General features: G+C 60.6%; 108 protein-coding genes, 1 tRNA gene, 1 other RNA gene and 1 pseudogene (1 of these 111 running past the window's edge). 34 read left to right on the top strand and 77 right to left on the bottom strand.

The window, feature by feature from the left end; all coding sequences use genetic code 11:
* The 3 genes from lipA to BM346_RS13250 form a co-directional block, all read left to right on the top strand.
* Positions 1–604, top strand: partial view of a lipoyl synthase gene (gene lipA, locus BM346_RS13260; protein ID WP_092014003.1) — the 3' portion only. The gene continues 434 nt to the left of window position 1, outside the view; only the last 604 of its 1038 coding nucleotides appear in the window; the start codon falls outside the window, past its left edge; it ends in the stop codon at positions 602–604.
* Between the two features lie 274 nt (positions 605–878).
* Complete coding sequence (locus BM346_RS13255; protein WP_092014000.1) at positions 879–2099, top strand: methyl-accepting chemotaxis protein; 1221 nt, start codon at positions 879–881, stop codon at positions 2097–2099.
* 88 nt (positions 2100–2187) lie between these two features.
* On the top strand, positions 2188–4671 hold the full coding sequence (locus BM346_RS13250) for an efflux RND transporter permease subunit (RefSeq protein WP_092013997.1): 2484 nt from the start codon (positions 2188–2190) through the stop codon (positions 4669–4671).
* A gap of 89 nt (positions 4672–4760) precedes the next feature.
* Here BM346_RS13250 and BM346_RS13245 read toward each other — a convergent pair whose 3' ends face one another.
* Entirely contained in the window at positions 4761–5198 is a 438-nt protein-coding gene (locus tag BM346_RS13245; RefSeq protein ID WP_092013995.1) for a Spy/CpxP family protein refolding chaperone, read from the bottom strand.
* A gap of 223 nt (positions 5199–5421) precedes the next feature.
* Here BM346_RS13245 and ylqF point away from each other — a divergent pair, with 223 nt between their 5' ends.
* The 3 genes from ylqF (at position 5422) to fnr (ending at position 8656) form a co-directional block, all read left to right on the top strand.
* A complete protein-coding gene (gene ylqF, locus BM346_RS13235; protein ID WP_092013988.1) occupies positions 5422–6342 on the top strand; it encodes a ribosome biogenesis GTPase YlqF in 921 nt (306 codons plus the stop codon).
* 167 nt (positions 6343–6509) lie between these two features.
* Positions 6510–7721, top strand: coding sequence for a beta-ketoacyl-ACP synthase I (fabB, locus tag BM346_RS13230; RefSeq protein WP_092013986.1), 1212 nt, complete (start codon positions 6510–6512; stop codon positions 7719–7721).
* A gap of 191 nt (positions 7722–7912) precedes the next feature.
* Positions 7913–8656, top strand: coding sequence for a fumarate/nitrate reduction transcriptional regulator Fnr (gene fnr / locus BM346_RS13225; RefSeq protein WP_092013983.1), 744 nt, complete (start codon positions 7913–7915; stop codon positions 8654–8656).
* Here fnr and BM346_RS13220 read toward each other — a convergent pair.
* The 9 genes from BM346_RS13220 to rnr all read right to left on the bottom strand — a co-directional run bounded on the left by BM346_RS13220 (position 8603) and on the right by rnr (position 17647).
* Positions 8603–9502 carry an SDR family oxidoreductase gene (locus tag BM346_RS13220; RefSeq protein ID WP_092013980.1) on the bottom strand — a complete coding sequence of 300 codons (900 nt, stop codon included), beginning with the start codon at positions 9500–9502 and terminating at the stop codon, positions 8603–8605. The genes fnr and BM346_RS13220 overlap by 54 nt on opposite strands.
* 25 nt (positions 9503–9527) lie before the next feature.
* Positions 9528–10607 (bottom strand): alanine racemase, encoded by a 1080-nt coding sequence (gene alr, locus BM346_RS13215; protein ID WP_092013977.1) that lies wholly within the window; start codon positions 10605–10607, stop codon positions 9528–9530.
* A complete protein-coding gene (dnaB, locus tag BM346_RS13210) occupies positions 10607–12004 on the bottom strand; it encodes a replicative DNA helicase (protein ID WP_092013974.1) in 1398 nt (465 codons plus the stop codon). The genes alr and dnaB overlap by 1 nt, the downstream gene beginning before the upstream one ends.
* Before the next feature lie 164 nt (positions 12005–12168).
* Positions 12169–12615, bottom strand: coding sequence for a 50S ribosomal protein L9 (gene rplI, locus BM346_RS13205; RefSeq protein ID WP_092013971.1), 447 nt, complete (start codon positions 12613–12615; stop codon positions 12169–12171).
* A gap of 20 nt (positions 12616–12635) precedes the next feature.
* The gene (locus BM346_RS13200; protein ID WP_092013967.1) at positions 12636–13502 is read right to left on the bottom strand and encodes a hypothetical protein; all 867 of its coding nucleotides are present in this window, start codon (positions 13500–13502) and stop codon (positions 12636–12638) included.
* A 20-nt stretch (positions 13503–13522) separates the two neighbouring features.
* Complete coding sequence (gene rpsR, locus BM346_RS13195) at positions 13523–13753, bottom strand: 30S ribosomal protein S18 (RefSeq protein ID WP_092013964.1); 231 nt, start codon at positions 13751–13753, stop codon at positions 13523–13525.
* Between the two features lie 30 nt (positions 13754–13783).
* Positions 13784–14194, bottom strand: coding sequence for a 30S ribosomal protein S6 (gene rpsF / locus BM346_RS13190; protein WP_092013961.1), 411 nt, complete (start codon positions 14192–14194; stop codon positions 13784–13786).
* 213 nt (positions 14195–14407) lie between these two features.
* The gene (rlmB, locus tag BM346_RS13185) at positions 14408–15148 is read right to left on the bottom strand and encodes a 23S rRNA (guanosine(2251)-2'-O)-methyltransferase RlmB (RefSeq protein WP_092013958.1); all 741 of its coding nucleotides are present in this window, start codon (positions 15146–15148) and stop codon (positions 14408–14410) included.
* Positions 15149–15160: 12 nt separating this feature from the next.
* Positions 15161–17647, bottom strand: a complete 2487-nt coding sequence (gene rnr, locus BM346_RS13180; protein WP_092013955.1) for a ribonuclease R — start codon at positions 17645–17647, stop codon at positions 15161–15163.
* A 429-nt stretch (positions 17648–18076) separates the two neighbouring features.
* Between rnr and BM346_RS13175 the strand changes: the two genes are divergently transcribed.
* Positions 18077–18163 (top strand) — tRNA-Leu (locus tag BM346_RS13175).
* Between the two features lie 127 nt (positions 18164–18290).
* On the opposite strand, the gene BM346_RS13170 is transcribed toward BM346_RS13175, so the two are convergent.
* Genes BM346_RS13170 through mpl form a run of 3 tightly spaced genes read right to left on the bottom strand, consistent with a single transcriptional unit; the run spans position 18291 to position 21205 of the window.
* Positions 18291–19187, bottom strand: coding sequence for a mechanosensitive ion channel domain-containing protein (locus BM346_RS13170; RefSeq protein WP_227663012.1), 897 nt, complete (start codon positions 19185–19187; stop codon positions 18291–18293).
* The gene (locus BM346_RS13165) at positions 19180–19815 is read right to left on the bottom strand and encodes a flavin prenyltransferase UbiX (protein ID WP_092013952.1); all 636 of its coding nucleotides are present in this window, start codon (positions 19813–19815) and stop codon (positions 19180–19182) included. The genes BM346_RS13170 and BM346_RS13165 overlap by 8 nt, the downstream gene beginning before the upstream one ends.
* Complete coding sequence (mpl, locus tag BM346_RS13160) at positions 19805–21205, bottom strand: UDP-N-acetylmuramate:L-alanyl-gamma-D-glutamyl-meso-diaminopimelate ligase (protein ID WP_092013949.1); 1401 nt, start codon at positions 21203–21205, stop codon at positions 19805–19807. Before mpl ends, BM346_RS13165 begins: the two co-directional genes overlap by 11 nt.
* A gap of 245 nt (positions 21206–21450) precedes the next feature.
* Here mpl and BM346_RS13155 point away from each other — a divergent pair, with 245 nt between their 5' ends.
* Entirely contained in the window at positions 21451–22713 is a 1263-nt protein-coding gene (locus BM346_RS13155) for a 6-phosphofructokinase (RefSeq protein WP_092013946.1), read from the top strand.
* Between the two features lie 63 nt (positions 22714–22776).
* Here BM346_RS13155 and BM346_RS13150 read toward each other — a convergent pair whose 3' ends face one another.
* The 14 genes from BM346_RS13150 to BM346_RS13085 all read right to left on the bottom strand — a co-directional run bounded on the left by BM346_RS13150 (position 22777) and on the right by BM346_RS13085 (position 36574).
* A complete protein-coding gene (locus tag BM346_RS13150) occupies positions 22777–24444 on the bottom strand; it encodes a hypothetical protein (RefSeq protein ID WP_092013943.1) in 1668 nt (555 codons plus the stop codon).
* A 220-nt stretch (positions 24445–24664) separates the two neighbouring features.
* Positions 24665–24904: a GrxA family glutaredoxin gene (locus BM346_RS13145; protein ID WP_092013940.1), complete on the bottom strand. Its 240-nt coding sequence runs from the start codon at positions 24902–24904 to the stop codon at positions 24665–24667.
* A 153-nt stretch (positions 24905–25057) separates the two neighbouring features.
* Positions 25058–26458: an ABC1 kinase family protein gene (locus BM346_RS13140; RefSeq protein ID WP_092013937.1), complete on the bottom strand. Its 1401-nt coding sequence runs from the start codon at positions 26456–26458 to the stop codon at positions 25058–25060.
* 59 nt (positions 26459–26517) lie between these two features.
* Positions 26518–27195 (bottom strand): lipoyl(octanoyl) transferase LipB, encoded by a 678-nt coding sequence (gene lipB / locus BM346_RS13135; RefSeq protein ID WP_092013933.1) that lies wholly within the window; start codon positions 27193–27195, stop codon positions 26518–26520.
* A gap of 12 nt (positions 27196–27207) precedes the next feature.
* Positions 27208–27477: an HP0495 family protein gene (locus BM346_RS13130; RefSeq protein WP_092013930.1), complete on the bottom strand. Its 270-nt coding sequence runs from the start codon at positions 27475–27477 to the stop codon at positions 27208–27210.
* Positions 27478–27508: 31 nt separating this feature from the next.
* Positions 27509–28672, bottom strand: a complete 1164-nt coding sequence (locus BM346_RS13125) for a D-alanyl-D-alanine carboxypeptidase family protein (protein ID WP_092013927.1) — start codon at positions 28670–28672, stop codon at positions 27509–27511.
* Between the two features lie 67 nt (positions 28673–28739).
* Entirely contained in the window at positions 28740–29633 is an 894-nt protein-coding gene (locus BM346_RS13120) for a septal ring lytic transglycosylase RlpA family protein (RefSeq protein WP_092013924.1), read from the bottom strand.
* Positions 29626–30648 carry a lytic murein transglycosylase B gene (gene mltB / locus BM346_RS13115; RefSeq protein ID WP_092013921.1) on the bottom strand — a complete coding sequence of 341 codons (1023 nt, stop codon included), beginning with the start codon at positions 30646–30648 and terminating at the stop codon, positions 29626–29628. The genes BM346_RS13120 and mltB overlap by 8 nt, the downstream gene beginning before the upstream one ends.
* Positions 30649–30719: 71 nt before the next feature.
* The gene (rodA, locus tag BM346_RS13110) at positions 30720–31862 is read right to left on the bottom strand and encodes a rod shape-determining protein RodA (RefSeq protein ID WP_227663013.1); all 1143 of its coding nucleotides are present in this window, start codon (positions 31860–31862) and stop codon (positions 30720–30722) included.
* A complete protein-coding gene (gene mrdA / locus BM346_RS13105) occupies positions 31859–33745 on the bottom strand; it encodes a penicillin-binding protein 2 (protein ID WP_092013918.1) in 1887 nt (628 codons plus the stop codon). Before mrdA ends, rodA begins: the two co-directional genes overlap by 4 nt.
* Before the next feature lie 8 nt (positions 33746–33753).
* Positions 33754–34224, bottom strand: coding sequence for a 23S rRNA (pseudouridine(1915)-N(3))-methyltransferase RlmH (rlmH, locus tag BM346_RS13100; protein ID WP_092013915.1), 471 nt, complete (start codon positions 34222–34224; stop codon positions 33754–33756).
* A gap of 2 nt (positions 34225–34226) precedes the next feature.
* Complete coding sequence (gene rsfS, locus BM346_RS13095; protein WP_092014993.1) at positions 34227–34577, bottom strand: ribosome silencing factor; 351 nt, start codon at positions 34575–34577, stop codon at positions 34227–34229.
* A 92-nt stretch (positions 34578–34669) separates the two neighbouring features.
* Positions 34670–35314, bottom strand: coding sequence for a nicotinate-nucleotide adenylyltransferase (nadD, locus tag BM346_RS13090; RefSeq protein WP_092013912.1), 645 nt, complete (start codon positions 35312–35314; stop codon positions 34670–34672).
* Between the two features lie 3 nt (positions 35315–35317).
* A complete protein-coding gene (locus BM346_RS13085) occupies positions 35318–36574 on the bottom strand; it encodes a glutamate-5-semialdehyde dehydrogenase (protein WP_092013909.1) in 1257 nt (418 codons plus the stop codon).
* 237 nt (positions 36575–36811) lie between these two features.
* Between BM346_RS13085 and BM346_RS13080 the strand changes: the two genes are divergently transcribed.
* From BM346_RS13080 to BM346_RS13070, 3 genes are read left to right on the top strand one after another with little or no spacing between them, the layout of a single operon-like run.
* Entirely contained in the window at positions 36812–37825 is a 1014-nt protein-coding gene (locus tag BM346_RS13080; protein ID WP_092013903.1) for a GGDEF domain-containing protein, read from the top strand.
* Complete coding sequence (locus BM346_RS13075) at positions 37822–38820, top strand: GGDEF domain-containing protein (RefSeq protein ID WP_092014991.1); 999 nt, start codon at positions 37822–37824, stop codon at positions 38818–38820. Before BM346_RS13080 ends, BM346_RS13075 begins: the two co-directional genes overlap by 4 nt.
* A complete protein-coding gene (locus BM346_RS13070) occupies positions 38820–40268 on the top strand; it encodes a bifunctional DedA family/phosphatase PAP2 family protein (RefSeq protein WP_092013900.1) in 1449 nt (482 codons plus the stop codon). Before BM346_RS13075 ends, BM346_RS13070 begins: the two co-directional genes overlap by 1 nt.
* 3 nt (positions 40269–40271) lie before the next feature.
* Here the strand turns inward: BM346_RS13070 and BM346_RS13065 are convergent, their stop codons facing one another.
* Both BM346_RS13065 and BM346_RS13060 read right to left on the bottom strand, forming a co-directional pair.
* A complete protein-coding gene (locus tag BM346_RS13065) occupies positions 40272–40859 on the bottom strand; it encodes an LON peptidase substrate-binding domain-containing protein (protein WP_227663014.1) in 588 nt (195 codons plus the stop codon).
* Between the two features lie 54 nt (positions 40860–40913).
* Positions 40914–42161 carry an HDOD domain-containing protein gene (locus tag BM346_RS13060; RefSeq protein WP_092013894.1) on the bottom strand — a complete coding sequence of 416 codons (1248 nt, stop codon included), beginning with the start codon at positions 42159–42161 and terminating at the stop codon, positions 40914–40916.
* 244 nt (positions 42162–42405) lie between these two features.
* Between BM346_RS13060 and ilvD the strand changes: the two genes are divergently transcribed.
* Positions 42406–44241, top strand: a complete 1836-nt coding sequence (gene ilvD, locus BM346_RS13055) for a dihydroxy-acid dehydratase (protein ID WP_092013891.1) — start codon at positions 42406–42408, stop codon at positions 44239–44241.
* A gap of 53 nt (positions 44242–44294) precedes the next feature.
* On the opposite strand, the gene BM346_RS13050 is transcribed toward ilvD, so the two are convergent.
* Positions 44295–45368, bottom strand: a complete 1074-nt coding sequence (locus BM346_RS13050) for an AI-2E family transporter (protein ID WP_092013888.1) — start codon at positions 45366–45368, stop codon at positions 44295–44297.
* 235 nt (positions 45369–45603) lie between these two features.
* Here BM346_RS13050 and BM346_RS13045 point away from each other — a divergent pair, with 235 nt between their 5' ends.
* The 3 genes from BM346_RS13045 (at position 45604) to BM346_RS13035 (ending at position 47403) form a co-directional block, all read left to right on the top strand.
* Positions 45604–45945, top strand: coding sequence for a hypothetical protein (locus BM346_RS13045; RefSeq protein ID WP_092014988.1), 342 nt, complete (start codon positions 45604–45606; stop codon positions 45943–45945).
* A 183-nt stretch (positions 45946–46128) separates the two neighbouring features.
* Positions 46129–46380, top strand: coding sequence for a hypothetical protein (locus BM346_RS13040; protein WP_092013885.1), 252 nt, complete (start codon positions 46129–46131; stop codon positions 46378–46380).
* Between the two features lie 120 nt (positions 46381–46500).
* Positions 46501–47403 carry a haloalkane dehalogenase gene (locus BM346_RS13035; protein ID WP_092013882.1) on the top strand — a complete coding sequence of 301 codons (903 nt, stop codon included), beginning with the start codon at positions 46501–46503 and terminating at the stop codon, positions 47401–47403.
* Between the two features lie 20 nt (positions 47404–47423).
* Here the strand turns inward: BM346_RS13035 and BM346_RS13030 are convergent, their stop codons facing one another.
* Complete coding sequence (locus BM346_RS13030) at positions 47424–48209, bottom strand: acyl-CoA thioesterase (RefSeq protein ID WP_092013881.1); 786 nt, start codon at positions 48207–48209, stop codon at positions 47424–47426.
* Positions 48210–48569: 360 nt separating this feature from the next.
* Here BM346_RS13030 and BM346_RS13025 point away from each other — a divergent pair, with 360 nt between their 5' ends.
* Positions 48570–50081 carry a DEAD/DEAH box helicase gene (locus BM346_RS13025; protein WP_092013878.1) on the top strand — a complete coding sequence of 504 codons (1512 nt, stop codon included), beginning with the start codon at positions 48570–48572 and terminating at the stop codon, positions 50079–50081.
* On the opposite strand, the gene BM346_RS13020 is transcribed toward BM346_RS13025, so the two are convergent.
* The 4 genes from BM346_RS13020 to BM346_RS13005 form a co-directional block, all read right to left on the bottom strand.
* The gene (locus BM346_RS13020) at positions 50069–50581 is read right to left on the bottom strand and encodes a dihydrofolate reductase (protein ID WP_092014985.1); all 513 of its coding nucleotides are present in this window, start codon (positions 50579–50581) and stop codon (positions 50069–50071) included. The genes BM346_RS13025 and BM346_RS13020 overlap by 13 nt on opposite strands.
* 386 nt (positions 50582–50967) lie before the next feature.
* A complete protein-coding gene (locus BM346_RS13015; RefSeq protein WP_092013875.1) occupies positions 50968–51807 on the bottom strand; it encodes a thymidylate synthase in 840 nt (279 codons plus the stop codon).
* Positions 51804–52592 carry a prolipoprotein diacylglyceryl transferase gene (gene lgt / locus BM346_RS13010; protein ID WP_092013872.1) on the bottom strand — a complete coding sequence of 263 codons (789 nt, stop codon included), beginning with the start codon at positions 52590–52592 and terminating at the stop codon, positions 51804–51806. Before lgt ends, BM346_RS13015 begins: the two co-directional genes overlap by 4 nt.
* 9 nt (positions 52593–52601) lie before the next feature.
* Positions 52602–53396 carry a sulfite exporter TauE/SafE family protein gene (locus tag BM346_RS13005; RefSeq protein ID WP_092013870.1) on the bottom strand — a complete coding sequence of 265 codons (795 nt, stop codon included), beginning with the start codon at positions 53394–53396 and terminating at the stop codon, positions 52602–52604.
* 94 nt (positions 53397–53490) lie between these two features.
* Between BM346_RS13005 and BM346_RS13000 the strand changes: the two genes are divergently transcribed.
* The 4 genes from BM346_RS13000 (at position 53491) to dxs (ending at position 57580) form a co-directional block, all read left to right on the top strand.
* Complete coding sequence (locus BM346_RS13000) at positions 53491–54273, top strand: NRDE family protein (protein ID WP_092013867.1); 783 nt, start codon at positions 53491–53493, stop codon at positions 54271–54273.
* Between the two features lie 103 nt (positions 54274–54376).
* Positions 54377–54643, top strand: coding sequence for an exodeoxyribonuclease VII small subunit (locus BM346_RS12995; RefSeq protein WP_092013864.1), 267 nt, complete (start codon positions 54377–54379; stop codon positions 54641–54643).
* A gap of 2 nt (positions 54644–54645) precedes the next feature.
* Positions 54646–55548, top strand: coding sequence for a polyprenyl synthetase family protein (locus BM346_RS12990; protein ID WP_092013862.1), 903 nt, complete (start codon positions 54646–54648; stop codon positions 55546–55548).
* A gap of 103 nt (positions 55549–55651) precedes the next feature.
* Positions 55652–57580 (top strand): 1-deoxy-D-xylulose-5-phosphate synthase, encoded by a 1929-nt coding sequence (gene dxs / locus BM346_RS12985; protein ID WP_092013859.1) that lies wholly within the window; start codon positions 55652–55654, stop codon positions 57578–57580.
* Positions 57581–57706: 126 nt separating this feature from the next.
* Here dxs and ribA read toward each other — a convergent pair whose 3' ends face one another.
* From ribA to BM346_RS12955, 6 genes are all read right to left on the bottom strand, one after another.
* Positions 57707–58318, bottom strand: coding sequence for a GTP cyclohydrolase II (gene ribA / locus BM346_RS12980; RefSeq protein ID WP_092013856.1), 612 nt, complete (start codon positions 58316–58318; stop codon positions 57707–57709).
* Between the two features lie 124 nt (positions 58319–58442).
* The gene (gene moaC, locus BM346_RS12975) at positions 58443–58931 is read right to left on the bottom strand and encodes a cyclic pyranopterin monophosphate synthase MoaC (RefSeq protein WP_092013853.1); all 489 of its coding nucleotides are present in this window, start codon (positions 58929–58931) and stop codon (positions 58443–58445) included.
* Entirely contained in the window at positions 58928–59917 is a 990-nt protein-coding gene (locus BM346_RS12970; protein WP_092013850.1) for a Nudix family hydrolase, read from the bottom strand. Before BM346_RS12970 ends, moaC begins: the two co-directional genes overlap by 4 nt.
* A 1-nt stretch (position 59918) precedes the next feature.
* Positions 59919–61139, bottom strand: coding sequence for a bifunctional glutamate N-acetyltransferase/amino-acid acetyltransferase ArgJ (argJ, locus tag BM346_RS12965; RefSeq protein WP_092014982.1), 1221 nt, complete (start codon positions 61137–61139; stop codon positions 59919–59921).
* Positions 61140–61256: 117 nt separating this feature from the next.
* Entirely contained in the window at positions 61257–63995 is a 2739-nt protein-coding gene (secA, locus tag BM346_RS12960) for a preprotein translocase subunit SecA (protein WP_092013847.1), read from the bottom strand.
* A 207-nt stretch (positions 63996–64202) separates the two neighbouring features.
* Entirely contained in the window at positions 64203–65138 is a 936-nt protein-coding gene (locus BM346_RS12955) for a M23 family metallopeptidase (protein WP_092014979.1), read from the bottom strand.
* A gap of 247 nt (positions 65139–65385) precedes the next feature.
* Here BM346_RS12955 and BM346_RS12950 point away from each other — a divergent pair, with 247 nt between their 5' ends.
* Complete coding sequence (locus BM346_RS12950) at positions 65386–65841, top strand: DUF721 domain-containing protein (protein WP_092013844.1); 456 nt, start codon at positions 65386–65388, stop codon at positions 65839–65841.
* Between the two features lie 11 nt (positions 65842–65852).
* On the opposite strand, the gene lpxC is transcribed toward BM346_RS12950, so the two are convergent.
* The 18 genes from lpxC to rsmI form a co-directional block, all read right to left on the bottom strand.
* Positions 65853–66770, bottom strand: a complete 918-nt coding sequence (gene lpxC, locus BM346_RS12945; protein ID WP_092013841.1) for a UDP-3-O-acyl-N-acetylglucosamine deacetylase — start codon at positions 66768–66770, stop codon at positions 65853–65855.
* A 193-nt stretch (positions 66771–66963) separates the two neighbouring features.
* Positions 66964–68121 (bottom strand): cell division protein FtsZ, encoded by a 1158-nt coding sequence (ftsZ, locus tag BM346_RS12940; protein ID WP_092013838.1) that lies wholly within the window; start codon positions 68119–68121, stop codon positions 66964–66966.
* Between the two features lie 77 nt (positions 68122–68198).
* Positions 68199–69434: a cell division protein FtsA gene (gene ftsA, locus BM346_RS12935; protein WP_092013835.1), complete on the bottom strand. Its 1236-nt coding sequence runs from the start codon at positions 69432–69434 to the stop codon at positions 68199–68201.
* Between the two features lie 21 nt (positions 69435–69455).
* On the bottom strand, positions 69456–70295 hold the full coding sequence (locus tag BM346_RS12930) for a cell division protein FtsQ/DivIB (protein ID WP_092013832.1): 840 nt from the start codon (positions 70293–70295) through the stop codon (positions 69456–69458).
* Positions 70288–71262: a D-alanine--D-alanine ligase gene (locus tag BM346_RS12925; RefSeq protein ID WP_227663015.1), complete on the bottom strand. Its 975-nt coding sequence runs from the start codon at positions 71260–71262 to the stop codon at positions 70288–70290. Before BM346_RS12925 ends, BM346_RS12930 begins: the two co-directional genes overlap by 8 nt.
* A complete protein-coding gene (gene murC / locus BM346_RS12920; protein WP_092013826.1) occupies positions 71255–72700 on the bottom strand; it encodes a UDP-N-acetylmuramate--L-alanine ligase in 1446 nt (481 codons plus the stop codon). The genes BM346_RS12925 and murC overlap by 8 nt, the downstream gene beginning before the upstream one ends.
* Positions 72693–73775 (bottom strand): undecaprenyldiphospho-muramoylpentapeptide beta-N-acetylglucosaminyltransferase, encoded by a 1083-nt coding sequence (gene murG, locus BM346_RS12915; protein WP_092013824.1) that lies wholly within the window; start codon positions 73773–73775, stop codon positions 72693–72695. Before murG ends, murC begins: the two co-directional genes overlap by 8 nt.
* Complete coding sequence (gene ftsW, locus BM346_RS12910) at positions 73772–74965, bottom strand: putative lipid II flippase FtsW (protein WP_092013821.1); 1194 nt, start codon at positions 74963–74965, stop codon at positions 73772–73774. Before ftsW ends, murG begins: the two co-directional genes overlap by 4 nt.
* Positions 74965–76305, bottom strand: a complete 1341-nt coding sequence (gene murD / locus BM346_RS12905; protein WP_092013818.1) for a UDP-N-acetylmuramoyl-L-alanine--D-glutamate ligase — start codon at positions 76303–76305, stop codon at positions 74965–74967. The genes ftsW and murD overlap by 1 nt, the downstream gene beginning before the upstream one ends.
* 16 nt (positions 76306–76321) lie before the next feature.
* Positions 76322–77407, bottom strand: coding sequence for a phospho-N-acetylmuramoyl-pentapeptide-transferase (mraY, locus tag BM346_RS12900; protein ID WP_092013814.1), 1086 nt, complete (start codon positions 77405–77407; stop codon positions 76322–76324).
* A complete protein-coding gene (locus BM346_RS12895; RefSeq protein ID WP_092013811.1) occupies positions 77392–78777 on the bottom strand; it encodes a UDP-N-acetylmuramoyl-tripeptide--D-alanyl-D-alanine ligase in 1386 nt (461 codons plus the stop codon). The genes mraY and BM346_RS12895 overlap by 16 nt, the downstream gene beginning before the upstream one ends.
* Positions 78774–80258, bottom strand: a complete 1485-nt coding sequence (locus BM346_RS12890; RefSeq protein ID WP_092013809.1) for a UDP-N-acetylmuramoyl-L-alanyl-D-glutamate--2,6-diaminopimelate ligase — start codon at positions 80256–80258, stop codon at positions 78774–78776. The genes BM346_RS12895 and BM346_RS12890 overlap by 4 nt, the downstream gene beginning before the upstream one ends.
* A 4-nt stretch (positions 80259–80262) precedes the next feature.
* Positions 80263–82005: a peptidoglycan D,D-transpeptidase FtsI family protein gene (locus tag BM346_RS12885; protein WP_174805184.1), complete on the bottom strand. Its 1743-nt coding sequence runs from the start codon at positions 82003–82005 to the stop codon at positions 80263–80265.
* Positions 82006–82011: 6 nt separating this feature from the next.
* Positions 82012–82422, bottom strand: a complete 411-nt coding sequence (ftsL, locus tag BM346_RS12880; protein WP_092013806.1) for a cell division protein FtsL — start codon at positions 82420–82422, stop codon at positions 82012–82014.
* Complete coding sequence (gene rsmH, locus BM346_RS12875) at positions 82419–83396, bottom strand: 16S rRNA (cytosine(1402)-N(4))-methyltransferase RsmH (protein ID WP_092013803.1); 978 nt, start codon at positions 83394–83396, stop codon at positions 82419–82421. The genes ftsL and rsmH overlap by 4 nt, the downstream gene beginning before the upstream one ends.
* On the bottom strand, positions 83393–83845 hold the full coding sequence (gene mraZ / locus BM346_RS12870) for a division/cell wall cluster transcriptional repressor MraZ (RefSeq protein WP_092013800.1): 453 nt from the start codon (positions 83843–83845) through the stop codon (positions 83393–83395). Before mraZ ends, rsmH begins: the two co-directional genes overlap by 4 nt.
* A 414-nt stretch (positions 83846–84259) precedes the next feature.
* Positions 84260–84610: RNase P RNA component class A (rnpB, locus tag BM346_RS12865), an RNA gene on the bottom strand.
* Positions 84611–84665: 55 nt separating this feature from the next.
* Positions 84666–85484: a 16S rRNA (cytidine(1402)-2'-O)-methyltransferase gene (gene rsmI, locus BM346_RS12860; RefSeq protein ID WP_265013570.1), complete on the bottom strand. Its 819-nt coding sequence runs from the start codon at positions 85482–85484 to the stop codon at positions 84666–84668.
* Positions 85485–85658: 174 nt separating this feature from the next.
* Between rsmI and BM346_RS12855 the strand changes: the two genes are divergently transcribed.
* Genes BM346_RS12855 through BM346_RS12845 form a run of 3 tightly spaced genes read left to right on the top strand, consistent with a single transcriptional unit; the run spans position 85659 to position 88629 of the window.
* On the top strand, positions 85659–87632 hold the full coding sequence (locus tag BM346_RS12855; RefSeq protein ID WP_092013794.1) for a penicillin-binding protein activator: 1974 nt from the start codon (positions 85659–85661) through the stop codon (positions 87630–87632).
* 2 nt (positions 87633–87634) lie between these two features.
* A complete protein-coding gene (locus BM346_RS12850; RefSeq protein ID WP_092013791.1) occupies positions 87635–88042 on the top strand; it encodes a YraN family protein in 408 nt (135 codons plus the stop codon).
* The gene (locus BM346_RS12845) at positions 88039–88629 is read left to right on the top strand and encodes a D-sedoheptulose-7-phosphate isomerase (protein WP_092013788.1); all 591 of its coding nucleotides are present in this window, start codon (positions 88039–88041) and stop codon (positions 88627–88629) included. Before BM346_RS12850 ends, BM346_RS12845 begins: the two co-directional genes overlap by 4 nt.
* Before the next feature lie 53 nt (positions 88630–88682).
* On the opposite strand, the gene BM346_RS12840 is transcribed toward BM346_RS12845, so the two are convergent.
* The 12 genes from BM346_RS12840 to BM346_RS12785 form a co-directional block, all read right to left on the bottom strand.
* Entirely contained in the window at positions 88683–89096 is a 414-nt protein-coding gene (locus BM346_RS12840) for a ClpXP protease specificity-enhancing factor (protein WP_206675734.1), read from the bottom strand.
* A gap of 75 nt (positions 89097–89171) precedes the next feature.
* On the bottom strand, positions 89172–89801 hold the full coding sequence (locus tag BM346_RS12835) for a glutathione S-transferase N-terminal domain-containing protein (protein WP_092013783.1): 630 nt from the start codon (positions 89799–89801) through the stop codon (positions 89172–89174).
* A gap of 109 nt (positions 89802–89910) precedes the next feature.
* Positions 89911–90666, bottom strand: coding sequence for a cytochrome c1 (locus BM346_RS12830; RefSeq protein WP_092013780.1), 756 nt, complete (start codon positions 90664–90666; stop codon positions 89911–89913).
* The gene (locus tag BM346_RS12825; RefSeq protein WP_092013777.1) at positions 90663–91895 is read right to left on the bottom strand and encodes a cytochrome b; all 1233 of its coding nucleotides are present in this window, start codon (positions 91893–91895) and stop codon (positions 90663–90665) included. The genes BM346_RS12830 and BM346_RS12825 overlap by 4 nt, the downstream gene beginning before the upstream one ends.
* Positions 91895–92491, bottom strand: coding sequence for a ubiquinol-cytochrome c reductase iron-sulfur subunit (gene petA, locus BM346_RS12820; RefSeq protein ID WP_092013775.1), 597 nt, complete (start codon positions 92489–92491; stop codon positions 91895–91897). The genes BM346_RS12825 and petA overlap by 1 nt, the downstream gene beginning before the upstream one ends.
* A gap of 241 nt (positions 92492–92732) precedes the next feature.
* Positions 92733–93125 carry a 30S ribosomal protein S9 gene (gene rpsI / locus BM346_RS12815; RefSeq protein WP_092013772.1) on the bottom strand — a complete coding sequence of 131 codons (393 nt, stop codon included), beginning with the start codon at positions 93123–93125 and terminating at the stop codon, positions 92733–92735.
* Between the two features lie 12 nt (positions 93126–93137).
* Entirely contained in the window at positions 93138–93566 is a 429-nt protein-coding gene (gene rplM / locus BM346_RS12810; protein WP_092013769.1) for a 50S ribosomal protein L13, read from the bottom strand.
* A 229-nt stretch (positions 93567–93795) separates the two neighbouring features.
* Positions 93796–94566, bottom strand: coding sequence for a TatD family hydrolase (locus BM346_RS12805; protein ID WP_092013766.1), 771 nt, complete (start codon positions 94564–94566; stop codon positions 93796–93798).
* Positions 94567–94595: 29 nt separating this feature from the next.
* The gene (gene prfC / locus BM346_RS12800; protein WP_092013763.1) at positions 94596–96182 is read right to left on the bottom strand and encodes a peptide chain release factor 3; all 1587 of its coding nucleotides are present in this window, start codon (positions 96180–96182) and stop codon (positions 94596–94598) included.
* A 115-nt stretch (positions 96183–96297) separates the two neighbouring features.
* Positions 96298–96804 carry a ribosomal protein S18-alanine N-acetyltransferase gene (rimI, locus tag BM346_RS12795; protein WP_092013760.1) on the bottom strand — a complete coding sequence of 169 codons (507 nt, stop codon included), beginning with the start codon at positions 96802–96804 and terminating at the stop codon, positions 96298–96300.
* A complete protein-coding gene (locus tag BM346_RS12790; protein WP_092013757.1) occupies positions 96801–97607 on the bottom strand; it encodes a hypothetical protein in 807 nt (268 codons plus the stop codon). Before BM346_RS12790 ends, rimI begins: the two co-directional genes overlap by 4 nt.
* Positions 97608–97636: 29 nt before the next feature.
* A complete protein-coding gene (locus BM346_RS12785; protein WP_406812909.1) occupies positions 97637–99184 on the bottom strand; it encodes a 2-isopropylmalate synthase in 1548 nt (515 codons plus the stop codon).
* 405 nt (positions 99185–99589) lie between these two features.
* Between BM346_RS12785 and paaG the strand changes: the two genes are divergently transcribed.
* The 9 genes from paaG (at position 99590) to paaZ (ending at position 108539) form a co-directional block, all read left to right on the top strand.
* A complete protein-coding gene (gene paaG, locus BM346_RS12780; RefSeq protein ID WP_092013751.1) occupies positions 99590–100381 on the top strand; it encodes a 2-(1,2-epoxy-1,2-dihydrophenyl)acetyl-CoA isomerase PaaG in 792 nt (263 codons plus the stop codon).
* Positions 100382–100470: 89 nt separating this feature from the next.
* Entirely contained in the window at positions 100471–100917 is a 447-nt protein-coding gene (paaI, locus tag BM346_RS12775; RefSeq protein ID WP_092013748.1) for a hydroxyphenylacetyl-CoA thioesterase PaaI, read from the top strand.
* A 55-nt stretch (positions 100918–100972) separates the two neighbouring features.
* Positions 100973–102283 carry a phenylacetate--CoA ligase PaaK gene (gene paaK / locus BM346_RS12770; protein ID WP_092013746.1) on the top strand — a complete coding sequence of 437 codons (1311 nt, stop codon included), beginning with the start codon at positions 100973–100975 and terminating at the stop codon, positions 102281–102283.
* A gap of 385 nt (positions 102284–102668) precedes the next feature.
* Positions 102669–103664, top strand: coding sequence for a 1,2-phenylacetyl-CoA epoxidase subunit PaaA (gene paaA, locus BM346_RS12765; RefSeq protein WP_092013743.1), 996 nt, complete (start codon positions 102669–102671; stop codon positions 103662–103664).
* A 13-nt stretch (positions 103665–103677) separates the two neighbouring features.
* A complete protein-coding gene (gene paaB / locus BM346_RS12760; RefSeq protein WP_092013740.1) occupies positions 103678–103959 on the top strand; it encodes a 1,2-phenylacetyl-CoA epoxidase subunit PaaB in 282 nt (93 codons plus the stop codon).
* Positions 103960–103982: 23 nt separating this feature from the next.
* Complete coding sequence (gene paaC, locus BM346_RS12755; protein ID WP_092014973.1) at positions 103983–104747, top strand: 1,2-phenylacetyl-CoA epoxidase subunit PaaC; 765 nt, start codon at positions 103983–103985, stop codon at positions 104745–104747.
* Positions 104731–105306 carry a 1,2-phenylacetyl-CoA epoxidase subunit PaaD gene (gene paaD, locus BM346_RS12750; protein ID WP_092013737.1) on the top strand — a complete coding sequence of 192 codons (576 nt, stop codon included), beginning with the start codon at positions 104731–104733 and terminating at the stop codon, positions 105304–105306. The genes paaC and paaD overlap by 17 nt, the downstream gene beginning before the upstream one ends.
* Positions 105307–105318: 12 nt before the next feature.
* Positions 105319–106398, top strand: a complete 1080-nt coding sequence (gene paaE, locus BM346_RS12745) for a 1,2-phenylacetyl-CoA epoxidase subunit PaaE (protein WP_092013734.1) — start codon at positions 105319–105321, stop codon at positions 106396–106398.
* A gap of 98 nt (positions 106399–106496) precedes the next feature.
* A complete protein-coding gene (gene paaZ, locus BM346_RS12740) occupies positions 106497–108539 on the top strand; it encodes a phenylacetic acid degradation bifunctional protein PaaZ (RefSeq protein ID WP_092013731.1) in 2043 nt (680 codons plus the stop codon).
* A gap of 135 nt (positions 108540–108674) precedes the next feature.
* Here the strand turns inward: paaZ and BM346_RS18295 are convergent, their stop codons facing one another.
* The 6 genes and pseudogenes from BM346_RS18295 to BM346_RS12715 all read right to left on the bottom strand — a co-directional run bounded on the left by BM346_RS18295 (position 108675) and on the right by BM346_RS12715 (position 113913).
* The gene (locus BM346_RS18295; protein WP_227663027.1) at positions 108675–109379 is read right to left on the bottom strand and encodes an ABC transporter ATP-binding protein; all 705 of its coding nucleotides are present in this window, start codon (positions 109377–109379) and stop codon (positions 108675–108677) included.
* Between the two features lie 204 nt (positions 109380–109583).
* Positions 109584–110033 (bottom strand): annotated as a pseudogene (locus BM346_RS18290) (hemerythrin domain-containing protein); the annotation flags it as partial.
* Positions 110034–110050: 17 nt separating this feature from the next.
* Entirely contained in the window at positions 110051–110809 is a 759-nt protein-coding gene (locus tag BM346_RS12730) for an ABC transporter ATP-binding protein (protein ID WP_092013726.1), read from the bottom strand.
* Complete coding sequence (locus BM346_RS12725) at positions 110806–111810, bottom strand: branched-chain amino acid ABC transporter permease (RefSeq protein WP_092013723.1); 1005 nt, start codon at positions 111808–111810, stop codon at positions 110806–110808. The genes BM346_RS12730 and BM346_RS12725 overlap by 4 nt, the downstream gene beginning before the upstream one ends.
* Complete coding sequence (locus BM346_RS12720) at positions 111810–112685, bottom strand: branched-chain amino acid ABC transporter permease (RefSeq protein ID WP_092013720.1); 876 nt, start codon at positions 112683–112685, stop codon at positions 111810–111812. The genes BM346_RS12725 and BM346_RS12720 overlap by 1 nt, the downstream gene beginning before the upstream one ends.
* A 70-nt stretch (positions 112686–112755) precedes the next feature.
* The gene (locus tag BM346_RS12715; RefSeq protein ID WP_092013717.1) at positions 112756–113913 is read right to left on the bottom strand and encodes an ABC transporter substrate-binding protein; all 1158 of its coding nucleotides are present in this window, start codon (positions 113911–113913) and stop codon (positions 112756–112758) included.
* A 361-nt stretch (positions 113914–114274) separates the two neighbouring features.
* Here BM346_RS12715 and paaX point away from each other — a divergent pair, with 361 nt between their 5' ends.
* Entirely contained in the window at positions 114275–115201 is a 927-nt protein-coding gene (gene paaX / locus BM346_RS12710) for a phenylacetic acid degradation operon negative regulatory protein PaaX (RefSeq protein ID WP_092013714.1), read from the top strand.
* Positions 115202–115343 lie beyond the last annotated feature (142 nt).

The raw sequence follows: 115343 nt of genomic DNA, 5'->3' as shown, positions 1-115343 counted from the left end.
GGACGATGGCGGCGCCGGCCATTACGCCGCCTGTGTTGCCGCCATCAAGCGCCGCACTCCAGAGGTTGCAGTGGAAGCCCTGACCCCCGATTTTGACGCCGTAATGCCCCACGTGGAGAAGGTGGTGGACTCCGGCCTTGACGTGTTTGCCCAGAACGTGGAAACCGTCCGCCGCCTGACCCACCGTGTACGGGATCCCCGGGCCGGCTACGAGAAGACCCTCAGCGTTCTGGCCCATGCCAAGCAGCACCGCCCCGACGTGCTCACCAAGACCAGCCTGATGCTGGGCCTTGGCGAAACCGAGGAGGAAATCCTCGAAACCATGGATGACCTGCGGGCCGTCGGCGTCGACATCCTCACCCTTGGTCAGTACCTCCGCCCCACCCCGAACCACCTGCCGGTGGAGCGATACGTGACACCGGAGGAATTCAACCGCTACCGCGACATCGGCCTCGAAAAAGGCTTCATGGAAGTGCCCTCCGGCCCGATGGTTCGCTCCAGTTACCGGGCCGACCGGGTTTTCGAGAAAAACAACCTGGGCCTGGCAGTACCCGCCGTGCCCGCCCGCGACACCAGCGCGATTCCTGTTCGACAGCTCGACTGAAGTTCCGGGCCAGCGTGAGTCCGCGCACCGCCAGGATACCCTTCCTGGCGGTCGCTGTTCCCCCCCATAACGCTCTGCCGCTTCACCAGCCATTCAGATTTCCTGATCACGGCCGATATCCGGACTGTAAGACATTGTCAAAGGTCAGCCTGGAAATGATTCGGGGCAAGACTGGTTCCTCTCTTGCCTGCTATTTTTTTAGGCGCTGGCTCGCCGTAACAACTGCCCACGGTCCCCTGTCCGGCTGGGCAAACAACACAATAACAGGTCAAAGATGCTGAATTTGCTGAAAAATGCCCGACTAAAGTACAAGTTCTGGTTGCTTAACATCGTGGTCTTCGTTGTGATGTGCCTGCTGGTGCTCTACGCCATGCACAACGTCGCCACCCTGACAGAGCGACCGTTCATGGATGTTTTCGCCGACACAGCACCGGGTTATGCCGGCATCGTCGCCCTTTTAATGGCACTGGAAATGGCCGGTTCCCAATTGCTTATCTCTTTCATCGAGCGCCACGTCAACCGCCTGAAAAAAACCATGGTATCCGTTCAGATGTCGGGCAACCTCAGCGAGCGGGCGACGGTGGATTCCACCGATGAGATCGGGGAAATGGCGCAGGCCTTCAACGCCATGCAGGAGCGCACCGGGGCTGTGGTCAAAGGCATGCTGGAAGCCATCAGCCAGCTCCATGAAGAAGTCCGCGCCCTGACCAGCGCTGCCGAAAGCCGCCGCGACGAACTGCATCGGCAGCAACAGGGGGCCGACCGTTCCGCCCAGGTGGTGGAAGCCATGCTGCAAAGCTTCAGCGGAATCGCGGAACAGGCCGGTATCGCCAAAACCCTTTCCCATGAAGCCAACCGCGCAGCGGCGGACGGTAGCGGACGAGTGGCCCGGAGCGCGGAGTCCATCCAGAGCCTGGCTGGGGCGATCGAAAGCTCGGCGGAGTCGGTCCGCGCCCTCGCCAATAACAGCCAGGAAATCCGTCAGGCCGTCACTGAAATCAAGGGTATTGCCGAACAGACCAACCTGCTGGCCCTGAACGCCGCCATCGAGGCTGCCCGGGCCGGCGAGCAGGGTCGCGGTTTCGCCGTGGTGGCGGATGAAGTACGCAAGCTTGCCCAGCGGGTCCAGGACTCCACCGACCAGATCCAGGGTACAATTGACCGGCTGCTGCAGGCCATGGACGCCGCAGTCAACCAGATGACCGCGAGCTCCGAGAGCGCCACGGAGTGTGTGGACCAAGCGATGGAGGGGCGCCAGGCACTGGAGGATATCAAGGGCATGGTGGGGCGCATTGATCACACCAATGAGGAGATCGCCACCGTGTCCGCTGATCAGACCGCCGGTACCGACCGGGTGCTGGCCGATGTCCAGGGTATTCGTGAGACCACCGAGCAGATGGTGCGCGAACTGGTCGCCAGTGCTGAAATGAGCCAGCGGCTGAAACAGCTTATCGATTCCCTGGAGCAGGCATCCAGGCAGGTCACCGTCCGTTGACAGTCGGGATTTCCCGCTTCGCTCTCAAATCCTGACGTATTGTGGCAGACTTCACCTCTTTATCCAGCAAGTGGAGTCTGCCTTTACAATGAGTGTCCTGTCGAAATTCTACGATCGGCTTGTTTTTGGTCATCCCTGGCTGGTGCTGGCACTGTTTGCCGTTGTTCTGGTGGTGGCAAGCCTGAAACTCCACCAGTTCGAGCTGGACGCGTCGGCGGAGTCGCTGGTCCTGGAAAATGACACAGCCCTTGAGAATTACCGTACCGTCAACCAGCGCTTCGACGCCTCGGACGACTTCCTGGTGGTCACCTACAGACCGCCAGGGGAGCTGTTCACCCAGGAGGCGATCAGCACCCTGCGGTCCCTCAGGGACGAACTTGCCGCCCTGGAAGCCGTCGGCTCCACCAACAGCATCCTCAATGTTCCCCTGCTCCACAGCCCTGACCTGACACTGGATACGGTTGAGTCTGAGATCCTCACCCTGGATCAGAACGATGTTCCGCTGGAAACCGCCCGGCAGTCCCTGCTGTCCAATCCCCTGTACCCGAACCTACTGATCAGCGAGGATGCGGGCACTACCGCCATTCAGGTCAACCTGCCGACGCCAGAGAAGTATTTTGACCTGCTATCGCGCCGCAACGAACTGCGGGAGCGACAGCAGGCCGGAGAGCTGGACGAGAACGGCCGGCAAGAGCTGGAACAGGTGTCGGCGGAGTTTTCAGACCTGTCCGCCCGCGAGGAAGCGGAGCGGGCCGAGACCATTGCGACAGTGCGGGCCATTCTTGACGACTACCGGGACCGGGCGGAAATCCACCTCGGTGGCGTGCCGATGATCGCCGCGGACATGATCCGCTTCATCGAGAACGATCTTTCCACCTTCGGGGTCGGCGTGCTCATCTTCCTGCTGCTGACCCTGATTGTCATCTTCCGTCGCTGGCAGTGGGTTGTCGTTCCCCTGCTCTGCTGTGGTTTTACCGTCTGGCTGGTCGCTGGCTACCTGGGCTGGATGCAGTGGCCGGTGACGGTCATATCGTCCAATTTCGTTTCCCTTCTGCTGATCATGACCCTGTCCCTCACCATCCACCTGATCGTGCGTTACCGGGAATACCAGCAGTCGGATCCCGAGGCCTCCCAGCACCAGCATCTGAGGGATACGGTGACCGCCATGGTGAGGCCCTGTCTCTATATGGCCCTGACCACCATGGTTGCCTTTGGCTCCCTCACCTTCAGCGGCATCCGGCCGGTCATCGACTTTGGCTGGATGATGACCCTGGGCCTCGCCCTGGCGTTCCTGATCAGCTTCCTGGTGTTTCCGGTGTTGGTCCTGCTGCTGCCGGAGCCCGCGATGCGTCAGAGCGCCCCCGGAAAGCAACCGCTGACCGATGTGTTCGCGGGGATCACCGAACGCTTTGGCGGTACCGTGCTGACAGGGTCGCTGATTCTGGCGGTGCTGTGTGTGATGGGCATGGCCAAACTGTCCGTTGAGAACAGCTTCATCGATTACTTCAAGTCCGATACCGAGATCCATCAGGGCATGCTGGTGATCGACCAGAAGCTGGGCGGCACCATGCCCCTGGACATTGTGATCACCGATCTTCAGCGGCCCGAGGAAGGACAGGGGGATCCGTTTGCCAGCGACTGCGACCCCTTCGTGCAGGACTGCGAAGGGGGCGACCTTCGGGACACCTGGTTCACCTGGGAAAAGCTTGAACGTCTGGAGAAGGTGCACAATTACCTGGACGGCCTGTCTGAAACCGGCAAGGTGCTGTCTGTCACCACGACCCTGCGCCTGCTTGCCCAGGTCAACAACGACGAGCCCCTCGACGCGATGGAAGTGGCCTTCGTTCCAAAGATGCTGCCGGAGGATCTCCGCCCGATCCTGCTCACTCCCTACATTAACGAGGAGCACCACCAGGCCCGCATCGGCGTCAGGCTTATTGACTCGTTGCCCGGGCTGGACCGGAATGCCCTGCTTGATCAGATCCGCACTCACCTGACCGACGAACTCGATTTCAAGGATGAACAGGTGATGCTCACCGGGATGACAGTGATGTACAACAACATGCTGCAAAGCCTGTTCGATTCCCAGATCCGAACCCTGGGTGTGGTCTTCCTGGCCATCACCATCATGTTTCTGGTTCTGTTCCGCTCCCTGAAACTGGCCCTGATCGGCATCGCTCCCAACCTCCTGGCCGCCGGGTCGGTGCTGGGCCTGATGGGCTGGATGGGCATTCCGCTGGACATGATGACGATTACCGTCGCCTCTATCACCGTGGGCATCGCAGTGGACGACACAATCCATTACATTCATCGCTTCCGGGAAGAGTTCGGGCGCGACCGGGACTATTTTGCCACCATGCATCGCTGTCACCAGACCATTGGCCGGGCCATGACCTACACCACCCTGACCATCATGATCGGCTTTTCCATTCTGGTGCTGTCCAACTTCATTCCGACCATCTACTTTGGCCTGTTTACCGGCTTTGCCATGTTCATGGCCCTGATGGGTGCCCTGACGCTGTTGCCGCGCCTGATTCTGCTGGTAAAGCCGTTCGGGCCAGCGAGGGCCTGAACTCAAAGACAAAAAAAACCGCACCCGTCAGGAGTGCGGTTCTTTCGGATGCGGTCAAGCCGGGGAGAATGAAGCTTCCCCTGGCTTTTTTACTGCATCTGCTGCTGTTGCAGCTGGCGCTGCTGCATCTGCTGTTGCTGTTGCTGCATCTCACGCATGCGCTGCTCAAGCGTTTCGCGCTGCTCGTCCGTGAAAATGCTGTCAATACGGGCCTGCATGAGAGTGGACAGAGCCGTCATTTCGCCGGTGAGCTCGCCAAGACGCTCGGACTCTTCACGGATCACCCTCTCGCTGTAGTCAGGACCGATTTCTTCCTGCAGCCGCTGCTGGACCTCCGTGGCTTCGGCCTGCAGCTCCTGCAGCTCCGCCTGGGTTTCCTGAACGATGCCGCGAATTTCGGACTGCTGCTCGTCACTCAGGCCGACCATCTGGGCAATCTGCGAAACCTGATCCTGCTGCTGGGCACTGGCGAAACCAGCGAAGGAGATCGCAACCAGGGCGAAGGCAAATGTGCGGATAAAGTTCATGTATTTCTCCGTCTCGAAGTCTTTATTGGGTAGTGTTCCACATCACGTTTCGCCCACACTAAAGAAAACTTTCAGGGAATTCACCCCTCCACTGGCGCCATGAGCGACATACAGGGCCTCCGGCGCCGCTGCGGACCGCACCACAGGCGGTTTCCACAGGAATGTGAAAAATTCTTTATTCCCGGCCATAATGGCGCCCTGTTCAAGCCCAGGAGCACAACCAATGGCCATTAACTGGTTTCCCGGCCACATGCACAAGGCCCGCAAGGAGATCAAGCAGGTCATGCCGCAGATGGACCTCATTATTGAAGTTCTCGATGCGCGCATTCCCTTCAGCAGTGAAAACCCCATGGTACCAGCGCTACGGGGCGATACCCCGGTGATCAAGGTGCTCAACAAACGGGACCTGGCGGATCCTGCGCTCACTGGTGAGTGGCAGGCATGGCTTGAGCGGGAAAAAGGCATTCGCGCGGTAACCCTGACCCATAACCAGCGCCCGGAGGCGATGGACATTCTCAAGCTGGCCCAGAGCATGGTGCCAGCCACCATTCGCGAGACCCGGGCCCTGCGTATCATGATCCTGGGCATTCCCAATGTTGGCAAATCGACCCTTATCAACACCCTGGCCGGCCGGCCGGTGGCGAAGACGGGCAATGAGCCGGCGGTCACCCGGGCCCAGCAGGCCATCAAGCTGCCGGACAATATCCTGCTGTACGATACTCCCGGCTTCCTCTGGCCCAAGCTGTCCCCGGAAGCCTGCGGCTATCGCCTCGCTGTAACCGGGGCAATCCGGGCCGCCGTCATCGAGTACGAGGATGTGGCCCTGTTCGCGGCAGACTACCTTCTCGGAAACTACCCTGAGCGGGTCTGTGAACGCTACGGCCTGGCAGGACCACCGGTTGACGGGCTCGCCCTGATGGATGCGATCGCGGAAAAGCGCCGTTTCTTCGCCCGCGGCGGCGTACCCGACCTGCACAAGGTTGCCGAGGTGTTGCTGAATGAGCTGAGGGCCGGCATCCTGGGGCCCGTTACCCTCGAGACCCCTGCCATGGTGGAAAAGGAGCAGGCCGAAGAAGCCCTGCGCCTGGAGCGGGAAGCCGCCCGGAATGCCGACAGGAAGCAGACCCGCAAGGGCCGGAAATAGACTCGCGGCTCCGCAAGCGGACAGACATGACCAAGGTCAAATATTCATGGGCGCGAAAAAAGCTTACACTTCCGGCTATCTCACCAATCCGGCCCAGGGCCGGAAGAGCACGCTAACCCAGGGCCGGTGGTGAAAGGCTTTATCGGTCCAAAATCAAGGAGATCACTATGAGACGGGTTGTGGTAACCGGTATGGGCATCGTGTCCTGCCTTGGCAATTCCACGGATGAGGTGGCAGCGAACCTGAAATCCGGAAAATCCGGCATCCGGTTCAATGAGACCTATAAGGAACTCGGATTCCGCAGCCAGATTTGTGGTTCCGTTGATGTGGATACCTCGGTCATCGACCGCAAGATTCGCCGTTTCATGGGTGAGTCCGCCATGTATGCCTATCTTTCCATGGAGCAGGCCATTGCCGACGCCGGGCTGAGTGAGGAGCTCATTTCAAGTGACCGTACCGGCCTGATCGCCGGTTCCGGCGGCGCCTCATGCGCCAGCCAGGTGGAAGCGGTGGATATCATGCGGGAAAAGGGTGTCAAGCGCATCGGCGCCTTCATGGTGCCCCGCATCATGACCTCCACGGTATCCGCCTGCCTGGCAACTGCTTACAGGATCCGTGGCATCAACTACTCCATGTCTTCCGCCTGCGCCACCAGCGCACACTGTATTGGCCACGCCATGGAGCAGATCCAGAACGGCAAGCAGGACATTGTGTTCGCCGGCGGCGGAGAGGAAGAGGACTGGAGCCTGACCATGCTGTTCGACGCCATGGGGGCGCTGTCGTTCAAATATAACGACCGGCCCGAAGCGGCCTCCCGCCCCTTTGACAGTGGCCGTGACGGCTTCGTTATCGCTGGCGGTGGCGGTATGGTGGTGCTGGAGGAGCTGGAGCATGCCCGCAAGCGAGGCGCCCGCATCATCGCCGAGATCACCGGCTATGGCGCCACCTCCGACGGCCACGATATGGTGGCACCCTCCGGCGAAGGCGCCATGCGCTGCATGAAGCAGGCCATGGCCACGGTGAACGGCGACATCGACTACATCAACGCCCACGGCACCAGCACACCGGTTGGCGATATCGCTGAGATGAAGGCGGTCGAGAGCGTCTTCGGAGATGCCGTACCGGCAATCTCCTCCACCAAATCACTGACCGGTCATTCTCTGGGCGCCGCCGGTGTTCACGAAGCCATCTACTCCCTGCTTATGCTGGAGCGGGGATTCATCGCGGGTACCGCCAACCTAGAGAACCGCGACGAGAAGATCGCCGATCTTCCAATTGTGGGGCCGAAGTCCCGGGACGTGGACCTGACCACGGTAATGTCCAATAGCTTTGGCTTTGGCGGCACCAACGCCTCACTGGTCTTCAGCAAAGCGGACTGAACCGTCAGATCACGCCAGGCGCAGGAGGCGCCTGGCGTGGATTTCCCTGACAGCCATTGGCAAAGCAACGCCATCGTATTATTGTATCGATTGATATGAATCAAGAGGCCTGGCCCAGCCAGGCACTCTCTTCCGATAGCTGCGCTCCCCAGAGCGGCCTGCCGACAGGCATTACCCAGACAGGTCCTTATATGACTCAATCCATCAGCGTTCGCCAGCAGCCCGCCATTTCCAAGGCATCCTGCCAGCATTGCAGCCTGAGCAACCTGTGCCTGCCCCTGGCCCTGGACAACAGCGAGATGTCCAGGCTTGATGAAGTGGTCAACCGGGACCGCATCTTCAACCGCGGTGAGCAGGTGTTTGGCCAGAGCACGCCGTTCCGGTCCTGCTTTGCGGTGAAAAGTGGTGCAATCAAGACCTCGATGATTACCGAGTCAGGGGATGAACAGATTACCGGCTTCTTCATGCCCGGTGAGCTGGTGGGACTGGACAGTATGAGCGATGATCATCACGCTTCCACGGCAAAGGCCCTGGAGCGGACCAGTGTGTGCGAGATTCCGGTGGACCAGCTTGAGCAGCTGGTGCATGTGCTACCGGGCCTGCAGCACCATATGTTTCACCTGATGAGCCAGGAAATCCGCAACAGCCACCAGCTGTCCGTCCTGTTGAGCAAGAATACGGCAGAGGAGCGGATCGCCGCCCTGCTGCTGTCCCTGTCCAGCCGGTTCCGTCGCCGCAAGCTGTCACCGACTCATTTCAACCTGCCGATGGCCCGCAATGACATCGCCAATTTCCTCGGCCTGGCGGTTGAAACCGTGAGCCGGGTCTTCACCCGCTTCCAGAACCAAGGGCTGATCCGGGCCCGTGGCCGCGACATTGAACTACTCGACCTTGAGGCCCTTCAGGTCATGGCTCAGGGCACCAGCCAGCCCTGACAGGGCAAACTCATCACTGAGGGCGGTCCGCCAGGGCATCTGCTTGACCCCGAAGGTGTTGCGGATCTTGAGGCATCCGAGTGTGGCGTTTTCCGGCTCTACATCCCCCTTGGCCGGTGCCTCGTCCACGACCCGGATGCTGCGCTCGTGTTTGTCGCCATCCAGCTCCGGAAGTTCCGCAATGGCCAGCGCCAGATCATACTGGTTGATTTCCTCGGCACCGGCGTATTGATAGGTACCCCAGACTTCCGCTCCGCAGTCCAGCTGCATCAACATGGCACTCAGCACCCGGGCCAGGTCACCGGCCGCCACGGGCTGGCCAAGATAACGGCTGGACATCCGTAGAGGCTCCCCCTTGCGGCCGGATTCGTACACCTTGCGAATAAAACGTTGCAGTCCCCAGCCGGTTCTCAGGAGGATGTGGCGGGGCAGCACCGTTCGCATTACCTGCTCGCACTCCCACTGCCAGATACCCAGCTGGCCGATCGGATGCCCCGGATTCGAACAGAGATAGGCACTCTGCTTGCGTCCGTCGAAGACGTAGGAGGTGGAAAGCTGCACCATGATCATATCGTTGGTGGCGGCGAATTCCGCCATGGCCATGGGCAGGGTGAACGCCTTCAGACGGGTCTGTTCCGGATCAGCTTCGGCGGGCTCGGGGTCGGTCAACCACATGGCATTGACGATCACGTCGGTATCAGCGGGAATCCACTGCCCCACTTTCGACATCTCGACATGGGCCGGATCACTGATCAGCAGCGGTGTCACCACCAGAGGGGTGCGATTGAGGCGATTCAGCAGCAGCCGTCCCAATACACCGTTGTCATGTACAACCAGAACGTTCACAGAAAAACTCTCTTTGCCCTCAGGCTCATGATTGGGGCCGGACGAGGCGCGGAACCCTGCCGGTCACCCCGGTAAGCAATTCATAACTGATCGTACCTGCCCGGGCGGCCACTTCGTCAATACCAATGTGCGGCCCCCATAATTCCACCGGATCACCCGCAGCGGCCCCGGGAATCTCGGTCAGGTCCACCGCCAGCATGTCCATGGATACGCGCCCAATGAGTGGAACCCGTGTGCCCCGCACCCGGACAGGCGTCCCATTACCGGCGTGGCGGGGGTAGCCGTCGCCGTAGCCGATACACACCATTCCCATGACGGTAGGTGACGTGGCCCGCCACGCCTCTCCGTAGCCCACCGCTTCTCCCACGGCCAGCTCCCGCACCGCTATCAGGCGCGACTCCAGGGTCATCACCGGTTTCAGGCCCAGATCAGGTCCCTGCGTCCCGAGCAGGGGGGACGATCCATAAAGCATGATCCCAGGCCGGCTCCATTCAAACATGGGCTGGCCGTCACGGAAGTGGGCCGACGAGTTGGCGACACTGAGGCTCAGGCCTTCGATTCCGGAGGTCGCCGCCTCAAAGCGGCGGGTCTGCTCGAGCGTGCGCTCACTGGCCGGGTCATCAGCACAGGCGAAATGGGTCATGGCGCCCGTCACCCGGATTCCGAGCCGCCGCAGGTGCATGGCATGGGCGGCTATGTCGGCGGGCGCAAAACCTAACCGGTTCATGCCTGAGTTCACCTTCAGCCAGACTTCCGGGCGCGCCGGCGACGACTCCAGCCAGGGTAACTGGTGCTGGTCGTGCACCGCCACGATGAACCCCTCGGCCTCACACAGCTTCAGGTCTTCCGCCTCGTGCACGCCCTCCATAAGCAGAACGGGGTGACTCAGGCCGGACTCTCGCAGGGCTACGGCCTCCTCCAGGCAGGCCACGGCATAGCGCTCGGTGAGATCCGCCAGGGCACCGGCAACCCGGGCCAGGCCATGGCCGTAGCCATCCGCCTTCACTACCGCCATCGCCCTGGCGGAACCCGCCAGTTCACTCGCCCGGCGGTAATTGTGTCTCAGGTTTTCCAGGTCAATGCGGGCAACGGTGTGACGCGGCATCAGTAATCACCACCGTAGTCACCGTGGGCCAGGTCCTCGAATTTGGTGTATTTACCGATAAAGGCAAGCCTGACGGTGCCGATGGGACCGTTCCGCTGCTTGCCGATGATGATCTCGGCAATGCCCTTGTCCTGGGTATCCTCGTTGTAGACCTCATCCCGGTAGACGAACATGATGACGTCGGCGTCCTGCTCAATAGCACCGGACTCCCGCAGGTCCGAGTTAACGGGACGCTTGTTGGGGCGCTGCTCGAGACTCCGGTTGAGCTGTGACAGGGCCACAACCGGGCAGCTCAGCTCCTTTGCGAGACCCTTCAGGGAGCGGGAAATCTCGGAAATCTCCGCCGTCCGACCTTCGGTATTACCCGGTACCCGCATCAACTGCAGGTAATCCACCATGATCAGACCAATCCTGCCGTTGTTCTCCCGGGCGATACGACGGGCTCGGGAGCGCATCTCGGTGGGGCTCAGGCCCGGGGTGTCATCTATGTACAGGGGCTTGTCCTTGAGCAGGCTGACGGCGGAGGTCAGGCGGGGCCAGTCATCCTCTTCCAGTTTGCCGCTGCGCATCCGGGTCTGGTCGATACGGCCCAGGGAGGACAGCATGCGCATGACGATGGCGTCCGCAGGCATTTCCATGCTGAACACCAGGATCGGCTGGCCGGTGGACAGCAGCGCGTTCTCGACGATATTCATGGCGAAGGTGGTCTTACCCATGGAGGGCCGGCCCGCAACGATTACCAGGTCGGATGGCTGCATGCCCGAGGTCCATTCGTCCAGATCAGAGAAGCCGGTGGTCAGTCCCGTGACCTTCTCACCGGACTCGAACAGCTCTTCGATTCGAGTCAGGGCCTGGGTCAGGATTGGGTTGATGGGCTTTGGACCCGAGCCTTCCTTGGTACGGGACTCGGCGATGCGGAACACGTTGCGCTCCGCTTCATCCAGCAGATCGGAACTGGTCCGTCCCTGGGGATTGAAGGCGGAATCGACAATACCGCCGGAGACCTCTATCAACTGGCGCAGGATGGAGCGTTCCGCCACGATCTGGGCATAGGCCCGGATGTTGGCGGCACTGGGCGTCTTTTCCGCAAGCTCCGCCAGGTAGGAGAGGCCACCGGCGTCCTCGATATCGCCCGCCCGCTCCAGGTACTCCGCCAGGGTCACCACGTCCAGAGGTTCGCTTTCCGAGGCCAGTCTTTCCACCGCCCCGTAGATCAGGCGATGGTCCTGGCGGTAGAAGTCCACCGCCGTGATCACTTCCGACACTTCATCAAAACGCCGGTTATCCAGCATCAGCCCGCCCAGCACCGCCTGCTCCGCCTCGACGGAATGCGGTGGAATCTTGACTCGGGAGGTTTCCAGGTCGGTGCTGGTTGCCTTGAAACTGCTGGTGGCCATGAATACTCTCGGGTGAAAACAGATAAAGGACGTGGCGTTCAGAAACCAAGGATACCAGAAACACACAGGCCCGGAAGCTGCCTGAGCAGTCCGGGCCCGTGAAATTGAGAACCTGGCGGAAGTGTTCCCGCCAGGGCCTCTACGGCACCATGATCATCGTCAGGTCAGTCAGCAACAACGACCAGCTTGACGTTGACGGTGACATCGGAGTGCAGCTGAAGCTCGATGTCGTACTCGCCAGTCGCCCGAATCGGGCCTTCCGGCAGACGCACTTCGCTTTTCTCCACTTCGGTACCGCTGGCGGTGATGGCGTCAGCGATGTCGCGAACTCCGATCGAACCAAACAGCTTGCCTTCGTCACCAGCCTTGGAGCTGATGGTGAAGGACTGGCCTTCCAGAGCTTCGGCGCGTGCCTGAGCAGTGGCCAGCTTCTCGGAAGCGGCCTTTTCAAGCTCTGCACGACGCTCTTCGAACGCCTTCAGGTTTTCTTGGGTCGCTGCGACCGCCTTGCCATACGGCAGCAGGAAGTTACGGCCGTAACCGGCCTTAACCTTGACCTTGTCACCCAGGGAACCCAGGTTTGCAACTTTTTCGAGCAGAATAACTTCCATCTCGTTAACCTCTTCGTGCTTTATTCAGCCGGCCCGGAACGCTTGATTCGCCCCCGGATATCCAGCCAGCTATCCACAAATGCCAACAGCAACAACAACACACTGATCGTCCAACCCATCACGGCCAGGGCCACATAGAACATCACCAGCCAGAAGGAGCCTCCGGACTTCAGGGCCACCGTCCCATGCACCAGGGCAATGGCGGCCACCAGAAGCGGCAGACCCGCCACCCAGGCAACCAGCAGCGGGTTCAGCCCGGTGACCGGCGCCACTATCATGGCAATGCCACACAGGGCCGATGCCCACCGGGACAGACGGAAGTTGTGAAACTCCTGCCTGAACCCGCCCGGGTTGTACAACCCGGCCTGCCAGTAGCGCGCCAGAACGGTCGAGCCTATGGCGACAGCCAGATAGGTTCCCGCCAGACTGGCGTTGATGGTGTTCCTGATAACCTCATTCAGCCGGTCACCCAGCTCGGAGGCCACCTCCGGATACACCTGCTGGTAGAACGACACCCCGGTCTCCGCCAACTGATCCAGTTTTCCGGCAAACACCGCCGGCAGTATGAATCCTGTCACCAGAGCCAGAACGCTACCCGACAGCAGGGTGCGCTCCCAGGAAGCCGTACTCCTCAGGACCGCGGCCATCAGCGCCGTCATCAGAAGTACCGACAGTGCCGTCGGATCACTTCCGTACCAGCTCCAGCCGAGGGCTGGCAGCAGTGCCCAGAGGCCAACGTTCAGCCCCTGCGAGACACCAAGCCGGAGAATCACCAGGCCCACAACCGCAGCACCGATCCAGAACAGGAAAGGCACGGCGGTAGTAACGGCAGCAACCGCTCCCGCCTGAAGGGGCCCCCGCATCACGAATTGTGACAGTGCACGCATGGCCCCGGGTCCTGACGATCTTAGTGGTCGTGGCTGTCCGTGTACGGCAGCAGAGCCAGGTAGCGAGCGCGCTTGATGGCACTCGACAGCTGACGCTGGTAACGGGCCTTGGTGCCGGTGATACGGCTGGGCACGATCTTGCCGGTTTCGGTGATGTAACCTTTCAGGGTGTCCAGATCCTTGTAATCGATCTCCTTGACACCCTCTGCCGTGAAGCGGCAGAACTTACGACGTCTGAAAAAACGAGCCATTGCTTAACTCCTCAACTCCGGATGTGGTGATTACTCTTCTTCGTCCTGGGACTTCTCCGGACGACGCTCACTGCTTTCAGTGGTGCGACGCGGACGGTCGTCGGAGCGACGGTCTTCCCGGGACTCAGCAGCCTTCATCGGAGACATTTCTGTATCCGGGCCGTCACGACGGATCACCAGATCACGGATGATGGCATCGTTGAAGCGGAAGTTGTGAGCCAGCTCGTCAAGGGCGGCCTGTGAACATTCAACGTTCATCAGGACGTAATGAGCTTTGTGGATCTTGTTGATCGGATAGGCAAGGTGACGACGCCCCCAATCCTCAAGACGGTGAATCTGGCCGCCGTCATCAGTGATGAGGCCGGTGTAACGCTCGATCATGGCGGGCACCTGCTCGCTCTGATCGGGGTGCACCATGAACACGATTTCGTAGTGACGCATGTTTTCTCCCTACGGTTTGAACAGCCTCCAGCAACATAAACACCTGTTGCAAGAAGCAAGGAGTTGGCAGCAGAGCCGCCGGTTTTTCAGGTTTTTGTGTGAAAAATCAGACGATAGGACAGAGATTTCAGACAATATAACCCCACCCCTTGGAAAAGGGGTGACGCATTTTAGGCCCACTCGGTGCGCTATGCAAGCCCCGGCGGGCCGGCATCAGGACTGTTGGCGCTGGCGAACCGCCTCGTAGAGGCAGACACCGGTCGCCACGGAAACATTCAGACTGTCCACCAGCCCCTGCATGGGAATCTTCACCAGCAGATCGCAATGTTCCCGGGTCAGCCGGCGCAGCCCCTTGCCTTCAGCCCCCATAACGAGCCCGACAGGCCCGCTGAAGTCGGCCTGATACAGCGTTCCCCCGGCCTCTCCCGCGGTTCCGATCAGCCACACCCCATGCTCCTGCAGTGAGCGCAGGCAACGGGCGAGGTTGGTAACCCGTACGAACGGGACCGTCTCGGCGGCGCCACAGGCCACTTTACGGGCCGTGGGGTTCAGGGTGGCGGACTTGTCCTTCGGTACAATAACAGCGGCAACGCCGGCGGCATCCGCCGTGCGCATACAGGCTCCCAGATTATGAGGATCGGTGACACCGTCCAGAATCAGAAGCAATGGCGGCTCCGAACGCCCTGCCAGCATCGTGAAAAGATCGTCCTCGGTCCATTCGCGACTCTCCTCCACCTGAGCTACCACGCCCTGGTGGGCGCCCGCCACGCGTTCGTCCAGCTCCCTGCGATGGACCACCTGCCAGGTAACGCCCAACCGGTCGAGGGTTTCGGTCACCTGCTTTACACGGCGATCCTGCCGCCCCTGCTGAATCCAGACCTGCCGCAGGCGATCCGGCTCTTTTTTCAGGACCGCCTCAACGGCGTGCCAGCCAAAGACAAATTCTTCTGCCACCTTGATCTTCCTTTACTGGCTGGCGCCGGGTTTCTTTCTGCCACCGGATCTGCGACCGCCGCCCTTTCCGCCAGAGGACGATTTGCCGGATGCCTTTTTGGAGGCCTCCCGGGCGGCTTCGGAGGCGAGCTTGTCCTTGGCTGAGGACTTGCCCGAGCGGGAACGGGACCGCGCTGGTTTGCTATCACCCGCTGCCTTCTGCCCGGCGGCCTTCTCAGGACTCTTGCCACCACCCCGGCCACCCTTGCCGGCGCCGGAACGGCGACTGGGCTCACTCACCAGCTCGAGATCGATCTTGCGATCATCCAGGTCCACACGAACCACCTGGACCCGCACTTCATCGCCCAGCCGGAAACTCACCGAGGTACGCTCCCCGACCAGCCGATGCTTGGCGGCGTCGTGGTGGTAGTAATCGCCACTGAGGGTGGAGATGTGCACCAGCCCCTCGATATAGATACCCTCCAGCTCCACAAAGAAGCCGAAGGGCACCACGGCCGCGATCACACCGCTGTATTCCTCACCCACATGGTCCCGCAGAAATTCGCACTTGAGCCATGCCATCACATCACGGGTGGCATCGTCGGCACGCCGCTCAGTCATGGAACAGTGCTCACCCAGCCGGACCATGCTGTCGTAATCGTAAGGGTATTCCGCCAATTGCGGATCCCGCTGCTCAGGCTGGACCGCATCCTTGGCGGGTTCCTGGCGGTGAATGATGGACTTGACGGCCCGGTGAACAATCAGATCCGGATAACGTCGGATCGGCGACGTGAAGTGGGTGTAACTGGAGTAGCCAAGACCGAAGTGGCCGCTCTCCTCCGGACTGTAGACCGCCTGGCTCAGGGACCGCAGCATGACCATCTGGATCACATTCGCGTCCGGCCGGTCCTGAATCCTCTGCAGCAGATCCTGATAGTCCGCGGAAGTGGGCTTGTCGCCGCCTCCAAGCTCGAGTCCGAGCTCGCCAAGGAACAGGCGCACCGCCTGCAACCGCTCTTCCGAGGGCCCTTCGTGGACCCGATACAGGGCCGGCACCTTGTACTTCTTGAGGAAGCGGGCAGTAGCCACGTTGGCGCACAGCATGCACTCTTCGACAATCTTGTGGGCGTCGTTGCGCTGGACCGGCACGATCTCCTCGATCTTGCGGTTGGCATCGAAGATCACCCGGGTTTCCGTGGTCTCGAAGTCGATGGCGCCGCGTTCGGTGCGGGCCTTGCGCAACACCTTGTAGAGATCATACAGATCATGGAGCTGGGGCAGGATGTCGGAATACAGCTGGCACAGGCTGATGCCCATATCGCTGTCCGGATGCTCCAGCATCTGACTCACCTTGGTGTAGGTGAGTCGGGCATGGCTATGCATCACCGCCTGGTAAAAGCTATAGCTGCTGATGCGGCCGGCGGCGCTGACGCTGACATCCGCCACCATGCACAGACGGTCGACCCCGGGGTTCAGGGAACACAGACCGTTGGACAGCTTTTCCGGCAACATGGGTACGACGTGATCGGGGAAGTACACGGAGTTGCCGCGATTGATGGCCTCCTCGTCCAGCGGCGTATTGGGGCGAACGTAATGGGACACGTCCGCGATGGCCACCAGCAGGCGATAACCGCCACGGGGACGACGCTCGCAATAGATGGCGTCATCAAAGTCCCGGGCGGTTTCATCGTCGATGGTCACCAGAGGCAGGTCACGGATGTCCACGCGATTGGCCTTGTCCGCCTCCCTCACCTCTTCAGGGATGGCAGCGGCCTGCTGGCCAACCTCTTCCGGCCAGGTGTGGGGGATATCATAGGAACGGATGGCCACATCGATTTCCATGCCCGGAGCCATGTGTTCACCAAGCACCTCGACGACCTTGCCGGTTGGCTTGGCACGCTGGGATGGGTAGCGCACGATGTCCACCACCACGTATTGACCGTGCCGTGCCTTGCCGCAGTCTTCCTCGGCAATCATGATTTCATTGTTGATGCGGGGATTTTCCGGAACAACGAAGGAGATGCCGTCTTCACGGAACAGGCGGCCCACCGTCTGGGTCGTCCTGCGCTCCAGTATCTCGACGATCTTGCCTTCCCGGCGGCCGCGGTCATCGACGCTGTCCACCCGTGCCGCCACCCGGTCGCCATGGAACACCTGGCGCATTTCCCGGGCGCTCAGGAAAAGGTCCGAGCCGCCGTCGTCCGGCATAAGGAAACCGAAACCGTCCTTGTGACCGGAGACCCTTCCGGTGACCAGATCGGCCTCATCGATAGGGAGGTAACGACCCTTGCGGTTGCAGATCAGCTGGCCGTCGCGGCACATGGCAATAAGCCGCCGGCGCAGGGCCTCGATGCCTTCCTCGCTGGTCTGGCCCAGCTCCTCGCACAGGGTTTCGTGAGTGGCAGGCGCTCCCCGTTTGCGGAGATGCTCGAGAATGAACTCCCGGCTCTGTATCGGGTTGTCGTATTTCTGGGCTTCGCGATCCGCATGGGGATCCTGGGTGTTTTTTCGGGACACTATACTTACTCTCTTCTTCTGTTAAGCCGACTTTCAGCCGGCATGCCAGACCCATGCGCCCAACGTTCACTGCCCGGTTAATTCGACAGGACTCTGTCGGAGAACCCTGTCGAATTACCCGGACCAGCGGCGGTTTACAGACGGGGCCCGGAATGAATGTACCGGGGAGTATAACGCCCTACTCCCTTACCTACCTAATGAAGGGCCCCAAATCCCATTAAGGGATGATGCTTATAATTGCATTTGAAGTGCTTCCCAGGGGCTCAGTTCCAGGCTGCAAAAAACCTTCCGGGCAGCCTGAAAAAATGTTTGACAGCCCCCGGACGAATCATTAAAGTACGCGCCATCGGTTGAGGGACAACTCTCAGCGATCAGCGACAGACTTGAATTCAACATAGGATTCAGTAAGATAGTACTTGTCGCGAATCACCTGCCGAGGTGGTGAAATTGGTAGACACGCTAGCTTCAGGTGCTAGTGGGGGCAACCCCGTGGAGGTTCAAGTCCTCTCCTCGGCACCATTTCCTTCCCCAGGAAATGGCATTAAATGAATCCCTTGATTGTCAAATCCGTAAATTACTGACCCGGAGTAAGATCCTTGTCAGTTATCGTCCGTTCATGTGGCTTCGGATCATGCCTGTCTCCCTGTTATTCCGTATCCACAGGCGCCGCCGGCTCCTCCTCACCTGTCGACCCACCCTTTACCGAAAATTCGTGCTTGCCAAAGGTTTCAGACAGGATCGCCTGCTCAATCGCGCTGCGCTCGGAGGGACGGCAGGGATAGCGAACCACCAGATGGATCTCGCCGGCCACCGGCACCTGGATGCTGACTCGCGGATCCACCAGAGGAACGTCAAGCCCGCGCCGGTCGCCCAGCCGTCGCATGTGTCGCCGGGCGGTCTCCAGGAAGGGTTCGCACTGGGCCTGCGCGTTCTCCAGAAGAATCTCCTGGGCCAGCTGCCATTTGTCTTCCCGCTTGAAAGGCACGGTGAACACATGCAGCACGTAGTCCTCGGTAAAGCTCTCGTTGATTACCGGTTCCGACACAAACAGTGAGTTGGGGATCACGGTCGCACGGCCTGTCCGCTGGTGGGTGAGCTTGCCCGGCCCCACCTCGAGAATGGTGGTGGCGAGCAGATTCTGGTCGATCACATCGCCACGGAAGTCCTTCACCTGAATGCGATCGCCAATGTTGAAGGAACGGGCCCCCCCCTTGACCAGCGAGCCCATGAAACAAAGGATCAGTTCCTTGGTGGCCACCACGAAGGCCACTGCGATGGCCACGATGGATAGGGCGAGGGTACGCAGCTCCTGCCCCCAGATCAGCACCAGGCCCAGAAGGAGCACCAGGATCAGGCCATTTCGGCTCTGCACCAGCCACCTGCGCCGCAACTCGGCGACCTGAATGTTGGAGCGGATCAGCTTGGCAAGAATGGCCCGCAACACCAGCACGATAACAATCAGCACCAGGGTGCTTGCCAGCAGGCGCAGCATCGGCATGGAAACATTCATCTGCTGTATCGCAGCGGCCACCTGCTCAAACACGGTTATCGCCCTCTCCCCAGCGTGGCACCATGTTCTGCTCCAGACCCAGATGATCCAGCAGGCGGGCCACTATGAAATCCACCAGATCGTCGATCGATTCAGGCCGATGATAGAACCCCGGGCTGGCGGGTATTATTAGCGCCCCCATGCGGGTCAGCTTCAGCATGTTTTCCAGGTGTACTTCGGAATAAGGGGCTTCCCGGGGTACCAGAATCAGTTGCCGACGCTCTTTCAGGGCCACGTCGCCGGCACGCTCGATAAGGTTGTTGCTGGCGCCTGTGGCAAGAGCGGACAGGGTACCGGTACTGCAGGGGCAGATGACCAGCGGCGATTTCTCCCCAGAGCCGGACGCCGGCGGGGCGAACCAGTCTTCCTTTCCGAACACCCGTATCTGCCCTTCCTTCGCACCAGTGTAGTCATTGAGGACCTGCAGAGCCGCACCGGTGGCGCCGGGCAGCCTGAGGTCAGTCTCGGTGGCGATCACCACCTGGGCGGCACGACTCACCATGACATTGACCCGACAGCCCGCTGCCACCAGGCATTGCAGCAGGCGGAGCCCGTACTGGGCACCGGAGGCTCCGGTAAAGGCCAGGTTAATGGTGCGGTCAGCGGTTGAGTCAGCGGCCATGGCCGGTATTCTCCTGCAGACGGGCGATGAGGCGCTGATGGATACCACCGAACCCCCCATTGCTCATGATCACCACATGACAGGGCTCGGACATCTCGCCCAGGGCGCGCTCCAGCAGGCCATCAATTGTCACGTCCATCTGGTGGCGCTCCGGATCATCGCCAGTCGCGCGGTACTCCCTCATCAGTTCGGTGAGCCAGGCGGCCTTCGCGGTATTGGCCCAGATCACCCGGTCCGCCATGGCCGCGCTGGCCAGAAGCCGCTCCCGGTGCACGCCCTGCTGCATGGTATTGGAGCGTGGCTCGATCAGGGCCACGATCAGCTCGTCCCCCACCTGGTTCCTCAACCCTTCCAGGGTGGTGGCAATGGCCGTGGGATGGTGGGCGAAGTCATCGTAGACCCGTATGCCTCCCACATCGGCCAGCAGCTCCATCCGACGCTTGACACCGGAAAACCGGCTTAGGGCCGACACGGCGTGATCCGGCGTCACCCCCACATGGCGGGCCGCCGCGATGGCGGCGAGGGCATTACGCACATTGTGTTGCCCTGTCATCTCCCAGGAAACCGTGGCCACAGGCTGCTCATGGTGAATAACCATAAACCGCGAGCCGTCATCCCGCAGCGGTTCCGCCCGCCAGTTCGGGGCATCGGCCTCGCTGCCGACCGCCAGGGTCTGGACCGGACTCCAGCAACCCATATCCAGGGCCCTGTCCAGATGGATGTCCCTGGCGGGTCGGATGATCATACCGGTGGCCGGGACCGTTCTCACCAGATGGTGGAACTGGCGCTCGATCGCCTCCACGCTGTCAAAGATATCGGCGTGGTCGAATTCCAGGTTGTTCAGGATGCAGGTGTGGGGCCGGTAATGGACAAACTTTGAGCGCTTGTCAAAGAAAGCACTGTCGTACTCGTCGGCCTCAATCACGAAGAAGTCGCTGGTACCGAGGCGTGCCGATACCGGGAAATCCTGAGGAACGCCGCCCACCAGGTAACCCGGATCAAAGCCCGCCTGATCAAGGATCCACAGCAGCATGGAGGTGGTCGTGGTCTTGCCATGGGTGCCGGCCACCGCCAGTACCCAGCGTTTGCGGAGAACCTCCCGGGCCAGCCATTCCGGGCCAGACATATAGTCGATGTTACGGTTGAGGACGGCTTCCACTTCCGGATTGCCCCGGGACATGGCATTACCGATCAGCACCAGATCCGGTGTGGGCCTGAGGTTACCCGGGGCAAAGCCCTCCGTCAGCTCGATGCCCTGGGATTCCAGCTGGGTGCTCATCGGTGGGTATACGCCCTGATCAGAGCCAGTCACCCTGTGACCCAGCTCCCTCGCCAACACCGCCAGGCTTCCCATGAAGGTGCCGCAGATTCCCAGGATATGGATGTGCATAACGTTGCCGATTTCCTCAATGTTGATACCGCAGGTGGGCCGCCGGAGCCCCCCGCCGGTGCGCGGACGTCGCCATGAGCCGGAGGCTCACAAGACTCCCGCATACCGGCGCGGTCGTCAAGCCGGTGGCCATGAAAACTATGGCGGATTCACGTATCATTCGCCCCCAGTGAAACGTACGGCGATGATCGCCCATTGTCGGGACGTGAGCCCAGAACCCAACCAGCAGGAGGCGCCAGCCCAAGATGGCCATCAAGAACGCGTTCTACGCCCAGTCCGGCGGGGTTACCGCCGTCATCAATGCCAGTGCCTGCGGAGTGATCGAAACCGCGCGCAAGCATCCCGAACAGATCGGCAAGGTCTACGCCGGACGCAATGGCATTATCGGGGCTCTCAGGGAAGAGCTGATCGACACATCCGAAGAGTCGGATGAGGCCATTCGCGCCCTCATGCACACCCCTGGCGGCGCCTTCGGTTCCTGCCGCTACAAGCTCAAGAACCTCACCGAGAACAGGCGGGAGTACGAGCGCCTGGTGGAAGTTTTCCGGGCTCATGACATCGGCTACTTCTTTTACAACGGCGGCGGCGATTCCCAGGACACGGCCTATAAGGTCTCGCAGATTGGCGACAAGATGGGCTACCCCATCACCTGTATTGGCATACCCAAGACCGTGGACAACGACCTGCCCTTCACCGACTGCTGTCCCGGTTTTGGCTCAGTGGCCAAGTACGTGGCGACATCCACCCTGGAAGCCAGCCTGGATATCAAGTCCATGTGCGAGTCCTCCACCAAGGTATTCATTCTGGAAGTGATGGGCCGCCATGCCGGCTGGATAGCCGCTTCGGGCGGTCTGGCGGGCAAGGGCCGGGATGAACCGCCCCATATCATCCTGTTTCCCGAAATTCCCTTTAACCGGGAAGCCTTCCTGGCACGGGTCGAGCAGTCGGTGAAAGATTACGGCTACTGTGTGGTGGTAGCGTCGGAAGGCGCCCAGTACGAGGACGGACGCTTCCTGGCGGACGCCGGTGGCAAGGACGCCTTCGGCCATACCCAGCTGGGTGGCGTTGCCCCCACCCTGGCGAACATGGTCAAGCAGGCCCTGGGCTACAAGTTCCATTGGGCGGTGGCTGACTATCTGCAACGCTCCGCCCGACACCTGTCCTCGGCCACAGACGTGGAGCAGGCCTACACGGTGGGTCAGCAAGCCGTGGAGATGGCCCTGGCCGGCAAGCAGGCGGTGATGCCCATTATCGTACGTGAGCAGTCCAAACCTTACCGCTGGCATATTGGCGAGGCGCCCCTGAGCGAAGTCGCCAACCAGGAAAAGAAAATGCCCATCCACTTCATTTCCGATGACGGCTTCAGCATCACCGATGACTGTCGTGAGTATCTTCAGCCACTGATCGAGGGCGAGGCCTTCCCGCCGTTTGAAAACGGCATTCCCAAGGTGGCACACCTTAGAAACGAGCTGGCACCCAAGAAGCTCAGGACCCCCTTCGAAGTCTGACCACAGGCAGCGACTGACTCCCGGCAGCACCTTGCCGGGAGCTTGCCACGACTATCCGGAGACTCAGCCGGCCGAACGGCCCCTTGAGTTCAGGTGGACCACCGCTGCCCCCTCCGGCTCAGCCTCCATCAGACCGGGATCGGAGCCAGGCCGGCTTCGGGCACCCTCCCCACCTTCCAGGAAGGGCACGACGAAGCCCATGATGGTTCCGCAGGTCATGGCAATAAAGACCTGGAGCAGCCATTGCGGCAGCACCACATCAAAGAGCGTCCAAACGCGGTCCACGCGCCCCAGCTCTTTACCAATGGCGTACACCAGCAGAGCGGCGAACGCCAGACCCGCAGCCAGTACGGCACCGTTTGCGAGGCCCCTGAGCGCTGGCCGGAAGCGGGTGAACAGCCGGGCATCCAGCAGATACGCAAACAGCATTGTGGCGGCGAAGGTCATTATCCGGTAGACCCAGGCCCCGGATACAAAGCGGGCCCAGGACTGTTGCAGGGCAGCAATCAGACTGCTGTCGCTGATAAAAAAGGATGCGAGGAAAGCCACCTGCAGGACCGCCGAAAGTCCCGTGGCGATCAATGCGGCCAGCAGGTAGCCGGAAAACGGGAGGGGTCTGTCAGCCGTGGCCCGGCACAGGGTGAAATAGGTCCGGCAGTATAGCGCGACCAGCATGGCAATGACGTAGGAAAGGGTGATCATGACGGGCAGCAGCAGTGCCCGGTGGGCCCGCATTTCGTCGCTTTGCAGGCCAAGGAAGATAGTCAGCATGCCAACCAGCAGCACCAGGAACGTCGCGACGATCTTGTCGTGGGAGAAGCCCGGAGCGGCAAAACGACCGGAATACGCAAAGCCGAACTCACGGATCCTCTGGAGACGGTCACCATTGGTATAGCAGCAACTCAGGATGGCCTGGCTCACGAAATCGCAACACTCGGCTATAAAGTCATCCAGCCCGGACTGGAAACTGTCTTCCATCCTCCTTGAGGCCTCGCGGATTTCCTCCACCTTCATATTTCCGTCAAGCCGGTTGTTCAGGTTGTAGATACCCACCCCTAGCTTGGTCAGGCGCTCGAAGGCATTGGTAAGACGCTGGTATTGACCCTCTCGCTCATGGAAGAACCCGGCAAACTGATGGTCGAGTCGCCACCGTTCGATGCGCTGGAGGCAGACGTACCCCTTTATCCAGCTGGACAGCAGGGGACTGCCCTCCATTTGCCGGAGGTCGGTCTCGGAAACGCCGTGACCGGCCAGAACCTTGTTAGCCTCCTGGCTCTCCTGTTCGCTGACCTGCAACGGCAGGGACTGCAATTCACGGCTGAATCTCAGTGCCTCGAAGGGTATCAGTGCCAGTCGGTGCAATACCTTGATGGCCCCGCGATCCACATTACTGACACCCGGAATGGTGCTGAGCACCTTGCACACAGCGACGGCACAGATCGTCAGGGTACCGACCCGGTAAAGATCGCTCTGCTGGTTAGAGAAGGAAAAGGCCGCAACCTCATCAGGGGAAAGACTGAAGGAACCGAGGACCTCAGGGAAGAATTTCAGCAACTCCGGGGCGAAAATCAATCCCAGGAAAACAGCCTGGTAGGCCGCCACATATACTCCGGCCGCTCCGTAATAGCGAAACGCCGTAGTCGTGCAGCGTATATTCTGGCGCTTGTTGAATCGCTCGAGTGCATGGACGGCGACAAAAAAGATCCCGATAGCAACAATCAGGAATTCCATGGCCCGCCTCCGGTCTTCGCCCTTCGCGACAGAAGACCACAGCATAGATCGAACCGAAACCACGGAAGCCTTTAAAAAATAAAGGTGTGCAGATTGCCGGAATTTCGTAGTGTAAAAAATATCGACACCACGAAGGCTACAGGAAGGCTTTTATCCTAAACGTGCCCTGATTATCCGGAAACCGCGGGTGCGGGAACAAGGCGTTTGCCGCAGGTGTCTTTCAGGTGCGGCTGGCTACATAGCGGGAAAACTCATCGTAGCCACCCACATAGTTGTCACCCACCAGGATCTGCGGAACCGTGCGGACCGGCCGGCCCAGCTTTTGGGCCACATCCTCCTTGGTGAGTCCAAGGGCCGGCATGTCGATGAATTCGTGCTCGAAACCCTTCTGTTCACACAGGTTGCGTGCCATGGCGCAAAAACCGCAACTCATGCGGCCATAGATTGTCACTTTTTCCAAGAATCACCTCCGGCGTCTGTTTTTCTGGATATAAAAACAGCATGACACCTCTGTCATCTGGTTCCAGTAAATGATTTGGATGGGGGCCATAGCCAGTCACGATGACGTTCCACCGACGGCTACCCGGAGCTGCATGGCGTCGAGGTCCCGTTTTTACCGGTCGCCGTAGAGAAACTTCCGGAGGAGCGTCTCACCGTTGAACTCAGCCCGCAGCACCGCGATGAACGTGTAGACCCCGATCAACTTGCGATTGAGGAAAACAAATTCCTTCGGCGGAACCTTGAAATAGCGGCTGACGGCGGAGCGGGCAGCTTCCCGCGCCACCCGGGAAGGCAGATCGCTTTCCTTCCAGCGGTACTGGCCCTTATCATTTACCGCATAATCCGGCCAGCTGTTGTTGGCGGGAGCCAGCGGCTCCAGAACCGACATGCAGACCTGTGCGAACTTGCTCAGCACTTCATCCGGCCAGTCCCGCTGCATGAAATTCAGTGCGATACCGCCTTCGATGACACCCTCCTCGTCCTGCTCATAGGAGGCGCGGATCATCTGAATCACAGGTGACAGGAACTCATCCGAATAGCTCTGTACCGCCCCGAAATCCAGTAGCACAATCTGGTCGTTGTCCGGATCAGCTCCGGGTTCACCGGCAAGCCGGATCCGGTAATTGCCGAAGTTCGGATCGGTCTGAATCTCGCCCCACTCAAAGAGCTCCCGGAAGAACAGTTCGAGAGCGGCCTCGCCCAGGCGGCTGCGACGATCAACGCTCAGCGCCCGGACCGCCGGAGACCCCACCGGGTGACCGTGCTCGTACGTTTGCGCAATGATATGCTCGGTGGAATATTCCATCAGCACGTGGGGCACTACGAAGCGCGGATCGTCAGCCAGCAGGGTGCGGAATTTTTCGGTGGTGGCAGCCTCCAGAGCGTAATCCACCTCCCGGTGCATCATCATCCGAACTTCTTCCAGCCAGTCGTTGAACTCAGGCCCGAACGACACAAGACGGGCCACCCGCAACATCTGGGCGACCGCGTCCAGGTCACTGTCCACTGCCTTTGCGACACCGGGATACTGGACCTTGAGCACCAGCTCAAGGTCGTCAGAACGTCTTCGGGCCCTGTGTACCTGTCCCAGGGAGGCAGCTCCGATCGGCTCGGGATCCACGTCAAGCTCCTGCAGCCGATCCGCGCCCAACTCCTCCTTCAGTACCTTTTCCACCGCCTGCCATTCCAGTGCCGACGTCTGGTCTTCGAGGGTATGCAGAGCTTCAGTCACCTCCTCCGGAAGGAAGTGCTCTCCGTAAAGCGCCATGATCTGACCAATCTTGACCACGCTCCCCTTGAGCTGGCCCAGCTCCTCCACCAGAAAGCGGGCCTGCTTGGACAGCATGGCCTTGTGGCGCTCTTCCCGCTGATCGGCGCTTGTCAGCCAGTTGGTGGCCATGTGGGAGGCAACCCGCGTGCCGGCGAACAGGCCGGCACGGGTCATGCTGAGCCGGCGCTCGAAGCTGCCGGTGCGGATACGGGAAACCGTTTTTCCGTTACGGGATCGGGACATGCATCACCTGACGTTACGGATTAACCGATCACGGGATCGGGCAGAATGCTGGTACCAGTTCAGGATGCTGGCTTTGGGCTGTCGCTGTCAAAGCCTGCGATACGCCGGGCACGGCCGGGGTCATGGCCCAAGGCGGTTGCGAGCAGACTGGTCAGGCGGTCTGACAGAGCCGGCAGAGTGGCAGAGGGCTCGAAATCGGAAACCTGGCACATGGGCATGCCCGCAAAGCCGCAGGGATTGATCCTTGAAAACGGTTCCATGTCCATATCGATATTGAGTGCCAGTCCGTGGAACGAACAGCCACGGCGCACCCGCAGCCCGAGGGAGGCAATCTTGGCCCCTTCGACATAGACACCTGGCGCGTCGGGCCGGGGGGCAGCGGTAATGTTGTGTTCGGCAAGCACCCCAACCAGGGATTGCTCGATAATATCCACCAGCCGGCGCACGCCCAGGCCGGCCCGGGGCAGGTCAACCATCAGGTAAACCACTAACTGACCTGGACCGTGGTAGGTGACTTGGCCGCCACGGTCGACCTGCACGACGGGGATATCGCCGGGCATCAGGATGTGCTCCGCCCGACCGGCCTGCCCCTGCGTATACACCGGAGGATGCTGGACACACCAGAGTTCGTCGGGGACCGAACGGTCCCGGGCGGCGGTAAAGGACTTCATCGCCTCCCAGACTATCCCGTAGGGCTGCAGGCCGAGCTCGCGGACAACCAGCGGATGATCAGTCATCGACGACGGTACCTAAAGGACCATATGGACGCGGCCACTGGCTTTGAGATCCTCGAAAAGTGCCTTCAGCTGCTGCTCACCGGTGGCCACAATGTTGAGCCGTACGGAGCTGAAGCGGCCATTGCGGCTATCAACTACCGAAATCCTGTCCGGGGACAGTCCCGGCGCATGCTCCTCCACGACTGTCACGACAAACTCGGCAAAGTCCGGAGCCGCGTCACCAATCACCTTGATGCTGTAGTCACAGGGGAACTCAATCTTCGGGGCTTTGGTATCGGTCATGACAAGGGCCCTTCCTCTCTGCTGCAAATCACTAGTTGAACAGCCCATGAAAGAACAGCTTGATGGCGTCGAACAGGCGCTTGAACAAACCACCCTCCGGCACGGCCTCCAGAGCCACAACCGGACGCTCGGCCAGCACCTTCCCCTCATAGCGGATGGTGACCGTTCCAAGCTCATCCCCGGCCTCGACCGGCGCCTTGATCACCGAGTCCACCTCCACCACGGACTCCAGGGCTTTCCGGGCGCCCCGGGGAATGGTCAGGATCATGTCCGCGGCCAGACCCAGATCGAGCTGATCCTTCTCACCACCCCAGACACGGGTCTCCAGCAGGCTTGCCCCGCCCTGGTAAAGGCTGACGCTCTCGTAATAGCGGAAACCGTAATTGAGCATTTTCTGGACTTCCCGGGCTCGGGCCTCGGTACTGTCCGCTCCCATCACCACCGCGATCAGGCGGTCCCCATCCCGCTCGGCAGACGCCACCAGGCAATACCCTGCCTCCTCGGTGTGGCCGGTTTTCAGACCATCAACAGAAGGATCACGCCACAGCAGGGAATTACGGTTAGGCTGGCGGATGTTGTTGTAGGTGAAGTGCTTTTCCGCATAGAGCGAATAGGTCTGGGGATAGTCATTGATGGTCGCGGCCGCGAGGATGGCCATATCGCGGGCAGTCGAATAGTGATCCGGGTCCGGCAGGCCGGTGGCGTTCTGGAAGCGGGAGTTTTCCATGCCCAGCAGACGGGCCTGCTGGTTCATGACGTCGGCGAAGGCCCCTTCGGAGCCGGCAACATGCTCGGCCAGTGCAACCGAGGCGTCATTGCCGGACTGTATGACCACACCCCTGAGCAGATCCTCCACGCTGACCTTGGTCCCTTCCTGCACGAACATCCGTGAGCCGCCGGTACGCCACGCATTGACGCTGATGGGGACCATCTCGTCCATTTCCAGCCGACCCTCGTCCAGCTCGCGCTCGACAATGTAGGCAGTCATCATTTTGGTCAGGCTGGCGGGTGGCAGCCGCTCGTCGCTGTTCTCTTCCATGAGCACCCGTCCACTGGCGGGATCCAGCAGGATATAGGAACTGGCACTGATCTGGGGCGGTGACGGGATCAGGACCTGCTGGCCCTGAGCCGCCATCGGCAGCCAGGCAAGCACTAGCAGTGAAACAAGGAATCGGCTTACGGTTCGACGGGTCATGAAAACATTCACATCTGGTTTTTGATCATTGATATAGCGCCCGGGCTGTGACCACAGGCACGCGAATTCAGTGGTTGTCAGTCAGCACCATGGCCTGGGGAAAACCTTCGGATGCGAGCCTGCGCAGCGCTTTCTCGGCTTCCGACGTGTCCGCAAAGGGCCCCACCTGAACCCGGTGGAACCGGCCCGACTCCGTGGTGACCTGACGAACCCGGACCGGGCTCTCCGTGCGCCCACGAAGCTCCTGCTCCAGTCTTCTGGCCGGTGCGGCATTACTGAACGAGCCCAGCTGGACGAACAGACCGCCCCGGGTCACGGCAGACGACGCCCCCTCCTGATCCGTTTCTTCCTTGGCGCTTCCGGCGAGCGGTCGCCAGGCCTCGCCCGCCAGGGTCATGGAACCATCGGAGTCCACGGTGATCGCTGCCACCTCCACCCGGGCCGTTCCCTGTGACAGGTATCCGAGCTTCTTCGCCGCAGCCCAGGACAAGTCTATCAGACGATCGCCGTGAAAGGGCCCCCGATCATTCACTCGCACTACCACGGAACGGCCATTGGCCAGGTTGGTGACTCGGGCGTAGCTGGGAATCGGCAGGCTCTTATGAGCCGCCGACATCTTGTACATATCGTAGATCTCGCCGTTTGAGGTGTGGTGGCCGTGAAACTTCTTGCCATACCAACTGGCGATGCCTCGCTCGACATAGCCGTCGGCGCTGCCACGGCTCATCACCCGGTACTGCTTGCCCCAGACGACGTAGGGTGACTTGTTTCCGGCGTTTCGGGGTGCCTCATAGCGGGGCGTGGCGTCCATCAGCCCCGTGATGTCCACATCCTCGGACGGACCTTTGTCCTGCTTCATGGTATAGCGGGCCGAATGATCCTTTTCAGGGGGCGCGCTTGCGCAGCCGGCGAGCACCAGGCCGCTCAGTATCAACACAATCAGCGAGGGCATCTTATTCATCGGTTTTTTCCTGAACCCCTGTCGACGCGGACCCGACCCTGGCGGGCCCGCTCAGTTCGTCCGCGAGTACCTTTACCGCCAGCCCGTAGAGATGACTGTGGTTGTAGCGGGTAATCACATAGAAATTATGGCACGTCAGCCACCACTGGGGGCCGTCGGCGCCCTGCACCATTATCATACGGGCCGGCTCATTGCCCGCCAGGTGGGTGGGCACGGAGACACCCGCCTGACGGTAATCCGAGACCGTGAAACGCGGCTTGAGTTCCCCCGACAACAATGATGGGGGCACCACAACTCCGTCATCCAGACGGAAGGCCACCGGCCCGCCGGGTTTCCACCGGTGCTCGGCGAAATAGTTGGCCACGCTGCCGATCGCGTCCACGGGGTTGTCAAAAATATCCACTACCCCGTCGCCATCAAAATCAATGGCGTAGTGGCGGTAACTGCTGGCAATGAACTGACCATAACCCATGGCGCCGGCATAGGAACCCTTCATGTTTCCGGGCTCGAACCCCTGCTCACGAACCATCAGGAAGAACTGTTGTAGCTCACTGCGGAAAAAACGGCTCCGCGGCGGATAGTCAAAAGCCAGCGTAGCCAGGGCATCGAGCACCCGGTAGGAGCCGCGGTAACGTCCATACCAGGTTTCCACGCCAATAATGGCAGCAATGATCTCCCGTGGTACACCATACTGGCGCTGCGCCCGCCTGAAGGCATCCTCGTACTCCTCCAGAAAAGCGATTCCCCCGGAGATCCGCTCCGGTTTGATGAAGATGTCCCGGTATTCATGCCATTCGAGGGTACGTTCAGCCGGGGAACTGATCCGTTCGATGACCTGCTCCTGCCGACGCGCCTCCCCGAGCCAGGCCCTCAGGCGATTCTCATCAAAGCCGTACTCACGGGTCATTTCCCGGACGAACGCTCGCGCTTCCGGATGCTCCCCATAACCGGCGCCCGCAGCAGTCGTGAAAATGCCGAGCAAGGTCAGAGAAACAGTGAGTTGCAAGAGGTTCATCAGGACACGATCAGATCAGTCGATTTGTCGCGAGCGTAGCACGCAGCCGGGACTCGTACCATTACCGGACATTACGCGGTGATCATCCGCCGATGGGTATGTATCGCCATCAGCACACCAAAGGCCGACATCAGGGTGACAATTGAGGTTCCCCCGTAACTGACAAGGGGCAACGGCACACCCACCACCGGCAGCAGCCCGCTGACCATGCCGATATTGACCACAATGTAAACAAAGAACGTCATGGTCAGGGCACCGGCCAGCAGACGGCTGAACGAATCCTGGGCGTTAACGGCGATGTAGAGGCACCGAAGTATGATCAGGAAGTAGACCGCCAGCAATATAAGCAGGCCGATAAACCCGAACTCCTCTGCCAGTACCGCGACAATGAAGTCCGTGTGGCTCTCCGGCAGGAACTCCAGGTGAGACTGGGTACCCTGTAACCATCCTTTTCCGCTCAGGCCCCCGGACCCGATGGCGGTGGTGGACTGGATAATATTCCAGCCCGCACCCAGCGGATCGCTCTGGGGATCCAGCAGGGTAAGCACTCGCTGCTTCTGGTACTCACGCAGGACAAAAAACCACATCAGGGGCGCGGCAACCCCCAGAAGCGCAACGAATCCGGTGATCAGCCGCCAGCTGAGGCCGGCGAAAAACACCACGAACATGCCGGCCCCCCCGACCAGAAGTGCGGTTCCCAGGTCCGGCTGATTGATGATCAGCGCCATGGGCACCAACACCAGGCCAAGGCAGACCGCCACATGCCGGAATTTCGGTGGCAGGTAATGGCGGGACATGTACCAGGCCGCCATGATCGGCACCACCAGCTTCATGATTTCCGATGGCTGGAATCGGGGCAGGCCTGGAAGATCCAGCCAGCGCTGTGCGCCTTTGGCACCCACACCCACCAGCAGCACCGCCACCAGCCCCGCCAATCCGGCGGCATAGAGCCACGGTGCCCAGCGACGATACACCGAAGGATCCAGCTGCGCGAACACGACCATCGCCACCAGAGCCACGGCGAAGCGAATCGCCTGGGACTTGACTGCCTGCACACTGGCATCCGCGCCACTGTAGAGGACAAACAGCCCTCCGGCGCACAGCAGCAGCAACAGCAACAGCAGAACGGGATCAAGGTGGACGCTGTGCCAGATACTTTGCGGCCGGTGCAGACGGCTGCTGGTCGCGTCCACGACGCCGGAACGGCCCATCATGGCGCGGTCCTCCGGGATTGACTGATGACTGACTGCTCCGGACTGAAATCCGTCAGCCAGGCATCGAACATGGCCCGGGCTACCGGTGCCGCCGTGCCACTCCCGCTGCCGCCATTCTCCACGATCACCGCCACGGCAATCTGAGGATCGTCAACCGGCGCGAAACCAATGAACAGCGCGTGGTCCCTGAGCCGCTCACGTACTTCCTCTTCTTCGTATTCCTCATCTTCCGCCAGGCTGAAGACCTGGGCGGTGCCGGTCTTTCCGGCCATTCTGTATTCGGCGCCCACAGCGGCTGCCCTGGCCGTTCCTCTTTCACCATGCATCACCTTCTCCATGGAATCGACGGCGTACTTCCAGTTGTCGGGGTTGCGCACGGATACCTTGTCCAGGTACTCAGGCTGGAGCACATCGGTCAGTTCGGTGTCGCCAGCGATATCCCGCAGCATTCGGGGCTGGGCCCACTCGCCACGGTTGGCCATGACCGCGGTGGCGGTCGCCAGTTGCAGGGGTGTCGCCAGGAAAAACCCCTGGCCGATACTCATGTTGACAGAATCACCCGGATACCAGGGTTCGTTGCGCGCACCCCGTTTCCAGTCCCGGGAAGGCAGCAGGCCGGGTAATGCCCCGCCCACGTCAAGCGCGGCCACGGCGCCAAAGCCGAAGTCGGAGAGATACTCATGCATGACGTCCACCCCCATCTCCACACCCAGCTCGTAGAAGTAGATATCACAGGACTGGGCAACGGCCTTGGTGCCGTCCACCCAGCCATGACCGCCCCGTTTCCAGTCCCGGTAGCGGCGGCCCGCTCCGCCGAGCTGGAAATAGCCCGGGTCCCAGATGGTATAATCACGGGTGAAGGTTCCGCTGTCGACGCCGGCCAGCAGGAGCATGGGCTTGATGGTGGAACCCGGTGGGTACTGGCCTCGCAGAGCGCGGTTGAACAGGGGTTTGTCGTAGGACTCACTGAGTTCCCGATAGGCTTCCACGCCGATGCCGGTAACAAAGAGATTGGCGTCGAAGCCGGGTACGCTTGCCAGAGCGATAATGCCGCCCGTCTCCGGCTCTATAGCCACGATGGCCCCGCGCCTTCCCTCCAACAGCTCGAAGGCTTTTTTCTGCAGCCGCATGTCGAGATGCAGGACCAGGTCCTCCCCGGGCACGGGGTTCTCCCGTTCCAGCACTCTCAGGGTTCTGCCCCGGGCGTTGGTTTCCACGTGTTCGTAACCGACCCGACCGTGAAGTTCGTCCTCGTACACCCGTTCAACGCCTGACTTGCCGATATAGTTCGTGCCGGCATAATTCACCGGGTCAATCTTTTGCAGTTCTTCCCGGTTGATGCGCCCCACATAACCCAGGGCATGGGCATTGAGTTCACCAAACGGGTAATGACGCACCAGTTCGGCACTCACCTCGACCCCAGGCAGCTCGTGGCGATGAACCGCCAGGCTGGCGATCTCTTCTTCCGTCAGATCGTAATGGAGCGGAAGCTCCTGGAAGGGGCGCCGGGGCTCACGCAGGCGGCGGTTGAAGTGCTCCATGTCCTCCGCCGAGATCGCCAGCAGTTCCCCGAGACGGGCCAGGGTCCGACCCATGTCGTCGACCCGCTCGGGAACCAGCGTTACGCTGAACACCGGCCGGTTTTCGGCAATGAGTACACCGTTGCGATCGTAGATCAGGCCGCGGGTGGGCGGCACCGACTGGACCTGGACCCGGTTACGGTCGGAGATGGTGGTATAGGTCTCGTGTTCGATCACCTGAAGCTGGTAGAACCGGCCGATCAGTATGAAGAACAACAGCACCACCAGGCCCAGCATCACCAGGGCACGACGCTGGAAAAGCCGCCGTTCCGCCGCGATGTCTTTGAATTCGCCCCAGGCCATGAACGCTCCTAAGCGCGGTGATAGGGATGGTTACGGGTAATGGACCAGGCACGGTAGAGTTGCTCGGCCAGAAGGATACGCACCAGCGGATGCGGCAGGGTCAGCGGGGACAGTGACCAGCACTGGTCGGCCCTGGCACGGCAGGACTCGTGGAGCCCATCGGGACCACCCACCAGGAAGCTCACGTCCCGGCCTTCCAGTTGCCAGTTCTCCAGCTGGCTGGCCAGTTTTTCCGTCGACCATGCATGGCCGCCAACCTCAAGAGCGATCACCCGGTCCCGGTCCCCTGCCGCTGTCAGGATGGCATCCCCCTCCTGTTGCATCAGACGGGGGATATCTGGGTTCTTGCCCCGGTGGGCCATGGTGATTTCGGTCAGGTCAAGGGGCAATTCCCGAGGCATTCGACGGGCATACTCCTGGAATCCCGCCGACACCCATCCGGGCATCTTCTGCCCGACGCAAATCAACTTCAGGCGCATGGTTATTCGCTGCCGGCGGCTCCCAGTCCAGGCGCGTCCCGCCACAACCGCTCAAGGTCGTAGAACTCACGGGCCGCAGGCATCATCACGTGAACCACAACGTCCCCCAGATCCACCAGGATCCAGTCACTGGTGGCGCCACCTTCAACGCTGGCGTCGCGGATGCCCCGCTCCTTGATGTCCTGGACCACGGACTCCGCCACCGACCTCAGGTGCCTGCTGGAGGTTCCGGACGCAAGAACCATGTAGTCGGTCACACTGGTCCGGTCGGTCACATCAATGACGCTGATGTCCTGGGCCTTCACGTCCTCCAACGCATTGATCACAATATCTTTGAGCTGTTCTGCCTGCATAATCATCCTGTGTCGTGCTCCGGCCTTTGCCGGAACCGGAATATGGGTATAGTGACAGTGTATCACCGATAACCTGGCCCGAGGTCAGAAAATCAGGCCTTCCGCCCCTCCCGGTAAAGGCCCCGGCGGCGGATCTGTTCAAGCACCGGATCCGGAATCAGGAAGCGCACTGAGCGCCCGTCCTCCAGACGCTGACGGATCCCGGTGGCGGATATGTCCAGCAGCGGTGGATCCATTTCCAGGATTCTGCCACAGGGCTGCCGGTGCAGGTCTGCCGGACTTCGGGTAACGCGCTCCGCCAGCATCGCCGCCGGTGCCGAGCCTTCCTCCAGTTCCGAACCGGGTCTTCGGACCAGAATAATATGGGCGAGTTCCGGAATGGTCTTCCATTCCCGCCACTTGTCGAAGCCGGCGAACGAGTCGGTGCCAACCACCATCGCCAGCGGCGCATCCGCACCCAGCTCTCCCCGCAGCTGCCGGAGGGTGTCCGCGGTATAGGACTGCCCCTCACGATCCAGTTCTCTTGTGTCTATCCGCAGACCTGGCTCGCCCGCCACCGCCAGCTGCAGCAGCTCAAGCCGGTCCTGACTGTTGCCGCCCGGCGTTCCCCGGTGGGGAGGGATATGGCTTGGAACGAGGTGAACGCTATCGACCGACAGACGCTCGCGAAGTTCAACGGCCACCCGGAGGTGACCGTGATGGATCGGATCGAAAGTACCGCCGTAAATGACGTGCATGGCTCAGCCCCGGGTGTGGCCGTCGCCGAACACCACATATTTCTGTGACGTCAGTCCCTCCAGACCAACCGGGCCCCGGGCATGAATCTTGTCAGTGGATATACCGATCTCGGCGCCAAGGCCATATTCAAACCCGTCTGCGAACCGGGTAGAGGCGTTGACCATGACCGAACTGGAGTCCACCTCGGTGATAAACCGGCGGGCACGGGTGTAGTTTTCAGTGATGATGCTGTCTGTGTGCCGGGAGCTGTAGCGATTGATATGCTCGATCGCCCCGTCGAGACCTGCCACCACCCGAACCGCCAGCACCGGCGCCAGGTATTCCTCGTGCCAGTCCTGCTCGGTGGCCGCGACCATGTCAGGCACAATCCCGCGGGAGGCATCACAGCCGCGCAGCTCCACCTCATGCTCACGAAACGCCCCTGCCAGCAGAGGCAGGATATCGTCCGCGATCTCCTCATCCACGAGCAGCGTCTCCATGGTGTTGCAGGTACCGTATCGCTGGGTCTTGGCGTTCACAGCCACCTTCAGGGCTTTTTCGGGATCGGCATGGGCATCGACATAGACGTGGCATACCCCATCCAGGTGTTTGATCACCGGTACCCGGGCGTCCCGGCTGATGCGCTCTATAAGCCCCTTGCCACCCCGCGGGACGATGACATCCACGTACTCGGGCATGGTGATCATCTCGCCCACGGCAGCCCGGTCCGTGATGCGGATGACCTGTACCGAGGCTTCGGGCAGACCAACCTCCCGCAAGCCGGCATTCAGACATTCGGCGATGGCCTGATTGGAGTGAATGGCTTCCGAGCCACCCCGCAGAATGGTGGCGTTGCCCGACTTGAGGCAGAGGCTGGCGGCCTCCACCGTTACATTGGGACGGGACTCGTAAATGATGCCGATAACCCCCAGCGGAACCCGCATCTTGCCTACCTGGATCCCCGAGGGGCGGTAGGTCATGTCCGTTATCGCGCCAATGGGATCCGGCAGGCCGGCGACCTGGCGCAGACCCTCGATCATGCCGTCAATACGCTCGGGAGTGAGCTCCAGCCGGTCGAGCATGGCCGGTTCCAGGCCGTTCCTGCGGCCGTTGTCGAGATCCTTGCGGTTAGCCTCGGCGAGGGCGTCGCGGGCACTGTCCAGGGCTGCGGCAGTGGCCAGCAATGCCTGATTCCGGGTCGCCGTGGACGACCGGGCAATGGCTGTCGCGGCCTGGCGGGCCTGGCGACCCACGTCCGCCATGTACGCTGCGATGTCCATGGTTATAGATCACTCCGCTTCTGGGATGGATTGGCTCGGATGGAAGCAATAAAAAACAGGGCGTTATTATGCCCGAGCCCGGCGAAATTGACACATTGATGTTATGATAACCGTCAGGGGTTCCAGGGTGCTACCCATGGAGTTCGGCCACAGGGGCCTGGTGCCGGACCACCAGTTCCAGTGCCCGGTCGAATCCCTGATCAGGTCACCGCAACCGGATTCAGAAAGGACGAAACCATGGCACAGGCCCAGAAGCCGGAGCGATTTGTACTGAGCCGACTGGCATGGCTTGGCTGTTTGCTCCTGATCGCACTGAGCCTGTTCAGCCTGCTCGCCGATCAGCCCGTGACGGCCCTCGCAGCGTTGCTAACCGCAGGCATTGTCTGGACCAGCCCGGCCCTCCCCCGTCACCGCCTGTCACGGCGATGGCAACTGGCCAATCAGCTGCTCGTGCTGCTTCTGACCATTGTTTTGCTGTCCGCCCTGTGGCTGGGTTCGGAACCGCTGAGATACTGGCTGTTCGCGCTCCCCCTGATCATTCTGGGATTGCTGCCACCACGGCTCGCGGTACCTTTGCTGGCCATCGTGCTGGTTGCCGCGCTGATTACCCTGGCTACCCTTCAGGGTGATCCCCAGCGCCACCAGATTATCGCCCCGCTGAGCCTTACGGCGCTTCTGGGCGGCCTGTTCTTTCTTCTCCGGGAGTACAAGACTCGTCAACTGGCGCCGCTCCGGCGCTCGGACGAACTAACCCAGGCCGCCAGCCGCGAATATCTGTCGTCGGACCTCTACAAGGAAATCCAGCGAAGCGAGCGGGAGGGCCTGGACCTGTCCGTGATCATGATCGGGCTTGACGCCCACCTCGCCGAGCCCTATACCGACGCCGACATCGTGGCCCTACTGCCACGTATCGGCCGCTACCTGCACTCCCGACTGCGGGAATTCGACACCTGGTATCGGGTCGCAGACCTGCAGTTCCTGATCATCCTCCCGGGTATTGCCACGGCCGATGCCAGCAAGCGGGCCGAGCAGATCCGCCTGGGGCTGATGGCACTCCTGGAATCCCACGACTTGGACGTCACGGTCAGCGCAGGTGTCGCCGGGCTGAATATCGGCGACGATGCCGATACCCTGCGGCATTCTGTTGCCAGCGCCCTGCAGAGCGCCCAGAAAAAGGGCGGCAACCGGGTCCAGACATGGAGCACCTGGAGCCACACGCCACCAGCCGAACCCCGGGGGATGGCCACATGACTGAAACCCGCCTGAGAACACTCACCAGCTTTACCGCTTACGGCCTGTGTGCCGTATTCTTCATTGCGCTGGCCGTCCAGAATCTGCGCTTTGGCTTCTATGAGCTGTTCTACCTGTCATCGGGCCTCGGAGCCGTGGCCGCATTCGGTGGCGCTTACACCCTGACCGTTCGTCACTACCAGCTGCGGGCCCGGGGCCACTTGCCGGCCCTCGCGCTGATGGGGCTGTTGCTGGTCACAACGGCCTGGCTCCAGACAATTGAAACCGCGATTTTCTGGTGCCTGCCGGTGTTGACGCTGGCCTTTCTGGTGCTGCCCCTGAAAGCCGCGCTGCAGGTCAGCGTGCCGTTGGTCTTTCTGCTGGCGCTGCAGATTGTTACCACCCTGCCCCCGGCATCGGCACTGCCCGTCGTGGTGGCAATGATTCTGCTGATGACCTGTGCCGGCCTGTCCAGCCGGCATTATAGCCACGTCGCCCAGTCCGCCGAGGACCTGGCCATCACCGATCCGGTCACGGGCGCCCATAACGCCCGCTACCTCGACGAAACCCTTCAGAAGGAAATCAGTCGGGCCAGAGTGACAGGACACCCGGTGTCGATACTCATGCTGGGCATTGACCACCACGACGAAGTGAAAGACCTGCTGGGCTCCAACCAGATTCAGGAGCTCTACCGTGGCCTGGCTGAGCACCTGTTTTCGCTGATCCGGGCCGGGGACACGCTTTATTTCCTAGGCGAAGGCCGCTTCTGCCTTATCCTCCCGTTCACTCCGGAGGAGGGAGCCCGGGTCACCAGTGAGCGGATCAGGCGCAGCATCGCCAGCGAGAACTGGCCCAGGGTCGCCCGGATCACCGTCAGTATTGGCGCCACGGCGCAGATCAGCCAGGAGACCCAGGCGGAGCGGTTGCGGCAGAGGGCAACCGATGCTCTCGACGAAGCCGCCCGGCGGGGACACGATTCGGTCTGGTTCTACACGGATTCGCGCCGGGTCGCCTGATGCAGGAAGCCATCCAGCCCCTGACCTCCTGGCTCTCGGCGAATCCCGGCTGGCTGACCACAGCCATTTTCCTGACCGCGTTGCTGGAGTCCCTGGCAGTCGCCGGCATCCTGATACCCGGGGTTGCGATTCTTTTTGCCTTTGCGGTGTTGGCCGGAAAGACCGGATTGCCGATACCGGAGATGCTCGCCTGGGCTGCCGCCGGCGCGATCACCGGAGACCTGGTCAGCTTCTGGGTGGGACGGCAGCTTCGCGGGAGGCTCCACCAGGTCTGGCCCTTTCGACGTCACCCCGCGCTGGTGCGCCGGGCCGAGAAGCTCTTTGTCTACCATGGCGGAAAGAGCGTTGTCATCGGCCGGTTCGTGGGTCCGGTGAGACCGGTCATTCCCATGGTTGCGGGTGCCTTCGGCATGCGAAGCCGGACCTTTGTCGGTTTCAACATCGCGTCGGCCGTGATCTGGGCCCCCTTCTACCTGCTGCCGGGTTATGCGGTCGGAAGTGCCCTGAAGGGTCCGGAGCCGATACCTCCCGGCCTGTACCTGCTGGCTGCCGGAGCGACGGTGGCCCTTCTGATGGCTTACCTGCTGTTCTTCCGGATACAGCTTGGCCTTCGCAGCCGCAGCCCACTGTATCGCTGGCTGGAGCGAAGGATGGCAAGCTACAACTCGACTCATCATCTATGGCGCCGGTTCAGCAGTGATCGTCCCGACAGTGGTGGTGAGTTCCCGTTGGCGTCCATCAGCCTGGCACTGGGCGGCATTGGCGGCTTCATCCTGTGGGGCATCCTCAGCCAGGCCACTACTGTCGTCGTACCTCTGGACACCTATTTCCATGACCTTGTGGAGGCATTGCGCTCTCCGCTGACTGACCCCGTAGCCATCGCACTCACCCTGGCGGGCGACCCTGCCGTACTGACTGCGGGGACACTGCTGATGGCCGCAGCTTTGCTGTTCCGGGGATTCTACAGCGCGGCCATCCATCTGATCGCCGCCCTGATACTCACTTCCCTGACGGTGACCCTGATCAAAGCCAGTCTTGCGGTGCCACGACCGGAACTGGTGAGTATGCCACCCGGAAGCTACGCATTCCCCAGTGGTCATGCCACCGGAATCACGGTCTTCCTTGGAGTCGCCGCCGCTTTCGTTGCCCGGGAGTGCCCGCCGGCGCGGCGCTGGCGGATATACCTGGCTTTCAGCGCACCTATGGTGCTGGTGGCCTTCAGCCGGGTCATGCTCGGTGTTCACTGGTTCTCCGACGTGGTCGGTGGCGTGCTGCTCGGCCTCGGCCTGTGCGGTCTGATCCGGGCGAGCTATAGCCGTCGCGACCGTGACCCCCTGTCACCGGACCTGGCCACCGCCGTGGCCGTGGTGCTGTGGCTGGTCTTTCTTGCGGTCTATCTTTGGCTGCAGTGGCCCGAGGCCAGCCAGGCGTACAGCCTGATGAAATAGGGACTACTCCATGGCATCCAGCAGGTCCCTTAGGCGGGAGAGCCGCTCCAGCGGCTCCTGGATCTCGATCAGGCGCTGTTTTTCCTGGCTGTCCAGGGGCAGCAGTTCAATCAGGCGCCAGCCCACCTCCCGCGCACTGGAAAAGTCCACGCTCATATCCAGATTGTTGATTACCGGGTGCCTCAGCAGCGCCTTCAGTACTGACGCCAGTTCGGAGCAGGCGGCCGGGATGGCTGCTTCCGGTTCTTCCGGCAGGCGCTCCGCATCGCCCAGATTCAGGCCATCCGGCGCCTTCCAGCTGCGGGTAACGACCACTTTCCAGAGTCCCTCGGCGGTGATTCCCAGGAGCCCGTTGTCAAGCTGCTGGAAATCGATGATGCGGACATAGGTGCCGACGTCGTAAAACACGGCACTTGAGCCGGTCTCATTGCCCTCTCTGAGCAGAAGAACGACGAAGCCACGACCCTCCCTCATGCAGGTCGCAAGCATGTCCAGATAGCGGGGCTCGAACAGCTGCAGCGGAATGCGTCCGCCCGGCAACACGGTTGCGCTGAGTGGAAAGAGGGGCACATGATCCAGCGAATCAGTCACAATAGCGTATCTCCAGAGAAAAGCGTGTTCGGCCATGGCCGCGGCCGATACCGGTCATCGAGCCGCCAGCAGCTGTTTGAGCTCATCCAGACGTTCGCGAGCCGCAGCCAGGAGCTTGAGGCTGCGGGAGGCGGTCAGCTCCAGCTCGCCCAGGCGCCGATAGGCGGGCACCTGAGCGAACTCCGGCAGCCCTTCATTGCGGGACGAGGAAACCCGGGAATGGAGTCGCGACACAATTACCAGATCCACCAGTTGCGGCGTCTCGGCGCGGCATTCGTAGAACCAGTCATCCCCATGGCGTGCCGCCTCTACAAAGGTATCGGGAAAGTGCCATTTTTCCAGAATAGCGGCGCCAATATCAGCCTGAAGATCCGCAATGGCCTTCTCAAGCTGTCGTGGACTGGCCAGCAGGGCGGGGTGATGTTCGGCCTGGACCAGCACTGGCACAGCGCCGATGCCATGAAGCAGTCCCGCCAGCAAGGCCTCTTCCGGCTCAATGCCTGATGTAGTCTCCGCCAGAACATAGGCCAGCGCACCGACATTGCGGGACTCCTGCCAGATCCGGTCCATGGCTTTCTGCAGTTCGGGGTGGCGACTGCGGAATACCTCCCGCATGGCGAACACCGTCACCAGCTGGCGAGTGGTTTTCACCCCCAGGCGCACGACCCCGTCCCGCACATTGCGGATATCGCTGAAGCCCCGGTACAGGGCGCTGTTGCAGGAGCGGATAATCTTGGCGGCCATGGCCGGATCGGCGGTAATGGCCTGGCTGATCTGCTCTGCGGTGCTGTCCTCCCGGTCCGCAAGCCGGCGAACCTTCCAGGCCACGTCCGGCATACTGGGCAGGCTCACCTGATTGGAGCGGAGCTCGGCATAGAAGCCCATCATCAGCCGGTGCGCCTCATCGGCATCGGCATCCACCTCCCCCTGATCGGTCTGCGCCAGGGGCGCGGACCTGAGCAGCTGATTGAGCAGAGCCTGTTCAATGATCAGGAACTGACAGGGACGAACAGCGGTTACATCGAACATCCTCGGCTGCAGGCGCGCCACGGCGGTAGCCGCTTTTTCGGTGCCGCCCTCGAGTATGGTCCGGCGACCGTCAGCGGATGACAGCTCCACGGACCCGTCGAGCAGGTAAAAGTCCATCCCGTCACGTCCTCCCCGCTCGAGAATCTTCTGGCCCGGCCGGTACACTCTTCGCTCGGCGCGGTTTACCAGGATCACCAGCTGGTCATCGGTCAGTCGGTTTAACGGTTGGAACTCTCTGAGGCGGCTCAGGGCCAGATTTTCACGAGCGGACATCGACAACTCCCTGTTACGGACTGCGCAGGCCAGTGGGCACGATCCCGCACTGGCCTCCGAACGGCGAAGGGGTCCCGGCGATAAACCTCCCAGTACGGACGGCAGACCGGTCACACCCGTTTTGTGACGTATTGTAAACGCCGACCGGGAAAACAGCCATGCGCACTGACGTGAATCTGGTATCCTCAAGCGTTTGACTCCAGGGAGCCCTCCCTGGCCCTGATCACGATAAGAGATTGAGCCCATGCCAGAGTATCGTTCACGAACCTCCACCGCCGGCCGTAACATGGCGGGCGCGCGGGCATTATGGCGCGCCACCGGGATGAAAAACGAGGATTTCGGCAAACCCATCATTGCCGTTGCCAATTCGTTTACCCAGTTCGTGCCTGGCCATGTCCACCTGAAGGATCTCGGCCAACTGGTGTGCCGGGAAATAGAGGCCGCCGGCGGCGTCGCCAAGGAATTCAATACCATTGCGGTGGACGATGGCATCGCCATGGGCCACGACGGCATGCTGTACTCGCTCCCCTCCCGGGAAATCATTGCTGACTCCGTGGAATACATGGTCAATGCCCATTGCGCCGACGCCCTGGTGTGCATTTCCAACTGCGACAAGATCACCCCCGGCATGTTGATGGCCGCCATGCGGCTGAACATCCCCACGGTTTTCGTCTCCGGTGGCCCCATGGAAGCGGGCAAGACCAAACTCTCGGAACACAAGCTGGACCTGGTGGACGCAATGGTCATCGCCGCCGACCCCAGCGCCACCGATGAACAGGTGGCGGAGTATGAGCGCAGCGCCTGCCCCACCTGCGGTTCGTGCTCCGGCATGTTCACCGCCAATTCCATGAACTGCCTTACCGAGGCCATTGGCCTGGCTCTCCCCGGCAACGGCTCGGCGCTGGCAACCCATGGCGACCGGGAACGACTGTTCCGATGGGCGGGGCGCCAGATTGTGGAGAATACCCGGCGCTATTACGAGGGCAACGATGCCAGCGTGCTGCCGCTGAGCATCGCATCCATGGCCGCTTTCGAAAATGCCATGACCATGGACATCGCCATGGGCGGCTCCACCAACACCATCCTGCATCTGCTGGCAGCGGCCCAGGAAGGCGGTGTCCCGTTTACCCTCAATGAAATCGACGAGCTGTCCCGCAAGGTGCCACAGCTGTGCAAGGTGGCACCAAACTCTCCGAAATATCACATGGAGGATGTGCACCGGGCCGGCGGAATCATGGGCATTCTCGGTGAACTGGCGCGGGGCGGCCTGATCCATACCGACCTGCCCACCGTCCATAGCAGAACCGTGGCGGAAGCCCTGGAAACCTGGGACATCATGAACAACCCGACGCCCGACGTGGTGGAGTTTTACAAGGCCGGACCGGGGGGCATCCCCACGCAGCAGGCTTTCAGCCAGAATACACGCTGGCCCTCACTGGACGGCGACCGTGAAAACGGCTGCATCCGCTCCGTGGAGCATGCCTATTCCCAGGAGGGGGGGCTGGCCGTGCTGTACGGAAACATTGCCGTGGACGGCTGCGTGGTGAAGACCGCAGGTGTTGACGAGAGTATTTGGGTATTCGAGGGCCGCGCCCGGGTTTTCGAGAGCCAGGACTCGGCGGTTGAAGGGATTCTCGGCGATCAGGTGAAGGCCGGCGACGTGGTCATCATCCGCTACGAGGGCCCCAAGGGAGGTCCGGGTATGCAGGAAATGCTCTACCCCACCAGCTACCTCAAGTCCAAGGGCCTGGGCCAATCCTGCGCCCTTCTGACCGATGGTCGCTTCTCCGGTGGCACTTCGGGCCTCTCCATCGGCCATGCCTCACCAGAAGCCGCCGCGGGTGGTGCCATCGGTCTGATCGAGGATGGCGACCTGATTCGCATCGACATACCAAAGCGGACCATCAACGTGGAAGTGGATCAGCATGAACTGGATCGCCGCCGTCAGCGGCGCGATGCGCAAGGATGGAAGCCCGCAGAGCCCCGCATCCGCAAGGTGTCGGCTGCCCTCAAGGCTTACGCCCTGCTGGCCACCAGTGCCGACAAGGGAGCGGTGCGCGACCTCAGCAAACTGGACTGAGGGACCGGCATGGACCCCCACTGTTTCAGAGCGGTGGGGGCATGCCTTACGAATTACTGATCGGCCGCCGGGTCCACAGGCTCCTGTTCACCGAATTCCCGGATGAAAATCCCCCAGACCGACATGAAAAGAGCGGCCACCAATGGCCCCATCACGAACCCGTGTATGCCGAACATCACCAGGCCGCCCAGCGTGGATAACAACACGACATAGTCCGGCAATTTGGTGTCCCGCCCCACCAGAATGGGCCTGAGAATGTTGTCCGCCAGGCCGATCACAATAGCGCCAAACGCTGTCAGGATTCCTGCGGAGAGATAGTCGCCAATGGCCGCCAGGTAGATCGCCGCGGGCACCCACACGACGGCGGCGCCGATAGCGGGCAACAGGGAGAATATGGCCATCACCACGCCCCACAGCAAAGCACCGGTAATGCCCAGCATCCAGAAGATGGCGCCGCCGAGGGCGCCCTGAATAATGGCAATCAGAAGATTGCCCTTGACCGTCGCCCGGGTCACTTCAGCAAACTTGGCAAACAACAGCCGCTCTCTCTCATCTCCCAAAGGCAGTGCCTGAATCAGCAACTCCACCAGTTTGTGGCCATCCCGCAGTAGGAAAAAGGCCAGGTAAATCATCAGTGCCAGGTTAAGTACGAACTGAAAAGTGTTCTGGCCAAAACCGAAGGCCTGCTTGGCCAGGAACTGGCTGATACCAGCTATACCCGAGGCCAGGCGGTCTCTGAGCGAGCCAAAATCCAGGCCGAACTGGGCCAGGAAGGCCTCTATGGCCGGGAAGGACTCATTGACCCGGTCCAGGTATTGCCCTGGCTGGATGTCTCCCTCCTGGATCTGCTCATAGATCATCAGCCCTTCCGCCACCAGCGATGACACCAGCACGATCACCGGAATAACCACGATGATTATGCAGATAAAAAGGGTAATGAGTGCCAACGTGTTGGGGTGGTCACCGAGACGATTACCCAGCCGCAGTCTCACCGGATGAAAAATCAGGGCGATAGCCACTGCCCAGAAAATGGGGCCAAAAAACGGCTTGAGGAGCAACAGGAAGGCCAGTGACACCAGCAACAGGCTGGCCAGGAATGTCCAGCGCTCCAGGCTTTCGTACCTCATGACAGGGGCATCCTTTCTCGATGGATTGACTGAACCCGATCAGGTCCCGGGGGCCTTATACCCTAACCCGGTCGACTTGACCAGCCCGTGCCCGCCTCCTTCGTAATGGCCAGACGGAACGAGAGCGGGTTATAGTGATCGGTTAACGAATTGGCGGCAAGAAAAGGATGTGAGCAGAGCCTGTTTTCAGGGGCGCCATGGGGAACATCCTGCCGGATTGAAGGTCAGAGCCATCGTGACAGGTACCAAATTCAACGAAGAAACGGCATTACAGGCCGCCGAGACACTGGCTACGGTCCTCGCCGGTCGCACCCATCGCCGCAAGGTCATGGGACAGGAAGTGCTGGTTCCCGGGCAGCTGGGCGAGGCGCTCAAGCTGCCACAGCTGATAAACCGACTGCGCAGTCGCCACCAGCGCCAGCGGGACATGGCGGTGGAAGACTTCCAGATTCTCTGGGAAACCCTGTCTGACGCCACCCGTGACCAGGTTATCCGGAGACTCGGCTGGTACGACCCCCGGGAACTGGGCTGGGACGACAAGCGCTCCAACCGTCGGCCGCCCCTGCCGGATACCTGATCCAGACGATTCGCTGATCCGGCGCTCTGCCCCAGAGCGTATTGCTTGGGTTAAGTGAGTCAGCCATCCGAAGCATTGGATGCCCATGAACTGGCCAGACCCCGTGGATCGTATAAGCTTGTGTGTAAGGGACCTTTAAGTGTCACATTCAGGCCTTATTGTGTAATCAGCAAAGGAGCGATTATGAGCGAATACCAGGATTTCTTTACCGCACGGCTGGCGGAAAACAGCACGGTGCCCACCCTTCTGTGTGGTCACTGTCAGTCGATTCTGCCACCGAGCCGGATTTTCGAGAATCAGGGTGAAAACCGTTACGACCTGCCCTGCGATATTATCGGACTGTGTTCAGCGGACGATTGTGGTGCCGTTAACTGTTGCGACGAAGCCACGAAAAAGGCGGAAAAACAAAGAGCTGAGAACCGCATCGCGGTTTGATTCAAATCAATAACGCGCTGTTACGTAAAGCAAACACAAGAATCCATCATCTGCTCTAAGCTGGGCTCTAATCCGTCCACCTGGACGACACGCTTGCAATCAGCCAGAGCAGTCGATGGTATGCGTATTCTGAGAACCGACGATTCCCGATTCACGGATTTGCCGGACTTTCCCTACCCTCCCCGGTTCACCGACGTAGGCACTGGTGCGCCGCTGAGACTTCACCATGTCGACCATGGCCCGGCAGCCGCCTCCCCGGTGGTTATGCTCCATGGCGAACATGGCTGGTCGTATCTCTATCGACACATGATTCCCCTGCTTGCCGACGCCGGTTTGAGGGTACTCGCGCCGGACCTGATCGGCTTTGGCCGTTCCGACAAGCCGGCGAGTCAGCGTGACTACTCTTTTGAGCGCCACCTGGGCTGGCTTGAGCAATGGCTGGTCAAACTGGACCTGAAGCGGATAACCCTGGTGTGTCAGAATCGCACCTCACTGCTCGCTCTCGCGCTGGTGATGCGGCAACCGCAGAGGTTCAGCCGAATCATCACGGCTAATGCGGTCATCCCCTCGACCAAGGAAGACAGGCAACCCTCGATGAGCTGCCTGTTACAGGCATTCGCCCGTTACAGCCCTTGGTTTCCGGTGCCACAACTGATTCAGCTCGGCACCACACGGCCGCTTTCACGGGCGGAGCTTGCAGCCTTTGACGCCCCTTTTCCGGATGATGCCCACAAGGCAGGAGCCCGTTCCTTCGCCAGGGTTTTGCGGCACCATCATCAGGAAGAACTGAACCGCCAGCGGTTGTGGCGGTTCCTGGAGAACTGGCAAAAACCCTTCATCACCTGCTTCAGTGATTCCGACCCGGGCACTCGGGGCGGCCACATACGACTCCAGCGGCGTGTTCCGGGCGCCCTGGGGCAGCCCCACGTCACCCTGAAGGGGGGTCATTTCCTTCAGGAGGACGCCCCGGACAGCTTTGCCCGGGTCATCATCGATGCCTGCCGACCAAGCCTGGCAGCCTGACTCCGACATCTTTCGTCACGTCAGCCGAAGACCACGACGGTCTGCCGGCTGATGGCAACCAGCTCACCCTTGCGGTTCCATATTTCGGCGTGGATGTGGCCATAGCCCTCCCCGGCCTGATCGGTGGTTGCACGGTAAAGCAGCCACTCGTCCGGTTTCACTTCGGGTCTCGGATGTACCAGTTCCACCGACCAGGACAGGGAGCTCGCCGGCACCCGCTCAGTGAGGTGCTGCAGAATGGCCGCCGGCCAAGCATCAATCAGGCCAATCACACCGGCGTCGCCAAGCTCTGCCGGCGGCTCCCGGAACTGCATCCAGCCACCCATCTCACGGTGGTCCTTGCCACTGAAGGGCAATCCTCCGAAACACCAACGCATCTCGATGAACTGGGTAAAACTGGGCATGAGGCCTTCGATGTAGGGGGTGGGACGACAATCCTCTGGCGCGGGTGCCTCGGGCGCCGCCACGGGCGGAACCGTCACGGCCGACTCACGCCCGCCGCCATAACTCCCCAGTGCCACCAGGCGGGTGCTGCCATCCTGCACCATTCGCACCATGGTCTGACTGACCGCCTTGCCTTCACGCAGCAACTCCGCTTCCATCGTCACCGGCAGGTCCGGCTCCACCGGCCCCACGAAGGACACCTGCATGGCCCGCATGGGCCGACCCGGGGTAACCACCTCCTTCATCCGATCAAAGGCCAGGGCCCCAGTGAGCCCGCCAAAAGTGGCCCGCCCCTGCGCCCAGCTTTCGGGAATGATGAGTTGGTCACCGGCTGAAGCGGCAAGCAGTTCCTCAAAAGTCATGACAGGATCTCTCCGACAGGTAAAAAGTAAGGATGCGTATAATCGAAGCGAAAGACTGCCCCAAAGGCCGCCCTGAGACAAGTGCCACCGGCAATTACCTACCCCGGCTGACCCAGGGACGACTGTAAAATCCGGCAGCAAGCAGGTATACTCGTCGCCGTCATTGTCAGAACGATGACCAGATCCACCGGCGTCCCTATCTTCAGGTCCGCCAGTGACAGTACCAGCCGGGTTTACGGGGCAACGCTACCCCGACGCGCTCTGCCGGTAGCTTCAGGAGTCCTCGCACAGTCCAGAACCCTCTGCCAACATTAACGCAGCAGACGCAAGACTCCCTCACCCCGAATTCCAGGTAATTGAATGTCAGAACTATCCTTTGCTGAACTCGGCCTTGACCCGGCCGTGCTTGAGGCCGTCCGTAAGGTCGGTTATGAAACCCCGTCTCCCATCCAGGCCCAGGCCATCCCGATTCTGCTTGAGGGTCACCATCTGCTGGGGATTGCCCAGACCGGCACCGGCAAGACCGCAGCCTTTGCGCTGCCCCTGCTGAGCCGGATAGACGCCGATAATCTGTCACCCCAGATCCTCGTCCTCACTCCGACCCGTGAGCTGGCCATCCAGGTGGCCGAAGCCTTTTCCACCTATGCCAGCGGTTTTCGCCAGCTGCAGGTGGTACCCATTTATGGTGGCGCCGATTTCGCGCCCCAGCTCAAAGCCCTGAACCGGGGTGCCCAGGTCATCGTGGGCACGCCGGGCCGACTGCTGGATCACCTGCGTCGCGGCAAGCTGAAACTGGAAAACCTCAAGGCCCTGGTACTGGATGAAGCCGACGAAATGCTGCGCATGGGCTTTATCGACGATGTGGAGGCCATTCTTGCCACCACGCCGGCCAGCTGCCAGCGTGCGCTCTTCTCCGCCACCATGCCGCCAGCCATTGCCCGGGTCGCCAACACTTACCTGAGCGACGCCCGGGAAGTAAAGATCAAGAGCGAAACCCGCACAGTGGAGCGCATCGCCCAGTACGTGTTGCCCACCTTCGGCGAGCGCAAGCTGGATGCGGTCACCCGCATTCTCGAAGTGGAGCCGATTGACGCGGCCATTATCTTCGTGCGCACCAAGGCGGAAACCACCCTGCTGGCGGAAAAACTCGCCGCCCGCGGCCATTCCGTGGCGCCACTGAACGGCGATCTGAACCAGCGTCAGCGCGAGCAGACAGTTGAAGACCTGAAGCGTGGCAAGAAGGACATTATCGTTGCCACCGACGTCGCCGCCCGTGGCCTGGATGTGTCCCGGATCACCCACGTCATCAACTACGACGTGCCTTACGACAGCGAAGCCTACATCCACCGGGTGGGCCGCACCGGCCGTGCCGGCCGCGCTGGCAAGGCCATCCTGCTGGTGACTCCGCGGGAGCGCAGCTGGCTGCGCACCCTGGAGCGAGCGACCAACTCGCCTATGGAACCCTATGAGCTGCCGTCGCCCGCCGCCCTGCAGAAACTTCGCCAGGAGCAGTTCGAGAGCCAGCTGATGGGCTTCACGGAAGACGGCAAACTGGCCAAGGCAATGGGTCTGCTGGACGATATAGCCGAGCGCAACAACATTGACATGGCCATGCTGGCGGGCGCCATGGCCTGCTGGATGGAATCCGCCCAGCCTGGCTCCCTGCCCCTGGAGCAGCCTTCAGAGCTGCCGGTGCCGTCGGCCAATCCTCCGAAAAGGCATGGCGGCCCCGGCGGCAAACCCCGCGGTAATTTCCGAAAGGGTGGCCCCGGTGGAAAACCGGGTGGCTACCGCGGAAATAAGCCTGGCGGCAAGCCCGGCGGTAAGCGTGACGGCTTCAAGCCGGCCGGCAAGCGTCCTCAGTCCGACTGAGGACGCTGGTAGACCACAAAGCTGTAGTCGTAGGGATTGTGATCGGACGCGGAGAAATCCTCCCGTCCGATTTCCTGCCATTGGTCCAGGTCCACTTCCGGAAATAATGCATCGCCTTCCACCTCGGCGTGGACCTGGGTAATATACATCCGGTCGATTTCCGGCAGCACTGCCTCATAGATCTGGGCACCGCCGATCACCATCACCTCGTCAACTCCGTCCAGCATGGCCTGGGCCTCCGCTTTCCGGAAGGCCTCGTTCAGGGTTGCCACCCGGGCCACTCCCGGTGGCAGATCCAGCTCCCTTGAAGACACGACGACGTTAAGCCGTCCCGGCAGGGCCTTGCCAATGGACTCCCAGGTCTTGCGACCCATAATGATGGGCTTGCCCATGGTGGCCTGCTTGAAGTACTTCAGGTCCCCCGGCAGATACCACGGGAGCCTGTTGTTACGGCCGATGACCCGATTGCGGGACATGGCGACAATTAGTGCTTTTCTCATTTCCTTCGCCTTCATGGCATGGTGAAAGGTCAGCCACCGGGTAAGGCTTTCCGGAACACGCCGTGAATACGTCCATGTAGGCTCGACGAAAACATCCCTGTTTTCGACGGTTCCGGAGAGCCTCACCCGGCACCTGCCCCCGTACTATTCAGTTGGCCCTAAAGTAGCCAAAGTCAAAAACTGACGTGCCTTTCATTAGCTCAAGCTGTACGCCTGAAAAGCATGCTGAGAATTCTGGGCGCAGGAGTGGCCGGGGCCTTTTTCCGAAACCTTCGAAAAGAGGGACCTTTTCAAAGAGCCTACAGGGATGTACTTGCGGCGTGTTTCGGAAAAAGGCACCGGGTGCTCATGCGCGAGCACCCAAACATTCGGGCAAAGACAGGACCCTAGACGGCAATAGGCGCCTTAATCACGCCCTGAGGCTCATACCCTTCAATTTCGAAATCCTCATACTCGTATTCAAAAATCGAATCCGGCTTGCGCAGGAGCCGCAGTTTCGGCAGAGGACCAGGCTTCCGTTTAAGCTGCTCAAACACAATGTCATCAGTCAGGTGATTCTGGTAAATGTGGCAGTCGCCAAAAGTGTGCACAAACTCCCCTACTTCCAGATCACACTGCTGCGCCACCATATGAGTCAGCAGGCTGTAGGATGCAATGTTGAAAGGCACCCCCAGGAACAGATCCGCACTGCGCTGGTAGAGCTGACAGGAAAGCCGGCCGTCCGCCACGTAGAACTGGAACAGACAGTGACAGGGAGCCAGCGCCATGCGGCCCTCACGGGCGTTATCCTGGGGACCCATGGACTCGTCCGGCAGCTCCGCCGGATTCCACGCCGTGACAATGTGCCGCCGGGAATTGGGCTTGGTTCGGATCTGCTCGATGACCTCACTGATCTGATCCACCACCCGTCCGTCGGGGCACAGCCAGCTGCGCCATTGCTTGCCATAGATCGGACCAAGATCGCCATTGTCCAGCGCCCATTCATCCCAGATACTGACCTTGCGCTCCTTCAGCCAGTTGTTATCCGTCGACCCCTGAAGAAACCATAACAGTTCATAGATAATGCTCCTCAGGTGCACTTTCTTGGTGGTAACCAGCGGAAACCCCTGTTCAAGGTCAAACCGCAGCTGACGGCCGAACACCGAACGGGTCCCCACACCGGTCCGGTCGCCCTTGTCGGTCCCGTTGGCAACCACATCCCTCATCAAATCAAGATAGGCTTTCATGATCTTGCGCCCCTGTATGCAAATACCATCAGCAGAGCTCCGGCAATGACCATGGGCAGGGAGAGAATCTGGCCCATGGTCAGCCAGTCAAAGGCCAGGTAACCCAGTTGCGGATCCGGCTGACGGAAGAATTCGACAATGATCCGGAAACATCCGTACAGGATCAGAAACAGTCCCGAAACCGCCATGGTCGGCCGGGGCTTCGATGAGAATAGCCAGAGGATAACGAAAAGCGCCACCCCCTCAAGGGCGAACTGGTAAAGCTGGGAAGGATGCCGCGCCAGGGCATCCGGCGCCTGGGGAAACACCATGCCCCATGGCACATCGGTCGGCCTGCCCCAGAGCTCGCCGTTGATGAAATTGCCAATGCGCCCCGCGCCCAGGCCGACAGGCACCAGCGGCGCAACAAAATCCGCGATGCGGAAAAACCCACAGTTGAGCTTGCGACCGAACCACCACATCGCAAGCATCACGCCGATCAGGCCACCGTGGAACGACATACCCCCTTCCCAGACCCGCAACAGGGAGAGCGGGTCGGCCGCGAACTGGTCGAAATTGTAGAACAGCACATAGCCGAAGCGGCCCCCAAGAATGACCCCAAGGGCAATGTAGAACAACAGGTCTCCTACCTGCTCCTCATTCAGCGGTGTCCACTCCTTGCGGGCCCTGACCTTGCCCAGCCACCAGCCCACTGCAAAACCCACAAGATAGGTGAGACCGTACCAGTGAATCTTCAGGGGGCCGATCGAGATAGCGACCGGATCAAACTGTGGGTGTTTCAGCATTTCGGGACCTCAGAAAAGAAAGCGGATGCCCACCACCAGCAGAAGGATGGCAAACAGCCGCTTTAGCAGCATTCCATCCAGGCGGTGGGCCAGGAAAACCCCGACGCGGGCAAAAAACACGCTGGTCAGCACGATACCCAGAAGCGCCGGCAGATAGACAAACCCCATGGCAAGTTCAGGCAGCTCAGGCCGCCCCCAGCCGGTGAAAACATTGGTCACGGCACCGGCGATGGCAATAGGCAGTCCGCAGGCGGCAGAAGTCGCCACAGCCTGCTGGATTGACAGACTTCGCCAGGTCAGAAACGGGACCGTCAGAGTGCCCCCGCCGATACCAAAGATGGCCGAGGCCCAGCCAATGATCCCACCGGCACCGGTCAGCTCGGGCTTTCCCGGTAACGGGCGGGACTCCACAGGGTTGATACCCAGAAGCATCTTCAGGCCCACCAGGATGACAAACACCCCGATCACCAGTTCCAGCGCGGGCCCACTGAGCAGGGAGGCGGTCCAGCCTCCAAGCACCGCGCCCACCACGATGCCGACCGCCATGGGTCGGAAGAGTTCCCAGCGCACCGCTTTCTGGAGGTGATGCGAACGCACAGAGGCAATGGATGTGAACACGATGGTGGCCAGTGACGTGCCGACCGCCAGGTGAGCGACGATTTCGTTACTGATACCCTGGAGGCCAAAACTGAAGATCAGCACCGGCACGATCACAAGGCCGCCGCCAATCCCGAACAGGCCCGCCAGGGTGCCAGCCAGGGCGCCCAGGGCCATATACAGAGCAAATACCAGGATCAGGGACATGGATACCGCCCAACGTCTAAAATGAAAGCGTGTATCATACACAAAGGCCCTTCACGGGACATCGTCGTAAGTCACTTTCAGTCCGCGGAGCCCTATGTGCCTTATTCTGTTTTCCATTGACCAGCATCGCGAATTTCCCCTGGTGCTGGCGGCCAACCGGGACGAGTTCTACCATCGCCCGACCTCTCCCATGCACTGGTGGCCAGACCGCAATCTTCTGGCCGGCCGGGATGAGCAATCCGGCGGCACCTGGCTTGCGGTCTCTCCCGAAGGGCACATCAGCGCGGTCACCAACGTGCGGGAAGGGAACACGGAGGCAGGCCGTCTGACCCGGGGCAAGCTTCCCCTGCTTGCCCAGGAGCACTCCCGGGAGGAGGTCGGCCAGGAGCTGGCGGACACCGGAAGCCTGTACGCCGGCTTCAACCTCATTCATCTGACCCGCAGGGACGGCTGGTACTACAGCAACCGCGATGCTCATCCGGGCCGGACCCTTTACCGGGGCAGCTACGGGCTGAGCAATCACCTGTTGCAGAGCCCCTGGCCCAAACTGGTGCGACTGCGGGAACAGCTGCGCCAGACCCTGGCGGACTGCGATCCCGCCAGACCCGATGCGCTCCATGCCTCGCTGATTGACCAGCTCCACGACACCACGCCAGCGCCGGATCATCTGTTGCCGGACACGGGCCTGGAGCTGGCCCAGGAGCGCTTCCTGTCCTCGCCGTTTATCCAGTCCGATTATTACGGCACCCGGGCCAGTACTGTGGTAACGGTTCACCTCAGCGGTGACATTTATGTCACGGAGCAGGCCTGGGGCCGGGGTGGAACCAAAGGCGAGTGTCAAAGCTTCCATTGGGTCACCGGGGACCGCAAACGCTGACTGCGTGACCAATGGTTCGGCAGCGCCCGCAGCTCTGTTATACTGACGCTCGCTGAATGATCCCCGAGAACGTGACCTGCAGGTCCTGACGGAGTGCCCTACTATGGCGGATACCCCGGAAACCGCATCCATTGCCGATTTCGAGAAATCGCTGGCCGAACTGGAAAGCCTGGTCAAGGACCTGGAGCAGGGAGAGCTCTCCCTGGAGCAGTCCCTGGGCGCCTTTGAGCGTGGCGTTCGCCTGACCCGGGAATGTCAGCAGGCGCTGCGGCAGGCGGAGCAGCGCGTGGAGCAGCTGGTCGAGCGTGCGGATGGCAGCCTGGAAAGCCGGCCCTTCAGCCCGCCGCAGGACAGCGGGGAGCAAGGCTGATAATGCCCGACCGCTCCACTGAAAAATTCCTCGCGACCTGCGCCACTCTGACCGACACCGCCCTGAGCCAGCGCCTGCCTGCGGAGTCCCGTGAGCCCTCCCGGCTTCATGAAGCCATGCGCTACAGCGTGCTCGGTGGCGGTAAGCGTATCCGCCCCGCGCTGAGCATGGCCGCGGCCGTTGCCGTGGGGGGCAGACCCGAGCAGGCACTCATTCCGGCCTGCGCCCTGGAGCTGATTCACGCCTACTCGCTGATACATGATGACCTGCCGGCGATGGACGATGACGACCTGCGCCGCGGGCGGCCTACAACCCATATCGAATTCGACGAAGCGACAGCCATTCTCGCCGGAGACGCCCTTCAGGCGATGGCCTTTGACTGGCTGGCCAGTGAAGAAAGCCTGGACGCCAGCACCCGCCTGGCCATGGTTCAGCTTCTTGCCAAAGCCAGTGGCAGTGCCGGCATGGTAGGCGGGCAGGCCATTGACCTTGCGGCAGTCGGTCATCGGCTGACCCTTGAACAACTGGAACAGATGCACCGGTGCAAGACCGGCGCCCTGATCGAGGCGTCGGTTCGCATGGGCGTGCTTTCTGTCGTTGGAACCGGGGGCCGGGACATGGAGCAGGCCATGGAGCTTGACCGCTACGCCGGGGCAATCGGCCTCGCCTTCCAGGTACGGGACGACCTGCTGGATGTAGAGGGCGCCACCAGTGTCATCGGCAAGCCCCAGGGTTCCGACCAGGCCCGCGCGAAACCCACCTTCCCGGCGCTTATGGGGGTTGACGGAGCCCGTACTTACCTTGCCACACTGCTGGCCCAGTGCCAGGAGAACCTGGCTGGTTTCGGCCCGGAGGCGGATACCTTGAGGGGCATGGCAGAGTTCGTGGTGTCACGACGGTACTGAAACCGGCCGCACCCTTCCCTATAATGAATTTTTGGGCCGTAGCAGTCGCCAACCGGACTGACCACGACCAGACTATCAAAGTCACCGATACAAGACCGGACGCATGCAGGACACATACATTTTCAAGGAAATTCCCGCCCAGAGGCCCCACACGCCTTTGCTGGACCGGGTCGACACGCCCGATCAGCTGCGCCTTCTGACCGAGGAAGAACTTCCGGCGCTGGCCCGGGAACTGCGTGCGTTCCTGCTTTGGACGGTGGGTCAGAGCGGCGGCCATTTCGGCGCCGGTCTTGGCGTACTGGAACTGACCGTTGCCCTGCACTACGTATTCAATACGCCGGAAGACCGGCTGGTATGGGACGTGGGTCATCAGGCCTACCCCCACAAGATTCTCACCGGCCGCAGGGAGCAGATGGGCACCATCCGTCAGAAAGGCGGGCTAGCCGGCTTTCCCAAGCGCTGCGAGAGTCAATACGACACCTTCGGCGTGGGCCACTCCAGCACCTCCATCAGCGCCGCTCTGGGCATGGCGCTGGCGGCGAAGCAACAGCAATCCGGACGCCGCAGCATTGCGGTCATCGGCGACGGCGCCATGACCGCAGGCATGGCTTTCGAGGCTCTCAACCATGCCGGGCACCTGGACGCCGACATGCTGGTGATCCTCAACGACAACGACATGTCCATCTCCAAGAACGTGGGCGGTCTGTCCAATTACTTCGCCCGCCTGCTCTCCAGCCGCGCCTACAACCAGATGCGGGACAGCGGCAAACGGGTGCTTCAGGCAGCGCCACCGCTGATGGCACTGGCGCGGCGGACAGAGGAGCACTTCAAGGGCATGATCGCGCCCGGTACGCTGTTCGAGGAGCTGGGCTTCAACTACATCGGCCCCATTGATGGCCACGACCTGCCACTGCTTCTGGAAACCCTGGAGAACATCCGCGAACTCAACGGACCGCAGTTTCTCCACGTGGTAACCCGCAAGGGCAAGGGTTTCGCACCGGCGGAGAGTGACCCCATTGGCTACCATGCCATCAACAAGATCGAACCGGTGCCGGCCAGTAAGCCAGAACCAGTGAAACCGAAGCCCAAGCGTCCCAAATACGCCAATGTGTTTGGCCAATGGCTATGCGATGCGGCGGAACAGGACGAGCGCGTGATCGGCATTACCCCCGCCATGTGTGAGGGCTCCGACCTGCTGGCGTTTTCCGAGAAATTCCCGGATCGCTACCACGACGTTGCCATCGCCGAACAGCACTCGGTGACTCTGGCGGCGGGCCTGGCCTGCGATGGCGCCAAGCCGGTTGTCGCTATTTACTCCACGTTCCTGCAGCGAGCCTACGACCAGTTGATCCACGACGTGGCCATCCAGAATCTGGATGTGCTCTTTGCCATCGACCGCGCAGGCCTGGTGGGTGAAGACGGGCCGACCCATGCCGGCGCCTTCGATCTCAGCTATCTGCGCTGCATTCCCAACATGGTGGTGATGACCCCGTCAGATGAGAATGAGACCCGCCAGTTGCTGCAGACCGGGCTGATGCACGAGGGTCCCGCGGCAGTCCGCTACCCCCGGGGCACTGGTCCCGGAGCGGTCATCGAACAGGAGCTGAAGCCCATGCCCATCGGCCGTGGCCGTGTTGTGCGCGAGGGCGAGTCTGTGGTGATCCTGAACTTTGGCACCCGTCTCTCCGCAGCGCTGCAGGCAGCGGAGAGCCTTGGCGCCACCGTGGCGGACATGCGTTTCGTGAAGCCCCTGGACGAAACCCTGGTGACGGAACTGGTGGCTTCCCACGAGGTGGTGGTGACCCTTGAGGAAAATGCCATCGCCGGTGGCGCTGGCAGCGCGGTGACGGAGTTCCTGAACCGGGAAGGCATCGCCAGGGCAGTGCTGCAACTGGGTCTGCCAGATCATTACGTGGACCACGGCAAGCCCGATGAGCTATTGGCGGAAGTGGGGCTGGACGCCGCCGGTATCGAGGCTTCGATTCGTCGGCGTCTTGGTTCCGGCAAGCCCGAACTCAAAGCAGCCCCCTGAGTCCCCCCCAGCCGGTCGGGAGATCGGGTGAGGTGTAGGGGCTTTCGGACGGCGACATGGATGCCGCCGAAGCAAGGCCGGTCTATGGATGGGCCGTGAATTGCGGCGGAGGAAGTTCCCCCACCTTTACGCCGGATCGTCGTCCTGATGGGTTTCCAGCCAGTGACCCAGCTTGCTCTGCTTAGTATTGAGATAATGTTCATTATGGGGGTTGCGGCCCACATGAATGGCGACCCGCTCCACCACATCTATACCCAGGGAGCGCAACGCATCGACCTTGCGTGGGTTATTGGTCATCAGTTTGAGACTGCGAATGCCCAGGTGGCCCAGCATGTCCTTGCACATGCTGTAATCCCGCAGATCAGCGGCAAAGCCCAGACGCTCGTTGGCCTCTACCGTATCGGCACCCTCGTCCTGAAGCTTGTAGGCCCGGATCTTGTTCAACAGACCGATGCCGCGCCCTTCCTGACGCAGATACATCAGGATACCCCGGCCCTCCCGGGCGATACTGCGCAGCGCGGCTTCCAGCTGGTAGCCGCAATCACAACGCATGCTGTAGAGGGCATCTCCGGTCAGACACTCGGAATGGGTGCGCGCCAGCATGGGCTCGTCGCTTTCCAGATCTCCAAGGGTCAGGGCGATATGCTCCTTGCCGGTGTCCGGCTCCTCAAAACCGTGCATGTCAAAAACGCCGAAAGGAGTGGGCAGGCGACAGGTCTGGACGTAGCGAACAGCCACAGTGGTTCCTCATGAATCATTTTGCGATAAGCCGGCCATTCTAGCAGATGGCGACCGGCCGTCGTAGTTTAAGATGGGTAGTAGCTCTACGACGGCAGCGGGGCATCGGATGTTCCCTGTTGGCTCAGGCGTCCCGCTCCTCGGCCTGCCAATGGCCACTGCGGCCACCCTTCTTTTCCAGCAACCTGACTCCGGTAATCTCCATAGCCTTGTCGACGGCCTTGCACATGTCGTACAGGGTCAGAGCCGCAACACTGACGGCGGTAAGCGCCTCCATTTCCACACCGGTCTGGCCCGCCAGCTTGCAGCGTGCCTCGATGTGAACGGAGGAGGGGGTGTCCTGCGGGGTCAGCGCCAGCTTGACCGACGTGAGGTTGAGTGCGTGGCACAAGGGGATCAGATCGTGGGTTTTTTTGGCGGCCATGATGCCCGCTACCCTGGCCACTGCCAGTACGTCCCCTTTCGGGTGCTCGCCCTCAACGATCATGGCCAGGGTCTTCGCATCCATCAGAATTCGACCTTCCGCTATCGCTTCACGCTCGGTTACGTCCTTGGCGGTCACATCCACCATACGGGCGGCGCCCTGGTCATCAAGATGGGTCAGTTTGCTCATGGTGTCTCCTGTATGAATCCATTGCCGATGGCCTGCCACCACCAGGAAATTCCGGCGATACCCTGCCCACCGGCACTCTTCGCCAACGCCACCTGGTCTGGCGCGGTGCCGCCAAGGGCATACACCGGGAGCGTGGCCTGTTCGGTCATGGCGGCGAACCCATCCCAGCCCATGCCCCTGGCTTGCGGATGGGAGGGCGTCGGCAGCACCGGCCCGAGAGTGGCATAGTCGGCTCCGATAATGGCGGCGTGGTCAAGCTCCTCCCCGCTATGGCAGGATACGCCGAACCAACGGTCGGCGGGAACCGGCCGTTCCACCAAGACCACCGCCCGACGCCAACTCAGGTGGAGTCCGGCAACCGGCAGGGCCTGTGCCAGCTCTATGTGGTCATGAACCAGCAATCCCCTCGCCTGGCCTCCTCCGGTCTCGATACACCCTGTAACCACCTCAGCGTAGGCCGCTGGCGGCAGCGATGGCAACCGCAGCACGATGAGCTCCGGTTGTGCAGTGACCCGGGAAGACGCGAGGCATGTGAGCGCCTCATGAACATTTTCGTGGTTCCCGGTGATCGCCAGCCGATCAGGCAGCCGAAGGGCAGAGATAATAGGGCGATTGGCGACCGGAAACGCCTCCGGGCTCAATTGCTCCGGCGCCAGCCAGAACACCGGCTGACCCTCGAGCCCACTGGGCTCACCAACCGCCCCGTGGACCTGCCACACATCCAGCAGCACTTCCTTGTCGCCGTAGTCGTGGCGAATCCTGATCAGCGGCGTCATGCTCGCCGGGTCCACCTTGACGGCCGTCTCCTCCAGCAACTCCCGGGCCAGGGCATGCTGGACGCTCTCCCCGGCTTCCACCTTGCCCCCGGGAAACTCCAGCAAGCCGCCCTGGTGCGCATGCTCCGGCCTCCGCGCGACGAGTACCCGGCCTCTTCGCCAGACTACCCCGACCGCGACGTGGACAAGTTTTCCGCCGCCAGGGGTCACATCAGCTCCGGTACTCAGCGTTGATGGTGACGTAGTCGTGGGAGAAGTCACAGGTCCAGACCGTCTCTTCAATACGCCCGCGCTTGAGATCGATACGAATAGTGATATCTTCCCTGTTCATCACGGCCTGACCCCGCTCCTCGGTGTAGTCATCGGCGCGGCCGCCATTGCGCACCAGGCAGACATCACCCAGATAGATTTCGATGGCCTCCAGATCCAGCGACTCGACTCCGGCGCGGCCCACGGCTGCCAGAATGCGCCCCCAGTTGGGGTCGGAAGCGAACAGAGCGGTCTTCACCAGTGGTGAATGGGCTACCGTGTAGGCCACGTCCAGCGCCTCCCGCTGACCGGCGGCTCCGGTCACCTCTATGGTGATGAATTTGGTGGCTCCCTCCCCATCCCGGACAATAGCGTGGGCCAGCTCCAGGTATACTTCCTCCAGCGCCTGTCGCAGGGCGGGGTAATGTTCGCTCTCAACGGTTGCGGCCCCCACTTCTGCTTCGCCGGTGGCAATCAGCATGCAGGCATCATTGGTGGAAGTATCGCCGTCGATGGTAATGCGGTTGAAGGACTTCTCTCCCAGCTCGGAGCCCAGCTTCTGCAACACGTTCTGCCCAATGGCCGCATCGGTGGCGATAAAGCCAAGCATGGTGGCCATGTTGGGGCGGATCATGCCGGCTCCCTTGCTGATGCCGGAAATGGTCACGGTCCTGCCGTCAATCTCCAGTCGCCGTGACGCTCCCTTGGGACGGGTATCCGTGGTCATGATCCCGTTCGCCGCCGCAGTCCAGTTATCCGGGGCAAGGTTGGCAATGGCATCCGGCAGGGCGGCAGTGATTTTTCCCACCGGCAGGGGTTCGCCAATCACCCCGGTTGAGAACGGCAACACCGCGTCCGCCCGGACACCAGCCGCCCTGGCCAGTGCTTCGCAGCAGGCATTGGCGTCCTGCATGCCCCGGGCCCCGGTCCCGGCGTTGGCGTTACCTGTATTGATCAGCAGATAGCGGGGTTCACCCTCGCTCAGGTGCTTGCGGGCAACATGCACGGGCGCCGCACAGAACTGATTGGTGGTGAAAATCCCTGCCACGCGGCTTCCCCGGGAAAGCTCAATGAGTACCACGTCCTTGCGGCCCGGTTTCTTGATGCCGGCGCTGGCGACACCCAGCCGGACTCCGGCCACCGGGCAAAAATTATCGGGCAACGTTGCGGGACCTACCGCCATAGCTTCCTCCATTTGACCGGCTCCTCGCCGGTCTGGTCAGTCTGTATCTGTGAATAAAAAACCCGCAGCCCCGGAAATCGGAGGTGCGGGTCTCTGTCGGCCAGGGCAGCGGTGGTATCAGGCAACCTTACCGCAGCACTGCTTGTATTTCTTACCGGACCCGCAGGGACAGGGCTCGTTCCGGCCCACCTTTCGTTCCTGTCGGACGAAGGTTTCCGGTATCGCGCCCTGCGCTCTCTGGGCTTCGGCCTCTTCATCCCGGGGTTGGGTGGCGCTGGTCTGGTCATGGCGCATACGGGCCGCCGCCAGCTCCTTCTCCAACTGCTGCTGACGCTGACGCTCGAGCTCCTCCATTTCCTCGCGGCTCTGAACCTTCACATGACACAGCACCCGGGTGATGTCCTGTTTCATGGTCTCCAGCATGGTCTCAAAAAGGTTGAACGCCTCGCGCTTGTACTCCTGCTTTGGATTCTTCTGGGCATAACCACGCAAGTGGATGCCACGGCGCAGATGATCCATATTGGACAGGTGCTCTTTCCAGAGGGTGTCCAGTACCTGCAGGAAGACCTGCTTCTCGAACTTCCGCATGGACTCGGTGCCGACCACTTCCTCCTTCGACCGGTAGGCCTTGACGATTTCGTCCAGTATCCGCTCCCGGAGTTTTTCCTCGTAGAGCTTGTGGTCTTCCTCGAGCCATTGCTGTATCGGCAGATCGATCCCCATCTCCGAGGACAGGTGGGCCTCCAGTCCAGGCACATCCCACTGCTCCGGCATGCTCTGGGGTGGAATGAATTCGCTGATGGCTTCCTCGACCACATCAGCACGGATGCTGTCGATCATTTCGGAGACATCCTCGGAAGCCATCACTTCGTTACGCTGGTCGTATATCACCCTGCGCTGGTCATTGGCGACATCATCGTATTCCAACAGGGTCTTGCGCATGTCGAAGTTGCGGCCTTCCACCTTGCGCTGGGACTTTTCGATGGCATTGGTCACCATTCGATGCTCGATGGCCTCGCCCTTTTTCATCCCCATGGCCTGCATGATGTTCTTCACCCTGTCCGGAGCGAAGATGCGCATGAGGTTGTCTTCCAGGGACAGGAAGAAACGGGACGAACCCGGGTCGCCCTGGCGACCGGCGCGGCCCCGGAGCTGGTTGTCGATCCGGCGGGATTCGTGGCGCTCAGTACCGATGATGTGCAGGCCACCGGCGGCCAGCACCTGCTGATGCCGCTCGTCCCACTCGGTCTTGATCCTGTCGATCTGGTCCTGGGTGGGATTTTCCAGAGAGGCAACTTCGGTTTCCCAGTTTCCACCGAGCATGATGTCGGTACCACGACCCGCCATGTTGGTGGCAATGGTGACCGCCCCGGGACGACCCGCCTGGGCGATGACATGAGCCTCGCTCTCGTGGTGCTTGGCGTTAAGTATCTTGTGCTCGATACGGGCTTTCTTGAGCAGCGATGACAGAACCTCAGAGGCTTCTACGGAAGCCGTACCCACCAGTACCGGCCTGCCCTCGGCGGTCACATCCTTGATCTCATCAATAATGGCGTGGAATTTCTCTTCCTGGGTGAGATAGATGAGGTCGTTGTAGTCGATACGCTGGATGGGCTTGTTCGGCGGAATCACCACCACGTCGAGGCCATAAATCTGGCGGAACTCGAAAGCCTCGGTATCGGCGGTGCCGGTCATGCCGGCCAGCTTGTCGTACATGCGGAAATAGTTCTGGAAGGTGGTGGAGGCCAGGGTCTGGCTCTCCGCCTTGATATCGACCCCTTCCTTTGCCTCGATGGCCTGGTGCAGGCCCTCGCTCCAGCGCCGGCCCGGCATGGTGCGGCCGGTATGCTCGTCAACGATCACCACCTGCCCATCCTGCACCAGATAGTCCACCTCACGATGGAACAGATGATGGGCCCGCAGCGCGGAGTGAACGTGATGGAGCAGGCTCAGGTTCGCGGCGGAATAGAGGTTTTCTCCCTCCTTCAGCAGGCCCCGGCTGAGCAGCAGCTCTTCCACCTTCTCATGACCGGCTTCCGTGAGTTCCACCTGACGGGATTTCTCGTCAATGGTGAAGTCACCCGTGGGCTCACCCTCTTCGGGTACCTCGCCCTTCTCCAGTGAGGGAATAAGGGTATTGATCTCACGGTACATCTTGGAACTGTCTTCCGCGGCACCGGAAATGATCAGGGGGGTCCGTGCCTCGTCGATCAGGATGGAGTCCACCTCATCCACGATCGCATAGTTCAGGCCGCGCTGGACTTTGTCGCTCATGCTGAACGCCATGTTGTCGCGCAGATAGTCGAAACCGAATTCGTTGTTGGTGCCGTAGGTAATGTCGGCCTGGTAGGCCGCACGCTTCTCTTCCGGCGGCTGGCCCGATACCACCACCCCCACGGTCATGCCCAGGAACCGGTAAAGTTTGCCCATCCACTCCGAGTCCCGGCGCGCCAGGTAATCGTTGACAGTGACTACGTGAACGCCCAGACCGGCCAGGGCATTGAGATAAACCGCCGCGGTTGCCACCAGGGTTTTACCCTCACCGGTCTTCATTTCGGCGATATGACCTTCATGGAGGGTCATGGCGCCAATCAGCTGAACATCAAAATGGCGCATTCCCATCACGCGACGGCTGGCTTCGCGAACCGTGGCGAAGGCTTCCGGCAGCAGCTGGTCGAGGGTCTCCCCTTTTCCAAGGCGATCCCGGAACTCGACGGTCCTGGCCTGCAACTGATCGTCGGACAGCCCGGTGAGCGCTTCCTCAAGCTCGTTGATACGCAATACCACCTTGCGCATCCGTTTGACCTCGCGGACATTTTTACTACCGAACATCTTGGTTGCAAGCTTCGTGAACATAGACCACTGCTTCTTTGATTAAACGGAGGAAGCCGGCATTCTAACCTTATTTTGCAAGAGGACAAAAGGCGGCGTGGAATCGACAGGGACAGGAAAGGTGCGGAAACCGGGGCTGGATCACAAGGGTGGGAAAAGCGGGGGACCCAACAGACCCCCTGACAGGGGGCCTTTGCGTCTTCCGCAGGGCTGCGGTCAGGTGGACCGGCGTTAGCGTGACGCCCGCTGTATGTATTTCACCGGGTCCTTACTCTTGCCGTTCTGCAACACCTCGAAGTGGACGTGGGGCCCGGTGGAGCGCCCGGTGCTGCCCATCTTGGCAACCACCTGGCCTTTCTGGACCACATCACCCTGAGCCACCACCAGTTCTTTGGCATGGGCGTAGCGGGTAACCAGGCCGTCACCATGGTCGATCTCAACAAGGTTGCCGTAACCATGGCGCTCAGCCGAGAAAGTCACCACACCGGCGGCCACTGCAATGATGTCACTGCCGTCCTTGCCGGCGAGATCCACACCGTCGTGCCAGGTTCTTTTTCCGGTAAACGGATCGGAGCGGTAGCCATAGCGTGACGACAACCAACCCCAGGTAATCGGCCTGCCCGCCACGAAACGCTCGTCTTCCAGACGTCGGTTGGACATGAGAGTATCAAGCAGGCGCAGCTGCTGCTCCCGATCACTGATACGCTGATCCAGCTGCGAGATCATGGCACTGAGTTCCGGCGTACTGAAGGACTCTCCCCCAAGCGCCTCTTCGGGACCACCGACCGCGGGCGGTTCGTCAAAGTTGAATTCTTCGCTTGCCACGGCAGCATTCTCGATAAAGCGCTGACCGAGGGCATCGAGGCGCAACAGGCGGCCCTGCATCTCACCCAGCCGCAGGGTCATGGCATCGACCTGCTCCCTGGACGTCCGCTCCACCCGGTCGAGAGCCCGCTGCTGCTCTTCCAGGGACTGCTGCCACTGGGCCAGGATGAACTGCGGTACCACGGGCCGGTCCGCCACCCGGGACATGGCATAATGATAGCCTGCCCAGCCGCAGGCAGCGACGAGGGTCAGGAGCAGGAGAGCTGCCGCCAGAATCCCACCGGCGTTCAGGGACAGTACCCTCGAGCGACCGTGATTTTGACCTACAAGGATGATATTCATAATCATGAACCATTCAGGTGTTACCAACATCCCTGTTGTTGACCACTGGAGGGATAGTAAACTGCCCTTCCAGCTTAAAAGGAGACAGACTTCGTCCTTTTCAGTGTCTGGCTGTTACGTTTTGTTAAAGACTCAACATGTTGTCCGTGCAGATAGCACTTTCTGTACAAATCGTTTTAGATTGGCAACACTGGAGTGAGGAAGTGTAACCAAAGGTTAACCAACACGTCGAGTTCTGATTGCCACAATGAAAATACGACCGGCACTATCCTTGACCCCGGACAACCGGGACCAGGGCCAGCGGCTGCGGGACCTGATGGCCAGGACCGCACTTCATCGCAGTACGGAAAAACTGGTGCTCGAGGCGCTTCCGGAAAACCTTGCGGGCAACGTCCGTTTTGTGAGTTATCGGGAAGGCGAGCTGGTACTACAGGTAGACAACGCCACCCAGGCGAGCCAGTTGCGTTTCCGGCAGCAGGAAGTCATGGCCACCCTGCGACGGAATGAAACCTTCCAGTTTGTCTGGAAGTTCAGAATCAGGGTTCAGCCCGCCCGCTACCGCATTGAGCGGAAAAGCAAGCCCATGACCCTGAGTAAAGAAAATGCCCGGCTCCTCAAAGAGGAGGCCGGGCACACGAAGGATAAAGCACTACGCGAGGTTCTCGAAAAACTCGCCAGTCATGCCGGCAAATCTCCGGACTAGGGCGTCCCGCCTCAGGCCGGCACTGCCAGCACGGGCTTCATGTAGGAGATAGGCGCGGTGGCTTCGTCATCGAAGGTAACCACTTCCCATGCATCCTCTTCCGCCCGCAGTTTACGCAGCAATTTGTTGTTCAGGTCATGGCCCGACTTGATCCCGCGGAACTCACCAATGAGGCTGTTACCCAGCAGGTAAAGGTCTCCGATGGCGTCCAGCACTTTGTGCTTGACGAATTCGTCGTCGTAACGAAGACCATCCTCGTTGAGAATCTTGTAGTCGTCCACCACGATGGCATTGTCAACGCTGCCGCCCAGAGCCAGATTCATGGCGCGCAGTTTTTCAATGTCACGCATGAAGCCAAATGTGCGTGCACGGCTGACTTCCTTCACGAAGGACGTGCTGGAGAAATCCACCGTTGCGGTCTGGGCGCGGCCCTTGAATACCGGGTGATCAAAATCAATGCCGAAGCTGACCTTGAAGCCCTCGAACGGCAGGAAGGTCGCCTTCTTGTCGCCCTCCTCCAGGGTCACCTCGCGCTTGATACGAATAAACCGCTTGGCCGCCTCCTGCTCCGCGATACCCGCTGACTGCAGCAGGAACACGAAGGGACCGGCACTGCCGTCCATGATCGGCACTTCGGCAGCGCTAAGCTCAACGAAGCAGTTGTCGATACCCAGACCCGCCATGGCCGAAAGCAGATGCTCCACGGTTGCAACGCGGACGCCGTCCTTGACCAGGGTTGTCGAAAGCATGGTTTCGCCGACGTTTTCCGCACAGGCGCGAATCTCGACCACCGGGTCAAGATCGGTACGTCGAAAAACGATACCGGTGTCCACCGGCGCGGATCTCAGGGTAAGGTAAACCTTTTCCCCGGAATGAAGGCCAACGCCAGTGGCACGAATGGTGTTTTTAAGCGTCCGTTGTCTGATCATCGGTACATATATCCGTCACAAAAGAACGATATCATTGGGCAAAAAGTTGCCCGCAGCGTATCAAATAACGAGACTGAATACCATTTAACCACCGGCTTTATGACCTTATCGTCATTCGTCTCGCCGTTTGTGTGCATCAGGTCACAGGGCGGGCCAAGGCCCGCTCCCCGTCGACCAAAGTTGAGACAGATTATCAGTCCGCCTGACGACGCAGGAATGCGGGAATATCGAGATAGTCGACATCCTGTTCCTCGGAATCACGACGCTGATCCACCGCCACGTTGCCCTGGGACACCGCTCGCCGACGCAACACCGCCGGACGGTCAAGCTGGTTATAATCCGTTGTGCCATCCAGGGTACGGGTGTTGTCCACCACTTTGGTGGGCTTCTCCCGGTCTCCGCCGAGACCAGTGGCAACCACGGTAACCTTCAGCTCGTCGGTCATTTCCGGGTCGATCACGGTACCGACGACAACGGTTGCGGAATCGGAGGCAAATTCGCGAACAATGTCGCCAACCTCGGAGAATTCGCCCAGATTGAGGTCCATACCCGCGGTGATATTGACCAGGATTCCCTTGGCACCCTGCAGGTTGATGTCTTCCAGCAGCGGGCTGCGAATGGCCGCCTCGGCTGCTTCCCTGGCCCGGTTCTCCCCTGTGGCGCGGGCGGTACCCATCATCGCCATACCCATTTCGGACATAACGGTTTTCACGTCGGCGAAGTCGACGTTGATCATGCCGTTGCGGGTAATCAGGTCGGCAATGCCCTGAACCGCTCCCAGCAGTACGTCGTTTGCTGAGGCAAAGGCATCCAGCAGGCTGGTCTTCTTGCCCATTACCGCGAGCAGTTTCTCGTTGGGAATGGTGATCAGGGAATCAACGCTTTCTTCCAGATCCTTGAGCCCGGACTCGGCAACGCTCATCCGCTTGCCACCCTCGAACTGGAACGGCTTGGTAACCACCGCAACGGTGAGAACGCCCATCTCCCGGGCCACTTCCGCCACGATGGGCGCCGCACCAGTACCGGTTCCCCCGCCCATACCGGCAGTAATGAAGACCATATCCGCGCCCTTGATGGCGTCGGCGATACGGTCACGATCCTCCATGGCGGCCTGACGGCCGATCTCCGGATTTGCACCGGCACCCAGACCTTTGGTGATATTGCCACCAAGCTGAATCACCTGCTTTGCGTCCAGGTCCCGCAGGGCCTGGGCATCGGTATTGGCACAGATGAATTCAACACCTTCCACATCGCTGTTGAGCATGTGCCGGACAGCATTGCCGCCGCCACCGCCAACACCGATAACCTTGATCACAGCGTTCTGCTGGACATTATCGACTAGTTCAAACATTCCCCTTCTCCTTCGTGCAGATTTCAGCCATTTCCGGACTGATTGTTTTTTTCGAGACCTTCGTGTGATGCGTTCTTTCAGAAATGCCCGGTAAACCAGGCTTTCATGCGCTCGAGTAAAGAGGGTGCATCCTCCCCCTTGAGAGCGGGCCCCTGTCCCAGATCCATCTGGCGGAAGCCATAGATCAGCAACCCGACGCCCGTGGCGTAGATGGGATTGTTGACCACTTCCGTCATACCGGAGACCGCCTGCGGAGAGGCCAGCCTGACCGGCATGTGGAAGATTTCCTCGGCCAGTTCCACCACCCCTTCCATGGTGGAGGAACCGCCTGTGATCACGACACCGGCAGGGATCAGGTCTTCAAACCCGCTGCGACGAAGTTCTGACTGCACCAGAGTGAACAGCTCCTCGTAACGGGGCTCCACCACTTCCGCCAGGGCCTGGCGGGAGAGATTCCGTGGTGGGCGGTCACCGACGCTGGGCACCTTGATGGTTTCATCCGCACCCGCCAGCTGGGTCAGGGCGCAGGCGTACTTGATCTTGATTTCTTCGGCGTTCTGGGTGGGTGTCCGCAGGGCCATTGCGATATCGTTGGTGACCTGGTCGCCGGCGATGGGTATCACCGAGGTATGACGGATCGCGCCACCGGTGAAGACCGCGATGTCCGTTGTGCCGCCCCCGATATCAACCAGGCAGACACCAAGCTCCTTCTCGTCCTCAGTCAGCACTGCGTAGCTGGACGCCAGCTGCTCAAGAATAATGTCGTCCACATCAAGGCCGCAGCGGCGCACGCACTTCTCGATGTTCTGGGCCGCGTTCACCGCGCAGGTCACCAGGTGCACCTTGGCTTCCAGCCGTACACCGGACATCCCCAGGGGTTCCTTGATGCCCTCCTGGTTATCGATCACGAATTCCTGGGGCAGAATGTGGAGGATCTTCTGGTCGGCGGGAATCGCGACCGCCTGGGCCGCGTCGATTACCCGGTCAATGTCGGCCCGGGTCACTTCCCGGTCACGGATGGCGACGATGCCATGGGAGTTCAGGCTCTTGATGTGACTGCCGGCGATACCAGCGTAGACCGAGTGGATACGGCATCCCGCCATCAGCTCGGCCTCCTCCACCGCCCGCTGGATCGACTGCACCGTGGTCTCGATGTTCACCACCACCCCACGCTTGAGTCCGCGGGATGGGTGGGAGCCAATGCCGACCACCTCGATGGTTCCATCCAGTTTGCGCTTGCCGACGATCGCCACCACCTTGGAGGTGCCGATATCCAGGCCGACAATCATGTTTTCCGTATCAACCGATGACATGCAGTTCACCAATTAGCCGATCTATGAATTGTTCCCGGACGCCTTGCCCAGTGGTTTCCACCGGACCGCCACCCCGTTGGTGTAGCGGACGTCAATACGTTCGACCTGATCGGCACGGCTCGCCAGTTGCTCGCCATACACGGTCAGGAAGCGTTCAAACCGTTCTTCCACCTGGTCACGGCCGAGAGCAACCTCGATACCGTTAGTCAGGGTCAGGGTCCAGGCCCCCCGTTCCTCAAGGGCGATGCCGGCAAAGCCCATACCCCGCTCTTCAAGGGCATTGGCCATGAGGCGTCCCTTGTCGATCACTTCACGCACCCGGCCCTCAGGCCCCCGCAACCTTGGAAGAGCGCCCGCCGCTTCCGGATTCGACGGTTGGAAAACCTCTCCTGTGCGGCTGATTACCTGGCCGTCGTTCCAGTACGCCAGAGGTCTGTGTTCCCGTATTTCAACCACCAGCCGATCCGGCCACTCTCGCCGTACCGCGGCGCTGTCCACCCAGGGACGCGCCTCCAGTGAGGTCTTGATGTCCGCCAGGTCCGTGGTAAAGAAACTCTTGCCCAGCCATTGGCTCGCGTTCCGTTCCAGGCTGTTGCGGTTTTCCCCCACCAGGGTCCCGGCGACCTCGACCCTCATGAACTGCCGGTCCATGGCGGCCAGTAACTCACCTGTGCCCCAGGGTATCAATGCGGTCACCAGCAGCACCGATGCACCCAGACCAATCTTGCCCCAGGGCACGGCGCCCAGGAGCTGACCCAGCATTCCGAACAGCCCCTGCTCCGCCGATGCCGATGTCGCGCCTCGCCGCCGGGGCGGGTCAGACGGTACAAAGCGACTTCGAAGCAGCAACTGGTCAAGCATCATCACTCTCCGTGGCCGGCAGGGTATCCAGCAGAATCCGGACAACCAGTTCCGGCATGCCAATACCGGCGGCCTGGGCGGCCATGGGAACCAGGCTGTGGTCGGTCATGCCGGGCACGGTATTCACCTCCAGCAGCCAGAACCTACCCTCCTGGTCCTCCATGATGTCGACCCGGCCCCAGGTGCGCCCGCCAACCACCCGGAAGGCTTCCACCGCCAGGTTCTGGATCAGGGCCTCCTGCCACTCGTCAAGCCCGCAGGGCACCCGATACCGGGTATCGTTGGCCAGGTATTTGGCGTCGTAGTCGTAAAAGTCATGGTCGGTGCTCAAGCCAATTACCGGAAGCGCCTGGCCCTGCAGGATGCTGCAGGTGTATTCGGGGCCTTCAACCCATTCCTCTACCAGGACCAGCGGGTCGTGACTCGCCGCTTCGCGGTACGCGGAGGCCAGCTCGTCCCTGGTCCGCACCTTGCGGACACCAATGCTGGATCCTTCCCGCGACGGCTTGACGCTGAGTGGGAACTTCAGGTCCGCCACGATCGCGCCCACTTCCTCCTCGCCATTCATGGCACGAAAGGCGGGCGTTGGCAGCCCGCAACCGGCGAAGACATATTTGGTGCGCAACTTGTCCATGGCCAGAGCCGATGCCAGGGTTTCGCTACCGGTGTAGGGAATGTCGGCCTGGGAAAGAATGGCCTGAAGCGTGCCGTCCTCACCACCACGTCCGTGAAGAGCGATAAACACCCGGTCAAAGTCAGGATTCTCCACCGCCCTGAGCAGACAGCCCCGGATATCCCGGGCGAACGCATCCACACCCGCTGCCTGCAGGGCCTGGGTGACCGCCTGGCCACTCTTGAGGGAAACCTCCCGCTCTGCCGAATCGCCCCCCATGAAAACGGCAACGCGGCCCAACGCCTCACGGGTCGCCGCGTCCACCTGGTATTGTCGGTTTCTGGACTCACTCACGCCCAACCACTCCATTTGCTGCAAGTTTTGCGGCGACGCCGCCAATATCTCCGGCCCCCTGGGTCAGCAGCAGGTCGCCGTCCCGAAGGATGTTCGCCAGAATACCGGTCAGATCGCCCGCATCCTCAACAAACACCGGATCCACCTGGCCCCGCTGACGGATACTCCGGCACAGGGAACGCGCATCAGCCCCTGGCACCGGTGTCTCACCCGCTGAATAGACATCCATCATCAGGAGGGTGTCCACTTCGGACAGTACCCGCACAAAATCCTCGTAAAGGTCCCGGGTCCGGGAATACCGGTGAGGCTGGTACAGCATCACGATGCGGCGATCGGGCCATGCATCGCGGGCTGCCCTGATCACGGCCTCAACCTCCGTCGGGTGGTGACCGTAGTCATCCACCAGAGTGACGGTGCCGCCTGCCACCGGATAATCTCCATACACCTGGAAGCGGCGTCCGACACCGGCAAACCCGGACAGGCCACGACAGATGGCGTCGTCGTCCACGCCTTCGTCGGTGGCCACCGCAATGGCCGCAAGGGCGTTGAGCACGTTGTGTCGACCGGGCATTTTCAGCTCTACCCGCAGGTCACTGCGACCGCCGGGCCGCTTCACAACGAACCGGGTGCGCAGGCCGTCGGACTCGATGTCGATCGCCCGATAGTCCGCGTCGTTCCGGTCGATTCCATAGGTGATGATGGCCCGGGAGATCCTCGGAAGAATCTCGTCGACGAAGGGATCATCCAGGCACATGACCGCCACACCGTAGAACGGCAGGTTGTGTAGGAAGTCCACAAAGGTTTTCTTCAGTTGTGCCACGTCCCCGCCGTAGGTATCCATGTGGTCGGCTTCGATATTGGTCACTACCGAGATCACGGGCGTCAGGTGCAGGAAAGAGGCATCGCTCTCGTCCGCCTCTGCCACCAGGTAACGGGATCCGCCAAGCTGCGCGTTGGTACCGGCACTGTTGAGCTTGCCCCCAATCACGAAGGTGGGATCCAGCCCGGCCTCACCGAGAACCGAAGCGATCAGGCTGGTGGTGGTGGTCTTGCCGTGGGTGCCGGCTACCGCGATGCCGTGGCGGTAGCGCATGATTTCCGCCAGCATCTCGGCCCGGGGCACAATGGGTACCCGCCGACTGCGGGCCGACGCCACTTCCGGATTCGTGGCATCCACCGCCGAGGACACCACGACAACGTCAGCGGTGTCACTGTTGCTTTCACGGTGACCTATGTGGACGGTTACGCCGAGGTTCCTGAGACGCTCTGTCACTGCCGACTCCCTGAGGTCGGACCCGGAAACGTCGTATCCCTGATTCTTCAGGACTTCGGCGATACCGCACATGCCGGCGCCACCGATTCCCACAAAGTGTATGTTGCGGATCCGGCGCATCTCGGGCACCTGGTAGACCAGTGGCGGATTGGTGATCTCAGACATGGGCAGCCTCCAGACAGTAATTCACGACTCTCTCCGTTGCATCGGGGCGCGCCAGCGTACGGGCTGCACGGGCCATGTCAACCATTCGCTCACGATCACCCACCAGGTCCGCCAGGGTATCCGCCAGCAGTGTTTCCGTTAACTTGTGCTGGGGCATCAGGATCGCTGCCCCCGCCTTGACCATGTAGCTGGCATTTCGGGTCTGGTGGTCGTCCACTGCGTGAGGGAACGGTACCAGCACAGCCCCGATACCGGCGGCGCACAGCTCGGATATGGTCAGTGCGCCCGCCCGGCAGATCACCAGGTCCGCCCAGCCGTAGGCCTCGGCCATCTCCTTTATGAACGGCTCCAGCGAAGCCTCGACACCCGCCGTCTCATAGGCGGCCCTGGCCTGATCAAGATTGCGTTCCCCGCACTGGTGGCGGATTTCCGGCCGCTGCGCCTCCGGCAGGAGGGCAACCGCCGCAGGCACCCTCTCATTGATCGCCTGCGCGCCCAGGCTGCCGCCGACGATCAGAACCCGTGCAGGGCCACGCCGGCTGGCCATCCGCTCTTCAGGAGGAGCCAGACCCGCCACATCTGAACGAACCGGGTTACCGGTGCAGCGGGTCACCACTGCTTCTCCGAAACTCCCCGGAAAGGCCTCCATCACTGTCTTCGCCAGGCGGGCAAGGATGCGATTGGTCATTCCCGCCACCGCATTCTGTTCATGAACAAGCAGTGGCCGACGGGTGAGCCAGGCCGCCACCCCACCAGGGCCGGTGACGAATCCACCCATGCCGATGACGCAGTCCGGGCGGATCCGGCGGACGATCGCCAGGGCCTGCCACAGCGCCCGCACCAGACGGAACGGCGCCGCCAGCAGGGCCAGCTTGCCTTTGCCGCGAAGACCGGAGACCGTCACCACCGACAGAGGTATGTCGGTGTCACCTATCAGGCGCTCCTCCATTCCCCCGGCGGAGCCGAGCCAGTGGACTTCATGCCCCAGTTCCTGGAGGCGACGGGCGGTGGCAAGTGCCGGGAATACGTGACCACCGGTACCACCGGCCATGAGCAGGAAGCGCCGCATGGTCATGACGCCCCCCTCAGGGCAGATCCGGTGGTCTCCCCCTGGGAATTGAGACATTGTTGCTGGCGCTCCATTTCAACCCGCACCAGCACACCAATGCCAATGCAGGTCACCATGAGACTGGAGCCGCCATAGCTCATCAGCGGAAGCGTCAGGCCCTTGGTGGGCAGGAGGCCGGTGTTCACCGCCATGTTGATCATCGCCTGCAGCCCCATAAGCAGGGTAAGTCCGTAGGCAAAGCAGGCGGCAAAGCCCATGCCCTGCTTCTCCGCTTTGCGGGCGATGACAAATCCGGCCAGTACCAGCACGGTGAACAGGCCCAGTACCGCCATGGAGCCCACCAGGCCGAACTCTTCGGCGGTGATGGCAAAAATGAAGTCGGTGTGGGCTTCCGGCAGATAAAAGAGCTTCTGGATCGAGTTGCCCAGGCCAACGCCACTCCATTCGCCCCGGCCGAACGCTATCAGTGACTGGGTCAGCTGATAACCGGTATTGAACTGGTCCTGCCACGGATCCAGGTAACTCACCACCCGCTTGAGACGGTAGGGCTCGGTGACAATCAGCACCGCCCCCAGGGCGACACTGAGCGCGATGAGGGGCATGAAGCGGCTGAGCCGCACACCGCTGAGGAAGATCATGCCTAGGGCCGCCGTCATCAGGACAACGGTAGCGCCGAAGTCCGGCTGGATGACCAGCAGTGCCGAAGCAAGGCCCAGGACCAGCACTGGCTTGATAAAGCCCCACCAGCTGTTTACCAGTTCCTCCCGGCGACGCACCACGTATCCGGCCAGGTAGGCGATCAGGCACAGCTTGGCTACTTCCGATACCTGGATGTTGAACAGGCCGAGGGGAATCCAGCGTGTGGAGCCATTGACGGTCTTGCCGAGAGGCGTCAGAACCAGCAACAGGGAGGCCATGCCCACACCCAGCAGCAGCCAGCCGCTGCGGTACCACCAGGAAACCGGAACGTTGGCCGCAGCGACCGCCAGGCTGCAGCCAATCCCGGCGTAGATCAGCTGGCGCAGCACATAGTGATAGCTGTTGCCGAGGTTTTCCGCAGCCGTGTCCATGGAAGCGGACGCGATCATGACAACGCCCATCATCAGCAACGCCCCGGCGCTGACCACCAGCCATGGCAGGGGCTGGGAAAACAGGCCCCTGTGGACTCCACTGTGATTGATGACAGTCGTCGACATCAGAGCGCCTCCACGGCCCGACGGAACCGCTCACCGCGATCCTCGTAGCCAGTGAACATATCGAAGCTGGCACAGGCCGGCGACAACAATACCCGGTCCCCGGGCATCGCCACCGTGGCGGCCCTGACCACGGCTTCTTCCATGGTGGCAGCCCTTTCGACCCTCGCACCGGCGGTCAGAACCTCGTCAATCAAGCCGGCATCCCGGCCAATCAGGACAACGGCGCGACAGTGCTCCCGCACCGGACGGGCGAGCGGCGTGAAGTCTGCCCCCTTCCCATCACCACCGGCGATCAGCACGATCTGTTGACAGCCCGGGGCAAGACTGTCCAGTGCGGCGACAGTGGCGCCCACGTTGGTGCCTTTGGAATCGTTGATGTACTCCACGCCCGCAAGAGTGCGAACCGGCTCGCAGCGGTGGGGAAGACCTCGAAAGCGCCTTACCGCCTCGACCATGGGTGCCATGGGCCAGCCTGCGGCATGACCCAGAGCCAGGGCAGCCATGACATTGCTGATGTTGTGGAGGCCCGCCAGTTTCAGGTCGCGGGTATTGACGAGATTCTTCAGTCCCCAGGTGATCCAGAGTCCTTCCTCGTCTTCACGGGTGCTGAAGGTTTCCGGATTCACCCGGTGGAAGCCGTAGCAGACAAAACGCAGGGTGTCCCGGGCCATCGGAGTGCTCAGGGCATCGTCGAGATTGACCACGGCATTGCGGGCGCCACGGAAAATCCGCTGCTTGGCCTGGTAGTACTCCATCTTCGAGGCGTAGCGGTCCATGTGGTCGTCACTGATGTTCAGTACGGTCGCCACCTCGGCATTCAGTTCGTGGGTGGTTTCCAGCTGGAAACTGGAGAGTTCCAGAATATAGGCATCCACATCCTGGGAAAGCAGATCCAGGGCCGGCGTACCGATGTTGCCGCCAACCGCGACGCGAACACCGGCGGCGCGGGCCAGCTCTCCCACCAGAGTGGTGACCGTGGTTTTGCCGTTGGAGCCGGTAATGGCGATAACAGGACGATCAGCGGCTTCCGCGAACAGGTCGATGTCGCCCCGGATACGGGCACCTGCTTCAGCGGCGGCGGCGATGGCCGGTTCGGAGATGGCGATACCCGGGCTGACCACCAGCTCGTTGAATCCCCGGAACCATTCAGGGGAGAATTCTCCGGTTCTCAGCTCCAGGTCCGGCCAGCTGGCTTTGAGCTCATCCAGTCCCGGTGGTCGGGCACGGCTGTCCGCCACCGACACCTCACGCCCGAGGCCGGTCAGATAACGCACACAGGAGAGCCCGGTCTTGCCCAGGCCAACCACCAGTGTGCGACGATCCGAAGCGAGTAGCGCCATACCGTTCAGCCAGTCCCTAACGAAGTTTCAGGCTCGACAGCCCGATCAGTACCAGAATCACTGTGATCACCCAGAAACGGACGATCACCCTTGGCTCCGGCCAGCCTTTGAGTTCAAAGTGATGATGCAGCGGCGCCATACGAAAGATCCGGCGGCCGGTCAGCCGGAACGAAGCTACCTGCAGGATCACGGAGATGGTCTCCATCACGAAGACGCCACCCATAATGAACAGCACGATCTCCTGCCGGGTGATCACCGCCACCACACCCAGGGCTGCCCCCAGGGCCAGCGCACCGACATCCCCCATGAACACCTGTGCCGGGTAGGTGTTGAACCATAGAAAGCCCAGGCCAGCGCCCACCAGGGCACCACAGAAGACGATCAGTTCGCCGCTGCCGGGAAGGTGGGGGATAAGCAGGTAACCGGCAAACTGAGAGTGGCCTGAGACGTAGGCGAAAATGCCGAGAGCGGACCCCACCATCACGGTCGGCATGATCGCAAGCCCGTCCAGACCATCGGTCAGGTTGACCGCGTTACTGCTGCCCACGATGACGAAATAGCTCAACAGGACAAACAGCACCGGCCCCAGGGTCAGCGACACATTCTTGAAAAACGGAAGATACAGGGAGGTTTCCTGGGGCAGAGACGAACTGTAAAACAGTGCAATGGCGGCAACCGCCCCGATCACCGACTGCCAGAAATATTTCCATCGAGCCGGCAGGCCCCTTGGGTTGCGCTCCACCACCTTGCGGTAGTCGTCGACCCAGCCAATGGCACCGAATGCCAGGGTAACCAGCAGAGTAATCCAGACATACCGGTTACCCAGGTCTGCCCAGAGCAATGTGCTCACGCCGACCGCCACCAGGATCAGTGCACCCCCCATGGTGGGGGTCCCGGCCTTGCTCAGGTGGGTCTGGGGACCGTCGCTGCGTACCGCCTGACCAATCTGGTACTGGCTGAGCTTGCGGATCATGGTGGGCCCCACCAACAGAGAGATGGCCAAAGCCGTGAGCACGCCGAAAATCCCCCGCAGAGTGAGGTACTGGAATACCGTCAATTGGCTGAAATAGGGCGTCAGCAGTTCCGTCAGCCAGAGGAGCATGGGTTATTCACCTTTTCTTTTAATAACGTCACCACCTGGTCCATGGCAGAACTGCGGGAGCCCTTGACCAGTACGGTCACGGGTCCGGTGTGTTGAGACAATAGCCAGTCCACGGCCTGCCCGTGATTGTCGAACCTGAGGGCGCTCTCGCCGGCCCCTTCCGCCAGTGCCCGACAGTCTTCGTTCGTGCCCACCACCAGACAGTGGTCGATACCCAGGGCCAGCGCCTTCTCTCCTACCTCCCGATGGAGGCGCGGCGCTTCACCACCCAGCTCTGCCATGGCACCCAGCACCGCAATGCGCGTGCCAGCCGCTTCCGCCAGCACCGCCAGAGCTGCCTTTACCGAGCTGGGATTGGCGTTGTAACTGTCATCGATCAGAGTGATCTGCTCGCTGAGTTCCTGGCGCTGTAGACGGCCCGCGGTTGGCCTTACCGCCGCCAGCCCCTGCTCTATGGCCCTCTCGCCGGCACTGATTGCTTCTGCGGCGGCAATGGCAAGCAGGGCATTGCCGATATTGTGGATGCCCGGCATGGCAAGCATAAGCCTCCTTACCTGCCCGCCAGGGCCTTCGACGGTAAAGCGATAACCGCCATCGAGCGGCTCGTAGTCGCTGCAGCGGTAATCCGCTGTTAACCCTTTGGCGCTGGCGGAAATTACCCGGCGAGAGCCGGCCCGTTGCAGCCAGCGATCGAAGGCGGGATCGTCCCGGTTGAGTACCACGACACCACCTTCGGCAACTCCGTCGATAATCTCGCCCTTGCCCTGAACGATATTGTCGTAGCCGCCGAAACCCTCCAGGTGAGCCTCCCCGGCATTGGTGATAACAGCAACGTGAGGCCTGGCGACCGCAACGGTATGAGCGATTTCGCCCATACCGCTGGCACCCAGCTCAATGACTGCAAAGCGATGTTGCGGGCTCAACCGGAACAGGGTCAGGGGCGCACCAATGTGGTTGTTCAGGTTGCCGCTGGTGGCCAGGGTCTCACCTTCTCCGGCCAGAATCGCGGACAACATCTCCTTGAGCGTGGTTTTGCCACTGCTGCCGGTGAGTGCGACCACCGCAGCGTCACTGAGCTCGCGATTGTGGCGGGCCAGGTCCGCCAGCGCCTGGACGGTATCGGCCACCCGCAGCTGCGGCAGGTCAATATCGGGGTTCTCTTCTTCCACCACGGCAGCCACCGCCCCGGCGGTTTTCGCAGCCTGGAGAAAACGATGGCCGTCGAAGCGCTCTCCACGCAATGCCACGAAAAGGTCGCCGGGCCGAACGGCACGGGTATCAGTGCTGACATTGGTGAACACCGGGTCGTCAGCGGGGGCAACTGCCCCGAGCACCCCGGCCGCTTCCTGCAAGGTTATCGGTCGGATCATGCCACTCCCTCCTCAAGGCCCAGGGCGTCGCGAACATGGGCCACGTCACTGAAGGGAACCCGGGCGCCGTGACGCTCCTGCCAGGCCTCGTGCCCCTTGCCAGCCACCAGTACCACATCTCCCGGGACCGCCGAATCGATGGCCTGGCGGATGGCATCGGCGCGATCGTGGATCACCGTCACCGCTCCGATATCATCTATACCCGCGAGAATCTCCCGGACGATGGCTTCCGGCGATTCTGATCGGGGGTTGTCGTCCGTCACGATGACCCTGTCGGCCCCCTTCTCGGCCTCCCGTCCCATTTCGGGGCGCTTACCCGTATCGCGATCGCCGCCGCAGCCGAAGACACAGATCAGCCTGCCCCTGACGTGTGGACGAAGTGCAGCAAGAGCGTTGGCGAGGGCGTCGGTGGTATGGGCATAGTCCACTACTGCTGTCACGCCATTGGCGCTGGTGTAACGCTCCAGCCGGCCGGCCGGCGCAACCAGCGCGGGCACCGCCTCCGCCACCGCGCCCGGGGAGACACCGAGACTGAGCACCGTCGCCATGGCCGCAAGCAGGTTGCTGGCGTTGAAACTGCCCATCAGGGGCGCTGCCACATTGAAGCGGCCCCAATGGCCATCAAGAGACGCCTCGAAGCCGTCAGCCGAGGGCGTGAAGGCGGTCATCCAGAGTTCAGTCTGGGGTTCGTGGAGGCTATACCGGATCCGGTCGCACAGCCCCTCTGTCCGCTCATAGAGCTGGCGACCGAACGGATCATCAAAGTTGATAACGGCGAAATGGAGACCTTCACGGAGGAACAGTGACGCCTTGGCCCGACCGTACGCCTCCATGGAGCCGTGGTAATCCAGATGATCCCGGGTCAGGTTGGTGAACACGGCTCCGATCATCGACAGATCGTCCACCCGGCCCTGGTCTAGGGCGTGGGAAGAGACTTCCATGGCCACTGCCCGGCCCCCTTCGCCAATCACCGAAAACAGCGCCCGGTTCACCTCCACCACATCGGGTGTGGTGTGGCTGGCGGTCCTGAGGTTACCCGGCATGCCATAGCCCAGAGTTCCCAGAACACCACAGGGCATGCCCGTGGCGCTGAGCAGCTGGGCAATGAAATGACTGACGGAGGTCTTGCCGTTGGTGCCTGTCACACCCACCACGCGCAAACGCCGGGAAGGATGCTCGAAGAAACGGTCGGCAATCCTTCCGAGATGCCCGCGAAGGCCTCGCACGGGGACTACTAGAGCGCCACGGTACTCGTAGCAGGGTGCCGCCGCGTCCACATCGAGAATGATCACAATGGCGCCCGAATCGATAGCATCGTCCATATAGTGAGCGGCTGGGGTCGCGCTGCCAGCGAGTGCGACAAAGGCATCGCCGGGCCGTACGTGTCGGCTATGGGTCCGCAGGCCGTGGATGGTCACATCAAAGACCGAGGGAACTTCGGTGATACCCTGCAGTAGCGTGCTCAAGGATGTCATGCACATGTGCCTACCCTCGCTCCCCGGAATCAGCCGGCGTCTGGGCCGCCGCTTCGACGGCGGTCAACTCAGGCCTTACGTTAAGCAGCCGCAGGGCATCGCCCATGACCCGCGCGAATACCGGCGCCGCCACCTCACCACCGTAATAGTCTCCACCCTGGGGCGCATCCACGGCTACCACGGTTACAATTTTTGGATCTTCCATTGGCGCCATGCCGGCAAAAATGGCCTTGTACTGGCTGTCTTCGTAACCATTCGCCCCCACCAGGTGAACCGTGCCGGTTTTGCCGCCAGCGGAATACAGTGCCGGCAGGGCCCGCTTACCGGTACCTCGTTCAACAGCCTGCTGCAGCATGTCCCGAACCTGCATGGCCACAGTCTCGGACATGACGCGATGACCAATTGGTGGCTGTTGCAGACGAGTCAGACTGACCGGGTACCGCACACCTCCGTTGGCAAGGGCCATGTAGGCCTGCGCCAGTTGCAGGGCGTTCACACTCATGCCGTAGCCATAGGACAGTGTGGCCTCTTCCACCGGGCGCCAACGATTGGTTGAAGGCAGAACCCCCACCGCCTCACCGGGAAAACCGATACCCGTGGGCTGTCCCAGACCCAGCTGGAAATAGAAATCCCTGATCAGGTCACCACCCAGATCGTTAGCGATCAGGCTGATGCCCACGTTGCTCGAACGGACTATGATGTCAGTTAAGGACAGCGCTCCGTAATTGCGGTGGTCACGGATGGTAAAGCGCCCGAAACGACGGTGGCCGGGACTGGTGTTGATGACGGTATCCAGGGAATAGTCGCCACTCTCGAGAGCGGCGGCCATGGCAAGGGGCTTCATTGTCGAGCCGGGCTCGAACAGATCGGTGACCGCCTTGTTCCGCAGCCGGGCCGGATCCAGCTGACGGCGGTCATTGGGGTTATAGGACTGCTGGTTGACCATGGCGAGCACTTCCCCGGTGTCCACATCCAGCATCACCAGGGTGCCGCCCCGCGCCTTGTGAGCCTGCACCACCGCCTTGAGTTCGCGGTAGGCGAGATACTGGAGCCGCAGGTCCAGGCTCAGGGTAAGATCCTTGCCGGGTCTGGCATCCCGGATCAGGGAAAGATCCCGAATCAGCCGGCCACGGTTGTCCCTCAGAACGCGCTTTCGGCCGGGAACGCCGCTCAACCACTCGTTATAGGAAAGCTCCACGCCTTCCTGGCCCGCTTCATCAATGTCGGTGAAACCAACCAGGTGGGCGCTCACTTCGCCGGCAGGATAGTAGCGCTTGTATTCCAGCCGACTGTAGAACCCGGGAATTCCCAGGGCCAGGGCTTCCCTGGCAATAGAGGGCTGGACCTTGCGCCGGACGTAAATGAATTCCCGTGAGCCATACTCCCGCAGACGCTTCCTGAGCTGCGCCTCATTGACGCCAATCACACTGGCCAGGCTGGCCAGACGCGGATCGTCGGGATCGGTCTCACCAGGATTGGCCCAGAGGGTCTCGACCGGTGTACTGACCGCCAGGGGCTCGCCGTAGCGATCTGTGATCATGCCGCGATGGGCATCAATGGCATCCACCCGGATTGTTCGAACATCCCCCTGCTGGCGAAGAAACTCCCGGTCGACCACATGCAGGTCCACCAGCCGCCAACCCAGGGCACCGACAACCAGCAGAAAAACTCCCATTACGCAGCCGAATCGCCAGGCCTTCAGGCTGGCAACAAATCTCTGCATCTTGGTGGGCTGGGGTTCCTGCCGGTTCATGAGGTGTTATAGTCCCCCGGCCCTGGCGAGGCCCCGCTGGGGCACCAGTACGATATGCTCACGCCCGGGCACAATCATGCCGAGCTCCTCTGCGGCCTTGCGCTCGATGCGACCGTGAGCGCTCAGCGCGCTCTGTTCCAGCAACAGCTGACTCCACTGCCGCTGATACCCATCGCGCTCTGCCTGAAGCTCGGACAGGGTATTGGAGAGGTTGCGATTCTGATGGGCACTGACCGCCACCCCAATGGCGGAGCCAATAAGCAGCGCAGCCAGGCCCAGCGTCACCACAACCCTGGGCTCACTCAGGGTATGAAAAATGCGGCCTGACAGCTTGAGGGCGTCCGAGACCCTCTCCCTCACGTTTTCCCGGGACAGGGCTGACGCCCTGGCCGGTTTTTCCAGTGTCACGGCACTCATTTGGATTGATCTCCGCTCATGTCGGCACGGCGCTCCAGCACTCTCATAACGGCGCTGCGCGCGCGAACGTTTTCCTTTATCTCAGGCTCGCTTGCTTTCAGAGCCTTACCGATAGTCCGGAACGGCGGCTCAACATCGCTAGCCCTGACCGGCAGGCCACGGGGCAACTGAGGCCCCCGGGACAGGTCCCTCATGAACCGCTTCACGATCCGGTCCTCCAGGGAATGAAAACTGATCACCACCAGGCGACCGCCGGGACCGAGAAGCCGCACGGCCTGCTCAAGACCGTCTTCCAGATCACTGAGTTCCCGGTTTATGAAGATCCTCACCGCCTGAAAACTCCGGGTGGCCGGATGCTTGTGCTTTTCCTTTTTGGGAACCGCCTGACGTACCAGCTCGGCAAACTGCCTGGTGGTTGTCAGCGGCTCCTCCTCCCGCGCCAGAACCACAGCACGGGCGATCCTGCGGGAAAACCGCTCTTCTCCGAAGCGCCAGATCACATCGGCGATTTCCTGTTCCGCAGCGGTGTTGAGCCACTCGGCCGCACTGGGAGAGCGACTGGGGTCCATTCGCATATCCAGGGGGCCTTCGCTCATAAAGCTGAATCCCCGGGCCGGATCATCCAGCTGTGGCGATGAGACCCCCAGGTCGAGAAGAATTCCCGCAACGGATCCTTCCTCCCACCCCTGGACAGAGGCGGCATCTTCCATATCCGCGAAAGAGCCGTGATAAACGACGAAGCGGCCATCTTCGGCCGCCAGCGCTTTTCCGAACCGGACCGCCTCCGGGTCCTTATCGATACCGAGCAGACACCCCTCTCCTTCAAGGTGCTTGAGTATCAGTCGGCTATGTCCACCACGACCAAAGGTGCCGTCGATATAGCGACCCCTCGGATCAAGAACCAGCAGCTCAACCGCCTGATCCAGAAGCACAGAGCGATGGAGGATCCCGGCCCGCGAATTATCGGTCGTCATAGCGACAGGGCCTCCATTTCGGCCGGCATCTCGTCATCGTCATCAGACTCATCCAGCCAGGCGAACCACCGTTCCTCACTCCAGAGCTCGAGCTTCTTGCCCTGGCCGATCAGCATCAGTTTCTTCTCCAGACGGGCATAACTGCGCAAGGTTGGCGGCACCAGAATGCGACCGGCGGAATCCAGCTCCAACGGCGTTGCGTGACCAAGAATCAGGCGCTGCAGACGACGCGCCTTTTTATTCATGTTAGGGAGTCGGGCAATTTCCGTGCGCAGAACTTCAAATGTCGGCTCGGGATACATCAGCAGGCATCGTTCTTCATCGGCATTGGCTGTCAGCACGATGCGACCGCCGCATTCTTCCTGCAGTTCTTCACGCACACGGGCAGGAATCGCCAGGCGACCCTTTGCATCCATGTTGATTGCGTGACTGCCAAGAAAATTGCTCATCGCTCGATTTGCAGACCCTGCTGCCGCCCCTGTTTGTTGGTATCACTTCCCGATATCGCAATGCCGTTAACACCGTGACCCACTCGCCACCACACCGACACCACGATAAACCACTAAATTCCACTTTTTCCCACTCCTGCACACTATAGAAACACGCAAATGACAATGCAAGCACCAACGGGGGCACGAGCATTACAAAAGTTTCTTTAATGACAAGGAGTTAGAAGGCAAGATAAAGGCAGGAGCGAAGAATCACCTGAATAAACGTCATCAAATCAAAAGCCTGCGAATACCTTTAAAGAAAGCGTGCGAGGTTTAAGAATTTTTCGCTATAACGGGACAGGTAGAAAAACTACATATTTCACAGGTCTGTGAAATATTGCTGGGAGGGCCCTCGGATGAGGGCAGGAAAAAAGAGTGAGCTCGCCGATAAGCCGGGTTCTGTCGAGGACAGCCATTCATCTAGGGCCTGCGTCACCACAGGCCTCAAGCAACCTACCCGAGTCCAGCGCGGGCCACGCCATAGGACTCCTATTTGGTCTTGCTCCAGGTGGGGTTTACCATCGCCGTGGACTGTTGCCAGCCACGCGGTGCGCTCTTACCGCACCGTTTCACCCTTACCGGCGCCCGAAGGCGCTTAGGCGGTCTGCTTTCTGTTGCACTTTCCGTCGGCTCACGCCGCCCAGGCGTTACCTGGCACCTTGCCCTGCGGAGCCCGGACTTTCCTCCCCCGGCTGGGCCGGCGGCGGCTGTCTGGCGAGCTCAGGCGAGACCATACCCCCGCGCCGCCCGGGGCGCAAGAGATTTGTCACGGGACCTGCTACTGTTCCTTGAGCTTGAGGGCTCGCTGGTACAGGTCATTTCGGGCACCACCGGTCAACTCGGCGGCAATCCGCACCGCCTTTTTCACGGGCAGTTCAGGCAGCAGCAGCCGCAACACCTGATCCGCCTCCACCAGGGCATCCGTTGTCCTTTCGGGCGCCGCCCCGGCGACCATGACAACGTACTCCCCCTTGCCTGAATTCTCATCCCCGACAATAGCCTCCAGCACCTCACCAGTGGTACCGGAGTAGAAGGTTTCAAACGCCTTCGTCAGCTCTCGCGCAAGCACCACCTGGCGATCCGGGCCGAAGCAGGTCGCCAGCTCCGCGACCAGGTCCTGGATCCGCCGGGGTGACTCGTAGAACACCAGAGTAGCTGTCTCCCGTGAGAGCGCCTGCAGGGCTTTGGCTCTTGCCCCTGCCTTGGCCGGAAGAAACCCTTCGAAAAGAAAACGGTCAGTAGGCAGGCCGGCTGCCGAAAGCGCCGCCACCAGGGCACAGGGGCCGGGCACCGGACTTACAGGGATCCCCCGCGCCCGTGCCTCTCGCACCAGCACAAAGCCCGGGTCGGAGATCAGGGGCGTCCCGGCGTCGGAAATCAACGCCACCGATTCGCCCTTTTCGACACGGTCCAGCAGTCCGGTGGCACGGTCGCGCTCATTGTGATCGTGCAATGCCCACATGGGCTTATCGATTCCCAGATGCTGAAGGAGCCGGCCACTGTGGCGGGTATCTTCCGCCGCAATCAGGTTCACTTCCGACAGAACCCGTGCTGCCCTTGCAGAAAGGTCATCCAGGTTGCCGATTGGCGTTGCCACAATGTAGAGAGTTCCGGACGAGACCGGCAAAGACGCTTTAGAAACCAACCGGATTTCCCCTGAGAGTATCCTGCGAAAAAAAGGACGAGCTGGTAAACTTGCTGATCCTGACACCATTAACCAGAGAGACACTATGCCGGCCTTCCGCCAGCACCTCAAGGAGCCCTGCCTGATATGAGCTGTCACCTGCCGAACCTGCGCCGCCTTGCGGCCGCTTCCATCCTGACCGCCCTGATTGCCAGTGGCTGTGCTCCGATTGGCCTGCAGACGGAGTCGCTCCGCACTGCGGAAGAGGCACTCTCAGCATCCCAGGACCTGGATCCGGGGCTTGAAACCCAGCGTTTTCTGCTCAAGGCAGCCGCGAATTTCCAGGACAATGGTCAGCACGATTTCGCCCGCCGTATTTTGCGCAGCGACACCCTGGCCGACCCGGTGGCTGAACTGCGGGCGCAGTACCTGCTGCTGAGCATGGGCAGCGCGGTCGCCCTTGACGACCGCGACTGGGCAGAGGATCTGGCGCGAAACCTGACACCGCAACAGTACCAGGAGTACCCTGAAGAGCTTCTCGCACGCGTGGCCAATCTCCAGATCTCGGTATACGGACTTGCCGGCGAACACCTCAAGGCAGCCCAGCTGCTGATGGCTATCGACCCCCAACTGCTGGAGATGGACCGCCAGGCTATCAACGACCGCATATGGCAGGCACTCAAGCAGACCTCCACTTCCGAACTCGAAAAAGCGGCAGCATCCGCAGTCGGTTTCGAGAATCAGGGCTGGTTCGAGCTCGCCGCAACCCTCCGCCAGCCAGGACTAACCCTTGAGGAAGAGAGCCGGGCGATTCGCAACTGGCAGTTCAACTGGATCGGCCACCCCGGTACCCAACCCCTGCCGAGTGAACTGGCGCTCATGACTCAGGTCATCGAAAAGCGTCCGGAGCGGATTACCCTGGCGATACCCCTGAGCGGCCCCCTGGCCGCAGCCGGCAACATGGTTCGGGAGGGGTTCCTGGCTGCTTATTACGCCTCGGGGGAACGGCAGGGCCGCAGTGCCGAGAGCGCAGGAAATAAAGAAAGCCCTGAGAATGCCGCGACCGACGACAATCTGAACGACGGCAACGAGAAGCGTGCTGTACCGGTCAGCCCTGGTCCCGATAACACCCAGATAACGATTGTTGACACCCATGGCCGCGCCTTTGCCGATATCATGCCCGAACTCCTTCAGACCAAGCCCGACCTGATCATCGGTCCTCTGGGCAAGGAAGATGTAGGCCGTCTGGCAGAACAGGATCAGCTGCCGGTCCCGGTACTTGCCCTGAACTACGCACCGGAACACAACCGGGCCTCCCCCCGGGAGCTGTTCCAGTTCGGTCTGTCCGCCGAGGATGAGGCTCGCCAGATCGCCGATCGGGTTTCGGCAGAGGGACTGACCCAGGTACTGGTGGTCATCCCGAGAGGCGAGTGGGGTGATCGTATTGCTGAAGTGCTGCAGAAGCGACTTAACGAACAGGAAGGGGTGGTACTGGAGATGGACCGGTACTTTGATACCGACAACTTCCGGGATGTCGCCGCTGACCTGCTGGGCATCAACGCCAGCCGCGAGCGGGCCATCGAGCTTGAGCGCACCATGGGCCTGAACGTCGAATTCGAACCCCGGCGGCGACAGGATGCCGAGGCCATCATCATGGTGGCCGAGCCGGTTATTGCCCGTCAGTTCAAGCCCCTGTTTTCGTTCTATTACGCGGGTGACCTGCCGGTGTTCTCCCCGTCCATTGTCTACACGGGCCGTCCCGATCCGACTCGCGACCGGGACCTCAACGGCGTCTTCTTCACCGACCTGCCGTGGATCCTCGACAGGGACACCAAGTTCCGCCAACAAGCCTATGAGCAGTTCGACAACCTTGCCGGACCGCTGGGTCGGCTCTTCGCCATGGGAGCTGACGCCTGGATCCTCAGCACCCGCCTGCCACTGATGCAGAAAATCCCCGATACCATTGTCGACGGACACACCGGTGAGCTTACCCTGGATGACCGCGGTCGAATTCACCGCACTCAACTCTGGGGCGTGTTCCGGGAGGGCGTCCCGGTCCTGGTATCGGAGCAGGACGAAGATCAGGACAGCGTTATCACATTCGAACCAGAGCAGAACTGAACATGGACGCCAGGGAAGGCAGCCAGCGCAAACCAGCACAGGGCCCGACCAGCAAGGCGGTCGGAAATCATGCAGAAGCCGTGGCGGCCCGTTACCTGCAAAGCAAGGGAGTCACCATTACCGACAGGAACGTCTACAGCCGGGGTGGCGAAATCGATCTGATCGGCAGGGACGGCGACACGCTGGTTTTTTTCGAGGTTCGCTTTCGAAAGAGCGGTAGCCTCACCGACGGCGCGGAGTCCATCGGCTGGCGAAAGCAGCAACGACTGCTCAGGGCGGCCACCTATTACCTTCACCGGCATCAGCTGTGGAACTGCAATTGCCGCATTGATGTCATAGCCATAGCACCGGGGGACACGAGCAAGTATCGCGTCCGCTGGATTCGGAACGCGATTCAGGCAACAACATGAACAGCAGTGAAGAGAGCGTAAATCAGTGGTTTGGTGAGCACATGGAGCAGACTGCCATGGCAGCCAGCCTGGTAGCCGATCGAATTCCCGCAGTGGCAGAGACCCTGGTGGATACATTGCTGAATGACGGCAAGATACTTACCTGCGCCAACGGTAGCGCGAACACTGTTGCCCAGTACCTCAGCACTTCCCTGCTCGGCCGGCTCGATCAGGACCGCCCGGGCCTGCCAGCCATTAACCTGGGGGCGGATGCCACCACCTACTCGGCCATCTGCCGTGACAACCGGTTTAACGAAACCTTTGCCCGCCAGGTTACCGCCCTGGGAAAACCCGGTGACACCCTGGTCGTCATTGTCGACGATGGCCACAAGGCAAACCTTATCCAGGCGATTCAGGCAGCTCACGAGAGGGAGATCAGGGTGATTGTGATCAGTGCGAAGGAGAAGACCGATATCACCTCACTGCTCCAGCCCCACGATCAGGAGCTTGCATTGAACGACCTCGATCCGGTCACCGCCATGCCAATCCTGATGCTGGTAAGTACCGCTTTATGCAGATTGGTGGAGGAAAGCCTGTTCGGCGGTTGATGCGAGACGGCAAGGGCTGAAGAGACCGACAGTGGCCGGCCTCTCCAGTGGGATTACTTGACGACCTTGAGGCTTGGACGACCCGCCGGACGCTCTTTGTCGCCCTCCCGGGGCTCCTGGGATTTCGACGGCCTGCCGCCATCCGGATCGGGTGAGCCCGGCTCACTGCCGAACACCATTCCCTCGCCATTTTCCCGAGCGTATATGGCCATAACGGCCTGCAGCGGGATATACACCTGCATGGGCACCCCGCCGAAGCGGGCACTGAACTCCAGGGCATCATCCCCGATCATCAGCGCCTTGACAGCAGACGGACTGATGTTGAGCACGATCTGGCCGTTGGCCACATGATCGGCGGGAACCTGAACGCCCTGGATGCCCGCGTCCACCACAATGTGGGGCGTACAATGGTTATCCAGGATCCAGTCGTTGAATGCCCTGACGAGATAGGGCCGACTGGAATTCATAGTCACCTTGTGTTCAGACACTGCACTCTCCTTGGCCAAGGCCAGAGGCCCGGCGAATCCCCGGGCCCTCCCCTGTTAACTGCGAATATCTTCCTCAAGATCCGAAAGGCTTGCCTTGAAGCCCTCCCGGCTGAAGATCCGGTCCATGTATTTCTGGATCGGCTTGGCCTGCTTGTCGTCCAATTCGATTCCCATTGCCGGCAGGCGCCAGAGGATCGGCGCAATGCAGCAATCCACAATGGTGAACTCCTCTGACATGAAGAAGGGCATTTCGCCGAACAGAGGCGCAGTGGCTAGCAGACTCTCCCGAAGCTCCTTGCGGGCAGACTCGGACGACTTATGACCCGGCTCCGCAAGAAGCTGGTCCACAAGGCCGCACCAGTCTTTCTGAATGCGATGGATCATCAGGCGACTGTTGGCACGGGCTACCGGATACACCGGTAACAGCGGGGGGTGTGGAAACCGCTCGTCCAGATACTCCATCATGATATTGGGCTCGTAAAGCACCAGATCACGATCCACCAGGGTAGGAAGGGCATTGTAGGGATTAAGGTCCGCCAGTTCGGACGGCGGATTGTCAGGGTCAACGTCTACAACATCAACGGTAACGCCCTTCTCCGCAAGCACAATACGAACCCGATGGCTGTAATGGCTGGACGGATCGGAAAAAAACGTCATTGATGACCTCTTGGTCACAACGCCCATAGAACGACTCCACGATTAGATAAACCGGATACCATCTGCTGAACGCAAAAAACCAGCGGGCCAACTCTGGCCCGCTGGGTTCTCACTGCGTCAATTATACGCCAAAACCCTAGTGCACGTCTTTCCAGTACTCACGGTTCAGCAGATAGGCGAATACAAAGAAGATCGCGACGAAGATGAGCACCAGAATACCCAGGCGTTCACGTTCGACCTTGACCGGATCTCCCATATAAGAAAGGAAGTTGGTCAGGTCATACATGGCACGGTTGAACTCAACCGGCTCCATGGTGCCCTCAATTGCCCACTCCCCACAGATATCGGTACCTCGCACGTCACCGCTGAGAGGATCGACACTGGGATTGGTGCCGATTTTCGGCGGTACGGCACAGAGCCCCTGCATGTTCGTCAGCACGTGCGGCATGCCCACATTCTCGAACACCGCGTTGTTGACCCCCAGCGGGCGACCTTCATCTTTATAGAAGGCGCGGAAGTAGGAATACAGCCAGTCCTCGCCCCGAACACGGGAGACCAGGGTCAGGTCGGGCGGTGCATTACCGAACCAGTCCGCGGCCTCACTCTTGTCCATGCCAATCTCAATCAGCTCACCGATCTTGGCCCCGGTAAAAATCAGGTTCTCCTCGTACATCTCCCGGGGAATCTCCAGATCGTCCGCAACCCTCATGTACCGGGCATACTCCAGGGAGTGGCAACCCAGACAATAGTTGGTGAACAGAGCCGCCCCGCGTTGCAGGGAGGGCTTGTTGGTGTGATCCGGCTCCATGGTATCCAGGGGCACGGTCGGGGCTGCCGCCATGGTGAGGGCCGGCAGGACTGTCATGAAAAGACCCAGAATCAGTTTTTTCATCCTGTCACCCTCTCTGGTACTGGCTTGGTTTTCTCCATCCGCGTGTAAAACGGCATGAGGATGAAGTAGAGGAAGTAAAACGTGGTCAGAATCTGGGCCACGGTGGTTCGACCTTCAGTGGCTGGCACGATACCCAGGTACCCCAGCACAACGAAGCTGACCGCGAAGATGCCCAACGCTATCCGGCTCAGCCAACCCTTGTAGCGCATGGAGCGTACCGGGCTGCGGTCGAGCCACGGCAGCACGAACAGAATCGCTATGGCACCACCCATGACAACCACACCCCAGAACTTCGCGTCGAGGCCGAAGAGATCAACGGTTACAGCCCGGAGCATCGCGTAGAACGGCGTGAAGTACCATACCGGAGCAATGTGATCCGGGGTCTTCAGGGGGTTTGCCGGTTCAAAGTTCGGCTTCTCGAGGAACAGCCCGCCCATCTCCGGGAAGAAGAACACCACCAGGAAGAAGACGAAGAAGAATACCGCGACGCCCATAAGGTCATGAACGGTGTAGTAAGGATGGAACGGAATCCCGTCTTTCGGAATGCCGTTTTCGTCCTTGTTCTTCTTGATGTCGATACCGTCGGGGTTGTTTGAACCCACCTCGTGGAGCGCAAGGATATGCAGCACCACCAGCCCAAGCAGGACGATGGGCAACGCCACCACGTGCAGGGCAAAGAAACGGTTCAGGGTAATGCCGGAGATGAGGTAGTCCCCACGAATCCAGAGAGCAAGGTCCTCGCCAATTACCGGGATGGCCCCGAACAGGTTGACAATAACCTGCGCGCCCCAGTAGGACATCTGACCCCAGGGCAGCATGTAACCCATGAAGGCCTCAGCCATCAGCACCAGGTAGATCGTCATGCCGAAGATCCAGATCAGCTCCCGCGGCTTCTGGTAGGACCCGTACATCAGCCCCCGGAACATATGGAGGTACACCACCACGAAAAACGCAGAGGCACCGGTGGAGTGGAGGTATCGCAGTAACCAGCCCCACTGGACATCACGCATGATGTACTCAACGGAGGCAAAAGCCCCGTCCGCCGACGGGTTATAGCTCATGGTCAGCCAGATCCCCGTAATCAGCTGGTTCACCAGCACAAGCAGCGCCAGGGAGCCGAAAAAATACCAGATGTTGAAGTTCTTGGGGGCGTAGTACTTGGCGAGGTGCTTGTTCCACGCCTCAACGACGGGCAGACGCTCGTCAACCCAGTTAATCAGCTTGTTCATCAGGCAGCCCCCTCAGGATCCAGACCCACGGTCAAGGTAAACTCATCGTCGTAACGATGGGGCGGTATTACCAGGTTCGACGGTGCGGGCTGGTTCGGGTAGACCCGGCCGGCAAGATCGTACTTGGAGCCGTGGCAGGCACAAAAGTAACCGCCCAGCCAGTCCTCACCCAGATCCGCCGGCGAAACTTCCGGCCGGTACTGGGGCGAACATCCCAGGTGTGTACAGATACCGATCAGGACCGCATAACCGTCCTTCAGGGATCGCAGTGGCCCGTCGATGTAATCCGGCTGAGAGGCTTCCTCCGACAAGGGGTCCTTGACCCGGTCGTTCATCTCCAGAATCCGCTCGGCCATGTCGTCGGTGCGACGAACGACCCAGACGGGCTTGCCTCGCCACTCGACGGTCATCTGCTGACCCGGTTCAAGTTTGCTGACATTGACGGTGACCGGTGCACCTGCTGCTTCCGCTCTGGCACTGGGATTCCAGGATGCCACGAAAGGAACGGCTGCACCGACGACGCCGATACCCCCCACAACCGAAGTCGCGCCGATCAGGAATCGGCGTCGGCCCTGGCTAACGTCGCCATTATTCATTATGGTTTTCTCCCATCAGGCAATGCGATTGCCGCCCTGACGGCCGCTCACACATTGAAAAAGGACTTCAACAACCCAAAATTATAAGCGCACAAATGGTAATGAAATTACCGCTGCCTTACAAGCCGGAAACCGGTATCCCTGCCCCAAAACCGCGCCGCGCAATCGCTCTTGATCGAGCTTTCGCCCAACAAAAAACCCGGCACGGGGCCGGGTTTCTGAAGCGGACCTGATAACAGGATTAACGCTTGGAGTACTGCGGACGCTTACGCGCCTTGCGAAGACCCACTTTCTTCCGCTCCACCTGGCGGGCGTCACGAGTGACGTAGCCGGCCTTGCGAAGCGCAGGACGCAGGGTTTCGTCGTAATCCATCAGGGCACGGGTAAGGCCGTGACGGATTGCGCCCGCCTGACCACTGGTGCCGCCACCCTTGACGGTGACCTGGATATCGAACCGATCGGAGGAGTCAGCCACGACCAGCGGCTGACGGACGATCATGCGCAGAGTCTCACGACCGAAGAAGTCTTCGATGGTGCGACCGTTGATAGTGATGTTACCGCTACCCGGCTTGATAAAGACGCGAGCCGTGGAATTCTTGCGGCGACCAGTACCGTAATTTTGTGCTACAGACATATCCGCCTTCCGTTAAATGTCGAGTTCTTTGGGCTGCTGGGCTGCATGGGGATGCTCGGCACCGGCATAGATTTTCAGCTTCTTGAACATGGCGCGACCGAGGGGACCCTTCGGCAGCATACCCTTCACAGATTTCTGGATGATCTGCTCGGGCGCCTTGTCAATCAGCTTCTCGAAGTTGATGGACTTGATACCACCGGGGAAGCCGGTATGGCTGTAGTACATCTTGGCATTCGCCTTTTTGCCGGTAACCCGGACCTGGCCCGCGTTGATCACAACAATATAATCACCGGTGTCGACGTGAGGGGTGTACTCAGGCTTATGCTTGCCCCGCAGACGACGGGCGATCTCGGTTGACAGACGACCCAGCGTCTTGCCGGCTGCGTCTACAACGTACCAGTCACGCGTTACGGTTTCTGGTTTCGCACTCAGAGTCTTCATTGAATCCGCCTTGAACGCTACAAAAAAATAAACGTTTAAAAACCCGTTCGCCGGCACTGTGGGAGTGGCACCGGAGTGGGTTCCATACCTGTTGCCCGGCAACGCGTCATCGCGTTGCGGCGCGGGATAATGCCGTTCGGGGCTGAGACAGCATTATCGCCATGAAAAGCCAGGGCGCGGAGTATATATGACCCATCGCCCGAATCCAAGTTTTTCGCTCATGAAATACTCAGCGCTGCCATCCGTAAAGCTCGGCCACATTGCGCTCCAACTGTTCCGCCAGCGCCTCTGCCGCTTCAGACCGAAGTTCGGCCAGGCAGGTCAGTACTTGCCGAAGCGTGGCCGGCTCGTTGCCACCTTTGCGGACACCCGCGGGGGGCATATCCGGCGCATCCGTTTCCAGCACCAGGCGATCCGACGGCAGGCGGGCCACCGTATCCCGGGTCTTGCGAGCCCGGTCGTGGGTAATGACGCCGCCGATGCCCAGATAACAACCGAGATCGATCAACGCCCGGGCCTGCTGGTAACTGCCCGAGAAACCATGAACCAGTACGGGCGCTGAGGGCGGCTTGCGCCTCAGCACCGCTGCCACCTCATCGTGGGTTCTCACGGAGTGGATCACCAGCGGCACCTCCAACTCTCCCGCCAGCGCCACCTGATCCTCGAACCAGGGCATCTGGGCATCCAGGTCGCCCTGGACCCGGTCGAGACCACACTCCCCCAGCCCGACACAGCGGGAACCGGCTTGCGCCAGCTCTTCCCTTAATCGGTCCAGATCCTGCTCGCCATGCTCGTCGACAAACCAGGGGTGTATTCCCAGGCAGTACCACCAAGCATCCGATTCTTCAGCGACCGACCTCACCCGATCCCAGTCGGACTGCCGTACCCCCGGAATCACCAGCCGGCGCACCCCCTCCTCCTGCGCCCGCGCCCAGACCTCGGCGCGGCGACCCTCGAAGGCCGGAAAATCGAAATGACAGTGGGCATCCACCAGATTCATGCCTGCGCTCCCGTTCGCGATGCGCCGACTCAGTGCTCCCGGGTCTTGTGGAACTCGACATCCGGGTACCGTTCCTGGGCCAGCTGCAAATTCACCATGGTAGGGGCAATATAGGCCAGGCGGTCGGCACCATCCAGTGCCAGGTAGTCGTTGGCCTTGCGCTCGAACTCATCCAGCTTTTTGGCATCGGCACAGGTCACCCAGCGGGCCGTGGCAACATTGATGGGCTCGTAGACCGCTTCAACCTTGTATTCGCTCTTTAGTCGGCTGACCACCACATCGAACTGAAGCACACCGACGGCACCAACGATCAGATCATTGTTCCGCAGGGGCCGGAACACCTGGACCGCCCCCTCCTCGGACAACTGTATCAGCCCCTTCTGCAACTGCTTGGTCTTGAGGGGATCCTTGAGCCGGATGCGACGGAACAGCTCCGGGGCGAAGTTGGGGATGCCCGTGAACTTCATATCCTCGCCAGCGGTAAAGGTGTCCCCCAGCTGAATGGTGCCGTGATTGTGGAGCCCGATAATATCACCGGCGAAGGCCTCACCGGCATGCTCCCGGTCCCCCGCCATGAAGGTGAGCGCCTCCGGAAAGCGAACTTCTTTGCCGATCCTGACATGGCGGGCCTTCATTCCCTGGGTATAATTACCCGAGACGATACGCAGGAACGCGATCCGGTCACGGTGCTGCGGGTCCATATTGGCCTGGATCTTGAAAACGAAGCCCGAGAAGCTTTCCTCGGTGGGCATTACGGTGCGGGTGTCGGTTTCCCGCGGCAGGGGCGTGGGCGCCCACTCCACCAGACCGTCCAGCATGTGATCGACGCCGAAGTTGCCCAGGGCGGTGCCGAAAAAAACCGGCGTCAGCTGACCCGCCAGGAACATCTCGCGATCGAATTCGTTGGACGCGCCCTTAACCAGCTCGATTTCATCCCGCAACTCCGCTGCGTAGGCGCCCAGAACTGTGTCCAGCTCGGGGTTGTCCAGGCCAGACACCACCCTTTTCTCCTGGATGGTGTGGCCCTGCCCGGTGTGATAGAGGACGACCTCGTCCCGCAGCAGGTGGTAAACGCCCTTGAAACTCTTTCCCATCCCGATTGGCCAGGTAATGGGCGCGCAGGCGATCTTGAGCACGTCCTCAACTTCGTCCATCAGCTCCACCGGGTCACGGGTATCCCGGTCCAGCTTGTTCATGAAGGTGAGGATAGGGGTATCCCTAAGGCGGGTGACCTCCATCAGCTTGATGGTCCGTTCCTCGACGCCCTTGGCGGCGTCAATCACCATCAGGCAGGAGTCCACCGCCGTCAGCGTCCGGTAGGTGTCCTCCGAGAAATCCTCGTGGCCCGGCGTGTCGAGCAGGTTCACCAGGCGGCCACCGTAGGGGAACTGCATGACCGAGGTGGTCACGGAAATGCCACGCTCCTTCTCCATTTCCATCCAGTCGGATTTCGCATGCTGGCCGGACTTCTTGCCCTTGACGGTACCCGCTTTCTGAATAGCCTGCCCGAAAAGCAGCACTTTTTCGGTGATGGTGGTCTTACCGGCATCGGGGTGCGAGATAATCGCAAAGGTGCGCCGGTTGGACACTTCGCTGGCAATTTTACTGTCGGACATAGCCTCACACTTGCGTTGACTGGAAAATTCAGGATCGGTAGCCGAAAGGCGCGGAGCCGGCCCGGGGATCAAAGGCTGCGCATTTTCGCTGATCGGGCCGCGGGATACAAACGCTTCAGGCGGTGGGGTCTGCGGGTGCCGACAGCCCCAGAGCCATGACCAGCGCGTTCTCACGCCCCCGCACGTCCGGATAGTAGCCGTGCCGCTCGCCGATCAGCTCAAAGCCCTCGGACTCGTAGAGCCGCCTTGCCGACTGGTTGCTGACCCGGACTTCGAGAATGATCCGCGCCATCGCGCTCTGCTCCGCCTGTGCCACCAGCTCCCGCACCAGCGTCCGGGCCAGTCCCCGGCCGCGACAGGCCGGCCGGATACACAGGTTGAGCAAGTGCGCCTCGTCATACATCAGCGCCAGTATGCCATAGCCTCCAAGCCGATCACTCTGCTCGATACCCAATGCGACATAACCGGACCTGAAACAGTCGAGAAACACACCCTGGGTCCATGGCCGGGCATAGCCCTGTCGCTCAATGTCGAGGACCTCGGGCAGATCCTGGAGGGTCAGTGGCCGAATCCCGCCAGAAAGGACCTCCCGGGCTTTCGCCAGGTCTGTGCCGCTGGTCATTTCTTCGCTGCCGCCTTCAGGGCGCCCCACAAGTCCCGTTTGGCGACCGGATCGGATGCCAGTGCAGCCAGGGTCCGCGGAAATGACACGGCGGCGGTACCCAGGTGCCCCGTCAGCGCCTGCAGAACCGATGCTCGCTCCGCACCGTCCGGCACCAGACCCAGGGCGACCACGTTACGGCCAGCAAGGGAGTCGGCAACAGCGGCCAGTACATCCGCCGCTCCTGCGGCATCATTTCCAGGAACCGCCGGATTGGTGAACACCGGCCAGCGAACCTCCTCACTGAATTCGAGCCCATCCTCCAGCGCCCTGAGGATACTGGCTGCGAGGTTGTCTTCCAGACCTCGGCTGGCACTTTCAGACCGGTTGCTCACGAGCACCCAGTTTCGCCCTACCCAGAAACGCCAGTGGAAGGCCACCACCTCCCCCGCCAGGGATGCCCGGGTGACAGCGTCGGGGCCCGCCTGAGACTCCGGCTCCGGCTCCCGTGGCGTCTCGGCCGGTGCGGCGGCCGTTACGGGCGCAACCGGGATTTCCGGCTCAGGCGGTGCCAAAGCGCGTGCGGGTTCACGCCGTGTTTCCGCCAGCAGACCCTGAATCCGACGCAGCCCTCTATGACTCTTGTCTCCCCCGGAGCCGTGAGGTGCCGCCGAGGGCTCGGCAGCCGCCTCCACTGATGCCGGCACGTCGGGAGCCGGAAAGTCGAACTCCGGACTGGGCGCCGCACCCGGCAGGGGCCCGCGGGCATACCAGAGCCGCACCCCGGCGAACCCCATTGCAAACTGACGCTGCGCTTCATTCATTCTGCTGGCCTCGCTGATCCACTCCGGCCTCAGACGTCGGCACCCTGGGGGTGCCGGCGCACAGCACCGCGGGTGATCAGATTCAACGCCTCGATATAGGCCTTGGCGGACGCAATGATGATGTCGGTGTCCGCCCCTACCCCATTGACTATACGGCCGCCCCGTTCAAGGCGGACCGTTACCTCGCCCTGAGCATCCGTTCCGCTGGTAATGGCGTTGACGGAGTACAGCTGGAGGTTGCAGCCCGAATCCACCAGTGACTCGATGGCCTTGAAGGTGGCATCCACCGGACCACTGCCCTCGGCTTCCACCTTGTGCTCCCGACCATCCATCATCAGCGTCAGACTGGCCCGGGGGATCACACCGGTTTCCGAGGAGACCTGCATGCACACCAGGGAGTACCGCCCCTCTTCTTCTTTCTGGCGTGTGTCGCTGGCGATTGCCTGCAGGTCCTCGTCGAAAATCTCGTGTTTCAGGTCCGCCAGCGCCTTGAAGCGCGTGAAGGCCTCATTCAGTTCCGTTTCAGTTTCGAACTGGATACCCAGTTCCAGCAGGCGGGTTCGGAAGGCATTGCGGCCGGAATGCTTGCCCAGCACCAGGCTGTTGGTGTGCCAGCCCACATCCTGAGCCTGCATGATTTCATAGGTTTCCCGGTGCTTCAGGACACCATCCTGATGAATGCCGGACTCATGGGCAAAGGCGTTGGCGCCAACGATGGCCTTGTTGGGCTGCACCGGAAAGCCGGTAATGGTGGAGACCAGGCGCGACGCCGGCACAATGTGTCGCGTATCGATCCGGGTATCCACCTCGAACAGATCCTGACGGGTCCGCACGGCCATGACGATTTCCTCCAGCGAGGCATTGCCCGCCCGCTCCCCAAGACCGTTGATGGTGCACTCCACTTGCCGGGCCCCGGCCTTGACCGCTGCCAGAGAGTTGGCCACAGCAAGACCGAGATCGTTGTGGCAATGGACGGAGAATACCGCCTTGTCGGCGTTGGGCACCCGATTCATGATCTGACTGATGGTTTCACCAAACTGCTCGGGAATGGCATAGCCCACGGTGTCCGGAATGTTGATGGTTCCGGCACCCGCGTCAATGGCCGCCTCAATGATCCGGCACAGGAAATCCAGCTCGGAGCGACCGGCATCCTCACAGGAGAACTCGACATCATCCACATGGTTTCGGGCGCGCTTGACGGCCCGCACGGCCTGCTCGACCACCTCGTCCGGCGCCATCATCAGCTTGTGCTTCATGTGGATCGGTGAGGTGGCAATAAAGGTGTGAATCCGGGGCCGCTCAGCGGGCCTTATGGCTTCCGCCGCGCGATCGATGTCGGCGTCAAGGGCCCGGGCCAGGCTGCAGATGGTTGACTCCCGGACGTTCTCCGCAATGCCTTTGACGGCCTCGAAATCACCCTGACTGGCAATGGCAAAACCGGCTTCGATCACATCCACACGCAACTTCTCCAGAGCCTTTGCGATGCGGAGCTTTTCCGCCTTGGACATGGTCGCACCCGGGCTCTGCTCACCATCGCGCAGAGTGGTATCAAAAATAAAGAGATGTTCTTTGGACATGATCGACTCCAGTCACGGGCCGGACAAGGGCCAGACAACCAACAGGGGAAACGCGGAAGATCATGAAGTATAGCAGTCCTGCCATCGTTTCTGTTACCCGCCCTCGACACTGCAGGGAACGTAAACAGCCACATCACAACTTTCCAAAGTCATTTTTCCGTGTCGCATTGCTAGCGACAGAAGACCCGGCTCCCGCTCCAACAACCGACATACTCCCTTGTTTTTAAGGCCATTAAAACCGGGAAAAGCTTATTCCAGATAATTATCAAGGAAGACCTTTAAGACTAAAAGCGATACACAATCAGATTTTCAAATTATTGACGAGTGTCAATTAGTGACTATACTGAGAGGCCTACTGCTGGTTTATTGGCCAGCCAACAGTCATAACAACAACCGGAGCCTGTGATGCCTGAAAACAGCATTCTGCTCGAGATCGACCAGGGCGTGGCAAACATCACCCTGAATCGCCCCCAGAGTCTCAACAGTTTCAATACCGAGATGCACGAAGCGCTGCGGGATGCACTGGAAAAGGTCCGCTCAGACGACTCGGTGCGGGTACTGGTACTCACCGGAGCCGGACGCGGATTCTGCGCGGGCCAGGACCTTGGCGATCGCAACGTGGCACCGGGTGCCGATGCCCCGGACCTCGGCCACTCCATTGAGACCTGGTACAACCCCCTGATTCGCACCCTGAAGGATCTGCCGATTCCGGTTGTCTGCGCAGTAAACGGTGTGGCGGCCGGTGCTGGAGCCAACATTGCCCTGAGCTGCGACATCGTTCTGGCTGCCCGCTCAGCCAACTTCGTCCAGGCTTTCTGCAAGCTTGGCCTGGTACCCGACTCCGGCGGCACCTGGATACTGCCCCGCCTGGCGGGCATGGCACGGGCCAAGGGCATGGCTCTGCTGGGCGAAAAGCTCAGCGCCGAGCAGGCGGAAAGCTGGGGCCTTATCTGGCGCTGTGTCGGGGACGAAGTCCTGCAGGACGAAACCAGCAAGCTGGCAAGGCACCTCGCCGCCCAGCCCACGGCCGGACTGGCACTGATCAAACAGGCCCTGCATGCCAGCACGACCAACAGCTGGGATGAGCAACTGGACCTTGAACGGGATCTTCAACGCAAGGCCGGCCAGAGCGAAGACTATCGCGAAGGCGTTTCCGCCTTCATGGAAAAACGCCAGCCCCGGTTCAAGGGACGCTAGCGGTAACTGTTTTCCAGTCCACAAACAGAAACAGATCAGCGGGGTCCATCAGAGTGGGCCCTTCAGGCATTAACCGGGGAGCCACAGCAATGACCCAACCCGACCCCAATACCCTGGCACGGCAGTGCGCCGAGGCCATGTTCAGCCGCGATCAGGCCAGCCAGAATCTGGGCATGGAGATCATTGAGATCGGACCGGGCACCGCCACACTGACCATGAGGGTGGACAGCCGGATGATCCAGGGCCATGGCAATTGCCACGGCGGTTACCTTTTTACACTCGCTGACTCAGCCTTTGCCTTCGCCTGTAATACCTACGATAAGGCCACCGTCGCCTCCGGCTGTAGCATTGAATACATGGCGGCGGGCCACGAAGGAGACCTGCTGACCGCGAAGGCCAGCGAACGGGCCAGAGGGAAGCGCACCGGCGTCTACGACATCGAGATCACCAATCAGGATGGCCGGACCGTCGCCCTCTTCAGGGGCAAGTCCTACCAGGTCCAGGGTAGCGTTCGCCAGGTCGACGAGCCTCAGTGAAGCGGCCTCCGCGAACCCGACAAGACACCAATAAGATCAGATTCAGGAAACCATCATGACTTTACCCATGCAGAAAATCGGCCCCCTTGATCACCTGGAAACCGCTAGCGTCGACGAGCTACGCCACGTCCAGTTACAGCGCCTCCGCTGGAGCATCAACCACGCCTACACCAACGTCCCGTTCTACCGGAACGCCTTTGACAGCATCGGGCTCAAGCCGATGGACGTCAATAGCCTGGAGGATCTGGCCAAGGTCCCCTTCACCATGAAGAACGACCTGCGGGACAACTATCCTTTCGGCATGTTCGCCACGCCGATGGAACAGATTGTCCGGATACATGCTTCCAGCGGCACCACCGGCAAGCCCACCGTCGTGGGTTACACCCAGAACGACATCGATGTCTGGGCAAACGTTGTCGCACGCTCCATCCGTGCAGGCGGCGGCCATGCCGGAGACAAGGTTCATGTTGCTTATGGCTATGGCCTGTTCACTGGCGGCCTGGGCGCCCATTATGGTGCCGAGAAACTGGGCTGCACCGTCATCCCTATGTCCGGCGGCCAGACCGAGAAACAGGTCCAGTTGCTGAAAGACTTCCAGCCAGACATCATCATGGTTACGCCGTCCTATATGCTGAACCTGGCGGACGAGATCGAGCGCCAGGGCATCAACCCCCATGAGCTCCCGCTGCGCCTCGGTATTTTCGGGGCCGAGCCCTGGACCAACGCCATGCGAGAGGAGATCGAGGAGCGCCTGGGCATCGATGCGCTGGACATCTACGGGCTGTCCGAAGTGATGGGGCCCGGCGTGGGCATGGAATGTATCGAGACAAAAGATGGCCCCACCATCTGGGAAGACCACTTCTATCCGGAAATCATCAACCCGGAGACCGGCGACGTGCTCCCGGACGGCGAATACGGCGAGCTGGTATTCACCTCGCTGACCAAGGAGGGCCTGCCGATCCTTCGTTACCGTACCCGCGACCTGACCCGCCTGCTGCCGGGTACCGCCCGCCCCATGCGCCGGATCGACAAGATCACTGGCCGTAGCGACGACATGCTGATTGTACGGGGTGTGAACGTATTCCCGAGCCAGATCGAGGAGCAGATCCTTCGGGTCAGCGAGCTGTCACCGCATTATGAAATCGAGGTTTTCAAGGACGGCAACCTGGACTGCGTGGACATTCGCGCCGAACTGAAGCCGGAAAGTGGCAGCCTGGATGAAGCGGGGCGCGACAAGGCGGCCAAGACGCTCGCCCACAACATCAAATCCTTTATCGGCATCAGCACCCGCGTCCAGGTCACCGAACCGGGCCGGCTGGCACGCTCGGAAGGCAAGGCCAAACGCGTCTTTGACAGGCGCAAGTAATCTCTGGTCGCTCGGAGAGTAGACGTCAGGTGTTCAAACCGCTTGCCCCGTTGAAAGACGGGGCTTTTTTGTTTCAGAGCCACTCAGGAATCAATAAATCCGTTTTTCCGGCGATCTTCGTATCATGACGTCTTGAGAGCATCAACAGGGACAATATCCGCCCCATAAAGCAACTTAGGCCCTTAGGAATTGAGCAAATACTGGTTATTCCCATACGGTCTTAGAATGAACGTGATACAGAAAACGTACCCTTGATATTTGCCAAGGTATCATAAATAATTGAGTCATAGTCCAGCAGGTCTTGTGGGGAGAAGGATGAATTACGGTGCCACCCGAGAGGATGACACCCGCCCGGGAACAAGAACCTATTAACCGGAGGTACACCATGTACGCACAACTCGTAGAAACCGGCGCCAAGCGTCTGAAGACCCTTGAGGAGATGTCTCCCGAGGAACGCGAATTCCAGATGAAGGTTGACGCGGAAACCAAGATCGAAGCCAAGAACTGGATGCCGGAGGGGTATCGCAAGACCCTGGTCCGCCAGATGTCCCAGCATGCCCACTCGGAAGTGGTTGGCATGCTGCCGGAAGGCAACTGGGTCACTCGCGCCCCCACTCTCAAGCGCAAGCTGCAGTTGATGGCAAAGATCCAGGACGAGGCCGGCCATGGCCTGTATCTGTACAGCGCCATGGAAACCCTGGGCGCTGACCGGGACGAGGAGATCGACAAGCTGCACGAGGGCAAGGTGAAGTATTCCTCGATCTTCAACTACCCCACTTTGAGCTGGGCTGACATGGGTACCGTTGGCTGGCTGGTGGATGGCGCGGCCATCGTCAACCAGGTGGTTCTGCAGCGCACCTCCTACGGCCCCTATTCCCGGGCCATGATCCGCATCTGTAAGGAAGAGAGCTTCCACCAGCGTCAGGGCTACCAGATCCTGCTGGACATGATGCGCGAGGGTACCGAGGAGCAGAAGCAGATGGTGCAGGATTCCATCAACCGCTTCTGGTGGCCGGCTTTGATGATGTTTGGCCCGTCTGACGCGGATTCACCGAACTCCCAGCAGTCGATGGCCTGGAAGATCAAGCGCAAGAGCAACGACGAACTGCGTCAGATGTTCATTGATCAGACCGTTCCCCAGCTCGAATTCCTGGGCTGCACTGCCCCGGATCCGGACCTGAAATGGAACGACGAACGCGGCCATTACGATTTCGGTGAGATCGACTGGCAGGAGTTCTACGAGGTGCTGAAGGGCAACGGCCCCTGCAACAAGGAACGCATCGAAACTCGCAAGAATGCCATCAACGGTGGCGCCTGGGTACGCGAGGCTGCCAAAGCCTACGCCGAGAAACAGCAACAAAAACAGCAAAACGCTGCCTGATAGGAGAGAAATTATGGCTGACTGGCCTCTTTACGAAGTGTTCGTTCGCAGCAAGCATGGCCTCAATCACAAGCACGTCGGCAGCGTTCACGCCGCTGACTCCGAAATGGCCATGGAGAACGCCCGCGATCTTTATACCCGTCGCAGTGAAGGCGTGTCTATCTGGGTCGTTCCTTCCTCCGCCATCACCGCCTCCTCTCCGGATGAGAAGGAAGTGCTGTTCGATCCGTCCGACGACAAGATTTATCGCCACGCCTCTTTCTACAAGCTGCCCGACGAAGTCGGCCACATGTAAGGGAGATTGGCATGAGTAACGACATCACACAGAACGAGGCGCTTCAGGAATACCTGCTGCGCCTGGCAGACAGCGACATGATCCTGGGTCAGCGCCTGTGCGAGCTTTGCGGCAAGGCACCTGCCCTCGAAGAAGAAATGGCATTGATGAACGTGGCGCTGGACCTGGTGGGCCAGGCACGTAACTGGTATGAGTACGCCGCTGAACTGCTGGACGACGGCCGTAGTGCGGATGATCTTGCCTTCAGGCGGGATGCCCAGTATTACCGCAATGCCCTTATGGTGGAGCAGCCAAATGGCGACTATGCCGTCACCATGGCTCGCCAGTTTTTCTTCGATGCCTGGCACTACTTCACACTCCAGGCGCTGACCAAAGCACCGGACGAGCGGATCGCCAGCATCGCCGCCAAGGCCACCAAGGAATCCCAGTATCACCTGCGTCGTTCCTCCGAGTGGGTCAGGCGCCTTGGCGACGGCACAGAGGAGAGTCATGAGCGCATGCAGGCAGCCGTGGACGACCTCTGGCGCTTCACCGGTGACATGATCGAGGCCGATGAGGTCGAGCGCCAGATGTTCGAGGCAGGCATCGGCCCGGACCCTGAGCAACTGGTCGCCGACTGGAAAGGCCTGGTCAATGAAGTGCTCACTGAAGCAACTCTGACGCCGCCGCCGGAAGGCGCGTGGATGTACCGGGGCGCCAAAGAGGGTCATCACACCGAGCATCTGGGCTTCATCCTGGCCGAGATGCAGTTCCTGCCGAGGGCATATCCGGATGCAAAAACCTGGTAAACCCGAACCGCGATCACTGTTGGTAGACCAGCCAGTGATCGCCAGCGACCGCATTCCCGCCCGTGACCGCACCAAGCCGATCACGGAAGAGGAACTCTGGACCCTGCTCGACGAGGTCAAGGATCCGGAAGTGCCTGCGGTCAGCGTCGTGGAGCTGGGTATTGTGCGCCGGATCGCTGAGGAAGATGGCGAGTGGGTGGTGGATGTTACCCCCACCTACTCCGGCTGCCCGGCAACCGAGATGATCGAGCAATCCATTGTGGAAGCACTGCAGCTGGCCGGAGTTCGTAACGGCCGCATCCGGCGGGTCTTGACTCCCGCCTGGACCACAGACTGGATTACCGACACAGGCCGCGAAAAACTCCGGGAATTCGGCATCGCGCCACCCCAGGGCAGCGCCAGCAAACTGAGCCTTACCGGTATGGACGAAACCGTCATCTGCCCGATTTGTGGCAGCGAAGATACCCAGAGGGTCAGCGAGTTCGGCTCTACCGCCTGCAAGGCTTTGTACCGGTGTCTCGATTGCCACGAGCCCTTTGACTACTTCAAATGTATCTAGAGAAGAACGATTATGAGCAAGTTCTATCCTCTCACTATTCGCGAAGTCCGGCCGGAAACCCAGGACGCTGTATCCCTGTGTTTTGATCTGCCGGAAGACCTGGAAGACAAGTTTCAGTACCAACAGGGCCAGCATCTGGTCCTGCGTACCAAGATTGACGGCGAGGAAGTCCGCCGCTCCTATTCCATCTGTACCGGGGTGGGAGACAAGGAGTTGCGCATTGCCATCAAAAAGGTACCGGGTGGTCGTTTCTCCACTCTCGCCAATGAACAGCTCGAGCCGGGTCAGACCCTGGATGTAATGCCCCCCCAGGGCCATTTTTCTGTCGATCTGGACCCCGAGCGGGAAGGCGATTACCTGGTGGTGGCGGCCGGCAGTGGCATTACACCCATCCTGTCCATCATCAAGACCACGCTGGAAACGGAGCCCAAGAGTAAGGTCACTTTGTTCTACGGCAACCGTTCCACTGTCACCACCATGTTCCGTGAGCAACTCGAAGACCTGAAAAACCGCTTCATCGGGCGCTTCAATCTGGTGTTCGTATTCAGCCGCGAAGAGCAGGACATCGATCTCTACAACGGTCGTATCGACAGTGACAAGTGCAATGCCCTGTTCGATCACTGGGTGAATGTGGACAGCCTGACAGCGGCCTTCATCTGCGGCCCGCAGATCATGACCGAAACCGTCCGGGACTCACTGCTCAATCACGGCATGGACAAGTCCAAAGTGCATTACGAGCTCTTTACGCCAGTGGGTGGTGCCCCGGCTCCCCGCGAAGAACGCAGCGACACCAGCGTTGATCCGGACGCAATCAGCGAGATCACCGTGAGAGCGGACGGCCGTGCGCTCACCTTTGATCTCACCCGGAACACCAAGAGCATCCTCGATGCCGGCAACGAAATAGGCGCCGACCTGCCGTATTCCTGCAAGGCCGGCGTGTGCTCCACCTGCAAGGCCAAGGTGGTTGAGGGCGACGTGGAAATGGACGCCAACTATGCCCTTGAAGATTACGAGGTGGAGGCAGGTTACGTGCTTTCCTGCCAATGCTACCCCGTCAGCGAAAAGGTCGTGCTCGATTTCGACGAAGTCTGACCAAAAACCTGCACGAAAGATGACAAAGCCGGCCCGGGAGGCCGGCTTTGTTCATCCAGAGTACCATCCTATAACAACTTTTTACCGGGAGACCTTCAATGCCAGTCCTTCAGAGTTACATTGCCGGCCAGTGGTTTGGCGAAACCGCGGCCAAGGCCCTGCCAAGCGCCATCAATGGCGAAACCATTGCCCATACCCATGAGGAAACCATCGATTTTGCCCAGGCTGTCGAATACGGCCGCAATACCGGTGTAAAAAGCCTGCTCGCCCTGGATTTCCAGCAGCGTGCCGCCATCCTCAAGGAGCTGGCCATCTACATCCAGGGGCGCAAGGAAGAGCTGTACGAGATTTCGCACCACACCGGCTGCACCCGGCCGGATTCCTGGATCGACATCGACGGCGGTTTTGGCACCCTCTTTACCTACGCCTCCACCGGCCGCAAGGAACTGCCATCCGGCAACGTGGCCCACGAAGGCCCTGTGGCTCAGCTTGGCAAGAACAACCACTTTAACGGCACCCATATCCTGGTACCGCGCCGTGGTGTGTGCGTCCATATCAACGCCTTCAACTTCCCGATCTGGGGAATGCTGGAGAAGTTCGCGCCCGCCTTCCTTGCAGGTATGCCCTGTATCGTCAAGCCGGCCACTGCCACCAGCTACGTGACGGAAGCCGCGGTGCGGGTCATCAATGACTCCGGCCTGCTGCCTGAAGGCGCACTGCAGCTGATCATTGGTGGTACCGGCGACCTGCTGGACCGCCTGGAAGAGCAGGACTTTGTCACTTTCACCGGTTCCGCCAATACCGCCCTCAAGCTGAAGGGCCACCCCAACATCATGGCACGGAGCATCCCCTTCAATGCCGAGGCCGACTCCCTCAACAGCGCTATCATGGCCCCGGACGTCACCCCGGAAGACGAGGAATTCGACATCTTCGCCAAGGAAGTGGTCAAGGAAATGACTGCCAAGGCCGGCCAGAAATGTACCGCGATCCGCCGGGTACTGGTGCCGGCTGACCATCTGGATGCACTGACAGACAAGATCAAGGAGCGCCTCTCCAGGATCACCGCCGGTGACCCGAAAGAGGAAGGTGTCCGCATGGGCGCCCTGTCATCCGCCGACCAGCTTCGGGACGTCAACGAAGCCATCGACCGTCTGCTGGAGACCAGTGAGTGCGTCTTCGGCAAGGACGGCAGCTTCAAGCCCGTGGGTCAAGGGGTGGAAAATGGCGCCTTCATCGCTCCGCATCTGCTGGTCAGCCGCGATCCACTCAAGGATGGTGGCGCCCATGACATTGAGGCCTTTGGCCCGGTAGCCACTCTCATGCCCTACAACGGCATTGAAGAGGCCCTGACCATTGCGGCCAAGGGCAAGGGCAGCCTGGTAACCACCCTGACCACAAAGGATCCCGCCATCGCGGCGCAAATGATCCCGGTGCTGGCCGCCCAGCATGGTCGCCTCCAGATCCTGGACGCCGAGGCATCCAAGGAATCCACGGGGCACGGCTCTCCACTGCCCATGCTCAAGCACGGCGGCCCGGGTCGGGCTGGCGGCGGCGAAGAGCTCGGCGGTATCCGTGCGGTTCACCACTACCTGCAGCGCACCGCCATTCAGGGCTCCCCGACCATGGTAGCCGCGGTAACCCGGGAGTACGTCCGTGGTGCCAAGGTCATCGAGAACGACGTCCATCCCTTCCGTCGTCACTTCGACGACCTCCAGGTCGGGGAGTCCCTGCTGACTCACCGCCGCACCGTCACCGAAGCGGACATCGTCAACTTCGGCTGTCTCTCTGGCGACCACTTCTACATGCACTTCGACGACATCGCCGCCCGCAAGACCCAGTTCGGCCAGCGCATCGCCCACGGCTATTTCGTGCTGTCCGCCGCTGCCGGCCTGTTCGTCTACCCGGGTGAGGGCCCCGTCCTGGCCAACTACGGCCTGGACACCCTGCGCTTCATCACCCCGGTCGCCCCTGGTGACACCATCCGAGCCCGCCTGACCTGCAAGCGCAAGATCGACCAGGGCCGGACCTCACCCGAGGGCCATCCCCAGGGCGTGGTGATGTGGGACGTGGAAGTAACCAACCAGGAAGACGAGCTGGTGGCCAGCTACGACATTCTGACCCTGGTTGCAAAGCGGCAGTAAGTCCTTACCCCGGCCTCTTCCTAGCGGAGGAAAGGCCGGGGTAAGCCCATCAAGAACGGGCGAGCACCAACAAAAAAGCCGGACTGGTTAATGCCAGTCCGGCTTATTTATGAGGAGACCAGCATTTCCAGGCAATTACATGCCCAGGTAAGCCTCCCGAACCTTCTCGTTACTGAGCAGCTCCCGCCCGGTACCCTCAAGCACCACACGGCCAGTCTCCAGCACATAACCGCGATCGGCCAGAGCCAGCGCCTGGGACGCATTCTGCTCAACGAGGAATACCGTAATACCCTCCTCCTTGAGCTCACGGATAATGCCGAAGATCTCCTCCACAATCAGAGGTGCCAGCCCCATACTGGGCTCGTCCAGCAACAACAGCCGGGGCTTGGCCATCAGGGCCCGGCCAATGGCCAGCATCTGCTGCTGACCGCCGGACAGCTCACCAGCGAGGTTCTCACGCTTCTGCTCAAGGATCGGAAACTTCGAGAATACCTTCTGCAGGTCAGACTGAACCTCAGGGCCCTGCTTACGGGTGTAGGCGCCCAGCCGCAGGTTGTCATAGACGGTCAGATCCTTGAATACCTGACGCCCTTCCGGCACCTGGACGATGCCATTGGACACCCGTTTGTCCACCGCCATCCTGTTCAGGTCCTTACCCTCGAAGGTCATCTGCCCCTTGTCGAGCGGCTGCAGACCCGAAATGGCCATCAGCAGGGTCGACTTGCCCGCCCCGTTGGCCCCCACCAGGGATACGATCTCGCCGGAATTGATACGCAGACTGACGTCGTGCAATACCTCGATCTGGCCATAGGAGGACACCAGCCCCTCAATAGATAGCATTTCCCTGCCGGTCTCAGGACGACTGGTCGGATGACTTAGCCCCAGACCACCAAAACGTTCCGGCGTGTAACTGACGATCTGGTGTCGCAACTCCCGGAACTCCTCGCGGACGCGATCACCAAACAGGGGATCGTTCTGCTGATCCCGGGCTTCCACGATCTTGCCCCAGTCCTCCTCATTGAGAACTTCCTTGGCGCGGGGGATCACCACGCCTTCCTCTTTCTTGATGTGCTTGCGCAGCGCCTGGGTGAAACGGCTCAGGGCATGACTGAACTCTTCCCGGCCGTTGGGCCAATTTCTGGTACAGGCTGCCAGCAACTCCCGCAGTTCATTGATTTTCTGGTGCCCGATCACGTAACCCCGTTCGAGCTTGTCCAGCAACTCAGCTGTCTCCGGAGATTTCTCCCGGAGCAGACGATACAGCACGATTTCCGTGGGCTGGCTGTGCACCCGGTTGGAGAAATGCTGGATGTAATCAAATATCGTATTGAACAGCACCTCGTCCGGGCGCTGGTCATTGACGTTCATGTCCTGCTGAAGAAGGTCGAGCAGATCAAGCACCCGCCACAGACCCTGATGTTCACGGATGATGATGCTCACTGCCTGTTCGCCGCGCGACCGGGCAGGCACCGCTTTCTGGTTTTGCTCACTCATAATACGTGCCCTTACACTCAGCCGCCCAGGTAGGCAGCAATGACATCCGGATTGTTGCGGATTTCCTCAGGTGTACCCTCGGCCAGCTTGCGCCCGTAGTTGATCACCAGCAGCCTGTCGGAAATACCCATCACCAGCTTCATGTCGTGCTCAACCAGCATGACCGTTACGCCCTCATCCGCCACCTTGCGAATCAACTCTTCCAGCTCAGCGGTTTCGGTAGCGTTAAGGCCAGCGGCGGGTTCATCCAGAAGCAGAATTTTCGGGTCCGCGGCCAGGGCACGGGCAATTTCCAGGCGCTTCAGAGCACCGTAGGACATGGCCGAAGCATCGGTATTGATGTAGTTGCCGCAGCCCACGAACTCCATCAGTTCCTTGGACCGTTCCCGACAGGCTCTCTCCTCACGGTAAAGCGCCGGCAAGCGGAACATTGACGAAAGAAGCCCGCTGCGGATCTTCAGATGACGTCCGAGCATGACGTTTTCCAATGCCGTCATATTCATGCATATCTGCATTTGCTGGAAGGTGCGGCACATGCCACGCTCGGCCAGGCGGTTCGGATCCATCCCCACGACACTTTCCCCATTCAGGGTAATCTCCCCCCGGGTCGGGGTGTAGAAGCCGGTGATCAGATTGAACAGCGTGGTCTTGCCCGCGCCATTGGGGCCGATTACCGAATACACCTGCCCCTGGTCCACCGAGAACTCGAGACCCTCAATGGCGTGAACACCGCCAAACACCTTGTCCAGGCCTTTAACATCGATCATGGCCGTCATGCCTCACCCCCGGACTTCCGAAGTTTGCCACGTACAAAATTCACCGCTGTGGGGTAGAAACCCTTGGGCATGAAGATCATGGTCGCCATCAGGATGAAACCGAACACCGCCGTTTCGTATTCCTGAAAGCCCGCCAGAAATTGGGGCAGCAGCTTGAGGGCAACGGCTCCGAGGATAACCCCCATGGGCGAGGCCATGCCGCCGAGGACCACCATGGTGATCAGGACAATGGAATAATCAAAGCTGGCGATGGCAGGGGTGATGAAGCCACTGAAGTGGGCGAATATGCTGCCCATCACGCTCGCATAGATGGCGGAAATCACAAACACCAGGCTCTTGTAGCGGGCAGTATCGACGCCAACGGTCCGCGCGGCGATCTCGGATCCATGGATCGAACGCAGGGCCCGGCCAAGAGGCGAATCAATGATGTTCTGGGCCAGGATCACCGCAATCAGCAGTATCACCGCCATGACCAGATACCAGGCGACATGCCCCGGCACTGCCATGCCAAAGAAAGAATAAAGCCCGAAAGAGCTCAGCTCCCACCCAAACAGACTGAAGGGCGCCACCGGCATTCCATCGGGACCGCCGGTCATCTGGCCTTCGTTGTTGATGATAATGGCAATGATGAAACCCACCGCCAGGGTTGCCATGGACAGGTAATGCCCCTTCAGCTTGAGGATCGGGCGCCCCACGATGTAGGCAACAAGACCCACCACCGCAGCTGCGACAATCATCGCCAGAAGTGGCGGCCAGCCGTAGGTGGTCGTGGCAATGGCACTGAAATAGGCCCCGATTCCATAGAAGCCCGCATGCCCCAGGCTGATCTGACCGGCATAGCCCACCAGCAGGTTCAGCCCGACCACGGTGGCGGCGATGATGGCAATCTGGGTTGCCATGTCGTAGTAGAATGGGTTCTCCATCACCAGAGGTATCGCAAATACAATGACGGCGAGGACCACCACGTAGTTCATTCGCCAGTTCAAGAAACGTTCAAACATCAGACACGCTCCACGGTTCGGGCACCGAACAGACCACGGGGCATAAAGAACAGGACCAGGAGAATCATCGAGAATGCCACCGCGTCCTTATACTCGGAAGAGATGTATCCGGCGGTCATCGCTTCGACAACACCAAGCAGGATTCCACCGACCACGGCACCAAGCCCGCTTCCGAGACCACCCAGTGCAGCCGCCACGAAGCCTTTCAGCGCCAGCAGGATGCCAATGTCATAGGCGGTAAACGTAATAGGGGCGACGGTCACGCCTGCCACCGACCCCAGCAGAGCCGACAGACCAAAAGCCAGCATCAGCACCATCTGGGTTTTTACCCCGACCAGCTGGGCAGCCAGCTTGTTCATGGAGGTGCCAAGAATTGCCCGTCCGATGAGCGTGCGGGTAAAAAACAGGATCAGCGCAACCACCAGGACCGTACCGATACTCAGGACCCACATGCTCTGGGTATTGAGCACTGCGCCACCGAGCCGGATCGGTTCGTCGCCGCTGAAGGACGGAACCACGTGGTAATCCTTGCCCCAGACGACCTGGGCGATACCACGGATAAAAATGGAAGCGCCAATCGTAATGATGATCAGAGTCACAACGTCGGCGTTCTTGGCAGGAGCAATGGCAAGCCGTTGCAGGGCAATGCCCACCAGGCAGGCCAGCAGAACCGCCAGAACAATAGCGAAAAACATGGGAATTCCCAGGCCCATAAAAGCCACGGTTCCCATACCACCAATCATCAGAAACTCGCCCTGAGCGAAGTTGATCACATGGCTGGCGTTATAGATGATGGTAAAACCAAGGGCCACCAGCGCGTAGGTCGCACCAATGGTGATACCAGTAAACAGGTACTGAAGGAATTCTGAGAACATAGGAAGATACCGTCAGGCACTCCCGGTGACTGCGAGTGCAGGCACCGGGAGCAGAGGATTGGTCAGGGTATTACTCGACCAGCACCCAGTCGCCGCCCTGGACTTCAAGGATGCGGAAAGATTCAGGGGTCAGGCCGTTGTGGTCATCCGGTCCCATGTTATAGATACCGGTAACGCCCACATAACCCATGATGTTTTCGAGTTCTTCGCGAACAGCTTCCTTGTCGGTGCTGCCTGCAGCTTCAATAGCCTGCACAGCCAGCATCAGGCCGTCGTAGGCGTAGCCACCAAACGTGGAAACGCTGGAGTCCCAATGAGCCTCATAGGCTTCCTTGTAAGCCTGAACTACAGGCTTCTGGGGATCACCTTCAGGCAGTGACTCCGGGACCAGCAGCGGAGAAGCCGGCAGGCGGAGCCCTTCGGCCGCGCCACCCGCCAATTCCAGGAAGGAATCTGAGGCAACACCATGTGACTGATAGAACGGCAGTTGGATATCCAGAGCCGCATAGTTCTTGGTGACGATCGCCGGGCCCTGGCCAAAACCGAAGTTCAGCACCGCGTCCACACCATCGGTGTTACGGATGTTGGTGAGCTGCGCGGTCATGTCGGAATCGGACGGGCTGTAGGTCTCATCTGCAACCACTTCGATGCCGTATTCTTCGGCCACTGCCAGGGTCTGCTTCCTGCCGGATGCGCCGAAGCCACCGGTACCGGAGATCAGACCAATCTTATCGAAGCCCCGGCGCTTCATATCCCAGAGGATACGCTCGGCGGCCATGCGGTCAGACTGAGGCGTCTTGAAGACCCACTTCTTGACGGGGTCGACAATGGTCACAGCACCCGCCAGGGAAATAAACGGCATGCCAGCCTGTTCGACCAGCGGAACCGCAGCCATGGTGGCCCCCGTGGTGCTGCCACCAACAATGATATCAACCTGATCGGAACGAATCAGACGACCGGCGAAATTACGGGCGCTTGAGGCGTTGCCAACATCATCATAGTGAATGAGTTCCAGCTGGCGACCGAGCACACCGCCGTCCTCGTTGATCTTCTCGACATACATTTCAAGGGTCTTGAGCTCCGGATCCCCCAGGAAGGAGGCCGGGCCGGTGACCGACAGGAACGAACCGATCTTGATGGGTTCTGCAGCTTGCGCGGAGACAAGCAGGCTGGTGGTCAGTGTCGCTGCAAGCACACCGACACGACGCATGAGGCTTTTCTTGGCCATGGTAGTTCTCCCAGGTTTGGAGCAAGGTCTGCTCTCAATTGTTTTTGTTACCAAATACGGAAGTGACGCACACAGTTATGATTCACTTTCCGCAACTCGAAGTCCCAGAGGTGTCCCGAAACACATTCCTCCGCTCGGTGCTATCAGGCGATCGGCGCGTTGCCGACGTCTTTCCTCCCTAAGCCACCTGACACATATCAAGACTTACATGCAAAAGTATTGTATCGTATTCTTCCTGTCAACCGGTTTGACCGAATGTCGAAACCAGGAATTGATAAATGGTTGTTTTACGTCGGACCATCAGACAGGGATAATAAGAACACCATTTTTTATAGCCTCCTCTAACCCCAACAGCTTGCCTATGTCCGCCAAAAAACAGCTCGACCAACTTGTCAGCGAGTTCCAGAAAAAACGGCCAATACGAGCCGGGTCTCTGATCATCACTCTGTATGGCGACGCCATCGTCCCCAGGGGCGGCACCGTGTGGCTCGGCAGCCTCGCGCGTCTGCTTGAACCCGTAGGGATTAACGAACGCCTGGTACGCACCTCGGTGTATCGCCTGGTAAAAGAGAACTGGCTGCAGGCTGAAAAAATCGGACGCTGCAGTTATTACAGCCTCACCGGCCCCGGACTTCGCCGGTTCGAGCAGGCCTTCAAGCACGTGTACGACATGACCGGCTGGGAATGGACCGGAAGCTGGACACTCGTCCTTCTGACCCAGCTCGACGGTGACGTTCGGCGCCGGGTTCGTGAAGAACTGAAATGGCTGAGTTTTGGAAGTATAGGACAGGGCGTAATGATTCACCCGAGAATCCGTCGGGAGGAATTGCTCCAGCTATTGCAGGAATGGGAAGCGTTTGACGACACTATTGTCATGCAGACCCATCCGGTCGAACCCCTGAGCTCACGGGCCATGCGACGGGAAGTCCGGGAGAGCTGGAATCTCGACGAACTGGGGGGGCGCTACCGGCGATTCCTTAACCAATTCCGGCCACTGTGGCAGGAGCTGAAGGACGAAGACACCCTCTCACCGGAGGACTGCCTGATTGCCAGAACCCTGTTGATTCACGAGTACCGCAAGATTCTGCTTCGGGATCCCCAACTGCCGGACGCCCTGCTACCGGGTGACTGGGAGGGCCGCGGAGCCAGGCAGTTATGCCGGAACCTCTACAGGCAGATCTATGGCCGCGCTGAGGAGTGGCTCGACGAGACCCTGGAGAACGCGTCCGGCCCGCTACCTGGCCCCAACGAGGGGTTCTACCGGCGTTTTGGTGGGCTCAGGGACTGAAAGACATAGCAGCCCTTCTTAGAGCCCTGATGCCGGAAGGTATCGGGGCTTTTTTGTGGCTGCAGGGTTCGGGAGACGTCCTGTGGGGTTACCGATCCAGTGTAGGAGCGGGCCTGCCCGCGAGGAGGGCATTCCTGTGGAT

Source organism: Marinobacter daqiaonensis (genome assembly GCF_900115285.1).
GTDB classification, from domain to species: Bacteria; Pseudomonadota; Gammaproteobacteria; order Pseudomonadales; family Oleiphilaceae; genus Marinobacter; species Marinobacter daqiaonensis.
This window is presented reverse-complemented; position numbering and strand designations above follow the sequence as displayed.

Coding starts and splice junctions, on each gene's coding strand:
- BM346_RS13255 (WP_092014000.1), top strand. CDS start 879: ATGCTGAATTTGCTGAAAAATGCCCGACTAAAGTACAAGTTCTGGTTG.
- BM346_RS13250 (WP_092013997.1), top strand. CDS start 2,188: ATGAGTGTCCTGTCGAAATTCTACGATCGGCTTGTTTTTGGTCATCCC.
- BM346_RS13245 (WP_092013995.1), bottom strand. CDS start 5,198: ATGAACTTTATCCGCACATTTGCCTTCGCCCTGGTTGCGATCTCCTTC.
- ylqF (WP_092013988.1), top strand. CDS start 5,422: ATGGCCATTAACTGGTTTCCCGGCCACATGCACAAGGCCCGCAAGGAG.
- fabB (WP_092013986.1), top strand. CDS start 6,510: ATGAGACGGGTTGTGGTAACCGGTATGGGCATCGTGTCCTGCCTTGGC.
- fnr (WP_092013983.1), top strand. CDS start 7,913: ATGACTCAATCCATCAGCGTTCGCCAGCAGCCCGCCATTTCCAAGGCA.
- alr (WP_092013977.1), bottom strand. CDS start 10,607: ATGCCGCGTCACACCGTTGCCCGCATTGACCTGGAAAACCTGAGACAC.
- dnaB (WP_092013974.1), bottom strand. CDS start 12,004: ATGGCCACCAGCAGTTTCAAGGCAACCAGCACCGACCTGGAAACCTCC.
- rplI (WP_092013971.1), bottom strand. CDS start 12,615: ATGGAAGTTATTCTGCTCGAAAAAGTTGCAAACCTGGGTTCCCTGGGT.
- BM346_RS13200 (WP_092013967.1), bottom strand. CDS start 13,502: ATGCGTGCACTGTCACAATTCGTGATGCGGGGGCCCCTTCAGGCGGGA.
- rpsR (WP_092013964.1), bottom strand. CDS start 13,753: ATGGCTCGTTTTTTCAGACGTCGTAAGTTCTGCCGCTTCACGGCAGAG.
- rpsF (WP_092013961.1), bottom strand. CDS start 14,194: ATGCGTCACTACGAAATCGTGTTCATGGTGCACCCCGATCAGAGCGAG.
- BM346_RS13165 (WP_092013952.1), bottom strand. CDS start 19,815: ATGGCCGCTGACTCAACCGCTGACCGCACCATTAACCTGGCCTTTACC.
- mpl (WP_092013949.1), bottom strand. CDS start 21,205: ATGCACATCCATATCCTGGGAATCTGCGGCACCTTCATGGGAAGCCTG.
- BM346_RS13155 (WP_092013946.1), top strand. CDS start 21,451: ATGGCCATCAAGAACGCGTTCTACGCCCAGTCCGGCGGGGTTACCGCC.
- BM346_RS13150 (WP_092013943.1), bottom strand. CDS start 24,444: ATGGAATTCCTGATTGTTGCTATCGGGATCTTTTTTGTCGCCGTCCAT.
- BM346_RS13140 (WP_092013937.1), bottom strand. CDS start 26,458: ATGTCCCGATCCCGTAACGGAAAAACGGTTTCCCGTATCCGCACCGGC.
- lipB (WP_092013933.1), bottom strand. CDS start 27,195: ATGACTGATCATCCGCTGGTTGTCCGCGAGCTCGGCCTGCAGCCCTAC.
- BM346_RS13130 (WP_092013930.1), bottom strand. CDS start 27,477: ATGACCGATACCAAAGCCCCGAAGATTGAGTTCCCCTGTGACTACAGC.
- BM346_RS13125 (WP_092013927.1), bottom strand. CDS start 28,672: ATGACCCGTCGAACCGTAAGCCGATTCCTTGTTTCACTGCTAGTGCTT.
- BM346_RS13120 (WP_092013924.1), bottom strand. CDS start 29,633: ATGAATAAGATGCCCTCGCTGATTGTGTTGATACTGAGCGGCCTGGTG.
- mltB (WP_092013921.1), bottom strand. CDS start 30,648: ATGAACCTCTTGCAACTCACTGTTTCTCTGACCTTGCTCGGCATTTTC.
- rodA (WP_227663013.1), bottom strand. CDS start 31,862: ATGATGGGCCGTTCCGGCGTCGTGGACGCGACCAGCAGCCGTCTGCAC.
- mrdA (WP_092013918.1), bottom strand. CDS start 33,745: ATGGCCTGGGGCGAATTCAAAGACATCGCGGCGGAACGGCGGCTTTTC.
- rlmH (WP_092013915.1), bottom strand. CDS start 34,224: ATGCGCCTGAAGTTGATTTGCGTCGGGCAGAAGATGCCCGGATGGGTG.
- rsfS (WP_092014993.1), bottom strand. CDS start 34,577: ATGCAGGCAGAACAGCTCAAAGATATTGTGATCAATGCGTTGGAGGAC.
- nadD (WP_092013912.1), bottom strand. CDS start 35,314: ATGCACGTCATTTACGGCGGTACTTTCGATCCGATCCATCACGGTCAC.
- BM346_RS13085 (WP_092013909.1), bottom strand. CDS start 36,574: ATGGACATCGCAGCGTACATGGCGGACGTGGGTCGCCAGGCCCGCCAG.
- BM346_RS13080 (WP_092013903.1), top strand. CDS start 36,812: ATGGCACAGGCCCAGAAGCCGGAGCGATTTGTACTGAGCCGACTGGCA.
- BM346_RS13075 (WP_092014991.1), top strand. CDS start 37,822: ATGACTGAAACCCGCCTGAGAACACTCACCAGCTTTACCGCTTACGGC.
- BM346_RS13070 (WP_092013900.1), top strand. CDS start 38,820: ATGCAGGAAGCCATCCAGCCCCTGACCTCCTGGCTCTCGGCGAATCCC.
- BM346_RS13060 (WP_092013894.1), bottom strand. CDS start 42,161: ATGTCCGCTCGTGAAAATCTGGCCCTGAGCCGCCTCAGAGAGTTCCAA.
- ilvD (WP_092013891.1), top strand. CDS start 42,406: ATGCCAGAGTATCGTTCACGAACCTCCACCGCCGGCCGTAACATGGCG.
- BM346_RS13050 (WP_092013888.1), bottom strand. CDS start 45,368: ATGAGGTACGAAAGCCTGGAGCGCTGGACATTCCTGGCCAGCCTGTTG.
- BM346_RS13040 (WP_092013885.1), top strand. CDS start 46,129: ATGAGCGAATACCAGGATTTCTTTACCGCACGGCTGGCGGAAAACAGC.
- BM346_RS13035 (WP_092013882.1), top strand. CDS start 46,501: ATGCGTATTCTGAGAACCGACGATTCCCGATTCACGGATTTGCCGGAC.
- BM346_RS13030 (WP_092013881.1), bottom strand. CDS start 48,209: ATGACTTTTGAGGAACTGCTTGCCGCTTCAGCCGGTGACCAACTCATC.
- BM346_RS13025 (WP_092013878.1), top strand. CDS start 48,570: ATGTCAGAACTATCCTTTGCTGAACTCGGCCTTGACCCGGCCGTGCTT.
- BM346_RS13020 (WP_092014985.1), bottom strand. CDS start 50,581: ATGAGAAAAGCACTAATTGTCGCCATGTCCCGCAATCGGGTCATCGGC.
- BM346_RS13015 (WP_092013875.1), bottom strand. CDS start 51,807: ATGAAAGCCTATCTTGATTTGATGAGGGATGTGGTTGCCAACGGGACC.
- lgt (WP_092013872.1), bottom strand. CDS start 52,592: ATGCTGAAACACCCACAGTTTGATCCGGTCGCTATCTCGATCGGCCCC.
- BM346_RS13005 (WP_092013870.1), bottom strand. CDS start 53,396: ATGTCCCTGATCCTGGTATTTGCTCTGTATATGGCCCTGGGCGCCCTG.
- BM346_RS13000 (WP_092013867.1), top strand. CDS start 53,491: ATGTGCCTTATTCTGTTTTCCATTGACCAGCATCGCGAATTTCCCCTG.
- BM346_RS12995 (WP_092013864.1), top strand. CDS start 54,377: ATGGCGGATACCCCGGAAACCGCATCCATTGCCGATTTCGAGAAATCG.
- BM346_RS12990 (WP_092013862.1), top strand. CDS start 54,646: ATGCCCGACCGCTCCACTGAAAAATTCCTCGCGACCTGCGCCACTCTG.
- dxs (WP_092013859.1), top strand. CDS start 55,652: ATGCAGGACACATACATTTTCAAGGAAATTCCCGCCCAGAGGCCCCAC.
- moaC (WP_092013853.1), bottom strand. CDS start 58,931: ATGAGCAAACTGACCCATCTTGATGACCAGGGCGCCGCCCGTATGGTG.
- argJ (WP_092014982.1), bottom strand. CDS start 61,139: ATGGCGGTAGGTCCCGCAACGTTGCCCGATAATTTTTGCCCGGTGGCC.
- secA (WP_092013847.1), bottom strand. CDS start 63,995: ATGTTCACGAAGCTTGCAACCAAGATGTTCGGTAGTAAAAATGTCCGC.
- BM346_RS12955 (WP_092014979.1), bottom strand. CDS start 65,138: ATGAATATCATCCTTGTAGGTCAAAATCACGGTCGCTCGAGGGTACTG.
- BM346_RS12950 (WP_092013844.1), top strand. CDS start 65,386: ATGAAAATACGACCGGCACTATCCTTGACCCCGGACAACCGGGACCAG.
- lpxC (WP_092013841.1), bottom strand. CDS start 66,770: ATGATCAGACAACGGACGCTTAAAAACACCATTCGTGCCACTGGCGTT.
- ftsZ (WP_092013838.1), bottom strand. CDS start 68,121: ATGTTTGAACTAGTCGATAATGTCCAGCAGAACGCTGTGATCAAGGTT.
- ftsA (WP_092013835.1), bottom strand. CDS start 69,434: ATGTCATCGGTTGATACGGAAAACATGATTGTCGGCCTGGATATCGGC.
- BM346_RS12930 (WP_092013832.1), bottom strand. CDS start 70,295: ATGCTTGACCAGTTGCTGCTTCGAAGTCGCTTTGTACCGTCTGACCCG.
- murC (WP_092013826.1), bottom strand. CDS start 72,700: ATGTCTGAGATCACCAATCCGCCACTGGTCTACCAGGTGCCCGAGATG.
- murG (WP_092013824.1), bottom strand. CDS start 73,775: ATGACCATGCGGCGCTTCCTGCTCATGGCCGGTGGTACCGGTGGTCAC.
- ftsW (WP_092013821.1), bottom strand. CDS start 74,965: ATGTCGACGACTGTCATCAATCACAGTGGAGTCCACAGGGGCCTGTTT.
- murD (WP_092013818.1), bottom strand. CDS start 76,305: ATGGCGCTACTCGCTTCGGATCGTCGCACACTGGTGGTTGGCCTGGGC.
- mraY (WP_092013814.1), bottom strand. CDS start 77,407: ATGCTCCTCTGGCTGACGGAACTGCTGACGCCCTATTTCAGCCAATTG.
- BM346_RS12895 (WP_092013811.1), bottom strand. CDS start 78,777: ATGATCCGACCGATAACCTTGCAGGAAGCGGCCGGGGTGCTCGGGGCA.
- BM346_RS12890 (WP_092013809.1), bottom strand. CDS start 80,258: ATGTGCATGACATCCTTGAGCACGCTACTGCAGGGTATCACCGAAGTT.
- BM346_RS12885 (WP_174805184.1), bottom strand. CDS start 82,005: ATGAACCGGCAGGAACCCCAGCCCACCAAGATGCAGAGATTTGTTGCC.
- ftsL (WP_092013806.1), bottom strand. CDS start 82,422: ATGAGTGCCGTGACACTGGAAAAACCGGCCAGGGCGTCAGCCCTGTCC.
- rsmH (WP_092013803.1), bottom strand. CDS start 83,396: ATGACGACCGATAATTCGCGGGCCGGGATCCTCCATCGCTCTGTGCTT.
- mraZ (WP_092013800.1), bottom strand. CDS start 83,845: ATGAGCAATTTTCTTGGCAGTCACGCAATCAACATGGATGCAAAGGGT.
- BM346_RS12855 (WP_092013794.1), top strand. CDS start 85,659: ATGAGCTGTCACCTGCCGAACCTGCGCCGCCTTGCGGCCGCTTCCATC.
- BM346_RS12850 (WP_092013791.1), top strand. CDS start 87,635: ATGGACGCCAGGGAAGGCAGCCAGCGCAAACCAGCACAGGGCCCGACC.
- BM346_RS12845 (WP_092013788.1), top strand. CDS start 88,039: ATGAACAGCAGTGAAGAGAGCGTAAATCAGTGGTTTGGTGAGCACATG.
- BM346_RS12840 (WP_206675734.1), bottom strand. CDS start 89,096: ATGAATTCCAGTCGGCCCTATCTCGTCAGGGCATTCAACGACTGGATC.
- BM346_RS12835 (WP_092013783.1), bottom strand. CDS start 89,801: ATGGGCGTTGTGACCAAGAGGTCATCAATGACGTTTTTTTCCGATCCG.
- BM346_RS12830 (WP_092013780.1), bottom strand. CDS start 90,666: ATGAAAAAACTGATTCTGGGTCTTTTCATGACAGTCCTGCCGGCCCTC.
- BM346_RS12825 (WP_092013777.1), bottom strand. CDS start 91,895: ATGAACAAGCTGATTAACTGGGTTGACGAGCGTCTGCCCGTCGTTGAG.
- petA (WP_092013775.1), bottom strand. CDS start 92,491: ATGAATAATGGCGACGTTAGCCAGGGCCGACGCCGATTCCTGATCGGC.
- rpsI (WP_092013772.1), bottom strand. CDS start 93,125: ATGTCTGTAGCACAAAATTACGGTACTGGTCGCCGCAAGAATTCCACG.
- rplM (WP_092013769.1), bottom strand. CDS start 93,566: ATGAAGACTCTGAGTGCGAAACCAGAAACCGTAACGCGTGACTGGTAC.
- BM346_RS12805 (WP_092013766.1), bottom strand. CDS start 94,566: ATGAATCTGGTGGATGCCCACTGTCATTTCGATTTTCCGGCCTTCGAG.
- prfC (WP_092013763.1), bottom strand. CDS start 96,182: ATGTCCGACAGTAAAATTGCCAGCGAAGTGTCCAACCGGCGCACCTTT.
- rimI (WP_092013760.1), bottom strand. CDS start 96,804: ATGACCAGCGGCACAGACCTGGCGAAAGCCCGGGAGGTCCTTTCTGGC.
- BM346_RS12790 (WP_092013757.1), bottom strand. CDS start 97,607: ATGAATGAAGCGCAGCGTCAGTTTGCAATGGGGTTCGCCGGGGTGCGG.
- BM346_RS12785 (WP_406812909.1), bottom strand. CDS start 99,184: ATGTCCAAAGAACATCTCTTTATTTTTGATACCACTCTGCGCGATGGT.
- paaG (WP_092013751.1), top strand. CDS start 99,590: ATGCCTGAAAACAGCATTCTGCTCGAGATCGACCAGGGCGTGGCAAAC.
- paaI (WP_092013748.1), top strand. CDS start 100,471: ATGACCCAACCCGACCCCAATACCCTGGCACGGCAGTGCGCCGAGGCC.
- paaK (WP_092013746.1), top strand. CDS start 100,973: ATGACTTTACCCATGCAGAAAATCGGCCCCCTTGATCACCTGGAAACC.
- paaA (WP_092013743.1), top strand. CDS start 102,669: ATGTACGCACAACTCGTAGAAACCGGCGCCAAGCGTCTGAAGACCCTT.
- paaB (WP_092013740.1), top strand. CDS start 103,678: ATGGCTGACTGGCCTCTTTACGAAGTGTTCGTTCGCAGCAAGCATGGC.
- paaD (WP_092013737.1), top strand. CDS start 104,731: ATGCAAAAACCTGGTAAACCCGAACCGCGATCACTGTTGGTAGACCAG.
- paaE (WP_092013734.1), top strand. CDS start 105,319: ATGAGCAAGTTCTATCCTCTCACTATTCGCGAAGTCCGGCCGGAAACC.
- paaZ (WP_092013731.1), top strand. CDS start 106,497: ATGCCAGTCCTTCAGAGTTACATTGCCGGCCAGTGGTTTGGCGAAACC.
- BM346_RS18295 (WP_227663027.1), bottom strand. CDS start 109,379: ATGCTATCTATTGAGGGGCTGGTGTCCTCCTATGGCCAGATCGAGGTA.
- BM346_RS12730 (WP_092013726.1), bottom strand. CDS start 110,809: ATGACGGCCATGATCGATGTTAAAGGCCTGGACAAGGTGTTTGGCGGT.
- BM346_RS12725 (WP_092013723.1), bottom strand. CDS start 111,810: ATGTTTGAACGTTTCTTGAACTGGCGAATGAACTACGTGGTGGTCCTC.
- BM346_RS12720 (WP_092013720.1), bottom strand. CDS start 112,685: ATGTTCTCAGAATTCCTTCAGTACCTGTTTACTGGTATCACCATTGGT.
- BM346_RS12715 (WP_092013717.1), bottom strand. CDS start 113,913: ATGGCCAAGAAAAGCCTCATGCGTCGTGTCGGTGTGCTTGCAGCGACA.
- paaX (WP_092013714.1), top strand. CDS start 114,275: ATGTCCGCCAAAAAACAGCTCGACCAACTTGTCAGCGAGTTCCAGAAA.